This is a genomic window from Pseudomonas sp. C5pp, assembly GCF_000814065.1.
GTDB lineage: Bacteria > Pseudomonadota > Gammaproteobacteria > Pseudomonadales > Pseudomonadaceae > Aquipseudomonas > Aquipseudomonas asiatica.
In genome coordinates this window covers 1-113772 of sequence record NZ_JWLN01000009.1, presented here as the reverse complement: position 1 = coordinate 113772, position 113772 = coordinate 1, and the positions used below count along the sequence as shown (strand labels likewise).

Annotated in this window: 101 protein-coding genes; 60 read left to right on the top strand and 41 right to left on the bottom strand. The window is 63.8% G+C overall.

Features of this window, described 5'->3' with window-relative positions:
* Window positions 1–194: 194 nt before the first annotated feature.
* Complete coding sequence (locus tag RR51_RS09580; protein WP_039613330.1) at window positions 195–1907, bottom strand: FAD-dependent oxidoreductase; 1713 nt, start codon at window positions 1905–1907, stop codon at window positions 195–197.
* Window positions 1908–2101: 194 nt separating this feature from the next.
* Between RR51_RS09580 and RR51_RS09575 the strand changes: the two genes are divergently transcribed.
* The 3 genes from RR51_RS09575 (at window position 2102) to RR51_RS09565 (ending at window position 4904) form a co-directional block, all read left to right on the top strand.
* Window positions 2102–2878: an IclR family transcriptional regulator gene (locus tag RR51_RS09575; protein WP_023662480.1), complete on the top strand. Its 777-nt coding sequence runs from the start codon at window positions 2102–2104 to the stop codon at window positions 2876–2878.
* Between the two features lie 140 nt (window positions 2879–3018).
* Window positions 3019–4071: a Gfo/Idh/MocA family protein gene (locus RR51_RS09570; protein ID WP_039613329.1), complete on the top strand. Its 1053-nt coding sequence runs from the start codon at window positions 3019–3021 to the stop codon at window positions 4069–4071.
* 17 nt (window positions 4072–4088) lie between these two features.
* On the top strand, window positions 4089–4904 hold the full coding sequence (locus RR51_RS09565; protein ID WP_039613328.1) for a sugar phosphate isomerase/epimerase family protein: 816 nt from the start codon (window positions 4089–4091) through the stop codon (window positions 4902–4904).
* A 288-nt stretch (window positions 4905–5192) separates the two neighbouring features.
* Here RR51_RS09565 and RR51_RS09560 read toward each other — a convergent pair whose 3' ends face one another.
* The 5 genes from RR51_RS09560 to RR51_RS09540 all read right to left on the bottom strand — a co-directional run bounded on the left by RR51_RS09560 (window position 5193) and on the right by RR51_RS09540 (window position 11281).
* The gene (locus RR51_RS09560; protein ID WP_039613327.1) at window positions 5193–6518 is read right to left on the bottom strand and encodes an MFS transporter; all 1326 of its coding nucleotides are present in this window, start codon (window positions 6516–6518) and stop codon (window positions 5193–5195) included.
* A gap of 191 nt (window positions 6519–6709) precedes the next feature.
* Entirely contained in the window at window positions 6710–8389 is a 1680-nt protein-coding gene (locus tag RR51_RS09555; RefSeq protein WP_039613326.1) for an FAD-dependent oxidoreductase, read from the bottom strand.
* A gap of 39 nt (window positions 8390–8428) precedes the next feature.
* On the bottom strand, window positions 8429–8749 hold the full coding sequence (locus RR51_RS09550; RefSeq protein ID WP_013972108.1) for an NIPSNAP family protein: 321 nt from the start codon (window positions 8747–8749) through the stop codon (window positions 8429–8431).
* Window positions 8734–10467, bottom strand: coding sequence for an FAD-dependent oxidoreductase (locus RR51_RS09545; protein ID WP_039613325.1), 1734 nt, complete (start codon window positions 10465–10467; stop codon window positions 8734–8736). The genes RR51_RS09550 and RR51_RS09545 overlap by 16 nt, the downstream gene beginning before the upstream one ends.
* Window positions 10468–10471: 4 nt before the next feature.
* Window positions 10472–11281 (bottom strand): shikimate dehydrogenase family protein, encoded by an 810-nt coding sequence (locus RR51_RS09540; RefSeq protein ID WP_039613324.1) that lies wholly within the window; start codon window positions 11279–11281, stop codon window positions 10472–10474.
* 155 nt (window positions 11282–11436) lie between these two features.
* Here RR51_RS09540 and RR51_RS09535 point away from each other — a divergent pair, with 155 nt between their 5' ends.
* On the top strand, window positions 11437–12207 hold the full coding sequence (locus tag RR51_RS09535) for an IclR family transcriptional regulator (RefSeq protein ID WP_039613323.1): 771 nt from the start codon (window positions 11437–11439) through the stop codon (window positions 12205–12207).
* Window positions 12208–12436: 229 nt separating this feature from the next.
* Here RR51_RS09535 and RR51_RS09530 read toward each other — a convergent pair whose 3' ends face one another.
* The 7 genes from RR51_RS09530 to RR51_RS09500 are packed head-to-tail and all read right to left on the bottom strand — an operon-like array spanning window position 12437 to window position 18951.
* The gene (locus RR51_RS09530) at window positions 12437–13480 is read right to left on the bottom strand and encodes an ABC transporter substrate-binding protein (protein ID WP_039613322.1); all 1044 of its coding nucleotides are present in this window, start codon (window positions 13478–13480) and stop codon (window positions 12437–12439) included.
* Window positions 13477–14610: an NAD(P)/FAD-dependent oxidoreductase gene (locus RR51_RS09525; protein WP_039613321.1), complete on the bottom strand. Its 1134-nt coding sequence runs from the start codon at window positions 14608–14610 to the stop codon at window positions 13477–13479. The genes RR51_RS09530 and RR51_RS09525 overlap by 4 nt, the downstream gene beginning before the upstream one ends.
* Window positions 14607–15965: an FAD/NAD(P)-dependent oxidoreductase gene (locus RR51_RS09520; protein WP_039613320.1), complete on the bottom strand. Its 1359-nt coding sequence runs from the start codon at window positions 15963–15965 to the stop codon at window positions 14607–14609. The genes RR51_RS09525 and RR51_RS09520 overlap by 4 nt, the downstream gene beginning before the upstream one ends.
* Window positions 15962–16252: a (2Fe-2S)-binding protein gene (locus RR51_RS09515; protein ID WP_003260558.1), complete on the bottom strand. Its 291-nt coding sequence runs from the start codon at window positions 16250–16252 to the stop codon at window positions 15962–15964. Before RR51_RS09515 ends, RR51_RS09520 begins: the two co-directional genes overlap by 4 nt.
* Window positions 16253–16266: 14 nt before the next feature.
* Entirely contained in the window at window positions 16267–17061 is a 795-nt protein-coding gene (locus tag RR51_RS09510) for an ABC transporter permease (protein WP_025339622.1), read from the bottom strand.
* A gap of 4 nt (window positions 17062–17065) precedes the next feature.
* A complete protein-coding gene (locus RR51_RS09505; protein WP_013972117.1) occupies window positions 17066–17935 on the bottom strand; it encodes an ABC transporter permease in 870 nt (289 codons plus the stop codon).
* A complete protein-coding gene (locus RR51_RS09500; RefSeq protein WP_013972118.1) occupies window positions 17932–18951 on the bottom strand; it encodes an ABC transporter ATP-binding protein in 1020 nt (339 codons plus the stop codon). The genes RR51_RS09505 and RR51_RS09500 overlap by 4 nt, the downstream gene beginning before the upstream one ends.
* 249 nt (window positions 18952–19200) lie before the next feature.
* Between RR51_RS09500 and RR51_RS09495 the strand changes: the two genes are divergently transcribed.
* On the top strand, window positions 19201–20028 hold the full coding sequence (locus RR51_RS09495) for an IclR family transcriptional regulator (RefSeq protein WP_039613319.1): 828 nt from the start codon (window positions 19201–19203) through the stop codon (window positions 20026–20028).
* A 102-nt stretch (window positions 20029–20130) separates the two neighbouring features.
* On the opposite strand, the gene RR51_RS09490 is transcribed toward RR51_RS09495, so the two are convergent.
* A complete protein-coding gene (locus RR51_RS09490; RefSeq protein ID WP_039613318.1) occupies window positions 20131–21984 on the bottom strand; it encodes an ABC transporter ATP-binding protein in 1854 nt (617 codons plus the stop codon).
* A gap of 345 nt (window positions 21985–22329) precedes the next feature.
* Here RR51_RS09490 and RR51_RS09485 point away from each other — a divergent pair, with 345 nt between their 5' ends.
* The 9 genes from RR51_RS09485 to bcsC are packed head-to-tail and all read left to right on the top strand — an operon-like array spanning window position 22330 to window position 36039.
* Window positions 22330–23820: a BcsE family c-di-GMP-binding protein gene (locus RR51_RS09485; RefSeq protein ID WP_039613317.1), complete on the top strand. Its 1491-nt coding sequence runs from the start codon at window positions 22330–22332 to the stop codon at window positions 23818–23820.
* Window positions 23817–24002 (top strand): cellulose biosynthesis protein BcsF, encoded by a 186-nt coding sequence (bcsF, locus tag RR51_RS09480; RefSeq protein ID WP_039613316.1) that lies wholly within the window; start codon window positions 23817–23819, stop codon window positions 24000–24002. The genes RR51_RS09485 and bcsF overlap by 4 nt, the downstream gene beginning before the upstream one ends.
* Entirely contained in the window at window positions 23995–25614 is a 1620-nt protein-coding gene (gene bcsG / locus RR51_RS09475; RefSeq protein ID WP_039613315.1) for a cellulose biosynthesis protein BcsG, read from the top strand. Before bcsF ends, bcsG begins: the two co-directional genes overlap by 8 nt.
* On the top strand, window positions 25611–25829 hold the full coding sequence (gene bcsR, locus RR51_RS09470) for a cellulose biosynthesis protein BcsR (RefSeq protein ID WP_025339608.1): 219 nt from the start codon (window positions 25611–25613) through the stop codon (window positions 25827–25829). Before bcsG ends, bcsR begins: the two co-directional genes overlap by 4 nt.
* Complete coding sequence (gene bcsQ / locus RR51_RS09465) at window positions 25826–26533, top strand: cellulose biosynthesis protein BcsQ (protein WP_039613314.1); 708 nt, start codon at window positions 25826–25828, stop codon at window positions 26531–26533. The genes bcsR and bcsQ overlap by 4 nt, the downstream gene beginning before the upstream one ends.
* Window positions 26530–29139: a UDP-forming cellulose synthase catalytic subunit gene (gene bcsA, locus RR51_RS09460; protein WP_039613313.1), complete on the top strand. Its 2610-nt coding sequence runs from the start codon at window positions 26530–26532 to the stop codon at window positions 29137–29139. Before bcsQ ends, bcsA begins: the two co-directional genes overlap by 4 nt.
* Entirely contained in the window at window positions 29139–31418 is a 2280-nt protein-coding gene (bcsB, locus tag RR51_RS09455; protein WP_039613312.1) for a cellulose biosynthesis cyclic di-GMP-binding regulatory protein BcsB, read from the top strand. The genes bcsA and bcsB overlap by 1 nt, the downstream gene beginning before the upstream one ends.
* Entirely contained in the window at window positions 31418–32533 is a 1116-nt protein-coding gene (bcsZ, locus tag RR51_RS09450; protein WP_039613311.1) for a cellulose synthase complex periplasmic endoglucanase BcsZ, read from the top strand. The genes bcsB and bcsZ overlap by 1 nt, the downstream gene beginning before the upstream one ends.
* Window positions 32521–36039, top strand: coding sequence for a cellulose synthase complex outer membrane protein BcsC (gene bcsC, locus RR51_RS09445; protein ID WP_039613310.1), 3519 nt, complete (start codon window positions 32521–32523; stop codon window positions 36037–36039). The genes bcsZ and bcsC overlap by 13 nt, the downstream gene beginning before the upstream one ends.
* 60 nt (window positions 36040–36099) lie before the next feature.
* Here bcsC and RR51_RS09440 read toward each other — a convergent pair whose 3' ends face one another.
* A complete protein-coding gene (locus RR51_RS09440) occupies window positions 36100–37017 on the bottom strand; it encodes a LysR family transcriptional regulator (protein WP_023661550.1) in 918 nt (305 codons plus the stop codon).
* Window positions 37018–37136: 119 nt separating this feature from the next.
* Here RR51_RS09440 and RR51_RS09435 point away from each other — a divergent pair, with 119 nt between their 5' ends.
* The 11 genes from RR51_RS09435 (at window position 37137) to dapA (ending at window position 49496) form a co-directional block, all read left to right on the top strand.
* Window positions 37137–37895 (top strand): 5-oxoprolinase subunit PxpA, encoded by a 759-nt coding sequence (locus RR51_RS09435; RefSeq protein ID WP_039613309.1) that lies wholly within the window; start codon window positions 37137–37139, stop codon window positions 37893–37895.
* 90 nt (window positions 37896–37985) lie between these two features.
* Window positions 37986–38873 (top strand): 5-oxoprolinase subunit B family protein, encoded by an 888-nt coding sequence (locus tag RR51_RS09430; RefSeq protein WP_013972123.1) that lies wholly within the window; start codon window positions 37986–37988, stop codon window positions 38871–38873.
* Entirely contained in the window at window positions 38870–39841 is a 972-nt protein-coding gene (locus tag RR51_RS09425) for a biotin-dependent carboxyltransferase family protein (RefSeq protein WP_039613308.1), read from the top strand. Before RR51_RS09430 ends, RR51_RS09425 begins: the two co-directional genes overlap by 4 nt.
* 232 nt (window positions 39842–40073) lie before the next feature.
* The gene (icmH, locus tag RR51_RS09420; protein ID WP_039613307.1) at window positions 40074–40946 is read left to right on the top strand and encodes a type IVB secretion system protein IcmH/DotU; all 873 of its coding nucleotides are present in this window, start codon (window positions 40074–40076) and stop codon (window positions 40944–40946) included.
* 14 nt (window positions 40947–40960) lie between these two features.
* Window positions 40961–43039, top strand: a complete 2079-nt coding sequence (locus RR51_RS09415) for a type VI secretion system Vgr family protein (protein WP_039613306.1) — start codon at window positions 40961–40963, stop codon at window positions 43037–43039.
* Window positions 43039–43962: a hypothetical protein gene (locus RR51_RS09410; protein WP_039613305.1), complete on the top strand. Its 924-nt coding sequence runs from the start codon at window positions 43039–43041 to the stop codon at window positions 43960–43962. The genes RR51_RS09415 and RR51_RS09410 overlap by 1 nt, the downstream gene beginning before the upstream one ends.
* Window positions 43959–47186 carry a T6SS effector BTH_I2691 family protein gene (locus RR51_RS09405; protein WP_039613304.1) on the top strand — a complete coding sequence of 1076 codons (3228 nt, stop codon included), beginning with the start codon at window positions 43959–43961 and terminating at the stop codon, window positions 47184–47186. The genes RR51_RS09410 and RR51_RS09405 overlap by 4 nt, the downstream gene beginning before the upstream one ends.
* Before the next feature lie 239 nt (window positions 47187–47425).
* A complete protein-coding gene (locus tag RR51_RS09400; RefSeq protein ID WP_330218086.1) occupies window positions 47426–47998 on the top strand; it encodes a DUF6708 domain-containing protein in 573 nt (190 codons plus the stop codon).
* Window positions 47995–48252 (top strand): PAAR domain-containing protein, encoded by a 258-nt coding sequence (locus tag RR51_RS09395; protein WP_039613302.1) that lies wholly within the window; start codon window positions 47995–47997, stop codon window positions 48250–48252. The genes RR51_RS09400 and RR51_RS09395 overlap by 4 nt, the downstream gene beginning before the upstream one ends.
* Before the next feature lie 103 nt (window positions 48253–48355).
* The gene (locus RR51_RS31195; protein WP_023661540.1) at window positions 48356–48508 is read left to right on the top strand and encodes a hypothetical protein; all 153 of its coding nucleotides are present in this window, start codon (window positions 48356–48358) and stop codon (window positions 48506–48508) included.
* Between the two features lie 121 nt (window positions 48509–48629).
* Window positions 48630–49496 carry a 4-hydroxy-tetrahydrodipicolinate synthase gene (dapA, locus tag RR51_RS09390; protein WP_039613301.1) on the top strand — a complete coding sequence of 289 codons (867 nt, stop codon included), beginning with the start codon at window positions 48630–48632 and terminating at the stop codon, window positions 49494–49496.
* A gap of 151 nt (window positions 49497–49647) precedes the next feature.
* On the opposite strand, the gene RR51_RS09385 is transcribed toward dapA, so the two are convergent.
* Complete coding sequence (locus RR51_RS09385) at window positions 49648–51324, bottom strand: NAD(P)H dependent flavin oxidoreductase family protein (protein WP_152619872.1); 1677 nt, start codon at window positions 51322–51324, stop codon at window positions 49648–49650.
* Between the two features lie 78 nt (window positions 51325–51402).
* Here RR51_RS09385 and pdxR point away from each other — a divergent pair, with 78 nt between their 5' ends.
* Complete coding sequence (gene pdxR / locus RR51_RS09380) at window positions 51403–52950, top strand: MocR-like pyridoxine biosynthesis transcription factor PdxR (protein WP_039613299.1); 1548 nt, start codon at window positions 51403–51405, stop codon at window positions 52948–52950.
* Window positions 52951–53187: 237 nt separating this feature from the next.
* Here the strand turns inward: pdxR and RR51_RS09375 are convergent, their stop codons facing one another.
* Window positions 53188–53586: a tetratricopeptide repeat protein gene (locus RR51_RS09375; RefSeq protein ID WP_024086815.1), complete on the bottom strand. Its 399-nt coding sequence runs from the start codon at window positions 53584–53586 to the stop codon at window positions 53188–53190.
* Window positions 53587–53839: 253 nt separating this feature from the next.
* On the opposite strand from RR51_RS09375, the gene RR51_RS09370 reads away from it, so the two are divergent.
* Window positions 53840–55465 carry a methyl-accepting chemotaxis protein gene (locus tag RR51_RS09370; protein WP_039613298.1) on the top strand — a complete coding sequence of 542 codons (1626 nt, stop codon included), beginning with the start codon at window positions 53840–53842 and terminating at the stop codon, window positions 55463–55465.
* A 343-nt stretch (window positions 55466–55808) separates the two neighbouring features.
* Here RR51_RS09370 and RR51_RS09365 read toward each other — a convergent pair whose 3' ends face one another.
* From RR51_RS09365 to RR51_RS09345, 5 genes are all read right to left on the bottom strand, one after another.
* Window positions 55809–56129 (bottom strand): hypothetical protein, encoded by a 321-nt coding sequence (locus tag RR51_RS09365; protein WP_039613297.1) that lies wholly within the window; start codon window positions 56127–56129, stop codon window positions 55809–55811.
* A 135-nt stretch (window positions 56130–56264) separates the two neighbouring features.
* A complete protein-coding gene (locus RR51_RS31500; protein WP_082044673.1) occupies window positions 56265–56714 on the bottom strand; it encodes a hypothetical protein in 450 nt (149 codons plus the stop codon).
* 105 nt (window positions 56715–56819) lie between these two features.
* A complete protein-coding gene (locus RR51_RS09355; RefSeq protein WP_082044672.1) occupies window positions 56820–58661 on the bottom strand; it encodes a potassium transporter Kup in 1842 nt (613 codons plus the stop codon).
* Between the two features lie 300 nt (window positions 58662–58961).
* Window positions 58962–60188, bottom strand: a complete 1227-nt coding sequence (locus RR51_RS09350; protein WP_013972141.1) for an MFS transporter — start codon at window positions 60186–60188, stop codon at window positions 58962–58964.
* A gap of 345 nt (window positions 60189–60533) precedes the next feature.
* Complete coding sequence (locus tag RR51_RS09345) at window positions 60534–61409, bottom strand: universal stress protein (protein ID WP_039613294.1); 876 nt, start codon at window positions 61407–61409, stop codon at window positions 60534–60536.
* Window positions 61410–61654: 245 nt separating this feature from the next.
* On the opposite strand from RR51_RS09345, the gene RR51_RS09340 reads away from it, so the two are divergent.
* Window positions 61655–61888, top strand: a complete 234-nt coding sequence (locus RR51_RS09340) for a hypothetical protein (protein ID WP_003259758.1) — start codon at window positions 61655–61657, stop codon at window positions 61886–61888.
* A gap of 101 nt (window positions 61889–61989) precedes the next feature.
* On the opposite strand, the gene RR51_RS09335 is transcribed toward RR51_RS09340, so the two are convergent.
* Complete coding sequence (locus RR51_RS09335; RefSeq protein WP_039613293.1) at window positions 61990–62367, bottom strand: hypothetical protein; 378 nt, start codon at window positions 62365–62367, stop codon at window positions 61990–61992.
* A 289-nt stretch (window positions 62368–62656) separates the two neighbouring features.
* Between RR51_RS09335 and pstS the strand changes: the two genes are divergently transcribed.
* The 11 genes from pstS to RR51_RS09280 all read left to right on the top strand — a co-directional run bounded on the left by pstS (window position 62657) and on the right by RR51_RS09280 (window position 73030).
* Complete coding sequence (gene pstS, locus RR51_RS09330; protein ID WP_003259756.1) at window positions 62657–63688, top strand: phosphate ABC transporter substrate-binding protein PstS; 1032 nt, start codon at window positions 62657–62659, stop codon at window positions 63686–63688.
* A gap of 72 nt (window positions 63689–63760) precedes the next feature.
* Window positions 63761–64726, top strand: coding sequence for a phosphate ABC transporter permease subunit PstC (pstC, locus tag RR51_RS09325; RefSeq protein WP_013972145.1), 966 nt, complete (start codon window positions 63761–63763; stop codon window positions 64724–64726).
* Window positions 64726–65619 carry a phosphate ABC transporter permease PstA gene (gene pstA / locus RR51_RS09320; RefSeq protein ID WP_023661149.1) on the top strand — a complete coding sequence of 298 codons (894 nt, stop codon included), beginning with the start codon at window positions 64726–64728 and terminating at the stop codon, window positions 65617–65619. The genes pstC and pstA overlap by 1 nt, the downstream gene beginning before the upstream one ends.
* 75 nt (window positions 65620–65694) lie before the next feature.
* The gene (pstB, locus tag RR51_RS09315; protein ID WP_031324478.1) at window positions 65695–66456 is read left to right on the top strand and encodes a phosphate ABC transporter ATP-binding protein PstB; all 762 of its coding nucleotides are present in this window, start codon (window positions 65695–65697) and stop codon (window positions 66454–66456) included.
* A gap of 93 nt (window positions 66457–66549) precedes the next feature.
* Complete coding sequence (locus RR51_RS09310; RefSeq protein WP_015270024.1) at window positions 66550–67248, top strand: hypothetical protein; 699 nt, start codon at window positions 66550–66552, stop codon at window positions 67246–67248.
* Window positions 67248–67847, top strand: coding sequence for a hypothetical protein (locus tag RR51_RS09305; RefSeq protein ID WP_039613292.1), 600 nt, complete (start codon window positions 67248–67250; stop codon window positions 67845–67847). The genes RR51_RS09310 and RR51_RS09305 overlap by 1 nt, the downstream gene beginning before the upstream one ends.
* A 160-nt stretch (window positions 67848–68007) precedes the next feature.
* The gene (locus RR51_RS09300) at window positions 68008–68562 is read left to right on the top strand and encodes a helix-turn-helix domain-containing protein (RefSeq protein ID WP_013972148.1); all 555 of its coding nucleotides are present in this window, start codon (window positions 68008–68010) and stop codon (window positions 68560–68562) included.
* Window positions 68563–68589: 27 nt separating this feature from the next.
* Window positions 68590–69936 (top strand): glutamine synthetase family protein, encoded by a 1347-nt coding sequence (locus RR51_RS09295; RefSeq protein WP_039613291.1) that lies wholly within the window; start codon window positions 68590–68592, stop codon window positions 69934–69936.
* Window positions 69937–70020: 84 nt separating this feature from the next.
* Window positions 70021–70794 (top strand): gamma-glutamyl-gamma-aminobutyrate hydrolase family protein, encoded by a 774-nt coding sequence (locus RR51_RS09290; RefSeq protein ID WP_039613290.1) that lies wholly within the window; start codon window positions 70021–70023, stop codon window positions 70792–70794.
* Window positions 70795–70863: 69 nt separating this feature from the next.
* Window positions 70864–72222: an aspartate aminotransferase family protein gene (locus tag RR51_RS09285; RefSeq protein ID WP_023661869.1), complete on the top strand. Its 1359-nt coding sequence runs from the start codon at window positions 70864–70866 to the stop codon at window positions 72220–72222.
* Window positions 72223–72475: 253 nt separating this feature from the next.
* Window positions 72476–73030 (top strand): helix-turn-helix domain-containing protein, encoded by a 555-nt coding sequence (locus tag RR51_RS09280; protein ID WP_013972152.1) that lies wholly within the window; start codon window positions 72476–72478, stop codon window positions 73028–73030.
* 26 nt (window positions 73031–73056) lie between these two features.
* Here the strand turns inward: RR51_RS09280 and RR51_RS09275 are convergent, their stop codons facing one another.
* Window positions 73057–73827, bottom strand: coding sequence for an SDR family NAD(P)-dependent oxidoreductase (locus RR51_RS09275; RefSeq protein ID WP_039613289.1), 771 nt, complete (start codon window positions 73825–73827; stop codon window positions 73057–73059).
* A 158-nt stretch (window positions 73828–73985) separates the two neighbouring features.
* Here RR51_RS09275 and RR51_RS09270 point away from each other — a divergent pair, with 158 nt between their 5' ends.
* The 3 genes from RR51_RS09270 to RR51_RS31755 are packed head-to-tail and all read left to right on the top strand — an operon-like array spanning window position 73986 to window position 76256.
* Complete coding sequence (locus tag RR51_RS09270) at window positions 73986–74507, top strand: chalcone isomerase family protein (RefSeq protein WP_039613371.1); 522 nt, start codon at window positions 73986–73988, stop codon at window positions 74505–74507.
* Window positions 74508–74550: 43 nt separating this feature from the next.
* On the top strand, window positions 74551–76077 hold the full coding sequence (locus RR51_RS09265; RefSeq protein WP_039613288.1) for a cryptochrome/photolyase family protein: 1527 nt from the start codon (window positions 74551–74553) through the stop codon (window positions 76075–76077).
* Window positions 76074–76256 carry a DUF2256 domain-containing protein gene (locus RR51_RS31755; RefSeq protein ID WP_082044671.1) on the top strand — a complete coding sequence of 61 codons (183 nt, stop codon included), beginning with the start codon at window positions 76074–76076 and terminating at the stop codon, window positions 76254–76256. The genes RR51_RS09265 and RR51_RS31755 overlap by 4 nt, the downstream gene beginning before the upstream one ends.
* Here the strand turns inward: RR51_RS31755 and RR51_RS09260 are convergent.
* From RR51_RS09260 to RR51_RS09230, 7 genes are all read right to left on the bottom strand, one after another.
* Window positions 76194–76682: a DUF2878 domain-containing protein gene (locus RR51_RS09260; RefSeq protein ID WP_039613287.1), complete on the bottom strand. Its 489-nt coding sequence runs from the start codon at window positions 76680–76682 to the stop codon at window positions 76194–76196. The genes RR51_RS31755 and RR51_RS09260 overlap by 63 nt on opposite strands.
* Window positions 76682–77944: an SAM-dependent methyltransferase gene (locus tag RR51_RS09255; protein WP_024086828.1), complete on the bottom strand. Its 1263-nt coding sequence runs from the start codon at window positions 77942–77944 to the stop codon at window positions 76682–76684. Before RR51_RS09255 ends, RR51_RS09260 begins: the two co-directional genes overlap by 1 nt.
* The gene (locus RR51_RS09250; protein WP_039613286.1) at window positions 77919–78728 is read right to left on the bottom strand and encodes a DUF1365 domain-containing protein; all 810 of its coding nucleotides are present in this window, start codon (window positions 78726–78728) and stop codon (window positions 77919–77921) included. Before RR51_RS09250 ends, RR51_RS09255 begins: the two co-directional genes overlap by 26 nt.
* Window positions 78725–79972 carry an NAD(P)/FAD-dependent oxidoreductase gene (locus tag RR51_RS09245; RefSeq protein ID WP_013972159.1) on the bottom strand — a complete coding sequence of 416 codons (1248 nt, stop codon included), beginning with the start codon at window positions 79970–79972 and terminating at the stop codon, window positions 78725–78727. Before RR51_RS09245 ends, RR51_RS09250 begins: the two co-directional genes overlap by 4 nt.
* Before the next feature lie 6 nt (window positions 79973–79978).
* Complete coding sequence (locus RR51_RS09240; RefSeq protein ID WP_013972160.1) at window positions 79979–80731, bottom strand: SDR family NAD(P)-dependent oxidoreductase; 753 nt, start codon at window positions 80729–80731, stop codon at window positions 79979–79981.
* A complete protein-coding gene (locus RR51_RS09235) occupies window positions 80728–81150 on the bottom strand; it encodes a nuclear transport factor 2 family protein (RefSeq protein ID WP_015270038.1) in 423 nt (140 codons plus the stop codon). Before RR51_RS09235 ends, RR51_RS09240 begins: the two co-directional genes overlap by 4 nt.
* Window positions 81151–81252: 102 nt before the next feature.
* Window positions 81253–81699, bottom strand: a complete 447-nt coding sequence (locus tag RR51_RS09230; RefSeq protein WP_003257626.1) for a PAS domain S-box protein — start codon at window positions 81697–81699, stop codon at window positions 81253–81255.
* Between the two features lie 154 nt (window positions 81700–81853).
* Between RR51_RS09230 and RR51_RS09225 the strand changes: the two genes are divergently transcribed.
* The 4 genes from RR51_RS09225 to RR51_RS09210 all read left to right on the top strand — a co-directional run bounded on the left by RR51_RS09225 (window position 81854) and on the right by RR51_RS09210 (window position 87440).
* Entirely contained in the window at window positions 81854–82741 is an 888-nt protein-coding gene (locus tag RR51_RS09225; protein WP_039613285.1) for a MerR family transcriptional regulator, read from the top strand.
* Window positions 82742–82958: 217 nt separating this feature from the next.
* The gene (locus RR51_RS09220; protein WP_039613284.1) at window positions 82959–84143 is read left to right on the top strand and encodes a porin; all 1185 of its coding nucleotides are present in this window, start codon (window positions 82959–82961) and stop codon (window positions 84141–84143) included.
* Window positions 84144–84412: 269 nt separating this feature from the next.
* Window positions 84413–85576 (top strand): nitric oxide-sensing protein NosP, encoded by a 1164-nt coding sequence (gene nosP, locus RR51_RS09215; protein WP_039613283.1) that lies wholly within the window; start codon window positions 84413–84415, stop codon window positions 85574–85576.
* Window positions 85545–87440, top strand: coding sequence for a PAS domain-containing hybrid sensor histidine kinase/response regulator (locus RR51_RS09210; RefSeq protein ID WP_039613282.1), 1896 nt, complete (start codon window positions 85545–85547; stop codon window positions 87438–87440). The genes nosP and RR51_RS09210 overlap by 32 nt, the downstream gene beginning before the upstream one ends.
* A gap of 171 nt (window positions 87441–87611) precedes the next feature.
* Here the strand turns inward: RR51_RS09210 and RR51_RS09205 are convergent, their stop codons facing one another.
* The 6 genes from RR51_RS09205 to RR51_RS09180 all read right to left on the bottom strand — a co-directional run bounded on the left by RR51_RS09205 (window position 87612) and on the right by RR51_RS09180 (window position 92927).
* Window positions 87612–88277, bottom strand: a complete 666-nt coding sequence (locus tag RR51_RS09205; protein ID WP_013972165.1) for a response regulator transcription factor — start codon at window positions 88275–88277, stop codon at window positions 87612–87614.
* 57 nt (window positions 88278–88334) lie between these two features.
* The gene (locus RR51_RS09200; protein ID WP_039613281.1) at window positions 88335–88895 is read right to left on the bottom strand and encodes a PQQ-dependent catabolism-associated CXXCW motif protein; all 561 of its coding nucleotides are present in this window, start codon (window positions 88893–88895) and stop codon (window positions 88335–88337) included.
* Window positions 88896–89187: 292 nt separating this feature from the next.
* Window positions 89188–89979: an ABC transporter permease gene (locus RR51_RS09195; protein WP_039613280.1), complete on the bottom strand. Its 792-nt coding sequence runs from the start codon at window positions 89977–89979 to the stop codon at window positions 89188–89190.
* Window positions 89976–90716 carry an ABC transporter ATP-binding protein gene (locus tag RR51_RS09190; protein WP_013972168.1) on the bottom strand — a complete coding sequence of 247 codons (741 nt, stop codon included), beginning with the start codon at window positions 90714–90716 and terminating at the stop codon, window positions 89976–89978. The genes RR51_RS09195 and RR51_RS09190 overlap by 4 nt, the downstream gene beginning before the upstream one ends.
* Window positions 90713–91702, bottom strand: coding sequence for a YVTN family beta-propeller repeat protein (locus RR51_RS09185; RefSeq protein ID WP_039613279.1), 990 nt, complete (start codon window positions 91700–91702; stop codon window positions 90713–90715). Before RR51_RS09185 ends, RR51_RS09190 begins: the two co-directional genes overlap by 4 nt.
* 31 nt (window positions 91703–91733) lie before the next feature.
* On the bottom strand, window positions 91734–92927 hold the full coding sequence (locus RR51_RS09180; protein WP_039613278.1) for an ABC transporter substrate-binding protein: 1194 nt from the start codon (window positions 92925–92927) through the stop codon (window positions 91734–91736).
* A 151-nt stretch (window positions 92928–93078) separates the two neighbouring features.
* Between RR51_RS09180 and RR51_RS09175 the strand changes: the two genes are divergently transcribed.
* Complete coding sequence (locus tag RR51_RS09175; protein ID WP_039613277.1) at window positions 93079–94353, top strand: HAMP domain-containing sensor histidine kinase; 1275 nt, start codon at window positions 93079–93081, stop codon at window positions 94351–94353.
* A complete protein-coding gene (locus tag RR51_RS09170; protein ID WP_039613276.1) occupies window positions 94353–94991 on the top strand; it encodes a response regulator in 639 nt (212 codons plus the stop codon). The genes RR51_RS09175 and RR51_RS09170 overlap by 1 nt, the downstream gene beginning before the upstream one ends.
* A gap of 180 nt (window positions 94992–95171) precedes the next feature.
* On the opposite strand, the gene RR51_RS09165 is transcribed toward RR51_RS09170, so the two are convergent.
* Together RR51_RS09165 and exaA are read right to left on the bottom strand one after the other, a co-directional pair.
* Window positions 95172–95831 (bottom strand): pentapeptide repeat-containing protein, encoded by a 660-nt coding sequence (locus tag RR51_RS09165; RefSeq protein WP_039613275.1) that lies wholly within the window; start codon window positions 95829–95831, stop codon window positions 95172–95174.
* Between the two features lie 67 nt (window positions 95832–95898).
* Window positions 95899–97794, bottom strand: a complete 1896-nt coding sequence (gene exaA / locus RR51_RS09160; RefSeq protein WP_013972174.1) for a quinoprotein ethanol dehydrogenase — start codon at window positions 97792–97794, stop codon at window positions 95899–95901.
* 254 nt (window positions 97795–98048) lie between these two features.
* Here exaA and pedF point away from each other — a divergent pair, with 254 nt between their 5' ends.
* The 10 genes from pedF to RR51_RS09115 all read left to right on the top strand — a co-directional run bounded on the left by pedF (window position 98049) and on the right by RR51_RS09115 (window position 108557).
* Complete coding sequence (pedF, locus tag RR51_RS09155) at window positions 98049–98510, top strand: cytochrome c-550 PedF (RefSeq protein WP_013972175.1); 462 nt, start codon at window positions 98049–98051, stop codon at window positions 98508–98510.
* Window positions 98511–98515: 5 nt separating this feature from the next.
* Window positions 98516–99391 carry a substrate-binding periplasmic protein gene (locus tag RR51_RS09150; protein WP_039613274.1) on the top strand — a complete coding sequence of 292 codons (876 nt, stop codon included), beginning with the start codon at window positions 98516–98518 and terminating at the stop codon, window positions 99389–99391.
* Window positions 99392–99569: 178 nt separating this feature from the next.
* Window positions 99570–100337, top strand: a complete 768-nt coding sequence (locus RR51_RS09145; protein ID WP_039613273.1) for a quinoprotein dehydrogenase-associated SoxYZ-like carrier — start codon at window positions 99570–99572, stop codon at window positions 100335–100337.
* A 39-nt stretch (window positions 100338–100376) separates the two neighbouring features.
* Window positions 100377–101315 carry a quinoprotein relay system zinc metallohydrolase 1 gene (locus RR51_RS09140; RefSeq protein ID WP_015270053.1) on the top strand — a complete coding sequence of 313 codons (939 nt, stop codon included), beginning with the start codon at window positions 100377–100379 and terminating at the stop codon, window positions 101313–101315.
* A gap of 162 nt (window positions 101316–101477) precedes the next feature.
* Entirely contained in the window at window positions 101478–103262 is a 1785-nt protein-coding gene (pedH, locus tag RR51_RS09135; RefSeq protein WP_024086834.1) for a PQQ-dependent alcohol dehydrogenase PedH, read from the top strand.
* 162 nt (window positions 103263–103424) lie between these two features.
* Window positions 103425–104945 (top strand): acetaldehyde dehydrogenase ExaC, encoded by a 1521-nt coding sequence (exaC, locus tag RR51_RS09130; protein WP_039613272.1) that lies wholly within the window; start codon window positions 103425–103427, stop codon window positions 104943–104945.
* 251 nt (window positions 104946–105196) lie between these two features.
* Complete coding sequence (gene pqqA, locus RR51_RS29045) at window positions 105197–105268, top strand: pyrroloquinoline quinone precursor peptide PqqA (RefSeq protein ID WP_003253598.1); 72 nt, start codon at window positions 105197–105199, stop codon at window positions 105266–105268.
* A gap of 52 nt (window positions 105269–105320) precedes the next feature.
* Complete coding sequence (gene pqqD, locus RR51_RS09125; protein WP_039613271.1) at window positions 105321–105593, top strand: pyrroloquinoline quinone biosynthesis peptide chaperone PqqD; 273 nt, start codon at window positions 105321–105323, stop codon at window positions 105591–105593.
* 89 nt (window positions 105594–105682) lie between these two features.
* Window positions 105683–106846 carry an alcohol dehydrogenase-like regulatory protein ErcA gene (ercA, locus tag RR51_RS09120; RefSeq protein WP_013972181.1) on the top strand — a complete coding sequence of 388 codons (1164 nt, stop codon included), beginning with the start codon at window positions 105683–105685 and terminating at the stop codon, window positions 106844–106846.
* Entirely contained in the window at window positions 106830–108557 is a 1728-nt protein-coding gene (locus RR51_RS09115; RefSeq protein WP_039613270.1) for a PAS domain-containing hybrid sensor histidine kinase/response regulator, read from the top strand. The genes ercA and RR51_RS09115 overlap by 17 nt, the downstream gene beginning before the upstream one ends.
* A gap of 212 nt (window positions 108558–108769) precedes the next feature.
* On the opposite strand, the gene RR51_RS09110 is transcribed toward RR51_RS09115, so the two are convergent.
* On the bottom strand, window positions 108770–110422 hold the full coding sequence (locus RR51_RS09110; protein WP_039613269.1) for a SulP family inorganic anion transporter: 1653 nt from the start codon (window positions 110420–110422) through the stop codon (window positions 108770–108772).
* 172 nt (window positions 110423–110594) lie between these two features.
* Between RR51_RS09110 and RR51_RS09105 the strand changes: the two genes are divergently transcribed.
* Complete coding sequence (locus RR51_RS09105) at window positions 110595–110942, top strand: FCD domain-containing protein (RefSeq protein ID WP_177328650.1); 348 nt, start codon at window positions 110595–110597, stop codon at window positions 110940–110942.
* A 134-nt stretch (window positions 110943–111076) separates the two neighbouring features.
* Here the strand turns inward: RR51_RS09105 and RR51_RS09100 are convergent, their stop codons facing one another.
* The gene (locus RR51_RS09100) at window positions 111077–111865 is read right to left on the bottom strand and encodes a formate/nitrite transporter family protein (RefSeq protein WP_039613268.1); all 789 of its coding nucleotides are present in this window, start codon (window positions 111863–111865) and stop codon (window positions 111077–111079) included.
* Between the two features lie 908 nt (window positions 111866–112773).
* Between RR51_RS09100 and RR51_RS09095 the strand changes: the two genes are divergently transcribed.
* Complete coding sequence (locus RR51_RS09095; RefSeq protein ID WP_039613267.1) at window positions 112774–113388, top strand: hypothetical protein; 615 nt, start codon at window positions 112774–112776, stop codon at window positions 113386–113388.
* The last annotated feature ends 384 nt before the right edge of the window (window positions 113389–113772 follow it).

Here is a 113772-nt window from a genome sequence, read left to right as displayed (position 1 = left end):
CCTTCCTTGTAGGCCAATGGGCCCAGCACTTTGCAGTAAGGCTTTATTGAAGTGTCGCCAGGGCTGGCCTCTTCGCGGGTGAACCCGCTCCTACAGGATCCTGTAGGAGCGGGTTTACCCGCGAAAGGGCCGGCTCAGGCACTCAAGATGTTTCAGCACTCCCACAGGGCACAGCCATCAGTGACCCGCTCACCTCATTCATACCCCTGCGCCCCGGCAATATGCCGCCCGGCCACATAGCCAAAGGTCAGCGCCGGGCCCAGGTTGATACCACCCGACGGATACCAGCCGCCAAACACGCTGGCCATGTCGGTACCCGCCGCATACAGGCCAGCAATCGGCTGCCCAGCTTCATCCAGCACCCGGGCATTCCCGTCGGTGCGCAGCCCGGCAAAGGTGCCAAAGCAGCCGGGCTGCACCTTCACCGCATAGAACGGCCCATGTTCGATGGGCGCCACGCAAGGGTTTGGCCCCTTGTGCTGCGGGTCACCCTGCTTGCGGTTGAACGGTGTGGAACCTCGGCCGAACGCCGGGTCCTGGCCGTTGCGGGCATGGTTGTTGAAGTCGCTGACCGTGGCGCGCAACCCTACCGGGTCGATGCCGCAGGCCTGGGCCAACTGCTCGAGGGTGGCAGCCCGCTTGAGATAGCCGCTGCGCACGTGCGGCCACACCGGCAGTGGCGCCGGGCGGGCGTGGCCCAGGCCGTAGCGGCGCAGGAAACGGTGGTCGCAGACCAGCCACGAACACACCTCTTCGCCCTGCGGCACCGCCGCGATCATCGCTGACACGTAGTCGTAGTAGCCATGCGCTTCGTTGACGAAACGCTTGCCGTTGGCCAGCACGCCGATGATGCCCGGTTTGCCGCGTTCGATGATGTGCGGGAAATGGCCGACGCTGCCGTCGCGGTGCGGCACTCGCGAAACCGGCGCCCAGGCCACCGGCGACTTCAGGTCGGTAGCGACCACACCGCCGGCCGACTCGCCCAGGCGCAGGCCGTCACCCGAACAACCCTTGGGGGGCAGGGCCAGGTTGTCATGGCCACTGGCATCGCGCGGGAACAGTTGCTGGCGGCGGGCGTTGTCGTTGGGGAAGCCACCCGCCGCAAGCACCACGGCCTTGGCACGGATCAGTTGCTCGCCCTGCGGTGTAGCCACCAGCGCGCCCCGCACCTGGCCATCCTCGACCAGCAGGCGTTTGGCCGGCGCCGATTCCTGCAGGCGCACGCCCAGGTCTTGTGCCGACCTGGCCAGGCGGGCCACCAGCGCCACGCCGTTGACCAGTTGCATCGCCCGGCCATACCGGGCCAGGTGGTACAGGTGGCGGCCAAAGCGTTTGCACACGTGCAGCAAGGCCTTGGGCGAGCGGGTCATGTTGAGGAACGCGGCAAGGTCGGCACCCGCCATTATCGGCATGCCCATGAACGAGGTTTCGCGCATGGTCTTGCGCAGGCGTGGCAGCAGCGCACCCACCTCGCGGGCGTCATAGGGCGCGGCAATCACCTGGTGCCCGCCCTGGGCCGCGCCCGGTGTGTCGCCATGCATGTCGGGGATGCCGTTGCCGTCGGCAAACTGCAGCGCCGTGTGCTTTTCGAAAAACGCCACCATGTGCGGGCAGGCTTCGAGGAAGGCGTCGACGCGTTCGGCGTTGTAATACGCCCCCAGTTCATTGCGCAGGTAGGTACGCGGCTGCTCGATGTCTTCCTCGATGCCGGCCCGGCGTGCCAGCGGGTTGCGCGGCACCCAGGCCCAACCACCGGACCAGGCGGTGGCGCCGCCGAACACTGGCTCCTTCTCCACCACGATCACCTTCTGCCCATGCCAGGCCGCCGTCACGGCCGCAGCCAGCCCGGCGGCACCAGAACCTATGACCAGCACATCGCATTCGGTTTCGTAGGGAGCGGAAGGCATTGCGGGATTCCTGTATTGTTATTGGAACAAGGTTCCACATTCTTATCGGCAGCGAATCGGCCCGCAAGGGTATGGCGGCCCTTCCGGGCAAGTAATGGGCGATAACCGGACAGTTCGTGCCGCCCTTGCTGCGGCGGCTATCGGCGGTGTGGAATCATCTTCTAGAATTCGCAGAAATTTCAGGGACCTGTGTCATGGCTGGTAGTCAGATCGAACGCGCCTTCAGTCTTGTAGAAAGCCTTACCGGTGAGCCGCAAGGGCTGCCGTTGCAAACCCTGGCCGAGCGCCTGGATATCCCCAAGAGCGCCACCCATCGCATGCTCACCGAGCTGGTGCGGCTGGGCTATGTGCGGCAGAACCGGGACAACAGCCGCTACCAGCTGTCGGCCAAGCTGGTGGCGCTGGGCTTCCGCTACCTGGCCAGCAGCGGTGCCGACATCATTCAGCCGATTCTCGACCGCCTGGCCCAGGACAGTGGCGAACTGGTGCGCCTTGGCGTGATCGACGGCGCCCGCCAGACCTGGATCGCCAAGTCCCAGGGTGCCCGCTCCGGGCTGCGCTATGACCCGGACATGGGCCGCGACGCGCCGCTGTTCTACACCGCGTCCGGGCATGCCTGGCTGGCCAGCCTGGACGATGAGCAGGCGCTACAGATGGTATTGCGCCAGGGCATTGCCGACCCGGCGCAGTTCGGCCCGAATGCGCCGCGCTCCACCGACGAGTTGCTCAGCTACCTGCGCCGCGCCCGCGAGCGCGGTTATGCCTGGGTCGAGGAAACCTCGGCCATTGGCACCTCGGCCCTGGCTGCGGTGGTGCGCCGCCCGCAAAGTGACGAGGTGATCGGTGTGCTGAGCATTGCCGGGCCCAGTGCGCGCCTGGCGCAAAGCCGCCTGGCAGAACTGGCGCCGCTGTTGCTGGCGGCGGCAGAGGAACTGTCGGCGGCCAGCCGGGCCAGTGAGTTGTTCGCCTGAAGGTGCATTTCCGGTCGATTACCGCACACTCTGTCCTGCGGCTTCTTCTTAAAAGCTGAACCTGGTTCTAAATTGTCGAATGTGGATTGTGGAATAAGATTCCGGAATCCGCATGACAACAATGACAAGAGGACAGGCTGTTGAACGCACCCCTTCGTATTGCCTTGATCGGCGCCGGCAGCATGGGCCGCCAGCATTACCAGCATTTGCTGAATGTGCCGCAGGCCCAGCTGTGCGCTGTGGCCGACCCGGGCCCGCAGGCCGAGGCCTTTGCCGCCGAATGCGGCGTGCCTTGTTTTGCCGACCACCGCCAGATGCTGGAGCACGCGCGTCCCGAGGCAGTGATCGTCGCCAACCCGAACAACCTGCATGTCGCCACCGCCCTGGACTGCGTCGAGGCCGGTGTGCCGGTGCTGGTCGAAAAGCCGGTGGGCGTGCACCTGGATGAAGTCCGTGCGCTGGTGGAAGCCTCGCGCCGCCACGATGTGCCGGTGCTGGTCGGCCATCACCGCCGTCACAACCCGCTGATCGCCAAGGCGCACCAGGTGATTGCCGACGACAAGCTGGGCCGGCTGATCAACGTCACCGCGCTGTGGCAGTTGCAAAAGCCCGACAGCTATTTCGACACCCCCTGGCGCCGCGAGCCGGGCGCTGGCTTCCTGCTGACCAACCTGATCCATGACCTCGACCTGTTGCGCCACCTGTGCGGCGAGGTGGTACAGGTGCAGGCATTCACCCGCAACGATGTGCGCGGTTTTGCCAACGAGGACAGCGCCGCGGTGCTACTGCAGTTCGCCAATGGAGCATTGGGCAGCCTGACTGGCTCCGACGCGGTGGCCGCGCCGTGGAGCTGGGAGCTGGACTCCGGCGAAAGCCCCGTCTACCCGCGTCAGGATGGCCAGCCGTGCTACCTGCTGGCCGGCACCCAGGGGGCGCTGAGCATTCCGCAACTCAAGCGCTGGCACTACGCCGAGGCCGGGTCGGGCTGGCACACGCCGTTGTTGCAGAGCGAGGAAAGCATCCCCGCCGGCGAGGCATTGACCTTGCAGTTGCAACACTTCGTACGGGTTGCCCGGGGTGAACAGGCGCCGCTGATCGATGCCGCCGATGGTGGCCGTACCCTGGCGCTGATCGAGGCGATCCGCCAGGCCGCGGAAACTGGCCGGGCCTGTGTGCCCGAGCACATTGCTTGAATTGTCGGGTGACGATAATGACTGATCGAATTTTCTCTCTGGCAGCGCTGACGGTACTCGAGCTGTCCCCGCCGGACATGGTCGAGGCAGCAGCCCGCGCCGGTTACAGCCACGTTGGCCTGCGGCTGGTGCCTGCCACCGAGCAGGAGCAGCATTTCCCGTTGGTGGCCGATGCCGGCCTGCGCCGGCAGACCCAGGCGCGCCTGCGCGACACGGGCATCAAGGTGCTCGACCTGGAGATCCTGAGGCTGAAGCCGGAAACCTGTGTCGCCGATTTCGAGCCGATCCTGGCGGTGGGCGCCGAGCTGGGCGGCACGGAGCTGCTGGTGGCTGGCAACGACCCGGATGAAGCGCGGCTGACCGAGCGCTTTGCTGCGTTGTGTGACCTAGCGGTGGGGTATGGCATCCATCCGCATCTGGAGTTCATGCCCTGGACTGATGTGCGTGATCTGCGCCAGGCCATGCGGGTGGTGGCCAACGCCGACCGTGCCAATGGCTGCGTGCTGGTGGATGCCTTCCACTTCAACCGCTCCGGTTCTTCGCTGGACGATCTGGCGCAACTGGCACCGCAGCGCATGCGCTATGCCCAGCTGTGCGACGTTGCCGGCCCGGTGCCGGCCGAGATGGAAGAGATCCTGCGCCAGGCACGCAACGAGCGGCGCTTCCCGGGCGAGGGCGATGCCGATCTGGTCGGCCTGCTGCGCAGCTTGCCGCCAAATGTGCCGTTGAGCCTGGAGATCCCCACACGGCAGTTGCTGGAACAGGGCATGAGCGGCGAACAGCGTGCGCGCATGGCGCTGGAGCAGGCCATGGCAGTGTTGGCCAGAGTCTGATTGATAGAGCGCGGCGCATGGCACGGGCTACCGCCCGTGTTCGCGGGCACGCCCGCTCCCACAGGTACAGCGCATGGCTTGAGCCCTGTGGAGCCCTTGTGGAAGCGGCTTTAGCCGCGAACACCGGCGCAGCCGGTGCCAGGCACCGCGTTGGATTCTTCGCGGCTGAAGCCGCTCCCACAGGTACAGCGCATGTCTTGACTCAGGCGCGACCCCACACAGTGCGTTCATCGGACTGATCAAAAAAAGGGCCCGCAAGGGCCCCGTAGAGGAAAATGGTCAGCGCGTTCAGGCGCTCTCGATCTTGCGCGGCGCCATGAAGTACATCCACACCAGCGCCAGGAAGTACATCGCCGGGATCATGGTGAACAACACGGCATAGTTGTTATTGGTAGCGGTCAGCACGCTACCGACGATCTGCGTCATGAACATCCCGCCAATCGCAGCGCACATGCTGCCGAAACCGAACACGGTACTCACCAGTTGCTTGGGCGTGTAGTCCATCACCAGGCTCCAGATATTCGCCGTCCATGCCTGATGCGCGCCCACCGCCAGCGAGATGGCCGCCACCGCGACCCACAGGCCACTGGCGTTGGCGGCAAAGGTGACGCTGACCATGGTGCAGGCGAAGATCAGCATCGACACCAGCCGCGCGGTGGTCGCGCGCACGCCACGGCCGATCAGCCAGGAAGACAGGATGCCGCCGCCGATGCTGCCGAAGTCCGCCGTCAGCCAGATGATGATCAGCGGGATGCCCATCTGGGTCACGTTGATGCCCAGGCTGTATTGCTGGTAGAGGAACGGTGGCAGCCAGTACAGGTAGAACCAGAACACCGGTGCGGTAATCGCGTAGGCCACCGCGAAGGCCCAGGTGCCACGCAGGCGCAGGATACGGCTGAACGGCACGCGGGTTGGCTCGGGCTCGTCATCCTGCTGGATGTACTCCACCTCGCTCTGGCGCACGCGCGGGTGATCTTCAGGGTTGTAGTACTTCAACACCCACAGCACCACCCACACCAGGCCCAGGCTGCCCATGGCGATGAACGCGGCCTGCCAGCCCCACACGGCCAGAATCATCGGCAGCAGGGCCGGTGTGACCATGGCGCCGACGTTGGTGCCGGCATTGAACAGGCCGGTGGCGATGGCCCGCTCGCCAGCCGGGAACCACAGGCGCACGGTCTTCACGCAGGCCGGGTAGTTGGCGGCCTCGGTCAGGCCGAGGATGAAGCGGCAGACCATGAAGCCAGCGGCCGAGGTGGCCAGGCCGTGAGCGCCGGTGGCCAGGCTCCACAGCAGCACGGCGAAGAAGAAAGCGCGCTTCACCCCGACCTTGTCGATCAGCCGGCCCTGCAGCAGAAAGCCGACCGCGTAGCCGACCTGAAACCAGAAGTTGATGTTGGCGTAGTCCATCGCCGTCCAGCTCATTTCCTTGGCCAGGACGGGCTGCATGATGCCGAGCGCGGCACGGTCGATGTAGTTCAGGGTGGTGGCGAAGAACACCAGGGCGAGCATGCCCCAACGGGTCTTGCCGACGCCGAAGGCGCCGCGAAGCTTGTCGCCGATCGAACCCTGGGGCATCCGGGGGGCGGCGGGGGTGGTCTTGGAGTGGTTCATAAACTGCTCGATTCTTGAAATTGTATTCAGCTGCGGTGCTGCGAGTACGTGACCAGTTCCCAGGCAGGGGGCACGCAAGGCCGGTGCATGGTGAGCAGTGAAGGCGGCAGCGTCAATTAAAGGGAGGGGCTAGTGTTCGGTTACCGAACGGTTGCGTTGGGCCTGCAGGCGAGGCAAGGGGCAACGTGAATTCAGGTGGTCAAGGTACTCAACGCTCTACCAGCCAGATAACCGAATGTCATCCCCGGCCCCAGTGTGATACCGCCACTCGGGTAATGCCCGCCCATCACGCTGTGCATGTCGTTGCCCACCGCATACAGCCCGGGGATCGGCCGCGCATTGCGGTCCAGTACCCGGGCCGAGGCATCCGTGCCCAGGCCGGCGAAGGTACCCAGGCTGCCCGGCAACAGTTTCACTGCGTGGAACGGCCCGTGCAGCAGTGGCCGCAGCGACGGATTGGGGGCTTGCGACGGCTCGCCCTGCGCCCGGTTGTAGGCCGATACACCGCGCTGGAAAAGCGGGTCTTCACCCCGGGTTGCATGGCGGTTGAAGCCGTCCACCGTGCGCTGCAACTGCTCGATGTCGATCCCGCAGCGCTGCGCCAGTTCCTCCAGCGTGCGACCGCTGTGCAGGTAACCGCAGCGTTGATAGTGACGGGTGGGGAAAGGGAAGGGCTTGGCCCAGCCGATACCATAGCGACGTTGCGCGGCATGGTCGCAGATCAGCCAGGCTTCCGGCGCTTCACCCTTTGGCGTGGCGGCGAACAGTGCGTTCATGAAGTCGTGGTAGCAATCGGCCTCGTTGACGAAGCGCCGGCCATCGCGGCGCACGGCGATGAAGCCGGGTTTGGCGCGATCGACCAAGTGCGGGAAATGGCCGAAGCTGCCATTGCTGCGCGGCACCCTCGACACAGGTGCCCAGGCACCCGCATGGGCCGTGGTCGCCTGGACCAGGCCACCGGCCTGTTCGCCCAGGTGCAGGCCGTCGCCGCTGTTTTCCCTGGGGGCTGCGGAGTAATGCTGGGTACCGTCCGGCGCATGTGGCATCAGGCGCGCGATGCGCTGGCGATCATGTGCAAAGCCACCGCAGGCCAGCACCACACCGCGGCGGGCATGGATCAGCTGGCCGTCGGCGAACTGTGCGCCGCTGACCCGGCCTTCGCCCAGCAGGCGGCTGGCCGGCTTGTCGGTCAGTAGCGTCACGCCAAGGTCCAGGGCGCTGCGCAGCAGCCGTGCCACCAGGGCGTTGCCATTGACCAGTTGCAGGCCGCGGCGGTGCAGCAGCAGGTCGCGGCAATGGCGCAGCAGGCGTTTGCCCACATGCAGCGCGGCCGTGGGCGAGCGTGTGGCGTTGAAGAAGGCGGCCATGTCGGCGCCGCCGGCAATGCCCATGCCGGCCAGGCTGACGATGTCCAGCGGTGGGCGCAGCTTGTGCAGCCAGGGCCCGAGCAGGCGCCCGTCGTATGGCAGGGCGCACAGCGAACGACCACCGCGCGTGCTGCCATCGCCCTCGCGCATGTCGGGCATGCGGCTGCCGCACTGGAACTGCACGGCGGTGTGTTGCTGGAAGAACGCCACCATCTGCGGGCCATGGTGCAGGAAGGCGCGCTGGCGCGGGTCCAGTTCGCTGACGTGGGTTTGCCCGCGCAGGTAGCGCTCCGGGGCATCGTCGGTCTCGACGATGCCTTCGGCAATGGCCAGCGGGTTGCGCGGTATCCACAGCCAGCCCCCCGACCAGGCACTGGTGCCGCCCAGTTGGCTGGCTTTTTCCGCGACGATCACCTGCTGGCCGTGATGGGCGGCAGTAACGGCGGCAGCCAGGCCAGAGGCACCGGAGCCGATGACAAGTACGTCACATTCGAGGGGTTGCATCGTGGGGTTCCGCTCAGGCATTGGAGGAAGGTTTTAGTTTTACTGCAGCGGTGAAAAGCCGGTGGGCCGCAGCATTCGCGACTGCAAGCGCAGCACCGCGCCCAGCTCGCGATTGCGCCTTGAGAACTCTGCCCAACGCGGGTCCGCTGCCATGGCTGCGCGGCGTGCCATGCGTTCGTCGAGGCTGGCATAGCCCCAGATATGCACCACCTGGTTGACCTCGCCGAACTCGCTGGTGAAAAAGCCGACCAGGTTACCGAGATGCTCGCTTTGCACCTCCAGCGCGTGGCTTTGGTACAGGCTCAGCCAGTCGGCCATTTTCAGTGGGTCCAGGGTGTAGGTTCTCAGTTCGTAGTACATGCTGGGGTCTCCATTTGGGTGGTTGGCGCCTGCAGGCGCGCGGCGATGTGGTTGGCAGCGAGCCAGCCGAAGGTGAGGGCGGGGCCCAAGGTGATGCCGGGGCCGGGGTAGGTGCCTTTCATCAGTGAGTTCATGTCGTTGCCCACTGCATAAAGCCCGGCAATCGGCTGGCCATCGCGGTTCAGCACGTTGGCCTGGGCGTTGGTCACCAGGCCGCGGGCTGAGCCAAGGTCGCCGGTGTGGATGCGGATGGCGTAGAACGGGCCGCTGGTCAGCGGCGCCAGGCATGGGTTGGGCGTGTGTTGCGGGTCGCCCATGTAGCGGTTGTAGCTGTTGCCGCCTTTGCCGAACGCGCGGTCGATGCCGTTGCGGGCGTCGGCGTTGAACTGCTCCAGGGTCTGCATGAATACCTGTGGGTCGACACCAATGGTCTTGGCCAGTGCCTGCGCTGTTGCGGCGCGGTACAGGTAGCCGGCGTCGATCAATGTCTGGTTGTCCACCGGCTTTGGCCGCGCCAGGCCCAGGCCGTAGCGGTTCATCGCTTCGGCATCGCAGACCAGCCAGCAGCTGGCGATGCCTTTGGCGAACATGGTCTGCACGAAGTGGTGGTAGGAATCGGACTCGTTGACGAAGCGTCGCCCGTCCGGGCCCACCGCGATCACCCCCGGCTTGGCGCGGTCGGTGACCAGGTGCGGGAAGCGCTCACGCTCGCCACTGGCATGGCGCAGTTCCGAAACCGGTGCCCAGAAGAAGTTGGCCACCAGGCCCTCACCCTGGGCTGCGGCCACGGCTTGGCCAAGGCGCAGGGCAGCGCCGTCATTGCTGGGCGGTGACATGGTCAGGTGCGGCGCCTGCCGGGCCGGCCGGTAGCTGTCGGCCAGCGCGCCTGCAGCGAACCCGCCCATGGCGCACACCACACCGCCCCGGGCCAGCACCCGTTCACGGCGCCCTTCGCGTTGCACCACCACGCCGGTGACCGCGCCGCGTTCGACGATCAGCTCCAGGGCTTCGCTGCGTAACCACAGCTGCGTGCCATGGGCGAAGGCGCTGCTGGCCAGGCGGGCGATCAAGGCGTTGCCGGTGGTAAGGCGGGTGCCACGCGGATGATGCAGGCGGTCCCGCGCGTAACGCGCCATCAGCTTGAGGCAATGCCACAGCGACCGGGGCGAGCGGCGGATACTGAGAAAGTGCTGGATATCCACGCGGTTGACCATCATGCCGCCGAACAGCAACATGCCGGGCGGCGGCATCTGCAGGTCCTTGAAGTGCGGGCCGAGCTGCCTGCCGTCGTACTCGACCATCTCCAGCGCCCGGCCAGACTGGGTGGCACCGGGGGCGTCCGGGTAGTAGTCCGGCGAATGCGGGCGCAGGGCGTAGCGCAGTTCGGTGTTCTGCTCCAGCCAGCGCAGCGCCTGGTGGCCATGCTCGATGAAGGCGTCGACCAGGGCGGGGTCATAGCCGTCGCCGATGACCTGCCTGAGGTAGGTGCGAATGGCCTCTGGGGAGTCCACCGCACCGGCGGCGCGGGATTGATCGGTACCGTAGAGCCACACCGCCCCGCCGGAAATCGCCGAGGTGCCGCCAAAGTGTTCGGCCTTTTCCACCACCAGCACTTTCAGCCCATGGCGCGCGGCCGTGGCGGCAGCCGTAAAACCACCGGCGCCGCTGCCCAGCACGACCAGGTCAAAGTTGTGTTGCGCATGTTCATGTGTCGGCATGGCTTCAGATCTCCAGCGGCGTGACGCCCATGAAGGCGCCCAGGTGGCCGAGTTGGGCGAAGGCCATTTCCGGGCCGGTCTGGACCGCGCAGCCGACCTGGCGTGCCCGCTTCAGCAACGGGGTGATCTCGGGCGAGGTGACCACGTCGGCGACCAGGGTTTCGGCTTGCAAGGTGGCGAGCAGGGCGGCAGGCAGTGGCAGCTCCGCGCTACCGCCCATGCCGACAGGGGAGGCATTGACCAGCAGGTCGAAGCCTTCCAGCCCGTCGACCCGGGTGGCGATTTCGACCGTGGGGAAGGCATTGCCGAGCAGCTCGCACACAGCGCCCATGCGCGCTGTGCTGGGGTCGCTGAGGGTGACGCTGGCGATGCCGGCCTCGCCCAGTGCATAGGCAATGGCACTGCCGACCCCGCCGCAACCGATTACCAACGCACGTTTGCCGGCCGGCTCGAAGCCATGTTTGCGTGCAGCACCTAGGAAGCCGGCGCCGTCCACGTTATCGCCCAGCAGTCGCCCGTCACGCTCTCGGCGAATCACATTGACCGAGCCAAGCGCGGCTGCGCGCTCGCTCAGGCTATCAAGGCGGCTGGCCAGGGCCTGCTTGTACGGCACGGTGACCACGCAACCGCGCAGGTTCTGCCAGCCACGCAGAGTGCCGGCAAAGGTATTCAGCGCGGTCTCCTGCAGGTCGATGGGCAGCATGGCGAGGTTGCAGTTGTTGTTGGCGAACCAGGTGTTGAAGTTTTCGGGGGACTTCACCTGTGCAATGGGCGAACCGACGATGGCGACCAGTTCAGTCGAACCACGAATCATGCTGACCTCCTTATTGGCGTTGTTATGCAGGCCAAGGGTGAGGCAATGGTGCGTGGGGGAACAATGCGCTCATCGGGCGTTTAATGCGATAATCGCATCATTGATCCGGTTATCGCGGTAATCGGCTGTTTTTGCCCTGCTTGCGAGTCGAATAGATGAACACCCCCGCTATCCATCCCCGTGATCTGATCGCCGGCTTGCAGAAGGGCTTGGCGCTGATGCAGCTGTTCAGCGCCGAGCAGCCGCGCCTGAGCGTGCCGCAGGCGGCCAGGTTGTCCGGCCTTACCCCCAGTGCCGCGCGGCGGTTTCTGCTGACCTTGGTGCACGAAGGGTTTGCCGAAACCGACAGCCGTGAGTACTGGCTTACGCCCAAGGCGCTGCGCCTTGGCCAGGCGTATGTGGACTCGGCGCAACTGCCGCGCATGCTGCGGCCGATCGTCGAGCAGGTGGCGCGGCAGACGCAGGAGCATGTGTCGGTGGGTACCCGTGATGGTGACGAGATCATCCACCTGGTACGCAGCCGCTACAGCCATGTTGCCTCGTTTTCGATCCGGCCGGGTTCGCGGGTGCCGATGTATTGCACCGCCGGCGGGCGCGTCTGGCTGGCCTGGCTGGATGAGGGGGAGCGGGATGCCTACTTTGCGCGTAACCCGCTGCGAGGGTTGACGCCTTATACGCAGACGGACCGGTTGCAACTGGAGGCGGAGTTGTTGCGAGTGAGGGAGCAGGGGTTCTGTATCGTGGATCAGGAGTATGAAATCGGCATGCGCGTGCTGGGTGTGCCACTGCTGGACCGGGCTGGCCGGCTGAAAGCGACGTTGACCATCACCACCCATGCTTCGCGGTTGAGTGTGGATGAAATACGCTTGCGGTATCTGCCGACCCTGTACGAGGCCCAGGCGTTGTTGCGACCGGTGCTGGATTGAGGTGTCAGGGTTTGGAGGCGTGTTGCCTTCTTTGCGGGAAACTCGTTCTCATAGAACTGAACATGATTCATTGAGCTAGCCGGGACCCTGTGGGAGCGGCTTCAGCCGCGAACACCGGCGCAGCCGGTGCCATGCACCGCGCTGGATTCTTCGCGGCTAAAGCCGCTCCCACAGGGTACGCGGACCGACAGCGCAGCCCAAAGGGGTGGGAGCGGCCCAGGCCCTCGGCTTATCGCTCGATCTGGCGGTTCCAGCGCGCGTTCCATTCGGGGCGCTGGGTGTTGACCTGGTCCCAGTCGATGGTCACGGCAGTCTGCAGATAGGTCTGCATGGCTTCGACCTGGCCACGGGTCTTGTCGCTGGTGGGGGTGTTGGGGTTGGACGGGATCTGGTCACCCAGCTCCAGTGCCGGCGACTGCGCCTCGGGGCTGAGCAGGAACTCGGCGAGCTTCTGCGCAAGTTCCGGCTGGTCGTTGTTGGCCGTGACGCATTCGGCCTGGTTGAGCACCACGGCACCTTCCTTGGGCGCGGCGTACTCCACCGGGATGCCTTTGAGCTTCAGCGCCGTCACCTGGGTGGGCGTGAGCGGGAACAGCGCGGCTTCGTCGGTTTGCACCATTTCCGAGAGCTTGGCCGAGTTGGGGATGTATTCCAGCACGTTCGGGCCCACGTTCTTCTGCCAGGCCGTGAAGCCCGGGTTGACATCGGTATCGCTACCGCCGTGCAGGCGGTTGTACATCAGGAAACCATGCAGGCCGAAGGTGGACGATGCCATCGACTGGAACACCACCTTGTCCTTGAAGCGCGGGTCGGCCAGGTCGTTCCACGAGGTGGGCGCCGCCCAGCCATTGGCTTTGAACAGGCGGCTGTTGTAGGCAAGCCCGGTCACGCCCAGGCTGACTGCGGCGGCCTTGTCCTTGATCAGGGCCTTTTCCGGCAACTGGGCCAAGGTCGGGTTGGGTTTGAGCTTGCTGCACAGGCCCATGCCGATGGCGCGGTACATGATGCCGTCATCCAGCACCATCACATGGATCGACGGCTTGTTCGGCGTGGCCTGGACCTTGGCCAGGATGTCGGCCGAGGTGCCGGGGACAATCACCACCTTCACGCCGTTGGCCTGCTCGAACTTTGGCAGGATATTGTCGCTGAACAGCCGTTCCATGGTGCCGCCGTTCATGCCCAGGTACAGCGTGGGTTGGGCCATGGCGGGCAGGCAGGCGAACAGGCCGGGCGCGGTGCAGAACAGGGCGAGCAAACGTTGCTTGTGCGTCATGACAGGTTTTCCTTGTGGTGGTTGGGCTGAAAGCGGTTGATGGAAAAAGCCGCCAGGCTGAGTGCCGGCGCGCCGTGCAGGATGCATTGCGCCAACGCTTCACCGGCAGCCGGCCCTATCTGGAAGCCGGCACCGGCAAAGCCGAAACCATGCAGCAGGCCGGGCTGGTGCAGGCTGGGGCCGAGCACCGGTTCGTCATCGGGCAGGTAGCCTTCGGTGCCGCTCCAGGTGCGAATGGCCTGGGCGCCGGCCAGTGCCGGGTACAGCTCGGTGGCGTTGTGCAGGATGTCGAGCACTGCGGCCTGGCCCGGGCGTGCGGTGGTCGGGGTCAGGGCAAAACCGCGCCCGCCGCCCAGCACGCAGTTGCCACGCGCCACCTGGCGAGCATAGATGCCGCCGCCTTCGACCCCGGTGCTGGCGGTCATGAACAGCGGCAGCGGCTCGGTGACCAGCATGGCTGGGTGGGCCGCGGTCAGCGGCACCGGCTCGCCGAACCGCTCGGCCAATTGCGCCGACCAGGCGCCGGCGCAATTCAACAGCCAGGGCGCCTTGAAGCCTTGGCCGCTGCTGGTGTGTACGCTGAAGTGGTGGCCATCGTGTCCCACCTCCAGCACCTTGCACTGTTCATGCACCCGGGCGCCGCTGCGCCTGGCCGCCTGGGCGAAGGCCGGTGACACCAGCCGTGGGTTGGCATGGCCGTCCTCGGGGCAGTACGAGGCGCCGACGGCGATATCGCCTACCCAGGGGAAGCGCTGGCGCAGTTCGCGTCGTTCAAGCAGTTGCAGGCGAAGGTCAAAAGCCTGGGTACGCCGGGCATAGGCCTTCAAGGCATCGAAGTCGGTTTCGCTGCGGGCCAGCTTCAGGTGGCCGCTGCGGGCGTATTCGCCATCGATGCCGATCCATTCGCGCAGATTCCCCCAGATGGCATGGGCGCGCATCGACAACGGCAGCTGGGCCAACGAGCGGCCCTGGCGGCGCACACCGCCGTAGTTCACTCCGCTGGAATGCGAGCCGCAGAAGTCGCGTTCCAGCAATGCCACTTGCCGACCAGCGCGGGCCAGGGTCAAGGCCGCGCTGCTGCCGATGATGCCGCCGCCAACGATGATGGCGTCCACTTCGATCAGCTTCATGGTTTTATCTCCAGGCCAAAGGGCAGGGGCTTGACCGGTGCCTGGCCACGCAGGCGCCCTACCTGGTCAATGGCCCGACCGCTTTCGCAGGCGATCAACTCGGCGGCAGCTGCACCGCACACGCGGCCCTGGCAGCGGCCCATGCCGACTCGGCACATGGCCTTGACCCGGTTGATTTCCCAGTGCCCGGCACGCACGGTGGCGCGGATTTCCCCGGCGCTGATCTGCTCGCAGCGGCACACGGTGAGCTCGTCCGGGGCTTGCCGGGCCCACTGCTCGGGAAATGGAAAGGCCTGCTCCAGCCCCTGGCGGAAGCGCTGCAAGGTGGCCAGGCGCCTTTCCAGTTGCTGCTGGCGCTGCGGGTTGCCGGGCTTGCCAAGGTCGGCCAGCAGTGTCAGGGCGGCCAGTTCACCGCTCATCTCGGCACCGTCGGCACCGAGGATGCCGGCACCATCGCCCGCCAGGTACACGCCAGGGCTGGTGGCCCGGCCCTGGGCGTCACGTACCGGTAGCCAGGCGCGGTTGAGCGCGCTCCAGGCGAACTGGCAACCCAGCAGGTCGGCCAGTTGGGTTTCACTGCGCAGGGCGTGGGCGAATGCCACGGCGTCGCACGGCAGGTCGTGTTGTTGGCCATTTTGCGACCAGCGCACACCGCTGGCACGTTGCTCGCCGTCGATACCCAGCAGGGTCACGCCTTGGTGCACCGGCACACCCTTGCGGGCCAGCCAGGCTCGGTAGTACAGGCCCTTGGCAAAGGTGCCCGGTTGTAGAAGCAGGCGTGGCAGGGCACGCACCTGGGCGCTGAACGGTGAGGTGTCGAGCACCGCGCTGACCGTGGCACCGGCCTTGGCGTACTGGTAGGCCACCAGGTACAGCAGCGGCCCGCTGCCGGCCAGCACCACCCGTTCACCGATCGCGCAGCCCTGGAACTTCAGGGCGATTTGCGCAGCGCCCAAGGTATAGACCCCAGGCAGGGTCCAGCCGGGTATCGGCAACACCCGGTCGGTGGCACCGGTGGCGACGATCACCCGGTCGAACGCCAGGCGGTCGGCCAGTTGGCCCTGTTGCAAGGTGTCCAGCACTTGCTGCTCGGCGTTCCATACCAGGGTGTCCGGGCGGTAGTCGACCTGCCCGCGCAGTTGCTCAAGGGTGGAGTGCACGGCTTGCGCTTTTCCTGCCTCGAAGCCGTACAAGGCTTTGGCCGAGCGGCGAAAGTTGGTCGGCTGTTGGCGGTAGATCTGCCCGCCGCCGCGGCTGGCTTCGTCCAGCAACACCGGGCGCAGGCCGTGGGTTACCAGGGTTTGCGCGGCGCGGATGCCGGCCGGGCCGGCGCCGATGATCACGATCGCACTCATGGCTGGCGCCCCGGGTCGCGGGTCACGCACTGGCCCGGTTCCAGAAAGGTCGAGCAGGCGCGTACCCGACGGCCATCCTGCAGGCGTACCCAGCAGTCCTGGCAGGCGCCCATCAGGCAGAAGCCGGCGCGTGGTTCGGCGCTGAAGTCGCTGCCGCGCAGGTGCCCGGCATTGGTCAGGATGGCAGTCAGCAGGGTATCGCCACTCATGCCTTTGGCCGGTTGGCCGTCGAGCAGGAAGGGCACAGGCTCGCGGTCGTGTTCGGCCACGCGCTTGAACAGAGGCATGGGGGCATTCCTTGTCATTGCTTGCCCACCAGCACGCGGTCCAGGCCATATACGCGGTCCAGGGCGACCATGGTCAGGGCGGTGACGGCGATAACCAGCGCCGAGACGGCGGCCATCATCGGGTCGATGGATTCGGTGGCGTATACGTACATGCGCACTGGCAGGGTCTGGGTGGCAGGCGAGGTGACGAAGATCGACAGGGTCACTTCGTCGAAGCTGTTGATGAACGCCAGCAGCCAGCCGCCGGCCACACCGGGCAGGATCATCGGCAGGGTGACCTTGCAGAACAGCGTGACCCGGCCAGCACCCAGGCTTTGCGCGGCCTGCTCGGCGCTGCGGTCGATACCGATGGCTGCAGCCAGTACCAGGCGCAGCACGTAAGGGGTGATCACCACGACATGGGCGAACACCAGCCAGGCGAAGCTGCCATTGACCCCCAGCAAGGCGAACAGCCGCAGCAAGGCCACACCCAGAACCAGGTGCGGGATGATGATCGGCGACAGCAGCAGGCCGTTGAGAAAGCCTTGGCCGGGGAAGCTGTAGCGGGTGATTGCCAGGCCCGCCGGCACGGCGATCAAAGTGGCCAGCGAGGCAGCCAGGGCCGCGAGTTTCAGGCTGTTGTAAAACGCATCGAGGAAATCGGCACGCTCGAACACGGCGCTGAACCAGCGCAGCGAGAAGCCGGCGGTGGGCAGGCTGAGGGTGTTTTCCGGGGTGAATGCCACCAGGCACACCACCACCAGCGGGGCGAGCATGAACAGCATCACCAGGGCGTGAAAGGACAGGGCCAGCGGGCCGTTACGGGTCATCGGTTCAGACTCCAAGTGCGCGTTTGTAGCGGCGTTCGACCAGCCGGTTCCAGCTGAGCATCACCAGCAGGTTGATCAGCAGCAGGGCCACGGCGATGGTGGCACCCATCGGCCAGTTCAGTTCGGCCAGGTACTGGTCGTAGATCATGGTGGCGACCATCTTCAGCCGGCGCCCGCCCAGCAGGCCGGGGATGGCGAACGAACTGGCGGCCAGGCCGAACACGATCAGCGTGCCTGACAGCACGCCGGGCATGATCTGTGGCAGCACGATGCGGCGGAACACCGTCCACTGGCTGGCACCCAGTGACAGCGCGGCTTGCTCGGCAGCCGGGTCGAGCTTCTGCAGCGAGGTCCACACCGGGATGATCATGAACGGCAGCATCACGTGGACCAGGCCGATGATCACTGCAAAGGGCGTATACAGCAGCTTCACCGGCTGGCCGCCGAGGGCAGTGATGCCCTGGTTGACCAGGCCGTCGGCGCCCAGCAGCAGGCTCCAGCCGAAGGCCCGCACTACCACCGAAATCAGCAGCGGGGTCAGCACCAGGATCAGGAAGATCGAGCGCCACGGCGCGCCCATGCGGCTGAGCACCAAGGCCTCGGGGATGCCGATCAGCACGCAAAGCAGGGTGACCAGGGCGCTGATCCAGAAGGTGCGGAAGAAGATCTCGTAGTAGTAGGTGTCGGTCACCAGGCTCAGGTAATGGCCGAGGGTGTACTGGCCGGCCTGGATGCCGCTGCTGTAGTCGAACGCGTTGAACGACAGCAGCACGGTCAGCCCCAGTGGCACCACCAGCAAGGCCAGGAACAACAGCAGCGCCGGGCTGCTGAGGCCGTAGCCCCAGGCGCTGCTGCGCAGCTTTGCCGCGCTCATGCCGCCACCTCGCCAGCGTTCAGTACCCGCAGCAGGGCATCGTTCCAGTCCAGGCCGACCTGTGTGCCTTCATCCAGCGGTGTGTTGCCGTCGTTGGCACGCACCACGGCCAGGTTGCCCAGAGCAGTGTCGACCCGATACAGCCACTGGCTGCCGAGGAAGTAGCGGCAGCTGATGCGGCCTGCGAGCCTGCCGCTACCGGCCGGGCCGAGGCTGATTTTTTCCGGGCGCAGGCTGAGGGTCAGCGGGCCCTGGGCATTCGCCTGCGGTTGCCCGCCTGGGCCGGTTACACCGCGCAGGCGGTTGGCCTTGCCGACAAAATCGGAAATGAAGGGCGTACCCGGGTGTTCGTAGAGGCGGTAGGGGTCATCTACCTGGGTAATGCGCCCGGCCTCCATCACCACCACCCGGTCGCTGATCGACAAGGCCTCGGCCTGGTCGTGGGTGACCATCAAGGTGGTAATGCCGACCTCGTTCTGGATGCGACAGATCTCGAACTGCATTTCTTCACGCAGGTGGGCGTCCAGGTTGGACAGCGGTTCGTCCAGTAGCAGCACCGGCGGTTCGATCACCAGTGCGCGGGCCAGGGCCACCCGCTGACGCTGGCCGCCGGAGAGTTCGCGCGGGTAGCGCTCGGCATGCTTGTCCAGGCGCACCAGCGCCAGGGACTGGTCGACCCGGCGGGCGATGTCGGCGTTGGCCACCTTGCGCATGCGCAGGCCGAAGGCGACGTTGTCGCGCACGGTCATGTGCGGGAACAGCGCGTAGCTCTGGAACACCACGCCCAGGCCTCGGCTGGCCGGCTTGGCGTGGGTGATGTCGCGGCCGTCGAGGACAATGCGGCCGCTGGTGACCTCGACGAAGCCGGCAATCATTTGCAGGGTGGTGGTCTTGCCGCAGCCCGAAGGGCCAAGCAGGGAGACGAACTCGCCTTTCTCGATGGCCAGTGACGAGCTGGCCACTGCCTCCGTGGCGCCATAGCGCTTGCAAAGCTTGTCGATCAACAGAAAGGTCATGGCTGTGCTCCATCGCAAACGGAACCGGGGTCAACCGGCAGTTTCAGGGTGGGCAGAGCGCCAGCGGCGAAAAGCAATGCTTTTACGGACGTTGGCGCTCGCTTCTGTGGCGGCGGCCGATGTTGTGATATCGCCCTATGGACCGGAGAGTAGGGCAATGATTAGGATGGCGACAAAGGGTAATTTCACTGGGTGACAGCTATTTTGAAATTATTCCACTGACTGGAATTTTCTAAGGTTTGACGAAAAATGGATTCCGATAAACGAAATGAGCAGGCCAAGGAAGTAGGTGTCAGTGCAGTGTCGCGTTTGTTCGCCGTGTTGCGTGCGCTGGGAGATTGCGGTGGCGAGGGCGAGAAGGTCAGCCAACTGGCGCAGCGGGTTGGCCTGGCGCAACCCACGACCCACCGCCTGCTGCGCAGCCTGATTGAAGAAGGCATGGTCGACCAGTGCGCGACCAGCAAGCGCTACCGGCTGAGCCTGGATTTTTTTGCCTTGGCGGCCAAGGCAGGGCAAGCCGGCAACCTGCGCGATGTGGTGCGCCCCAGCCTGCTGCGGCTGTCGGCCTCGCTGGGCGATTCGCTGTTCCTGCTGGCGCGCTCGGGGTTCGATGCGGTGTGCCTGGACCGCAGCGAAGGGCCATACCCGATTCGTACCTTCACCGGTGATATCGGCGGCCGTGTGGCCTTGGGGGTGGGGCAGGGCAGCCTGGCAATCCTGGCCTTCCTGCCGGAGGAGGAGCGCGACGAGGTGATCCGCTACAACCTGCCGCGGCTGAAGGATTTCCACCATTACGACGAAGTCATGCTGCGCGCCGAAATCGACAATGTGCGCAGCCTCGGCTATGCCGGGCGCAATACCGGAGTGCTCGATGGCATGGCCGGCCTGGCGGTGCCGATCCTCGATCGTAACGGCCATGCGGTGGCGGCCCTGAGCGTGGCGACCATCAGCGACCGCCTGGGGCCCAACCGTATGCCGACCGTGGTGGCGCTGCTCAAGCGCGAGGCGGCGGCGATTGGCGAACGGGTCAACCCGTTCGACCCGGTGCTGCGCCGGCCTTCGCACGTGTTTGGTTGAGGGCCAGGATTGAGCTCAGTCCATCGTCGCGATGGAAACTGATGGAGGTCGACGCATGGCACCGGCTTTGCCGGTGTTCGCCGGGCCCGCTCCCATACAGGCCTACTCCATCGCTTCGGCCACGCCCTGGTCCTCACCCAGGAACCCGCCGCTCTGGTGCTGCCACAACCGCGCATAAGTACCGTTCTTCGCCAGCAGTTCCGCATGGGTGCCTTGCTCGATGATGCGCCCTTCATCCATCACGATCAGCCGGTCCATGGCGGCAATCGTCGACAACCGGTGGGCGATGGCGATGACGGTCTTGCCTTGCATCATTTCATCCAGGCTCTCCTGAATGGCCACTTCCACTTCCGAGTCCAGCGCACTCGTGGCTTCGTCCAGCAGCAGGATCGGCGCGTTCTTCAACATCACTCGGGCAATGGCGATGCGCTGGCGCTGGCCACCAGACAGCTTGATGCCGCGCTCTCCCACCAAGGTGTCGTAACCCGTGTTGCCCTGGCGGTCGCTGAGCTGGCTGATGAAACCATCGGCCTGGGCATTGGCCGCAGCGGCGCGGATCTGCGCTTCGGTGGCATCGGGGCGGCCATAGGCGATGTTGTCGCGAATCGAGCGGTGCAGCAGCGAGGTGTCCTGGGTGACCATGCCGATCGCCGCGCGCAGGCTGTCCTGAGTGACCTTGGCCACGTTCTGCCCGTCGATGCGGATTTCACCACGGTCCACGTCGTAGAAGCGCAATAGCAGGTTGATCAAGGTGGACTTGCCGGCGCCGGAGCGGCCGACCAGGCCGACTTTTTCGCCCGGGCGAATGTGCAGGCTCAGGTCGTTGAGCACCTGACGCTCGCCGTTGTAGTTGAAGCTGACCTTGTCAAAACTCACCGCGCCCCCTGTGGTTACCAGCTCCACAGCATCCGGCGCATCCTTTACCTTGGGGCCGCGGGTGAGGGTGGCCATACCGTCCTGTACGGTGCCGATGTTTTCGAACAGCGAGGTTATCTCCCACATGATCCAGTGCGACATGCCGTTGATACGCAAGGCCATGGCGGTGATCGCCGCCACCGCCCCGGTACCGACCTGGCCCTGGTGCCACAGCCACAGCGCATAGCCACCGGCAGCGATGATCAAGCCCACCACCAGCGCCTGGTTGACGATTTCGAACTGGCTGACCAGACGCATCTGGCGAAAGCCGGTCTGCTTGAAGTCCTCCATGGCCGCGCGCGCGAAGTGCGCTTCGCGGTTGGCGTGCGAGAACAGCTTCACCGTGGTGATGTTGGTGTAGGCGTCGGACACCCGCCCGGTCATCGACGATCGCGCATTGGCCTGCTCCTGGCCGACTTTGCCCAGGCGTGGCACGAAATACAGCATGGCCAGGCCGAACAGTACGACCCAGGCAATGAATGGCAGCATGAGTTTCAGGGCAAAGCCACCGGCCAAGGCAATGATCGCGATGAAGTACACCCCGATCCCGGGCAGGATCTCGATGATGGTGAACAACACATCGCGCACCGCCAGTGCCGTCTGCATCACCTTGGTGGTGACCCGACCGGAAAACTCGTCAGAAAAGAACGACAGGCTCTGGCGTAGCATCAGCCGGTGAAAGTCCCAGCGCAGCCGCAGCGGCAAGTTGATCGCCAGCACCTGGTGCTGAACCATGGTGCGCAGCGCCACCAGCCCGATGCTGACCAGCAGGACGATGCCGATACCCCACAGCACCCGGGTTTCTTCGGGGCCGACGGCACCGCCGGCCTGCCAGGCCGAGAGCAGGTCCACGACCTGGCCGAGAAAGGCGAACAGCCAGGCTTCGTAGATCGATACCCCGGCACTGAGCAGCGCAAGCGCCAGGATGTAGCCGCGTGCGCCCCGGGTGCAGGCCCACATGAAGCGCAACAGGCCAACCGGTGGCGGTGGTACCTCATCAGGTGGGAAGGGATCGAGCCAGCGCTCAAAGATGCGAAGCATGCTTGTCTCCGGAAAATCAATTCTTGCCTGGCCGGTGACCATGTCACGCAGCGATATGTCCGCTGTCGCCATGGCAGGCTTGGGCTGCAATGCAGCCCCAGTCAAGCCGGCAACCTTAACTGACAGACACTGACCCAACGGTCGTTGTTAACAAAACTTTGCAATTTATTACATTCTGCTTGATTGCATTTTGCCTTTGTGCTGTAGAATTGACGTGTTTTGAACTGGTCTGCCTGATTTGTCGTTTTTTTGACGTGCATCATCAGAGACTAGTGATGGATCAGTCATAGTTACCTTTCACCCGCTTCAATTTACTTTTTCAGAGCCAGTGTTTTGACGAATGGAATGCCGTGGTTGGCTATTTCAGGCTTAGGCGCCGAAAGCAGCCAGCTTCATGTACAGGGACTGTATTGGTTGGCCTGTGACAGCGCAGAAGACGCCATCTTGCTATGCCGCCAGGTGGTTGGGGGGCTGCCCGAGCACGTTCGGGCAGCCCTTGTCGCCGATGCGCAAGCCATCGGTGATGTGCTGGGTGCGCTCGATGCCGCGCAGGGCCCCGGCGCGCTGGCGCTGTACGAAGCCAACCCGCAAGCCGTCTGGCATCTGGGCGATGACCTGCCGCGTATCGACGCCGCCGGGCGGGTGCTGGTGCTGCTTGCGCCTGCAGACGTCTGGGGTGCCGGCAACATCGAAAACTGGTGCAACGCGCTGCGCCCGGTCTTGTCGGCCGAGGCCGCGCTACTGCTGGTCATCAGCAGCGGCCAGAGTGTCGGGCTGGTAGAGCGCCTGCGGGCGTTCAACCAGGGCGTAGATGGCCTGGCCCAGGTGTACCGCGGCAAAGGCGGGGTGCGCTACCTGCAGCATTTCTGGAGCAACTCGCTCGGCAAAACCGGTACGCGCGATGTGGAACTGATGCGGCTCGAAGCGGGCTTCGCCGCCCTCGGGGTGCCGCAGGCACCCAGCGACACCGGTGGCGACGAACTGTTGTGCCTGGCCCAGCGCCCGGTACTGGAAGGTGCGCCAGCCTTCTCTGAGCACTGGCAGGTCTGCGAGAGCCTTGAGGAGCTGGGTGCCAAAGCAGGCAGGGCGGTTTCCGCCACGGTCATCTTTGCCATGGACGGCGGGCAGCGCCTGGATAGCCTGGCGCGCCAGTTGCACCGCTTGCGCCAGTTGCGTGGCAGTGCCCTGAAGCTGGTGGTGCGCGAGATGGCACCGACCCTGCGCTACCAGGATGAACAACTGCTGCTGGCCTGCGGGGCCAGCCAGATCGTGCCGTTCGGTGCCAGCCTGTCGCGCTTCCTGACCATGGTCGAGAGCATCCAGGGTTACCTCTGGCGGCGGCGCCTGCCAAGCGATTTCGATGCCTTGCTCGCACGCCTGCGGCCGCTTGCCATCTGCGGGCTGGTGGCGCCGCGCGCGTTCGCCGAAGCGGTGCAGACCATGTGGCACGGGGTGCGCAACGGAGAAATCGCCCACCAGTTGCTGGTGTTGCGCCCGGCCCCTGGGCTGACCCCGCTGCAAGCTTGCTCGCGCACGGTGTTCCGCCGCGACGGCGATATCGCCTGCGTGGTGGGCGATGTGCTGTTCCTGTTCCTGTTCGCCTGCCGCTCCGAAGGCGTCGAGCAAGCCCTTGACCACATCTTTCAGTTGTCGTGGAAAGAGTTGTTCATCAGCCAGGAGGTGCTTGCCGGTGTCGACAGCCTGGCCACCCCAGCCTTCCTCGACGATAGCGTGCCACAGCCACCCCGGCTCGACGCGGCGGCGCAGCTGCCCGCCCAGGCCAGGCCGGCCCTGGCACCGCGCCGGGTGGCCCTGGGCAAGCGGGGTACGGCATGAACTTCGTGCAACTGCTGCAAGTGGTCGGCATCACGGCGCTGGTCACCTTGGCGCTGGCCCTGCTGCTGTTGCGCCTGCGCGCCACGCTGCGCGGCTGGTTGCGCCGCCGCCTTCCACCCCGTTACCTGAAACCGCTGGGCGTACGCCACCGCGCTGCACGCCAGGAACCCCGTAATGACTAATACATCCGCCACCCTCCCGGTACCGGCCCGCTGGCCTGGACTGGGAGGGTGGAACCTCTATTTCCTGGCCAAGTTCCTGTTGGTCGCCCTTGGCATGCTCGACTTCCAGGCGCTGCCGAACCTGTTGTTCGCCGCGTTTCTGCTGCTGCCGTTGCCGGGCAAGTGGCTGCGAATCGCGCGGCAACTGGTGGCCGTACCGGTCGGCATCGCGTTGTTCTACCAGGACACCTGGCTGCCGCCCTTCAGCCGCCTGCTGGCGCAGCCGGGAGTGTTCGATTTCTCGTGGGACTACCTGCTCGAACTGCTCGGCCGCTTCATCAACTGGAACCTGCTGGGCGCGCTGGCGCTGTTGCTGGTGGGTTACCTGTACCTGCGCCATTGGCTGCGGCTGAGTACCTTGAGCCTGCTGGGGCTGGCATGGCTGGCGGTCGGAGGCCTGCCAGCGCTGGGGTTCAATGCGGGCCAGGCGCCTGGCGCCGCGGCTGCCAGCCCCACCGAGCAGGCGCAGGCCAACGCGGTTGCCGACAATGCCACGCTCGACAGCTGGCTCGAGCGGTTCTTCGCCAGTGAGCGTGAACGGGTGACAGCATTCCCGGCCATGAAGGCTGATGAGCAGCCGTTCGACCTGCTGGTAATCAACATCTGCTCGCTGGCCTGGGATGACCTGTCCGCCGTCGGGCTGCGTGACAACCCACTGTTCTCGCGCCTGGACGTGATCTTCGACCAGTTCAACTCGGCCACGTCCTACAGCGGGCCGGCCGCCATCCGCGTGCTGCGTGCCAGCTGCGGGCAGTCGTCCCACACCGGCTTGTACCAGCCTGCCCCGGAGCAGTGCCTGTTGTTCCAGAACCTGGCCAGGCTCGGCTTCCAGAGCAACACCTTGCTCAACCACAGCGGCCGCTTCGACAACTTCATCGGCGATATCACCCAGCAGCACATGCCGCAACCCGGCCTGCGCAATACCGACTTCCCGCGGGCACTGGTCGGCTTCGACGGCTCGCCGATCGCCAGCGACCTGGAGGTGCTGCGCCGCTGGTGGGGACAGCGCAAAGGCGCGCCGGCCGAGCATGTGTCGCTGTTCTACAACAGCATCAGCCTGCATGATGGCAACCGTATCGTCACCGCCGACGGCGGTACCCGCGTGGCCGATTACGCCACCCGCGCCACCCGGCTGTTCGGCGAGCTTGGCAGCTTCCTCGATGAACTGGAGCGCAGCGGCCGCCGCGTGGTCGTGGCCATTGTCCCGGAACATGGCGCCGCGCTGCATGGCGATCGCATGCAGCTGTCGGGCATGCGTGAAATCCCCACCCCATCGATTACCCATGTGCCGGTCGGCTTGAAGTTCATCGGCATGGGCCAGCCTGCCCGCAGCGAGCCGCTGCATGTCTCGGCACCCACCAGCTACCTGGCGCTGTCCGAGCTGATCTCGCGCGTGTATGCGGGCCTGGGCCAGCAGCAACTGCTGGATGTGCCCAGCCTGCTGAGCGACCTGCCGACCACCGAACAGGTCGCGGAAACCGCAGGTGCGCAAGTACTGAACTACCAGGGGCGCGCCTACATGCGCCTGCAAGGCCAGCCCGACTGGCAGCCTGTCCCGAAGGAGCGCCCATGATCACTGGCAAGGCAGACCCTGCCGACCGCAGCGACGATATCGCCCAGTTGCGCCAGCACCTGGACATGCCGGACCTGAACTACCAGGACATCTCGTTGCTGGTGGGTGTCCAGCAGGCCTTGCAGCGCTGGCCGCTGCTGGGTGAAAGCTGTCGGAGCAGCGCCCAGGGCACCTTGTACACGGCGGCGCCGCGGCGCCAGGTGCTGTCGCCATGACCAGCCTGGCGTTGCACGGCGTTCGTGGTGGCCTGGGGCGCAGCGCCTTGCTGGCCGCGCTGGGGCATGCGTTGCAAGGCGTAGGTGAGCGGGTGCTGCTGGTCGACCTGTGCCCAAGCAACCTGCTCGGCCTGCACTTCAATCTGCCCCTCGACACGCGCGAGGGCTGGGCGCTTGCCGAGCGGGAAGGGCGGCCATACAGCGATGCCATGTACGAGGTGCTCGATGGCCTGTGCCTGATGCCGTTCGGCAATCTGCCTGCCGGCACGCGGCCGCCGTTGCCCGATGCAGAAGCCTGGCGCGCGCGCCAGGCCGAGCTGGCCGAACACTTCGACTGGTTGCTGTTCGACCTGCCGCAGCTGCCGGCCGGTGCCGCTGACCAAAGTGTCGAGACTGATGTGCGGGTGTTGGTGGCCGAGGCCGAAATGGCCAGTCATCTGCTGCTCGGGCGCCGGCAGGTCGAGCACTACGACCTGTTGCTGGTCAACCGCTACGACCCCGCCAGCCGCTTGCAGAGCGACCTGCTGATGGTGTGGCGCGACCTGTTCCGAGATCGCCTGCCGATCCAGGTGGTGCACCGCGACGAGGCCTTCCTCGAGGCCCTGGCGTGCAAGGCACCGCTTGGCCACTACGCGCCGCAGAGCCTGGCTTGCCGGGACGTGCAGAGCCTGGCGGTGCGCTGCCTGACGAGGCGCCAGTCGTGACCCTGACCCCTCTGTCGGCCTACGCCTGGTTCCGCACACGTGGGGCGCGGCAGCCGGTTGCGTGGCTGTTCACCCTTGGCGTGTGGCTGGCCTTCCTGTTCCTGCGCCTGGAGTCGCCTGCCTGGCAAGCCCTGTTGGCCGAGCGGCAGCGGCTGTACCCGCAACTGGCGGGCAAGCGCCCAAGCCTGGGCGACCCGCTGCGCCTGCTGATCCAGAGCCTGTGGTTGCTGGTCCGGCGCCAACCGCTGCCACGCGAACCGGGGTTTGCCCGCCGTGCCTGGAGTGCAGTGCGTGCGCAGCTGCGCGGTATGCGCCAGGTGCTGCGCCGTTACCATGGCCTGCTGATCGACCGCCTGCAGCAGCTGCCTGCGCGCTACCGCGCCAGCGCTTTCAAGCAGCAAGCCTCGGCACGCCTGCGGGGCTTGAGCGTGTTCGCCCGGTGGGTTTTCTACAGCGTGCTGACCCTGGGCGCCATCGGCCTGGCCGTGCTGTGCGTGACCGAACCGTTCGGCTACCTGGCGCAGCTGGTGTTCATCTGCCTGCTGCTGGGCATTGCCCTGCTGGTGCGGCACATGCCGGGCCGCTTCCCGACCCTGATGCTGATCGTGCTGTCGACGCTCATCTCCTGCCGCTACCTGTGGTGGCGCTACACCTCGACCCTGAACTGGAACGACACCACCGGGCTGGTGTGCGGGTTGATCCTGCTGGCGGCAGAAACCTATTCGTGGTTCGTGCTGATCCTGGGCTACATCCAGACCAGCTGGCCGTTGCAGCGCAAGCCGGCGAACCTGCCGGCAAATCCGGCGCACTGGCCGACCGTCGACCTGATGATCCCCACCTACAACGAAGACTTGTCGGTGGTGCGCACCACGGTGCTGGCCGCCCTGGGCCTGGACTGGCCGCGCGAGCGCCTGCGCATCTATATCCTCGACGACGGCCGGCGCGAGGCGTTCCGTGCGTTCGCCGACGAAGTGGGGGTGGGCTACATCGTGCGGCCGGACAACAAGCACGCCAAGGCCGGCAACCTCAACCATGCGCTGGGCGTGACCGACAGCGAGCTGATCGCCATTTTCGACTGCGACCACGTGCCGGTGCGCTCCTTCCTGCAAATGACAGTCGGCTGGTTCCTCAAGGACTCGAAACTGGCATTGGTGCAGACGCCGCACCATTTCTTCTCGCCCGACCCGTTCGAGCGCAACCTGGGCTCGTTCCGCCGTCGCCCCAATGAAGGCGAGCTGTTCTACGGCCTGATCCAGGATGGCAATGACATGTGGAACGCGGCGTTCTTCTGCGGCTCGTGTGCCGTGCTGCGCCGTACCGCGCTGGAGAGCATCGGCGGTTTCGCCGTCGAAACCGTGACCGAAGATGCCCATACCGCCTTGCGCATGCACCGCCAGGGTTGGTCATCGGCCTACCTGAGCATTCCGCAGGCGGCCGGCCTGGCCACCGAGAGCCTGTCGGCGCACATCGGCCAGCGCATTCGCTGGGCCCGGGGCATGGTGCAGATCTTCCGTACCGACAACCCGCTGTTCGGCCGTGGGCTGAGCCTGTTCCAGCGGGTGTGCTATGCCAACGCCATGCTGCACTTCCTGGCCGGCCTGCCACGGCTGGTGTTCCTGACTGCGCCGCTGGCGTTCCTGTTGCTGCATGCCTACATCATCTACGCCCCGGCGCTGATGATCCTGCTGTACGTGCTGCCGCACATGATCCACGCCAGCCTGACCAACTCGCGCATGCAGGGCAAGTACCGGCAGACCTTCTGGGGCGAGGTCTACGAGACCGTGCTGGCCTGGTACATCGCCCGCCCGACCACGGTCGCACTGTTCGCGCCGAAGAAGGGCAAGTTCAACGTCACCGCCAAGGGCGGCCTGATGGAGCAGGAGCAGTTCGACTGGCGCATCGCCCAACCCTACCTGTGGCTGGCGGCGCTCAACGTGGCCGGCCTGGGCTTCGCCGTGTGGCGCCTGTTCACCGGCCCGGCGGCGGAAATCGGCACGGTGATCGTCAGCTCGCTGTGGGTGATCTACAACCTGCTGATCATCGGCGCCGCTGTCGCCGTGGCTGCCGAAGTGCGCCAGGTGCGCCGCGCCCACCGGGTGCAGATGCGCTTGCCGGCGGGGCTGGTGCTGGCAAGCGGTCACGCCTACCCCTGTACCCTGGTCGACTACTCCGACGGCGGTGTCGGGCTGCAATTGCACCGGGGCCTCGAGTTGCAAGCGGGGGAGCGGGTACGCCTGCTGCTCAACCGCGGCCAACGCGAGTTCGCCTTCCAGGCCTGTGTCACCCGTACCGTCGGGCAACACGTGGGCCTGGTGTTCCATGACCTCGGCCAGCAACAGCGTATCGACCTGGTCCACTGCACCTTCGCCCGCGCCGATGCCTGGCTGGGCTGGAGCGAGCAGCACGAGGTCGATCGCCCGCTGCGCAGCCTGGTCGACGTGCTGAAGCTGGGCGGTGTCGGTTACCTGCGGCTGGTCGAACACTTGCCGCCATGGGTGCGGGCGTGGCTGCGCCCACTGCACGCGCTGGCGAACTGGCTGGCCAGCTACAGGCCCCGCACACCGCAGCCTGTCCCTTCCTTGAACCCTGTTGATCGAGACGCATGATGACTGGTTATCCCGCGCGTACCTGGGGCCTGGCGATGGCGCTGCTTGCTGCCTTGTCGCAAAGCGCCGCTGCCGCCTCTGTCGCCCCGCTTGCCGAGCCAGCCGTACCCACGGTACCGAACTGGCCGGTTGCGAAAACCTTCGAGCAGCTCGGGCATGCCTCCGACAGCCTGCTGCAGGGGGTGCGCAACAGCGAGCATATCGAATTCGGCCTGCGGCGCGACCGCCTAGCCACCGACGCCAGCCTGCAGCTGGACTACACGCCATCGCCCGCACTGTTGCCGAACCTGTCGCACCTGCGCGTGTACCTGAATGACGAACTGATGGGCGTGGTGCCGGTGGAAAAGGACCAGCTTGGCCAGCGCGTGCGCCGTCAGCTGCCGCTGGACCCGAAGTTGCTCAGCGATTTCAACCGGGTACGTCTGGAGTTCGTCGGGCATTACACCGACATCTGCGAAGACCCTGCGCACAGCGGCCTGTGGCTGAACCTGAACCGCAAGAGCCAGGTGCAGCTGCACGAACAGGCCCTGGCCCTGGACAACGACCTGGCGTACTTCCCGCTGCCGTTCTTTGATGTGCGCGACACCGGCAAGGTAACGCTGCCGGTGGTGTTCAGCGGCGTGCCCAGCCTGGGCGAGCAGCGTGCGGCGGCGATCCTGGCGTCCTACTTCGGCAGCCAGGCCGGTTGGCGCAAGGCGACTTTCCCGGTGCTGTACGACAGCCTGCCGGCCCGTGGCGACAAACCCACGCCGAGCATCGTGTTTGCCAGCAACGACCGTCGCCCGGCCTTCCTTGCCGACCTGCAGCAATTCCCGCCGGTCGACGGCCCGGTGCTGCAGATGATCGACCACCCGGACGACCGCTTCAGCAAGGTGCTGCTGGTGCTGGGCCGTAACGACGATGACCTGGTCAAGGCCGCCTCGGCGCTGGCGGTTGGCAACAACCTGTTCCGCGGTGCCCGGGTGAAGGTCGAGCAGATGACGGCACTGCAGCCGCGCCAGCCCTACGATGCGCCGAACTGGACACGCACCGACCGCCCGGTACGCTTCGCCGAGCTGCTCGATTATCCCGAGCAGCTGCAGGTCAGTGGCCTGCAACCGCGGCCGGTGACGCTGGAGCTGAACCTGCCGCCGGACTTGTTCGTCTGGCGCAACCAGGGCATTCCGCTGCGTACGCTGTACCGCTACACGGCCCCGGCAGTGAGCGACGAATCGCGCCTGAGCATCAGCGTCAACGACCAGTACATCACCAGCATGCCGCTGGTGGGCAATGACCGGCGCGGCGGTACGCTCGAGGAAATGCGCCTGGCAGTGTTGTCCGGTGACAACAGCGCATTGACCGAGAAGTCGCTGGTACCGGCGTTGAAGATCGGCGACCGCAACCGCCTGCGCTTCGATTTCAGCTTTGCCAGCACCCTGGGCAGCGCCCAGCGCGACCGCTGCCAGACCTCGTTGCCAGTGGATGTGCGCGCGGCGATCGACGACAACTCGACCATCGACCTGTCCGGTTACCACCACTACATCGCCATGCCCGACCTGCGCGCATTCGCCCGCAGCGGCTTCCCGTTCAGCCGCATGGCCGACCTTTCCGAAACGCTGGTCGTCATGCCGGCCAAGCCCACGGCGATGCAGGTGGGCACCTTGCTCGATGCGGTTGGCGGGCTGGCCGGGCAGATCGGCTACCCGGCGCTTGGCCTGCGGCTGGTCGATGACTGGAAGCAGGCCGCAGCGGTCGATGCCGACTTGCTGCTGCTCGGCAGCCTGCCCGAGGCCCTGGGGGATGCGCCCAACCTTGGCCTGCTGCTCAGTACCCAGCGGGACTGGCTGCTGCAGGGCCGTAGCACAGGGCTGCCGGGCAGCCAGCGCTTCGATACCGCGCCGGTGGCCGCGAGCAGCCGTGTGGCAGTCAGCGCGCAGGCGCCGATTGCGGCCATCACCGGGCTGAAGTCGCCATTCCACGAGCAGCGCAGTGTCGTCGCCCTGCTGGCCAACAGCGATAGCGACCAAGCGTTGCTGCGCGATGTGCTCGGCGATGTGGGCAAGCTCGATGCGGTGGCCGGCTCGGTGACGCTGGTGCGCAGCAGCGGCGTCACCAGCCAGTTCGTCGGCGAGCACTACTTTGTAGGCGCGCTGCCGTGGTGGCTGCTGCTGTGGTTCCACCTGTCCGAGCACCCGGTGCTGCTGGCGGCGATCGCGGCCATTTGCGTGGTGCTGTTTGCCTTCCTGTTGTGGCGGGCACTGCGCTGGGCAGGCAAGCGCCGCCTGGGTGAGGCGGGGTGATGATGCGTCAGTTGCTGGTGGGGCTGGTCGCCTTGGGCCTGCCCGTCGTCACGAGTGCGGCACCGGCTTGCCCATGGCCGGCCTGGGACCGCTTCAAGGCCGAACTGGTGAGTGTCGACGGTCGGGTCATCGACCCGAGCGACGAGCGCCTGATCACCACCTCGGAAGGGCAGAGCTATGCGCTGTTCTTCGCCCTGGTGGGCAATGACCGGCAAGCCTTCGCGCAGTTGTTGCGCTGGACCGGCAACAACCTGGCGGAGGGTGACCTGGCCCGGCATCTGCCCGCTTGGCTGTGGGGCCGTAACGGCCAGCAGCAGTGGCAGGTGCTGGATGCCAACAACGCCAGCGATGCCGACCTGTGGATTGCCTACAGCCTGCTCGAAGCCGGGCGGCTGTGGGACGAGCCGGCCTACACGCAGCTGGGCCAGCGCCTGCTGTGGCGTATCGCCGCGCAGACAGTGCGCAAGCTGCCGGGCCTGGGGGTAATGCTGCTGCCGGGGGACTATGGCTTCGAGGATGCCCGCGGCGCCCGCTTGAACCCCAGCTATTTGCCGCTGCAGTTGTTCGATCGATTCAGCCTGGTCGACCCGTTGTGGGGCGAGCTGGCGGCCAACACGCGGCGTTTGTGGCTGGCTTCGTCGCCAAAGGGCTTTGCCCCGGACTGGCTGCTGTGGACGCCAGCCGGTGAACTGGCAGCGGACCCGCAACATGGCAGTGAAGGTGACTACGACGCCATCCGCGTCTACCTGTGGGTCGGCATGCTGGCCAAGGACGCGGCAGGGCGTGCCGAGCTGGTGACCCACTACGCCCCGATGGCGGCATTGACCGCGCGCCAGGGGCTGCCGCCAGAGCATGTGGATGCGCACAGCGGTGTTGCCAGCGGCCATGGCCCGGCGGGTTTCTCTGCGGCGTTGCTGCCGTTGCTGGCAGCATCGCCGGAGCACGTCGCGGGCCTGGCGGCCCAGCGTCAGCGCCTGCGCGAACAGCCAGTCGAAGCCAAGGCCTATTACAGCCAGGTGCTGGCGCTGTTTGGCCAGGGCTGGGACCAAGGCCGTTACCGTTTTGACTCGCACGGCCGCCTGTTGCCGGCCTGGAGCGCGCCATGCAGCGAATGATCGGCGTGCTGATGCTGGCGGCAGTGACCTGCCAGGCCACGGCACAACCCAAGGATGCCGGCGAACAGCGCCAATGGCTGCTGGACCAGGTGCGTCGCGGCGAGGCTCTGCATCGTGACGACCTGGTGCGCGATGCACTGGGGCGGCTGCAATTGCTCGAGCCGCGCAACCCGGATGTGTTGCTGGCGGCCCTGAGCCTGGCATTGCGCGAGAAGAACAGCACCGAGGCCGAGCAGTTGAGTGCGCGGATCAGTGCCATCGCGCCTGGCAGCTTGCAGGCACGCCAGGCCAGGCGCCTGCTCGAGCTGCAGCAGCCGGAGCGCATGCGGCAATTGCAGCAGGCCCGCCTGCTGGCGGTTACAGGGCGCAATGAAGAGGCGCTGGCGGCCTATGAACAGTTGTTCGCTGGTGAACCGCCAAGCCTGGAATTGGCCCTGGACTACTGGCGCGTGCGCGGCAATCTCCCAGGCCAGCGCCCTGAAGCGATCAGGCAGCTGCAGCAGCTGGACCAGCAGTACCCGGGCAGTGCCGGGCTGCGCCAGACCTTGGCCGGTTGGCTGTTCGCCGAAAATCGCGACCGCGAAGCCTTGGCCTTGCTCGACCAGCTGTCGCGCGACCCTGGCGCACGAGATGCCGCTGCCCAGCGTGAGTTCGACTACCTGTCCGGGCAAGCGGTGAGCGCCGCCAGCGCGGCGGCCTGGCAAGCGTTCCTCCAGCGTTACCCGGCCTCACCGTTGCAGGCGCAGGCCAGCGAGACCCTGCAACAGCAGCGTAAACTGTTGGCCGACCCGTCCTGGCAGGCAGGTCAAAGGGGCAAGGCGTTGCTTGAAAAAGGCCGTAACGCTGAAGCCGAAGCACAACTGCGCCGGGCGCTGCGCCAGTATCCGGATGATGCCAGCCTGCAGGGTGCACTGGGCTATGCGCTGATGCGCCAGAGCCGCTACGAAGACGCCAATGCGGCGTTCCGGGCGGCAAGTGCCAAGGAGCAGGACACCTACTGGATCAGCCAGTGGAAGGACCTGGAGTCGTCCAGCCAGTATTGGGCCCTGCTCAGCAAAGGCGAGCGGGCACTGCAGGCGAAAGACATGCACGCTGCCCGCGGCTTCTACCAGCAGGCACGCCAGCAGCGCCCGAAGGAGGAGTACGCCTTGCTGGGCCTGGCGGATGTCTCGCTGGCCGAGGGCGATACAGCGGCCGCCGAGCGGCAATTCCTGCAGGTTCGGCGCATGGCACCAGATAACGAAAGTGCCGTGCGCGGCCTGGTGCGTGTGTACCAGGCGCAATCGCCCGACAAGGCGCGGGCGTACCTCGACAGCCTGTCGCCTCGGCAGCAAGCGCAGTTCGCCAGCCTGCGCCGCAGCCTGGAACTCGCACACCTGCGCCAGCAAGGTGACCAGGCCATGCAGCGTGAGGACTGGGCGGCGGCCAGCCAGGCGCTGGGCCGGGCCACGGCCTTGGCCCCCGATGAGCCCTGGCTGGTCTACCAGCTGGCCAGCAGCTTGCGCCACCTGGGGCGCACCGCCGAAGCCGACGCGGCATTCGCCAGCATCGTGCAGCGCCAGCCGGGCGACCCATCTACCCGTTATGCCCATGGCCTGTTCCTGGAGTCCAGCGACCGCGATGCGCTGGCCCTGGACAGCCTGGGCGCGGTGCCGCAGGGGGCCTGGAGCGCTGACATGCATGCACTGGAGCAGCGTATCCGCCGCCGCATGACCCTCGCCTCGGCGCAGCAGCTGCAGGCGCAAGGCCGTACGGCTGAAGCGACCCGCCTGCTCGAGGCCAGCCTGGCGCGTGGCGAAGGCAGCACCGACGACCTGATGCTACTGGCTGACTGGGCGGCGGCCAATGGTGAGCCTGGCAAGGCGCGCGGTTATTACCAGCGTGTGCTTGCCGTGCAGCCTGGGCAACCCCAGGCACGCCTTGGCGTGATCGAAAGCGCGGTGGCCGAAGGCAACCTGGCACAGGCCCGGCACATGCTGGCTGTGCAGGTACCGCAACTGGCTGCCGATGACAGCAACGCCCAGCGGCGCCTGGCGGCTGTCTGGGTCGCCTTGGGCGAATACGACCAGGCGGCCAGAATGCTCGACCAGATCGCAGCGCAGCAGCCTCGCCCCGATCCCTTGTTGCGGCGCGACGCTGCCCGCCTGGTCGCGCAGGATGAGCCGCAACGGGCGCTGGACCTTTACGCCGCAGCGATGGCCGATGCGCAGTTGCTCGAACGTACTGCCGTGTCGCCACGGGACGACCGTGCACTGACGCTGGCCAGCCGTGAGCAGGATGACGACGACTGGCTGGCACGCAGCCTGCGCAGCGACCTCGATGCGCTGTATCGCCAGCGCAATACCCATGTGACGTTGATGCACGACTACGGTTGGCGCGAGGACGACGGTACGCCGGGCACGTCCGAACTGAGTACCCAGTCGACCTTGCTGCATGTCGATACCCCCTGGCAGGACGGCACCGCCTTTGCGCGGGTGGAGCGCATCGGCATGGATGCGGGGTCGTTCGAGCAGAACGACCAGGGACGCTATACCCCGGATTTCGGCACCTGTCAGTTTGTTGGCAGCACCGCTGACGGGAGGTCGCTCCCCGCGTGCAAGGGCGGTTCGCAAACGGCGGACGGTAGCGTGCTGGCGCTGGGCTGGCAGGGCAGCCGCTGGGCCTTCGACCTGGGCACTACCCAGGGCTACGCGATCAACAACTGGTTGGGTGGCGCTACGGTCAACGGTGACCTCGGCCAGCTTGGCTGGTCGCTGACCGCTTCGCGGCGGCCGATGAGCAACTCGCTGTTATCGTTTGCCGGGGCACGTGACCCGCGCACGGGCGTGCGCTGGGGTGGGGTCACGGCCAATGGCGCCACGCTTGGCCTGAGCTGGGACCAGGGCGGTGACAATGGCGTCTGGGCCAGCCTCGGGCACCACTGGCTGTATGGCGAAAACGTCGCCGACAACCAGCGCACCCGGGCCATGGCCGGCTGGTACCATCGCGTGGTGGAAAAAGCCGATGAGCGTGTGCGCGTGGGCCTTACGTTGATGCACTGGCGTCACGACAAGGATCTGGGCGGCTACAGCCTGGGGCAGGGCGGCTACTACAGCCCGCAGCGCTACACATCGGTGGGTGCGCCGGTCAGTTATGCCTGGCGCAACTACGACTGGTCGGTGCTGCTGGAAGGCTCCGTCAGCTGGTCACAGGCCCACAGCGGCCGCAGCCGGCTGTATCCGGACACGCACGTCAACCGCAAGGTGCTGACACAGTATGACGTTGGCTCCAACATCGACGCCATGAACGACGCCAGCGACAGCAGCGGGCTGGGCTACCGCCTGCGCGGGCTGTTCGAGCGGCGCCTGAGCGACCGTTGGGTGTTGGGCGGCGGCTTCGACTGGCAGCACAGCGACGACTATGCGCCTAGCCATGGCATGCTCTACCTGCGCTACCTGTTCGAGCCGTGGCGGGGCAACCTGGCGCTGCCGGTGACGCCGCTGGAGCCCTATAGAGAGTGGCGTTGATTCCGAATGCAGACGCTGTGTGCGGATTTACCCGTGAAGAGTCGGGCCTGCAGGGAACGGTCAGCGCCGTGCCGACAACTGCTGCGGTGCCAAAAAAGCATCATGGAAGTAATTGCGTACAGCCTGCATCGCCGGGCTGAACGCCCGTTCCCGGTGCCAGGCCAGCCCAACGCTCATCGGTGTCACCGGGTCGCTGATGGTCACCGTCTCGATACGCTTGCCCTCCAGCGACCAGGGCCGGTGCACCAGGTCCGACAGGATCGCTACACCGCTGCCATTGGCAACCATGCTGCGCACGGCCTCCACCGAACTGGTCCGCACCCGCACTTTCGGCCGCTGCCCGGCCTGTTCCCAATAGCGCATGGCGCTTTGCTCGGCCTCATCCACGGTCAGCAGGATGAACGGCTCGCAGGCCACATCGGCCAGGCTTACCGCCGAGCGCTCGCACAGCGGATGGTTGCCAGGCAGCCACAGGCGGCGTTCGGAGTTGAACAGGGTTTCCGAGACGATGTCCGGGTGGGTGAGGTTGGCGGTGAGTACCACTGCCATGTCGAAACGACCCTCCAGCAACCCTTGCTCGATGGCGCTGCGCTCCTGCTCGTACAGCTCCAGGGTCACATCCGGATGCCAGTGCTCCAGCCGCTGCAGGTGATGGGGCAGGAAGTAGCCGATCACCGTGTAGCTTGCCGCCAGGCGCAGCAGGCCACTGGCGCGCACGTCCGGCAGCGGGCTGTTCAACGCATCGTCCACGCTACGCAGGATCACGTAGGCGCGGTTGAGGAAGTGCCGGCCGGCCTCGGTCAGGCTCATGCCCTGCGCCGAGCGCTGGAACAGCAGCACGCCGAGCATCGCCTCCAGCTCCTTGATCGCCGTGGTCACTGCAGACTGGGAAATGTTCAGGTGGATTGCCGCCTGGGAAATCTGGCCGATCTCGGCGGTGGCGACGAAATAGCGGACCTGGCGCAGGGTCAGTGACACGGTAGCTCCCGGGGTATCTGATTTTCAGAAGACACCCTATCTGTTTATAGATCTTCCCAAGGGGGTGCGGAGAATCTAACGTGGCTTGCATGCAGTCACAAGCGCCAGGAGAGACAGTCATGCAGGTGGTGGATTTCAACTCGGACATGGGTGAGGGCTTTGGCCCGTGGACGATTGGCGATGGCGTCGACAACGAGCTGATGGGCTACATCAGCACGGCCAACATCGCCACCGGCTTCCATGCTGGTGACCCTGGCACCATGCGCCGTACCGTCGAGCGGGCCAAGGCCCTGGGCGTCGCAGTGGGGGCGCACCCTGGGTTCCGCGACCTGGTCGGCTTCGGTCGCCGGCACATCAATGCCCCGGCCCAGGAACTGGTCGACGACATGCTCTACCAACTCGGCGCCCTGCGTGAAATTGCCCGCGCCCAGGGCGTGCGCCTGCAGCACATCAAGCCGCACGGTGCCCTGTACATGCATCTGGCACGTGACGAAGAAGCTGCACGGCTGCTGGTGGCGAACCTGCGAGTGATCGAGCCGGAGCTGCTGCTGTACTGCATGCCGGGTTCGGTGATCTGCCGCATCGCCCAGGAACTTGGCCAGCCGGTCATTCGCGAGTTCTACGCCGACCGCGAGTACGACCTGAGCGGTTCGATCGTGTTCACCCGCAATGTGCGGGGCTACGAACCTGGAGCGGTCGCTGAACGGGTGTTGCGGGCTTGTCAGCAAGGCTTGGTGCGCACGGTCGAGGGCCAGGACCTGGCCATCGAATTCGATTCCATCTGCCTGCACAGCGACACCCCGGGGGCGCTCGACCTGGTCGAGGCCACGCGCAAGGCGCTGGACGCTGCCGGTATCGTGGTGCGTGCGCCACGCTGAATCCGTGGGGCATCCGGCAGGTATACGCCGGAGCCCGTGCAATTTGCTTTCGCCTGCCTTTCTGTAAAGACTCCAAGAAAAGGAACAGTCATGGCCGAACCGCTCGCTACAACCCCTATCCGCTACAGCTTCGGCGCCGACGAGCACCTGTTTGCCGAAGTCAGCGAGAGCATGTCGCTGGAGGCCTTTTTCAAGGGCATGGCCGTCACCCGCGCAGTGGAGCGGCTGGCCCTGGATGGCGTGCTGGATGTGTGCCTGGCCAACGCCTCGTTCCAGATTCGCTTCGACCCGGACCGTATCGCGCCGCAGGCACTGCTGGAGGCGGTGCGCGGTGCCGAAGCGCAGGCGGTGGCCGAGCGCTCGTTGCAGACACGGATCATCGAGATTCCAGTGCTGTACAACGACCCCTGGACCCATGAAACGCTGATGCGTTTTCGTGACCGCCATCAGGACCCAGGCAGCACCGACCTGGAGTACGCCGCGCGGATCAACGGCCTGGCCGATGTCGAGGGGTTCATTGCCGCGCACAGCGGTGCGCCGTGGTTCGTGTCGATGGTCGGGTTCGTTGCCGGCCTGCCGTTCATGTTCCAGATGGTCGAGCGAGAGCGGCAACTGCAGGTTCCCAAGTACCTGCGCCCGCGCACTGACACCCCCAAGCTCACCCTTGGCCATGGCGGCTGTTTCGGCTGCATCTATTCAGTGCGCGGAGCAGGTGGCTACCAAATGTTCGGCGTCACTCCGGCGCCTATCTACGACCCGCAGCAGACGCTGAACTACCTGAAGGAGCACATGGTGTTCTTCCGCCCGGGAGACATCGTGCAGTTCAAACCCATTGACCGCCGCACCTACGACCAGGCGGTGGCGGATGTCGAAGAAGGCCGTTTCGACCTGCGCATTCGCCCGGTGGAATTCTCCCTGGACGCGTTCCTTGCCGACCCGGTCGGTTATCCACGGACCCTGCAGGAGGTGCTGGCATGATCAAGGTACTCAAACCCGGCTTGGCTACCTCGGTGCAGGACCTGGGCCGCGAAGGCTACTACCACCTGGGCATCCCGCCGTCCGGCGCCCTCGACCAGTACGCCCTGAGGGCGGCCAACCACCTGGTGGGCAACCCGGCCGGCGCCGCCGGCCTTGAGTGTGCGCTGGTGGGGCCGGAGCTGGAGTTCCAGCAGGATGCCCTGGTGGCGGTTTGCGGGGCGCAGATGCCGGCCTTGCTCGATGGCCGCGAGCAACGCCCGGACACCGCGTTTGCCGTACGTGCCGGGCAGGTGTTGCGTTTCGGCTTCCCTACCGCAGGCGCCCGGGCGTACCTGGCGGTGGCCGGTGGTATCGATGTACCCGAGGTGCTCGGCAGTCGCTCCACCTATGCGTTGGGTGCATTGGGTGGGTTGCATGGGCGCAAGCTGATGGCGGGTGATCTGTTGCCGGTCGGCATGCCCAGCGGCAAGACCCGCGCCGGCGCGAGCCTGCCGATGGCCTTGCGCCAGGCCTTGGGCGGCGAGGTGGTGCTGCGGGTGGTGCCGGGGCTGTATTTTCACCGCCTGACCAAGGCTTCGGTGCGAAGCTTTTTCACCGAAGCCTGGACGGTCGGCTCCGAGGCCGACCGTATCGGCTATCGCTACAAGGGCGGTAGCGCCTTGAGCTTCCAGCCACGGGAGCAGCCGTTCGGGGCCGGCTCGGACCCGTCGAACATCGTTGACAGCTGCTACCCGATCGGCTCGATCCAGGTGCCCGCGGGGCTGGAGCCGATCATCCTGCACCGTGACGCGGTGTCGGGTGGGGGCTACGCCATGATCGGCACGGTGATCAGCGCCGACCTGGATCTGATCGGGCAGATGCAGCCCAACCAGCAGGCGCGGTTCCTCGAGGTAAGCCTGGAGGAAGCCCTGGAAGCTCGGCGCTCATACAAGAAGAAGCTGGGGTTCCTGGCCAGGTTGTTTGGCTGATTGATGTTTGCGGCGGTGCGCCACCCACACAATGGCTGGCGCAGTCGTTGCAGGAGCGGCCTGGTGTCGCGAAAGGGGCGCAGAGCGGCCCCGGAATTCCGGCATCACAGCGTCCAGACAAGCCAAAAGGAGAAAATTCCTACAGCGCTTTGGGACGCACCACGCTCCTCGAAGAATTGATTCCCCGATAGTGTTCATGTCTTCAGCCTAACTGGAAGACAAGGACCTCTTCATGCCCGGCCCATCTGCTGTTCGTATTGGAAAACCCCAGGCCGCCAACGCTGCCCATGACGTAACCGAAAGCAGCCTGCATGCCATGCTCGATGTCCCGGAGGGCAGCGATTCACCTTATCCACCCGGCCACGGCGGGCGCGCGGATCATGAGGGTTATCCGGCCGATCCGGACTTCCGGCTACGCGGCGGCTTCGCCAACCTGATGCTCGACGCGGCCAACCCGCTGTTCGGCCTGGTCATACGCCTGCGTACGCTGGATGACCTGCCCAACATCGAACATGTGCACAAGACCCTGCAGATTCAGGTCAGCACAATCCGCGAGGAAATACAGCAGCACGGTTATTCGTCTGTGCACCTCGAAGCCTATTCCTATGCCTTGTGCCTTTACCTGGACGAGGCCGTGATGAGTCGCCCCTGGGGGAACAATTCGTGCTGGAGCCACGAACCGCTGCTCAGCATCTTCCATGGCGAAACCCAGGGTGGCGAGAAGATCTTCGTGTTGCTGGAGCGGTTGATGCAGTCTCCGGAGGAGTTCCAGGATGTGCTGGAGTTCCTGTACTTCTGCTTTTGCCTGGGCCTGAAGGGCAAGTACGCCCTGGACCCGAAGTGCGATGAAATCATCAACGCCCTGATTTCGCGGATGCACAAGGTCATTCGTGCACTGCGCGGCCCCACGCCGGAATTCCCGGGCGATCCCTATACCAACGTGGTCCATCGCCCCCACCGTATGCGGCGTCGGGAATGGCCCTGGTGGAGCCCGTTGGTGATCTCCGCCATCGCCATGGTCTGCGCCTATTGCTACTACAGCTACCGCCTGAGCTTGATCACCGCCGAGGTGCTGGAGTCGCTCAACGGCATTTTGCAGCAGTAGCAAAGGGGATCCGCATGCCTAGCCAATCCGACTTGCGCTTCACCTTCCAGCCGCTGGCTGGCCAGATTGACTTCGAGGTGGTTTCGTTCGAACTCGACGAAATGATCAGCTCACCGTTCCAGCTGAAACTGGAATTGATCAGTTTTGAAGACGAGGTCGACTTCGGCCAGTTGCTCGACCAGCCAGTGCTGTTCACGATCTGGCGCGGTGAGCGCCCCCTGCGCTATGTGCACGGCCTGGTCAGCAGTTTCAGCCAGGGTGAGACGGGGTTCTATCGCACCCGTTACCGCGCATTGGTCGAGCCCGTGCTGGCCCGTGCCGGCTTGCGTTCGAACTGGCGCATCTTCCAGCAGAAGACCGTGCCGCAGATTCTCGAATTGATGCTCAGGCGCCAGGGCATTGCCCGTTTCGAAATCAACAGCATGGGCGAGCATCAGGTGCGCGAGTTCTGCGTACAGGCCGGTGAAACGGACCTCGACTTCATCGCCCGCCTGGCGGGGGAAGAGGGTTTCGTCTATCGCTTCGAGCACACGCCGAAACATCACCAGCTGGTCATCACCGACCGACTGCTGGCGCTGGGGCAGATCAGCCGAAGCGCGCTCAAGGCCGACGACGAGGATGAAGACTTCTTCGACGAAGACGACATTGGCCCCGACCAGGTGCTGTACCGCGCCAACAGCGGTGGCGACCAGGCCAGGCCTTGTCTGCGCCGCCTGCGTTACAGCGAACAGGTGCGCACTGCACGTCAGGTGCAGCGGGACTACACCTTCACCAACCCGCGGTACCGGCAGGAACACCGCGCAGGTGACAGTGGCATCACCCATCAGTCCCGGGACTATGAGCGCTTCGACTACCCCGGCCGCTACAAGCGCGATGCGGTCGGTGTACCCTTTACCGCTACCCGCCTGACGGCCCTGCGCCATGACGCCCGTATTGCCGAAGTCGAGGGTGACGATGTACGCCTGCAACCGGGGCTGAGCTTCACCCTCATCGAACATCCGCGCAAAGACCTCAACGCCCATTGGCGTGTGATGCGTGTACATCACGAGGGCAGCCAGTTCACCAGCCTGCAAGAAGAAGCTGCCGGGGCCGAACAAGGAACGCGCTACTCGCAGGAAGCCGTGCTGGTACCCGGCCGGATCGAATGGCGCCCGGCGCCGTTGCCCAAGCCACGCATCGACGGCCCGCACATGGCCACGGTCGTCGGGCCACCCGGGGAAGAGATCTACTGCGACGAGTGGGGCCGGGTCAAGGTGAGCTTCCCCTGGGACCGGGAGAGCGAGAACAACGAGTTCAGCTCCTGCTGGGTGCGCGTGTCACAAGGCTGGGCAGGCGGCAGCTGGGGCTCGATGGCCATCCCGCGCATCGGCCAGGACGTGATCATCCAGTACGTCAACGCCGACCCCGACCAGCCGATGATCACGGGGCGTACCTATTGCGGCGACCAACTGCCGCCGTATGACCTGCCCGAACACAAGACCCGCATGACCATCAAGAGCCAGACCCACAAAGGCGATGGTTTCAACGAGCTGCGCTTCGAGGACGAACTCGGCAAGGAAGAAGTGTTCATCCATGCCCAGCGGGACCAGAACAATGTAGTCGGCAATGATCAGACCACGCGTGTGGGGCGTAATCGTGTCGAGCAGGTCGGCAATGATGAGCACTTGAATATCGGCAATGACTTCCGCCAGGAAACCGGGGGTGACCATACCCAGCTCATCGGGCAAACCTGCCACGTAGACATCAAGCAGGACCTGATCGAGAAAATAGGCAACGACCGTAGCGAATCAACAGGGGCCAATCACCGGGCCCTTGTCGGGAAGGACGCCGAGCTTGTCGTCAAAGGTACGCAAAAGGTCACCGTCGGGCAGGGCATGGAGCAACATACGACGATCTTTCAGCTGCGCGCCAGTGAGCGCATCGAGTTCAGAACCGCGGGCGGCAGCATTGTGCTGGACGGGCAGGGCATCACCATCAACGGGCTGAAGCTCGAGTTGTTGGGGCAAACCAGCGCGGCTGCGTCAGGGGCTGGAAACAGCCAGCCACTTACGCTTGCGCCTGACGCCAGCAACAAGTGCGAGGCCAAGGCCTGATGCGCACTGACAACCTGGCGAGGCTCATCGAAAGCCATCATGGGGCGCACTTGTACTGCCATGTGCTGATAGATCCGCGTGCGACTGCTCACGATGGCGACCACACCGTGCTTGCCCCGCTGCGCAATGCCCTGGGTGAGCAGGCATTGACCCGTGTGCACCGGGCCGACCTGGCCCATGCCCCACAACTGCATCCCGTACTGGTCTGCCTGGCTTCGCCCGGCATGGTCCCCAGTCGCCGTCTGCTGGAACTGACCGCCCGAGCGGCGCAGAGGGCGTTGTTTCAGCAACGGCGTTACCTGTGTGGCTGGCTGTTCAGTGAGGCGCCTTCGGCCACTGTCGCGTCCCATCTCACGGCCTTGTGTCGGCTACCCGATTCCAATCGGGAATTTGGCTGCTACCCGGTCTACGAACCCGTCCGGCTGGAGTTGCTTGCGGCGACCTTCGAGCGGCTTGAACAAGGCCCATGGTGGCCGATCAGTGACTGGTTGTTCCTGAGTAGCGGTGGGAGGTTGGCAAGCCTGAAAGGGCAGAGCGGGCAGCGACACCCTTTGCCGACCCCAGCGCGGCGAATTCAGGATGACGTGGGGCTGATCGAACGTGTGCTGGCTACCTGGAGAGTGTTGCGGGCGGGTTCGCAGCACATCAATCAGTGTCAGATTCCACCGTTTGCTGCGGTGCGTGCTTCGAACCATATCGATGATGCACGCAGGTTGGGCCTGAGCGCGATGGAGGACATCGTGGCCTTCGCTCTCCATCACCTGTGCATTCACCCGAGGCTGCATACCGTACCTGCGGTGGGCGAAATGATCGATGCAGCGGCCAGAGGCCAGGCGCCTCTTGCCGCGTTGCTCGCCCGCTACTCCGAGGCGCAATGGCGCCAACTGATCGAATGCCTGCCGAAATCCGAGAGTCGCTCATGACCATCAGCCAACGTATTGCCCTCGCGATCGCCGAAGCCGGGCTGCCGCACGACCAGTGCATGTTCTGCGAGCGCCAGGGCCTGCCGATCCTGCCGCTGCGCCGCGCCCTGGTGCCCGATACCCGCCCCGAGTGTGTCTCCACCGTGGCGGATAACCGGCATATCACGGCGAAGATCGGCTTGCGCACCTTGCGCAGGGGCTTCCTGTATGTGCTGCTCGATCAGCAGGTCTGGCATGCCTATGCCGTCAGCGAGCAAGGTCATCTGCGCCGCTTCAACCCCTACGAGCCGCCAGATGGCCCGCCTTCGCCGCTGCCCGAAAAATGCGTGAACGCAGATCACGATATTCCTTCGGCCTTTCTCAACCTCGATACCGACAGGTACACCAGCGCCTGGCTGGCCTTCTCCAGTGACGCCTGGCCGGTGAGCGTGCTGAACGCCTACAAGAGCGGCGCGTCGCCTGCGCATCGCTTCGAGGGCCTGGACCTGATTCAGGCCCGCAACAATCCCGAACTGCTGGGCATCGCCATGACGCCCGATAAGCTTGGGGTCGACCAGCAGGTGTTCGAGTACGCCCAGCATGGCTGTGCCCCCTTCGACAGTGCGCATGGCTTCCACAGCCGCTGGTTGCGCCGGTTCGCCCTGCGCGGGTATCTGGTCAATGCGATAAACCGGCACAAGCTGGAAAACGGCGTGCTGGCGGTGGTGCTCGACGACACTGTCGGGCTGATTCAGGAGTACAACCATCAGCGGCTGAACTGGGTACTGAAGCGTCAGGCCTGGCGTGAAGACCCGATGCGCGCCTATCAGCTGCAGACCTCGCAGATCCTGCAGATCATTCGCGCCACGCACAGGGAATGGGCGGCGCAGAAGGTGCCGTCGCTGGAACCGATGACGGGTGATGGGCCGCCGGTGTTCACCGACCCGGCAGTCGAGCGGCAGCTGTTGGTCGAGCGTGCGCAGCAGGAGAGTGACGAGCGGCTTGAAGAGCGCTACCACGAACCGCAGCGGGCCGCGTTCCAGGCTGACTATGAGCAGCAGGAACGTGAGTTTCAGCGTTACATCGACAAGGACGCGCAGGCGTACGTTGCCTTGTTCGATACGCCCATGTTCAAGGTGGCCGAGGCGTACGACTACGACGGTAACGATCGTGAGTCCGGGGTGGCCTACGCCAAGACCATGGCCCTGTGCCTGGGCGGCGGCGTTACGGAAGCTGTCGTCCCCCGCCTTGAACCGCATGTTCCCGCTTCCGGCACCAGCGAACTGCTCTGGCTGAAATGGCTGCAGGACCCTGACAGCCCGCCCTACCGCGCCTTGCTGATACGCGACCAGGCACTGCTGGCCGGGCTGCTGCCCAGTTTCTCCGCCACAGAAGCGATCAACTGGAACGACAGCGACAAGCTTTACGGCATGCTGAGCAAGATCATCGCCAGCGATGACGCCGGCCTGCGCACGCGCAATACCCTCAAGCAGGCCATTGCGGAAACGCAGAGCGCGCTCAATGCGGCCAGTCAGCGGCTGGCGCCATGTTTGTCACCTGGCATTCACAAGGCTGTGCGGCATTTGAACAGCGCCACGCAGTTTCTCTACAACGGCGTCCACCTGATCGAGCTGGAAGTGCAGATGAAGCTGGGCGAGTACTACGCCTTGCAGAGCGCCCACCTCCGGGAGTTGCAGCACAAGGCCAATGCGTCGATCGCCGAGGCGCGGGACCGGATGCGCCGCAATATCGATGACTTCGAGTTTGGCTCGATGAAGGCCATGCGCAAGGTGCGGCCGATCATCCAGCATGGCTTGATGAGCCTTGCAATGCTCGACCCGCGGTTCACCAATACGATGATCAGCGTGACGGTGTGGGTCGAGGGCAAGGCCGAGGAAGTGCATGGGCGGCTGTTCAAGGAGGCCAGCATGGGGGTAACCCAGGCGAGCAGCGCGGCGCAGCTTGCCTTGGTGGATATCTCGGTGGCAACGGGGACGTTGGAAACCGATGCGCGCAGGTTGTTGCAGGGGATGAAGATCACGACGCAGCAGGCGGTTCGATTGGTAAAAACCGGTTTTTCTGGATTGCGCGGGATTGCTGGTAGCTGGGAAGTCCTGCTGGCGATAGGCGGGTTGTATCTGCAGCAGGACAGCCTGGGCAGGAATCAGGAAAAGGCGGAAACGGAGATTGGGCCCAAGGCGCATGAGGCCAGGTTGGCGTTGCAAGGATCGCAGTTGGGCCTGTTGGGAGGGCAAATCGAACTGGTTGGGCTCATTTTGAGATCAAGTACCGGCCACATGGCCGAGTCATGGGCTAAAAGCACGTCCGGAGTTGGAGTGTCGCTGATAAGGCTCGGTGCAATGGTCAGTGCGATAGCTGGAATTTTTGACACAGTGCAAGCATTTTCTGCTGCTAAACGCGCACTGACAGCAGCGGATAGTAAGGCGGGAGCGCTTTATTATAGTGCAGGGTTCGTATATGGCATCTCCACTGGGGTATTTGCCTATGCAGTTATTAAGTCATTTGTATTAGGGCCTTTAGGTCTGGCTGTAGTGCTGGCGCTCACTGCCTACGCAATCAGCAAGTTGGCTGAGGGAAGCGAATCTACCGCACTAGAGCGCTGGGCACGACGCTGCTACTTTGGGAAGGCTGATGAAAAGCCAGCTGTGCATTGGGATGTTCCTGAGTATGCAGATATTGCATTTGCAGAGCTTAATGCGGCCACGCTAGGCGTGTATGTGGGGGTTCATTTCGAGTCCAGGCGCTCAAGCGATCCGGCTGCCTCCAAGATAGGTGGCTTGGTCAGCTTGGCGCTAGAACATCAACTTAAGTTTCGAATTGAATTGCCTGGGTACAGTGATCAGAACTCGGCCTTTCGTTGGACCCTAGTAGTACATCGACAGGGTGACGGAACCTTCCCCGAATTTGTTGGCGGTGAGACTCTTATTGTTGATGAATATCAGGCCTTTCCTGTCAAGGCTCTTGCTAAGGCTGTAAAGCTCCCTGGCTTTTCTCAGCCAAGGTCGCCTGACTACAAAAGTGATTTTTTAGTGAATAAACAGCGACGATCGTGGGGCTTAGGTGGCTCGCATGTGTCCAGATTGGAAATCACCGGAGCTGTGGAACTTATGCCGACTATCGGGCTGCATAATATTAGAGCTGCGACACTATTAGTGATGTATTGGCCAGATAGGGATGTGCCGAGTGCCTATGTTGAGGTATGTGCCAAGGAGGTTAATGAGTGAAAGCTAAGTCTAAAGCTCTTTGGGGGCGGGCTCTTTGTTGGAGTTATGATCTGCCTGATGTCAGCTCACAGAAGGTTCCGCGTTTTAGTTTTGAGGATATAAATCCATCACCTAACTATCTAGATGAAGTGTACTTGGAGCTTCCTCGGTCTACTGTCAGTTTGCGTGGTGTTGCGGTCCTGCTGGGAATTCCAGGGTTGATCGCGTCTTCTGGTGCGCTTATATATTTGTATTTGCTTATGCTGGATGTTAGTTGGTCGCGTGACTGGTATGTTGCTGTTGTTATAGTGCTGGTACCTCTGATCGGTATGTGGGCGGTTGCATCCTTTGTAAAGATCGACCTAATGCTCCCAAGGGACGAACCAATCCGCTTCAATCGCCTGCGACGCAAGATTTATCTCTATCAATTCAGATTCCACTACATCTATCTGTTCAGCCGCAAACACTGGGGCGTCAAACCGGTCGCCTACAACTGGGACGACGTAACCGCCGAAGTCTACCGAGTCTACGCCCCCGGCCACGGTGGGCTGATCGAAAACGTCATGCTGTCGGTCCGCAACCCGGAAACCAACGAAGTCATCGACCGCGTCTTCTTCACCCACGACCTGTACCACGGTGAAGCCTACTGGGCCATCGCCCGGCTATTCATGCAGCAAGGCCCCGAAGCCCTGCCGAAGTTCGTGCACCCACCCCGTGACTGGAACGATGACGATGGCCTGAGCCACATGCATTGCCTGGCACCCAAGGTTAATTGGCCAGAGGAGATAGACCGTGAATCTCGCACCGGGCCATCAGAAGGAGAGGCCCAATGAATCCTGTCGTACTTGTAGGCCATCGACATGTCTGTCCGCTGCATGGCATCAACGAGGTAGAAAGCGGCAGTGCAACGTACATCTTCAACGGCAGGGCGGTTGCCAGGGTGGGGGATCGGACCACGTGCGGTGCCGTGATCGAGAGTGGGGCTGAGCATTTCCTGGTCGAGGGCGCGGCTGTGGCGCGTAAAGGCGACCGGACGGATCACGGTGGTGTGCTGGAGGAGGGCGATGATGGGTGGATGCTGGATTGATCAAATATCTCTTGTACAAGACCGGGCCCACAGATCTCTGTGCGGCTTTGGCCGCGAACACCGGCGCAGCCGGATGGGTTTGCTATCTCGGTGTTGACACCGAGTGCGCCGCGCCACCATTATCCAGCCATATCCACGCAACGGGCTTGCCGGCATGTCCATTTCCAACCACGCCATTTTCGCTTCGGGCTTCATCGCCCAGGCAGGCGCGTGCGTTGCCGTTGCCAAGAAATCCAAGAAACAGCCGCTCATCTGACCGAGGCGCGCTGTCTCGTCAGGTGGGCTGACGAGACAGAAGGCGCCAGGTATCCCTGCCAGACCACTTCGACTCTCTGCCCTGCTGACGCTGACTTTCGGTCAACATCAGGAGTTTTTGCATGTCGAATTTCCGTGGTATCTGGATTGCCCTCGTCACGCCATTGCGCGCCAATGAAGTCGACTTCGCCGCCCTGGAAAAACTGGTGAAGAAGCTGCTCGAAGAGGGTGTGGCCGGTTTTGTGGTATGCGGTACCACGGGCGAGGCGGCGGCGCTGTCCAAGGCCGAACAACTGGCCGTGCTGGATGCCGTGCTGGCCTGGGTGGAGCCGGGCAGGGTGGTGATGGGCCTGTCGGGCTACAACTTGCGCGAGCTGTTGGCCTTCCAGGCTGAAATCCAGCGGCGTGAGATTGGCGGGCTGCTGGTCCCTGCGCCGTGCTACATCCGGCCTTCGCAGGCCGGCATCGAAGCGTTCTTCAGCACCGTGGCGGATGCCGCCAGCGTACCGGTGATCGTCTACGACATACCCTACCGCACCGGGGTACGTATCGAGCGTGAAACCCTGCGCCGCATCGTGCGCCACCCGCGCATCGCGGCGGTGAAGGACTGCGGCGGTGACAGCGAGACCACCATGGCCCTGATCCAGGACGGCCACGCCCAGGTGCTGGCCGGTGAGGACGTGCAGATCTTCAACAACCTGTGCCTGGGTGGCGCAGGGGCCATTTCGGCTTCGGCGCATGTGCGGGCCGACCTGTACGTGCGCATGCTGCAGCAGGTCGACCATGGCGACTGGGTAGCCGCGCGCGGCACGTTCTACCAATTGCTGCCTTGGATAAAGATGGCCTTTGCCGAGCCCAACCCGGCTGTGGTCAAGGCGGCCTTGCAGCTGCAGGGGCTGATGACCGACGAACTGCGAGAGCCCATGCAGGCGTGCACGGAGATGACCCGGGGCAAGCTGCGAAGCGTTGTGGATTTGCTCGGCGCTTGAGATAGAACAGCGCAAAACTCATTGAATTAGCGGGGCCCCTGTGGGAGCGGCTTTAGCCGCGAACACCGGCGCAGCCGGTGCCATGCAGCGCGTTGGATTCTTCGCGGCTAAAGCCGCTCCCACAGGGTACGCGGATCGCTTGCTTCTGAATCTATGAGAACGACCTGGCCTCACCGATCAGGATGTCTTCGAAAAACGCCCCGACCGGCTCGCTAGGGTGGCACAGCTGGATCTCCAGCACCCACACCACTTCGCTCGGGACGATTTCCACCTCAGCCAGTTTGTCCTGCCCATACAGCACATGCGGGAAGTCGGCGATGCGATGTCCGGCCAGGTTGCGCTCCAGCTGCCAGCCTTTTACCTGGGCACTGCGCTCGGCGAAGTCGTACAGTTCGCGCCCGGTCAGGCCACGGCCCCAGGCCTGGCGGGTTTCGTCGAACACCTCATGCAGTGCCTTGACGCAGGCGTGGTGCAGCTCGTGCTGGCCGAACACGAAGGTGTCGCCATAGTCGCCCTCATAGCCATCCCATACCGGGCCGACGTCGACCACGACGATATCCGTAGTACGTAATACACGTTGCAGATCAATGCCTTGGCGCGGCGTGCGCACGGTGTCGTCGCCAAAGCGGATGTAGGTCGGGTGCCAGGTGTGCGATGCACCCATCGCCTGCAAGGTTTGCGCGGCCATCTCCAGCGCCTGGGCAGTGGTCATGCCGACTTTCAGCTGGTTCGCTATCGCAGCAACGGCCCGCACCGACTGCTCGCGGGCAGCGAGCATGCCGTCCAGCGAGTAGCGTGGGCCGACTTTTTCCAGCTCCGGGTGCAACGGGCTGGCTGTTGAAGCCTCTGGCGCCAGTGTGCCGCTGGCAACGAAAGCCTCCGCGACAAAACGATGGGGCTGCAGGCCTGCTGCGAGGCACTGCTCGCGAACCTGGCTGATCATCGTGGCATTGCCGCAGGCATAGACCTGGGTGTCGGCCCAGCGATGGGCCTGGGCCAGCGCCACCTGCTGCACGCGCGCCTGGTCCGACAGCACCGGGTGCCAGCGAAAGTGAGCGTGTGCACGGCTGGCCTGGTCGAGAAACTCACGGTCATAGAAGTCGGCGTCCGATCTGCCGCCCCAGTACAACGTGACCTCGGCATCACCTGCCAGGGCGGTCAGCAGCAATGGCTTGATGCCGGCGTAACCTGTACCGGTGGCGAACAGTACCAGGGGGCGCTGGGCCTCGTGCTGCCAGGTGCAGGCACCCACCGGTCCTTCCAGTTTCAAGGTGTCACCTGCATGCAGGGTTGGCAGCAGGAGTTCGGTAAACAGGCCGCCACTGACCTTGCGGATGTGAAACACCAGTTTCCCCTGGTCCCGGTCGGGCAGGTTGGCGATGGAAAAACAGCGGCTATCGCCGTTGTCCAGCCGAAAGCGTACGTACTGGCCAGCCCGTGCCGACAACGGCTGCGCAGGCTGAAGCACCAGTTCGACGATATCGGCGCTCAGTTCGCGTTTGCCATGAACCTGCGCGTGGATTTCCAGCGCCTGGGTTTCCAGGGACCAGCCGGGAATTTCCAGGCACATGTCACTGCAGGCGTGGCTCTGGCACAGCAACATTTCGTCGTCGGCCAGGGGGTAGCAGGGCGCGGGCATGTCTGCCGTCCGCTGCTTGTCCCGATACTGCCCCGACACCACCTTGACCTTGCACGACCCGCAGGCGCCGCGGCGGCAGGAGAAGGGTACCGGCAGGCCGCTGGCGAGCATGGCATCGAGCAGCAGTTCCTGATTGGCGTCGAAGGTTTTGCCCGAGGGCGACAGTTCAATGACGTGGCGGTTCTGCATGGGCACCTCGGGGCAAGTGGAGGTTCGATTGTTGCTATAGTTCAGGACCAGTAGAACCTCCAGTTTCGGTTAATTCACATGGTCCAGCTTCGCAAATGGCAGCCGCTGCTCAAGCTTGACGCGGCGCAGTCGCATGCCTCGTACAGGCAGATCGTCGAGGGCCTGGTAGCCGCTATCACCGAGGGCCGCCTGCGCCCCGGTACGCCGTTGCCCGGCACGCGGGAAATGGCGCAACTGCTGAACGTCAATCGCAAGACGGTGATCCTCGCCTACGAGGAAGCCGAGACCAAGGGCTGGCTGGAAAGCGTGCAGCGCCGTGGCACCTTCGTCAGTCGGCAGCTGGCGGCTGGCACCCTGGCCGAGCCCGATGCAGCGCAGCCCTTTGCCCTGGTGCTACAGCAGGAGCCTGCCGTTGCGTACTTCGCGGCCAACGAACAGGCTGCCGCGCAGCAGGATCGGCCGGGTGCGCTGTTCTTCGACAACGGCGCCTGTGACCACCGCCTGCTGCCGCAGACCGTTCTGCACCGCTATTACCGTAATGCCTTGCGCAACAGCTTTGCCGCCAACACCGTGCGCCATGGCAGCGCGTGCAGCAGCCACTCCCTGCGCAGCGCCTTGGCCGACATGCTGCGGCACAATCGCAGCCTGAACGTTGGCGCCGAGCATATCTGCCTGACCCAGGGCGTGCAGATGTCGCTGTACCTGGTGGCCAGCGTGCTGCTCAAGCCCGGTGACGTTGTGCTGGTAGAGCGCCTGAGCTATCCGCCTGCGTGGGAGATCTTCCGCCAGCTGGGCGCCCGGCTGGTCACCGTGGACCTGGATGAGGAGGGCTGTCGGGTCGAGCAGATCGATGCATTGTGCCGGCTGCACCAGGTACGCATGCTGTACATCACACCCCATCACCAGTTCCCGACCACGGTCAGCCTGCCTGCCGGGCGCCGGCAGCAGTTGCTGGAACTGGCGCGGCAGCACGACTTCTGCGTGGTCGAGGAAGACTACGACCATGAATACCACTTTGCCGGGAGGCCTTACCTGCCGCTGGCCAGCGACCGTCAGCAGCGGCATGTGATCTACATTGGCTCATTGTCCAAGTCCTTGGGCAGTACGTTCCGTTGCAGTTTCATCGTGGCGCCGGCGGAGGTGGCCGAAGCGCTCGAACGCAGGGCGACGCTGACCCTGGGGCAGGGCGATGCGGTGATGCAGCAGATGCTGGCGGACTTGATCAATGATGGCGAGCTGAAGAAGCACTTGCGTCGGGTCACCCGGGAGTATCGCCGGCGTCGAGAGACCCTGTTGGCTTGCTTGCGCGATGCCTTTGGCGAGCAGGTAACCGTGCGCGAGCCGGAAGGTGGGCTGGCGCTGTGGGTGAGGTTTGCTGACGGGATCAATGTGGATCAGTTGGTTGGCAAGGCGTTGGAGTTGGACCTGGTGGTACGCAGTGGCCGGCAGTTTTCGCCGTTTGGTCATGCGGAAAATGCCTTGCGCCTCGGGTTCGCCTCGCTGGGCATGGATGAAATCCGGCTGGCTACACAACGTTTGGCGCAGGCGGCGAAGGCGATTGCAACATCGGTCCAGTGCAATCCCTGTGGGCGATCACCCAGCTCTTTGGGCTGCGCTGTCGAGTAGAGAACTGAATTCGCAAGCGGTCCGCGGACTCTGTGGGAGCGGCTTTAGCCGCGAAGAATCCAACGCGGTGCATGGCACCGGCTGTGCCGGTGTTCGCGGCTAAAGCCGCTCCCACAGGGTCCCTGCTAATGCAATGAGTTATGGGTAGTTCCATGAGAGCTGACTTGCGGGTGATCACCGGCGCAGCCGGTGGCAAAGCTGGTCGATGCTGGCCTGACGCGCAGTGTCTGATCGCCGTCAGTGTGCAGCCGTCGGCAGCATGCCCGAGCCCTGGGCCTTGTGCGCGGCTTCTATCAGCTGCAGGTTGCGGCTGCGCAGGGCGTGATTGTTGCCAACACGCAGGTTGGAGCGAAGCGCCAGGGTTTCGGCCTGTTCATACTGCCCTTGCTGAAGGCGCAAAACGCCAAGGTAGTGCAGCGTTGCCGGGTTGTTCGGCTGAATGTGCAGCGCACGCTCCAGGGTGGCTGCCGCCTGGTCCAGCTGGCCGTCGGCATATTGTTGCGAGGCGGTTTCGATCAGTACCGTCGAGGCATTGTTGCTGCGTGTGGGCGCGTAGCGTTCGCCGGCCAGTGCGCCCTGTGCCGTGATTGCGCTGAACAACAGGAGCAGGGCTGACAGAACAGGTGTGCTGGGCATCGGCGGAAGACTCGGCAGGGCTTGGGCGGGCCAGGTTGCAGGGCGAGGGGATGCTATCGACCGAATTGGAACGTTGAAGTTCCCGCCTGGTCGGCTTGTTGCCCGTTGCCCAGTCTGTGCCTCGACAACATCTGTTCGGTTACCGCCCATAACCGCACTCCGGCGCCTCAAGCCTGGGGCAGTACCTCCGATAGCAGCACACCCACCGTCGAATCATCGACCAGAAGTGGTGCCAACAAGGAGTACTGCCCCCATGCTTGCCAACCTGAAGATCCGCACCGGAATGTTCTGGGTGCTGTCGCTGTTCAGCGTGACCCTGCTGTTTTCCACCGTCAGTGCCTGGCGGGCGGCGGTGGGCAGCGACCAGCAGATCACCGAACTGGACCAGACCGCGCACCAGTCGGACCGGTTGAACAATGCATTGCTGATGGCGATTCGCGCCAGTGCCAATGTGTCCTCGGGCTTCATCGAGCAGCTGGGTGGTCATGAGGAAAGCGCCAACAAGCGCATGGCGCTGTCGGTCGAGCTGAACGACAAGAGCCAGAAGCTGGTGGACGAGTTTGTCGAAAACGCCCGCGAGCCTGCGCTGCACGCACTGGCAACGGCACTGCAAACCACCTACGGCGAGTATTCCAAGGCGGTCGCCGGGCAGCGTGAGGCAACCCGTCAACGTTCGCTCGAGCAGTATTTCAAGGTCAACACCGACGCCGGCAACGCCATGGGCCGGCTGCAGGCGCTGCGCCAGCAACTGGTCGGCGCATTGAGTGAGCGCGGTCAGCAGATCATGCTGGAATCCGACCGGCGCCTGGCGCGCGCCCAACTGCTGAGTCTGGGGCTGCTGGGCGTGACGTTGGTGTTGGCGGTGCTGTGCTGGGCCTTTATTGCCCAGCGCGTGCTGCACCCGCTGCGCGAAGCTGGCCGGCACTTCCAGCGCATTGCCGGCGGCGACCTGAGCGTGCCGGTGCAGGGGCAGGGCAGTAACGAGATCGGCCAGCTGTTCCATGAACTTGAGCGCATGCAGCAGAGCCAGCGCGACACCCTGGGGCAGATCAGCAACTGTGCCAGGCAGCTGGACGCAGCCGCCACGGCGCTGAATATGGTCACCGAGGAAAGCGCCAACAACCTGCGCCAGCAGGGCCAGGAGCTGGAGCAGGCCGCTACCGCCGTTACCGAAATGACCACGGCCGTTGAGGAGGTTGCGCGCAATGCCATCACCACCTCGCAGACCACCAGCGAATCCAACCAGCTGGCGGCGCAAAGCCGCCGGCAAGTCAACGACAACATCGACGGCACCGAGGCCATGACTCGGGAGATCCAGGCCAGCAGCGCGCATCTGGAGCAACTGGTCGGGCAGGTGCGGGACATCGGCAAGGTGCTGGAAGTGATTCGCTCGGTGTCCGAGCAAACCAACCTGCTGGCACTCAATGCCGCCATCGAGGCCGCCCGTGCGGGCGAGGCCGGGCGCGGCTTTGCGGTGGTGGCTGATGAAGTGCGTACGCTGGCTTACCGCACGCAGCAGTCGACCCAGGAAATCGAGCAGATGATCGGGCGCGTGCAGGCGGGTACCGAAGCGGCCATGACCTCGATGCAGGCCAGTACCAGCCGCGCCCAGTCGACGCTGGATGTGACCCTGGCCTCGGGGCAGGTGCTTGAGGGTATCTACAGTGCGATCGGCGAGATCAACGAGCGTAACCTGGTGATTGCCAGCGCAGCCGAAGAGCAGGCCCAGGTGGCGCGAGAGGTGGACCGCAACCTGCTGAACATTCGCGAGCTGTCGACATCCTCGGCAGCAGGGGCGCAGCAGACCAGTGAGGCGAGCAAGACGTTGTCGGGGTTGGTGGGGGAGATGGCGGCGTTGGTGGCGCGGTTCAGGGTTTGAGGTCTGGCGGGCACCAGACTGTGGCAGTGGGCGCGCCCGCGAACACCGGCGTAGCCGGTGCCTTCCACCGCGTCGCCTGCTTCGCGGGCATGCCCGCTCCCACAGGGACCCATCAGCTGAAGGAATGCGCCATACCTGTGGGAGCGGGTTTACCCGCGAATACCGGCCTAGCCGGTGCCATCCACGGCGTCGCCTGCTTCGCGGGCATGCCCGCTCCCACAGGGGCCTCATCAGCTGAAGGAATGCGCCGTACCTGTGGGAGCGGGTTTACCCGCGAACACCGGCGCAGCCGGTGCCATCAACCGCATCGCCCGGTTCGAGGGCACGCCATGTGCGCTTTCAGTTATCGATCGTGCTTCGAAGAGGAGCGCCCGGCCTTGTTGTGTTCCTTGGAATGGGCAATGCCGGACCGGGTAATGCCACGGCCGTTGTCATCATTGCGCAGGCTTCCATAGTGATTGCCGCTCTCGCCATGGTTGCGGGTGGCCTTGCCTGCATGATCACTCTCGTAGCCGGCGCCATTACCGTTGAACCCACCTTTGCCACCGCCATTGCCATTACCTTTGGCATATGCGGAACCAATCGGCGAGACATCGGCAGGCAACATTGCAGTTGCGCCGAGCGCCAGGGCACAGGTAAAGACGGCTACCAGGGTTTTTTTCATGTTTGTTCGCCTCCAAAAGGCGCAGGGGGGAAATTCGAGTGCGGATACGACATAAGGTTGCCTTTCAAGTTCCGCAATGCGCAGCCTTTCGACGAAGCGGCTGCCAGGCCCTTTCAGTACCTGGCAGCCTTAAGCTCATCGATCATTCTTGGAGGAGTTTTGTACCGCGCCGCTCAGCCCCTTGGCATTGTTATCACCGGGCGTAGTCCCCGAGATAGCGGTAGATTTCGTCAAGCCGCGAGTATCCTTGGACTGGGCAATGCCTGAGGTGGTGGTCCCATGGCCGTTGTCCTGGTTACGTGAGCTTCCATAATGATTGCCGCTCACACCATGATCGCGCGTAGCCTTGCCGGCATGATCACCCGCGAGACCCGCACCATTGCCAGTACCATTGTGCCCACCCATGCCGGCGCCACGTCCACCGCCATTGCCGCCGCCGTGGCCACCACCACCACCATGGCCGCCACCGCCACCGCCACCGCCTTTGGCATACGCGGAACCCATCGGCGAGATATCGGCAGGTAACATTGCCGTTGCGCCGAATGCCAGAGCACACGCAAAGACGGCCACCAGGGTTTTTCTCATGTTGTTTCGCCTCCAACGGCGCAGGTAGAGCTCAGGTGCTGGTAAGACATGCAGCGGCCTTGCAAGTTCTGTCGTCCTGACAAAAGGATCGTGGTCCATGACTGCTCAGATCTCGACCTGGGTGCCAAGCTCGATCACCCGGTTCAGCGGCAGCTTGAAGTACTTCAGGTTGCTGTTGGCATTCTTCAGCAGGAAGGCAAAAAGGTGCTCACGCCAGCGGGCCATGCCCATCTGCCTGCCTGCAATGACCGTCTCCCGGCTGAGGAAATAAGTGGTGCGCATGGGGCCGAACTCAAGGTCCGCACGCTGACAGCGGCTTAACGCCAACGGCACGTCGGGCTCCTCCATGAAGCCGAAATGCAGGCTCACGCGGAAGAAGCCGTCACCAAACTCCTCGACCTCAAAGCGCTTGCCAGCGTTGACCCGTGGCTCGTCCTCGAACACGACGGTCAACAGCACCACCTGTTCATGCAGTACCTGGTTATGCAGCAGGTTGTGCAGCAAGGCGTGAGGCACCGCCTCGGGCCTGGCGGACAGGAATACGGCAGTACCGCCCACCCGGTGAGGCGGCTGGGCCTTGAGGCTGGTAATGAACAGGTCCAGCGGCAGCGAACTTTCGTCCAGCCGCTCGACGATCATCCGTCGCCCGCGCTTCCAGGTAGTCATCAGGGTGAACAGTGCAAGGCCGGCAATCACCGGAAATGCACCGCCCTGGAGGATCTTCGGCGCATTGGCGGCGAAATACAGGCTGTCGACCAGCAGGAATGCCAGCAGCATCGGCAGTGCCAGCCAGCGGGGTGCCTTCCACAGCAACAGCACCACTGCAGAAGCCAGCAGTGTGGTGATCAGCATGGTCCCGGTCACGGCTACGCCATAGGCTGCTGCAAGCGCCCCGGACGACTCGAAGCCAACCACCAGCAGCACCACGCCAACCATCAGTGCCCAGTTCACCATACCGATATAGATCTGCCCCTGTTCCTCGCTGGAGGTGTGCTGGATGAACATGCGCGGTACGTAGCCCAGCTGGATGGCCTGGCGCGTCAGCGAGAACGCACCGGAAATCACGGCCTGGGACGCGATGATGGTGGCCAGCATGGCCAGCCCGACCATGGGCAGCAGGGCCCATTCGGGCGCCAGCAGATAAAACGGGTTGCGCACTGCCTGCGGGTCGCCGAGGATCAGTGCGCCCTGGCCGAAGTAGTTCAGTACCAGGCCGGGCAGCACCAGCAGGAACCAGGCCCGGGCGATGGGTTTGCGGCCGAAGTGCCCCATATCGGCGTAGAGCGCTTCGGCGCCGGTCAGCGCCAGCACCACCGCGCCCAGGATCGCCACGCCCATGCCCGGGTGCAGCACGAAGAACTTCACCGCCCAGAGCGGGTTGAGTGCCTGCAGCACCTCCGGGCGCTGGACGATGCCGTGCAGGCCCAGTGCACCCAGCACGACGAACCACAGCACCATGATCGGCCCGAAGAGGATGCCGATGCGCGCGGTGCCATGCTTCTGGATCAGGAACAAGGCCACCAGCACCACCACCGACAGTGGCACGACCCAATGCTCGATACCGTCGAAGGCCAGTTGCAGGCCCTCGACGGCCGATAGCACGGAAATCGCCGGCGTGATCATGCTGTCGCCATAGAACAGCGCGGCGCCGAACAAGCCGAGCAGCACCAGTATCCTGCCCAGGCGCTGGTAGGGCGCCGCCGCCCGATGCGCCAGGGCGGTCAGGGCCATGATGCCACCTTCGCCCTGGTTGTCGGCACGCAGGATGAACAGTACGTACTTGAGCGATACCACCCAGAGCAACGACCAGAACACCAGCGACAGCACTCCGAGTACGCCAGCGGTGTTGGCCTGTACGCCATAGTGCCCGGCGAACACCTCCTTGAGGGTGTACAGCGGGCTGGTGCCGATGTCGCCATACACCACGCCGACAGCGGCGACGAGCATGCCGACAGGGTTGGACTTGGCGGGAAGGGATTGATTTGCGATGACGGTGGACTGGCTCACGAAAGGTTTCTCTGGACTGGCGGGTATAAATGCATGCCATCCCTGAGCATCGCGCGCCCAGTATTCCTTCTGTCTGCCGGCTCAGTCGTAAAAAGAGCGTAAAAAATCAGCCAGCGCCCCAATACCTGTCAGTAAGCAATTCGGGGCCGCTTTGCGTCCCGGCCAGCTCCCACAGGTACAGCGCAGACTTCAAGAGTTTACGTGGTCCCTGTGGGAGCTGGCCTGCCGGCGATGGGGTGGTCAGCCAGGTTGCGCCGCCAGGCTGTTGCTGACGTTACGCCCCAGCACCAGCACCGTAGCGAAACCGCAACCCACCAGGGCCGTGGCCAGGCTCAGCAACACCGAGCTGCCCAGCTGGTCGACGATCCGACCGCCGAAGAACGAGCCCAGTGCAATGATCACCTGAAACATGGCAACGAACAGCGGCATGCCACGTTCGACATCCTTGGGCGCGACGACGAACATCCAGATACTGGCGCAGGCCGGGAACGCGCCGAAGGCGAAGCCCCACAACCCGATCAGCATTGCGGCACCGGTCATGCCGGTGGCGAAGTGAGGGAACAGGGCAGTGCTGGTGCCGATCATCAGCGCTACCAGCAGCAGGGTGTGACGTACGCTGCGGTTGGCGGCGAAACCGGCGAAGATATTGCCGAATACCCCGGCCACGCCATAAAGCAGCAGCAACGAGCCAATGGTAGGCCCATCGAAGCCGGAGCTTTGCTTGAAGAAGGGGGCGACATAGGTGTACGCGGCAAAGTGCGCCAGCCCGATCAGCAACACGGCGATCAGGCCAACCCGCGCCTGTGGGTTGATGAACAGGGCCGGCAGGTCGCTGATGCGAATGGCTTTGTCCGGGTTGAGCCGCGGGAGCAAAAGGATCTGCGCCAGCAGCACCGGTATGCCCAGTAGAGCGGTTATCAGGAAGGTCATGCGCCAGCCCATCAGGCCACTCAACCAGGTGCCTACCGGCACGCCCAGCACGGTGGCAAGGGTTACGCCGACCATGATGATCGAGGTGGCCTGGGCTACGCCCACGCCCTTTGGCGCCAGGCGGCCGCTGAGGGCAATGGCCGTCGCCCAGAAGCCACCGATACTCACGCCCAGCAGCACGCGGCCGAACAGCAGCAGGTTGAAGTCGCTGGCGTAGGCCACCACCGCGTTGGCGATGATCATGATCAGCGTCAGCCCGATCAGCAGGTAGCGACGGTCCAGAGCGCCAATGCCCACCGACAGTAGCGGGGCGGCGAGGGCGGCCATGATGCCGGGCAGGGTGACCATCAGGCCGGCGTGGCCTGCACTGATGCCAAGGTCGCTGGCAACATCGTTGAGTACGCCCACCGGCAGGAACTCGCTGGTCACCAGGGCGAAAGCGCCGACGGCGACCGAAAGGATTGCTAGCCACTGCTGGCTGACGCTTTGTTGATCATGCTCGGGGAGGCCGCGAGGGGCCTGGCTGGCACTTGGCATGGTATTGGATTCCAAGAGAGGGATGTCGCCTGAAGCAGGCGCAAGGAGCGGGGGAAATTTGCCGGGGATTATAGGGGGCGGTTTCGCCTGGCCAACATGCGGGTCGCTCGATAGTAATCATCAGCGCAATCGATGAAACGCCTTGCGCAGAGCGCCCGCTGTTGGATGGAGCGCAGGGAACAAATATCGCTCGTTTGAAGCGTCCATTGTAGGAGCAGCCTTGTGCTGCGAAGAGGCCGGTACTGACAAGGCCTTTGTATTGCTTGTCCCGGCCTCTTCGCAGCACAAGGCTGCTCCTACAAAAACTCACTTAACCAATGAGTCGCTTGTCCGCGAAGGACAGGCCTATGGCGATACCAGCACATCGCACTGGGATTCGTTCAGCACATGCTTGGTGACGCTGCCTATCAGCAGCTCTTCAAGCGCGCTTTCCCCTTGCTTGCCAACCACGATCAGGTCGCATTCCAGCTCTTGTTCCTGCTCGGCAATCCGCCAGGCAGGGTCGCCATGCACCACGATTTGCCGAGCATCTGCCACTCCGGCGGTTTCGCTCAAGGCCGCGAGTTGCTGGACCGCATCCTTGCGGATGACATTGCGGTAGTGTGCAAGGGTGTCATGGTCGATGTGGGCGAAACGCATGCTGCCTTCGAACGGCGCTTCGTAAACATGCAACAGAATGATCTCGGCCTGTGGGGCAATGGCTTTTGCCAGTTCGATGGAGCGCAGTGACGAAGGCGAAAAATCAACTGCAACCAGCAAGGTCCGGTAGACATCGCGTGGCGCCTGCTTGACCACCAGCAAAGGGCAGGGCATGCGGTTCAGCATCTTCTGCACCGTGGAGCCCAGCAGCAGGCGCCGCGCGACGCTCTGGCCCTTCGCCCCGCATACCAGCAGGTCGCTGCGTTTATCCTGCACCACACGGGTGATCTCCGTGGTCACCGAGCCATGCGCTACCTGCACGCCAGCGGCGATGTCATGGCGCTGGAACAGCATTGCAGCCAGTGCGCGGATTTTTTCGCCAGCGGTATCCAGCACGCGCTTCAGCAGATCATCACCAGGTGCGACCAGCTGCTTCAAGCGCTCGAAGGGGGCCGGGTTGGCAACGTACAGCAGGTCCAGCGATGCCTGCTGCGCCTTGCTCAGGTGCGCAGCGCGCTCTGCCGCGTTGCGGGCGGAGGTGGACAGGTCGGTTGCTACCAGTACGTGGTTCAGGTGGCTCATGTGGGACTCCTTATCCAAGGCCGCGCACGGTGATCGATGGCGATGGCCTTGAGCACAATGCGCATGGCGGTTTTCGATTCGTTCCTTGCTGACAGCCATCGTCGCGCGAGCCCGGCTCAGCGGCTTGACGTGCGTCAAGGGAGCACTTCGGCTGATAGGCTCGCAGGGCTATTGCGATTGTTTGCATGAGTCAACTTGATGCTTTCCCGTAGCAGTACTAATACTAAGAGACTGCCGGGAGGGGGATGATCATGCAGATGCGCTTTGTTGTGGTTCCCGCTGTGCCGCTCAAGAAAGAGATTTACCCGCGTAGTCTTGGCTTTCCCGCAACGTTAGGGGAGGGCTATGACCTTTATGACACACAGGAAAAGCTGCGCCTGACCCTCAACTACCCCACACGTGCCGAGGCGGAATTCGTATGCGCTTCCCGCAACAGTTGCCGGGATGCCGACACGGCGGATATCGCCGGGAATGGTTGATGCTGTGGCGGACACCGGCGTAGCCGGTGCCATGCATCACATTGCGTTCTTCGCGGGCACGCCCGCTCCCACAGGGATTGCGCCCGGTTCAGGGCTTGCGGTCATGCGTGCTTGAGCGCTTCCACCAATTGTGCCTTGGTCATGGTGGAGCGCCCTTTGATGTTTTTGCTGCGCGCTTCCTTCATCAGGCTTTGCTTGCTCTGGGTTTCCAGGGAGCTGCCCGATGTGCGGGAATGACCTTGGCGCGACTTCGCCGCCCGTTTGGCCGAGTCCAATCGGGCAGTTTTCTTCTCGCTGGAGGATGTAGCCTTACCCGAGCCACCTTTCTTCTCGCCTCCACCGGACTGTTTGTTCACGGTGGCCCAGGCACGCGCTTCGGCCTGCTCTTTGGGCACGCCTTTTTGCTCGTAGCTTTCCTCGATGTGTTCGGCCTTGCGCTTCTGCTTGTCGGTGTATTTGTCCTTGTCGCCGCGTGGCATGGCACTCACTCCCGTCTGCTTTGCATGTGCGGTTGAATGCCGCGGCGACGCCAGAGTGCCCGGTAATCGACGAGCGGCGCCACGAAGCCTGCTGCCTGCCGGAAGCAGTCATTCAATCGACACATCGAAGCCGTAGGGTTGAGACAGGAACCACTCCAGGGCTCTGGCCCCTGATGTTGCCGTGATGGCGCCGCCAGACGGCTCTACCGTGCGGCCTGCCATTCATCGGTCACAAAGCTGTAACATTGCTGCTGCAAAGTGTGCCGGCCATCACACGGAGCGCTTTTCGATGATACGCCTGATGAAATCTGCTGCACTCGCCGTTGCCGTTTCTCTTTGCGCCACTTCGGCATCCTTTGCCGCAGAGAACATCCGCCTGACCGGTTCCGGCGCAAGTTTCCCGGCACCGATCTACCTGACCTGGTTCAAGGCCTTCAGCAAGGAAACCGACGGTGTCACCGTTGACTACCAGTCCAAGGGGAGCGGGGCGGGTGTTCAGGACTTTCTGAACAAGACCGTCGACTTCGCCGCCAGCGACTCGGCAATGAAAGCCGAAGAAATCGCCAAGGTCGGCGAGGGCGTGCAGTTGCTGCCAATGACCGCCGGTGAAATCGTCCTGGCTTACAACCTGCCAGGCAACCCCAAAGGGCTGAAGCTGCCACGCGATGTGTACTCCAACATCTTCCTCGGCAAGATCACCCAGTGGAACGACCCGCAGATCGTCGCGGCCAACCCTGAGCTGAAACTGCCCGCCACCCCGATCACCGTGGTCGTGCGTGCCGACTCCAGCGGCACCACTGCGGTATTCACCAAGCACCTGTCGGCCATCAACGCTGACTTCAAGCAAGCGCTGGGTGAAGGCAACACCGTCAACTGGCCGGCCAGCGACAAGTTCATCAAGTCGCCGAAGAACGATGGCGTAACCGCCACCGTCCGCCAGACCCCAGGTGCCATCGGCTACATCGAATACGGCTTCGCCAAGCTGGCCAAGGTCGACTTCGCCCAGCTGCAGAACAAGGCCGGCCAATACGTAGTGCCGAACGCCGAGAGCGGTGCCGAGGCGCTGGCTGCGGTGAAGATGCCGGAGAACCTGGTGGCCTGGCTGCCTGACCCGGACGGTGCCAAGTCCTACCCGATCACCTCCTACACCTGGATGATCTTCCGCAAGGACAACGGTAACCCGGCCAAGGCCAAGGCCATGCGCGAAATGGTCGAATACAGCCTGACCGAAGGCCAGAAGATCGCCGACTCGATGGGCTACATCCCGCTGCCAGCGTCGGTTGTCGACCAGGTACGCAAAGCGTCCGCCAACATCCAGTAACACGCCCAGGCGCTCCCGGTGTGGTCTGGCGGCCATGCCGGGTGTGTTTGCCCTCTGTCCCGGAACTTGCCCATGAACACTCCTTTTGCCATCCCGGCTAACCCCGACTCCGCGTGCCAGCCACCGTCTGCGAAAGACTTCCTGGTTGATCGCACCTTCCGTGCGCTTGCACGCATCGGTGTGGTGCTGGTGCTGGCGCTGGTCTTCGCGCTGGTCTACGAAGTGGGCCGCAAGGCACTGCCAGGCATCGAGAAGCACGGCTTTGACGTGCTGTTCGGCAGTGTCTGGGACGTCAACCAAGGCAAGTACGGTATTCTGCCAGCGATCTGGGGCACGCTCTACAGCGCCCTTATCGCCCTGTTGATCGCCGGTTTCTTCGGCGTCAGCATGGCCATCTTCCTGACCCAGGACTTCCTCCCGGCCCGGCTGGCGGCGGTGTTCCGCACCATCGTCGAGCTGCTCGCTGCCATCCCCAGCGTCGTCTACGGCCTGTGGGGGATCTATGTGGTCATCCCGGCCATTCGCCCGCTGACCACCTGGCTGAACAGCGAGCTGGGCTGGATTCCCTTTTTTGGTACTTCCCTGAGCGGCCCAGGGCTGCTGCCTGCCGCGCTGGTGCTGGCGATCATGATTCTGCCGACCATCGCCGCCGTTTCGCAGGACGCCCTGACCAGCGTGCCGATGAAGACCAAGCAGGCCGCCTACGGCCTGGGCGCCACCCACTGGGAGGCCATTCTCAAGGTAATGGTGCCATCGGCAGCTACCGGTATCTTTGGTTCGCTGGTGCTCGGCCTGGGCCGTGCGCTGGGTGAAACCATGGCGCTGGCCATGCTGGTGGGCAATGCCAACAACATTTCCCTGTCCTTGTTCGCCCCGGCCAACACGCTGGCGGCCTTGCTGGCCCTGAACTTCCCGGAGGCCGGCCCGAACGAGGTCGAGGTACTGATGTACGCCGCACTGGTGCTGATGTTCATCACCCTGCTGGTGAACGTGCTCGGCTCGATGATCATGCTCTACGCCCAGCGGGGTAACAAATGATGACCAACCTCACCACCCCTGCAAACGCGTTGCCCAGCCTGCAGCGCAAGCTGGAAGGCCGTTCCCTGCGCAGCCTGTTGTTGACCACGCTGGCATGGTTCGCGGCACTGGTGGCCAGCGTGCCGCTGATCTCCGTGCTGTACATGCTGATCACTCGCGGTGGCGCACGCCTCAACCTGGAGGTGTTCACCGAGCTGCCACCCACCGGCTTCGAGATGGGCGGGGGCTTTGGCAACGCCATGGCCGGTACTTTCGTCATGGTCGGCATTGCTGCTGCCATCGCCGTCCCGGTCGGTATCCTGGCCGCGGTGTTCCTGGCCGAACTCGGCCCGGACAGCAAGCTGGCCAACGCCGCGCGCTTCGCCGCCAAGATGCTCACCGGCCTGCCGTCGATCCTGGCTGGCGTATTCGCCTATGCCCTGGTGGTGATGACCACCGGCACCTACTCCGCGCCGGCAGGTGGTGTGGCCCTGGCGGTACTGATGCTGCCCATCGTCGTGCTGACCGCTGAAGAGTCGATGAAGATGGTGCCCAAGATCATGAAGGATGCCGCCTACGGCATGGGTTGCACCCGTGCCCAGGTGATCTGGAAAATCGTCCTGCCCACCGGCCTGCCGGCCATCCTGACCGGCGTCATGCTGGCCGTGGCCCGTGCCGCCGGCGAGACCGCGCCGCTGCTGTTCACCGCGCTGTTCAGCAACTACTGGATCCTGCATGACGGCGACCTGGCAGTCATGAACCCGACGGCCTCGCTGGCCGTACTGATCTACAACTTCTCCGGCATGCCATTCGACAACCAGCTCGAGCTCGCCTGGGCGGCCTCGCTGGTACTGGTGATGATCGTGCTGGTAATCAACATTCTGAGCCGAGTATTCGGCAAGCCCAAGTATTGAGAAAGGGAGCATCCGACCTTGAACGTATCCACTGCGCCAAAAGCCGCTCCCGTGGTCAGCGAAGCCCCCATCGTCATGGACTGCAAGCTGGACAAGATCTTCTACGGCAATTTCATGGCCGTTCGCGACAGCCATGTGCCGATCCGCAAGAACGAGATCACCGGTTTCATCGGGCCTTCCGGCTGCGGCAAGAGTACCGTGCTGCGCAGCCTCAACCGCATGAACGACCTGGTAAAGGGCTTCCGTTTCGAAGGCCATGTGCACTTCCTGGGCCAGGACGTCTACGGCAAGGGCGTCGACCCTGTGGTGGTGCGCCGCTACATCGGCATGGTGTTCCAGCAGCCCAACCCGTTCTCGATGAGCATCTTCGACAACGTCGCCTTCGGCCTGCGCCTGAACCGCTACAAGGGCGACATCGGCGACCGCGTCAAGCACGCGCTGCAGGGCGCCGCGCTGTGGGACGAGGTGAAGGACAAGCTCAAAGTCAGCGGCCTGGCCCTGTCCGGTGGCCAGCAACAGCGTCTGTGCATCGCCCGCGCCATCGCCACCGAGCCGGAAGTGCTGCTGCTGGACGAACCCTGCTCGGCACTCGACCCGATTGCCACCCGCCGGGTGGAGGAGCTGATGGTCGAGTTGAAGAAGGACTACACCATCGCCCTGGTGACCCACAACATGCAGCAGGCGATTCGTGTGGCCGACACCACCGCGTTCTTCTCGGTCGACATCTCCAAGGGCACCCGTACCGGTTACCTGGTCGAAATGGGCCCGACCACGCAGATTTTCCAGAACCCGCGTGAGCAGCTGACCGCCGACTACATCAGCGGCAAGTTCAGCTGAGGCCGCAGGTGCCAAGGTGGCCGGGTGTTGCAGTCAGGAAGGCTGCAACACCCGGCCGCATTACCTTCCGTCAAGTGTTACCAGGGATTTCCAATGCCAGCGACGCGTCGTCTTGATCTGCCAGCGGTAGAGCGCGCACTGCGTGAGGTGCAGGCCCGCTTTGCCGAACTCAGCCAGCATTTCACCGAACCGCGCGATCCGTTTACCGACGAGGTGCTGCTGAATGTGGTTGAAGGCTATGCCCTGATTGACGACTATGTCGCCCGGGGTGTCGACCTTTTCGACCTTCAGCAACTGAACCTGATGCTGGAGATCAACGCCACCGTGCTGTGCGGCAGCGACCCGGCACGCAGGCTGGAGTTTGCCCCGCACCTGGCGGCGACCGAGGCGCACTTTTTCAACAACGTGGAGGGCGGCATCAAGGACCTCTACAACTGGTATTGCTCGTATGGCAGCGATTCGATCTGGAAGCGCGCGGCGGGTGTCTACGTTCGAATTCTCAGCAAGCCGCAGCTGTTCATCGAAGGCAACAACCGCACAGGGTCGCTCATTGTCAGCTACCTGCTGATGCGCGCGGGGTTACCGCCATTCGTGTTGTCGCTGGACAATGCCGAGGGTTACTTCAACCCATCCTCGGTCATACGCAACTCTGCCAAGCATGGTGTCAAGGCTTTGTACGAACTACCCAAGATCAAGAAAAAGTATGCAGCTTTCCTTGAAGCGCACGCGCCTGAGCCCGGCAAGTTCTTCCTGGGCGTCACATCCATGCCTGCGCGCGAGAGGTGCCGCTGATGCAAAGCTCTTCTCTGTTCCAACGCGGGCGGCAAGCCATCGAGCGCACGTTCAACCGCCCGCAGATACGCATTTCGTTCGATATCGACGACACGCTCGCCTGCCAGGCCGACCATGCCGCCGCCGAGGACAGCAAGCTGCCGGCGTTCGTCCACCGCTGGTTGGGTGAACCCCTGCGCAGTGGCACGCGCTCGCTGATCCGCGACCTGCGCCGCCAGGGCTGCAGCATCTGGATCTACACCTCGTCGGGGCGCACGCCGTCCTACATCCGCCGTTGGTTGATGCTCTACGGTATCCGCGTCGATGGCGTGGTCAACAGTGACCGGCACCAACATATCCTGGCCGTGAACGGGCTTGAGAATGCGCCTTCCAAGTTGCCGTCGGCCTTCGATATCGACCTGCATGTCGATGATTCCGAGGGCGTGCGGCTGGAAGGCGTCGACCACGGTTTTCGCGTGGTGGTGGTGTGCCCCAAGGATGAAAACTGGGCGCAGAAAGTGATGGATGCGGCGGTCGATGTCCAGGCACAGCTGGCCTGGCAGCAACCGCACCGCTATGAAATGCCGGTACGGCAGCGTTCGCAGGCCCTCGCTTCCTGAGGGCCTCAAGGTACTTTTCTCGTTACGCCTCTTCGCTACTTGTTGCCCCCCCACACCTCCATTCGCGGCTTCCCATTTTCAGCTTCGGCTTGACTCGTGAAAATTTTCATGTAATTTTTCATGAAAAATAACTCTAAAAATTTCACGGCAGTCTCAAACGATGAAGATGCACGAAGAGGTTGAAGCCCTCGCGATCCTTATTCACGACCTGCGCAAATTCAAGAACCTGACCCTGGGCGAACTGGCCGAGCGCATCAACCGCTCGGTGGGCTTCTTGTCCCAGGTCGAGCGCGGTGTTTCGCGCCCTACCGTGGCCGATCTCACCGCCATCAGTGAAGCGCTCGGCGTATCTACCGCGTACTTCTACAACCTGAGCAAGCCCCGCAGCGTCAGCTGGGTCACGCGCCCCCACGAGCGGCGCACGCTGTACCTCGAGTCGGGCATCACCGATGTGCTGGCTTCGCCCACCATCGGCGGCGCGTTCTCCATGCTCGACAGCCATCTCGAGCCAGGCGCCAGCAGTGGCGAGCTGTACCTGACCGACCGATCCGAGCAGGGCTGTTTCGTACTCGAAGGCGAACTCACGGTCTGGCTGGACCACGGCGACGCCGTGACCCTGCAGGCCAACGACTGCTTCCAGCTGCACCCCCACGCGCAGTTCCGTTACGCCAACCTGACGGAAAAAACCACCCGCGTGCTCTGGGTCTTCAACTGAATTCGTTCACCTCACAAGGACAAGAAGATGAGTGTCGTCTTTCCGGATCTGCTGACTGAAGTGCGCTCGTTCCGAGCGAAACACCCAGAAATACGTTATGTCGACCTGATTGCGCTGGATATTCCCGGGCACTTCTACGGCAAGCGCTACCCCATGGACATGCTGGAAAAAGTCGCAGCCGGCGCGCCGCTGAAGTTGCCGCAGAACTGCGTGTTGCTGGGCACCCAGGGGGGGCTCTACCCGATCGGTGACTACTGCTTCGCCGACGGCGACCCGGATGCCGCCCGCCGCCTGGTGCCGGGTACCCTCAGGCCGGTGCGTTGGGAAAAGGAACCGATCGCGCAGATGCTCATCACCTCCGACGGCACCGCCAACCCCATCGAGTTCGAGCCCCGTGAAGTGCTGGCCCGGGTGATCCAGCGCCTGGCCAGGCGCGGCATTCGCCCGGTGGTGGCCTTCGAGCTGGAGTTCTACCTGTTCGACCGCAAGCTCGATAACGGCCTGCCACAGTACCCACGCGACAAGGCGACCGACGACCACGACGACCAGCCGAACATGCACATCGAGCGGCTGTCGCGCTTTGCACCGGTGCTGCACGAGATGGTCGATGGTGCCAACGAGCAAGGCGTGCCGGCGAACGTGATCACCGCGGAGCTGGGCCCCGGCCAGTTCGAGATCAACTTCTCGCACAGCGACGATGCCATGAGCGCGGCGGACTGGTCGGCGCTGTTCTGCCGCAGTACCCGCGGGATCGCGATGAAGCACGGCTACCGAGCCAGTTTCATGAGCAAGCCGTACCTCGATGCGCCGGGCAGCGGCATGCATGTGCACGTCAGCCTGTACGACAACGCCGGCAACAACATCCTCGCCGGCGATGACCAGCGCAAGCTGCGCCATGCGGTGGCAGGGTGCCTGGAGCTGCTGCCGCACTGCATGCCGATCTTCGCCCCGAACCACAATGCCTACCGCCGTTACGGCGCCATGGTCAACGCGGCAAGCAAGGCCAGCTGGGGTTTCGAAGATCGCGATGCGTGTATTCGCATCCCCGAGTCCGACCCGCGCAACCTGCGCATCGAACACCGCCTCGCCGGTGCCGATGCCAACCCGTACCTGGTGCTGGCGGCCATCCTGACCGGGATGGAGCATGGCCTGGAGCGTGGCGTCGAGCCCATTGCCCCGCTGAACGACAACCGCCAGAGCGGCATCGAGTTCCCCAAGGATGCCTTCAGTGCCCTGGCCGCCATGCGTCACCACCCGGAGGTCAACGCGGGCCTGGGCAGTGAATTCGTGATGGTCTACTGCGAAAACAAATACCAGGAGCAACTGGACTTCATGCGCCACATCGATGCCCGCGAATACCGCTGGTTCCTGTAGGTGCCGGGGTCGGGGCAGCGCCGCTGCACCCTGCCTTTCTACCGTTTCAATACAACGCGCAATATGGATTTGCCGGAGGAAGATATGCCACGTGTGCCCGTTATCGGCATTACCGCATGCACCAGCATGATCGAGCTGCATGCAACCCAGACCATCAGCGAGAAGTACGCGCGCGCGGCGGCCAAGGCAGCGTGTGGGCTGCCCATCGTGATACCCAGCCTCGCAGACCTGATGGACAGCGCCGATATTCTCGACGTGGTGGATGGGCTGATCTTCACCGGTTCGCCGTCCAACATCGAACCGTTGCACTACAACGGACCGGCTAGTGCAGCGGGCACCCATCACGATCCGCTGCGTGATGCCACCACACTGCCACTGATGCGTGCGGCCATCGCCGCCGGAGTGCCGGTGCTGGGCATCTGCCGTGGTTTCCAGGAAATGAACGTGGCGCTGGGTGGCACCTTGCACCAGAAAGTGCATGAGACCGGCATGTTCATGGACCACCGCGAAAGCAAGGGTGAGCCCATCGAAAAGCAATACGGCCCGCGTCACGCCCTGCATATAGAGCCCGGCGGCATGCTCGACCGCATGGGTTTGCCAGCGGTCATCGATGTCAATTCCATCCACGGCCAGGGCATCGATGTACTGGCCCCCGGGCTGAGGGTGGAGGCGCTGGCACCTGATGGCCTGGTGGAAGCTGTTTCGGTCGAGAACAGCAAAGGCTTTGCCCTGGCCGTGCAATGGCACCCCGAGTACCAGGTCATGGACAACCCGCATTACCTGACCATCTTCCAGTCCTTTGGCAAGGCCTGCCGGCATCGCTCGGTATTGCGCCAGATGCTGTTGAAGTCCGCCTGACAGCGATCCTTCCCAATTACAAAAAAGTACCTGCGCAGCACGGCTGCGCAACTTGATGGAGTGAAGTCAATGAGTGAGCAGAATTCGCAGACCCTCGCCTGGCAAGCCATGAGCCGCGACCACCACCTGGCCCCGTTCAGCGATGTTCGGCAGCTGGCCGAGAAAGGTCCGCGCATCATCACCTCGGCCAAAGGTGTGTACCTCTGGGACAGCGAGGGCCACAAGATTCTCGATGGCATGGCGGGCCTGTGGTGTGTGGCGGTGGGCTATGGGCGCGATGAGCTGGCCGATGTCGCCAGCCAGCAGATGAAGCAGCTGCCGTACTACAACCTGTTCTTCCAGACCGCGCACCCGCCCGCGCTGGAACTGGCCAAGGCGATCGCCGATGTGGCCCCGCAAGGCATGACTCACGTGTTCTTCACCGGCTCTGGCTCCGAAGGCAACGACACCGTGCTGCGCATGGTCCGCCATTACTGGGCGCTCAAGGGCCAGAAGAACAAGAAGGTCATCATCGGCCGCATCAACGGTTACCACGGCTCCACCGTGGCCGGCGCGGGCCTGGGCGGCATGAGCGGCATGCACCAGCAGGGCGGGCTGATCCCGGATATCGTGCATATCCCGCAGCCATACTGGTATGGCGAAGGCGGCGACATGACCGAGGCCGACTTCGGCGTGTGGGCGGCCGAACAGCTGGAGAAAAAGATCCTCGAAGTTGGCGTGGACAACGTTGCCGCCTTCATCGCCGAACCGATCCAGGGCGCTGGCGGGGTGATCATTCCACCGCAGACCTACTGGCCGAAGGTGAAGGAGATCCTGGCCAGGTACGACATCCTCTTCGTCGCTGACGAAGTGATCTGCGGCTTCGGCCGTACAGGCGAGTGGTTCGGTAGCGACTACTACGACCTCAAGCCCGACCTGATGACCATCGCCAAGGGCCTTACCTCCGGCTATATCCCCATGGGCGGCGTGATCGTGCGAGATGAAGTGGCCAAAGTCATCAGCGAAGGCGGCGACTTCAACCACGGCTTCACCTATTCCGGCCACCCGGTGGCGGCTGCGGTCGGCCTTGAGAACCTGCGGATCCTGCGTGACGAAAAGATCATCGAGCAGGTGCACGACAAGACCGCGCCTTACCTGCAACGACGCCTGCGCGAGCTGGCTGACCACCCGCTGGTAGGCGAGGTACGCGGCCTGGGCATGCTCGGTGCGATCGAGCTGGTGAAGGACAAGGCCACCCGCGCGCGCTATGAAGGCAAAGGTGTCGGCATGATCTGTCGCCAGCACTGCTTCGACAACGGCCTGATCATGCGTGCCGTGGGCGACACCATGATCATCGCGCCGCCGCTGGTGATCAGCATCGAGGAGATCGACGAACTGGTGGAAAAAGCCCGCAAGTGTCTGGACCTGACGTACGAGGCTGTTCGCTGAGCGTCTGGGTCTGATACCTGTAGGAGCGGGTTTACCCGCGAAGCAGGCGCCGCGGTGGATGGCACGGACTTCGTCCGTGTTCGCGGGTAAACCCGCTCCCACAGGGATCGCACCAACTTCTAGAGTCTGGGCTAGAAAGTCGCAGGCATATCGTCGCCGGCATCTTGCAATGCCGCGAAGCATCTTGCTTTGTGAAATGAATCATGTACTTTTCAGGGCATCAATTTTCCCATCCGAAAGTCGCGATTCAACCATGAAAGTGCACGAAGAGATCGAAGGCCTGGCCGTACTGATTCGCGACCTGCGCAAGTTCAAGGGCCTGACACTGGGCGAACTGGCGCAGCGCATCGGCCGTTCGGTGGGCTTTCTGTCCCAGGTCGAACGGGGCGTATCCCGCCCAACCGTGGCCGACCTCACGGCTATCAGCGAAGAGCTCGGCGTTTCCACGGCCTATTTCTACAAGCTGGACCAGCCCCGCGAGCTCGACTGGGTCACCCGCCCTCACGAGCGTCGTACCCTTCACCTGGCCGGTGGCATCACCGATGTGCTGGCATCCCCCACGATAACGGGCGCGTTCTCCATGCTCGACAGCCACCTGGAGCCGGGGGCCAGCAGTGGCGAGGAGTACCTGGACGACAGCTCGGAGCAGGGCTGCTTCGTGCTCGAAGGCGAACTGACCGTCTGGCTGGATGGCGGCGAGCCGGTAACGCTGCGCGCCAATGACAGTTTTCAGCTGCAACCCCACGCGAGCTTTCGTTACGCCAACCTGACAGACAAGCTCACCCGCGTGCTCTGGGTATTCAGCTGAGAGGGGAGTCCAGGCTGGCTCTGGAGTCACCAGGCAATCGGTGTCCCGTCCCACGCCCAGAATGTACCACTCTGTTCCGGGCCGTGTCGGCTTACCAGCGCTAGAATGCATGTCGCTGCAAACGCCGGCGAGAACAGTTTTCCTGGCGCCACATTGCCCTGAAAGGGTTGGGAAAGGCGGGTGTCGGTGGTCCCGGGGTGCAGCAACAGTACCGTGGAAGCGGGGTTCAGTCGCTTGAGCTCGATGCTCGCGGTACGCAGAAGCTGGTTGAGCGCGGCCTTGCTGGCGCGATAGCTGTACCACCCGCCAAGATGATTGTCGCTGATCGACCCGACCCGCGCCGACAGCGCCACATAGGTCATCGGTTGCTGTCGCAACAAGGGCAGCAAGTGCCTGAGCAGCAGGACAGGGGCGAAACAGTTGGTCGTGAAGCTGGCCAGCAGCCCCGCCATATCCACCTGTGTCAGCGCTTTTTCGGCCCGTGCGGGTGGCGCTTGCAGCACGCCAAGCGTGCAAAATACCAGGTTCAAGTGGTTGCAGCAGGCGCCCACCCGCGCCGCCAGTGTTTGCAGTGCCACTTCGGAACAAGCGTCGCAGTCGATGCGAACCAACTGTCGTGGGTGCTCGGCGAACAAAGCATCCAGCGCAGGGCTGCTGGTGGCATGTCGCGAGACGGCAAACACCCATCCGATGTCGTCGCGCGCCAGCATCTGTGTGCACAGTGCAAGGCCGATCCCCTGGCTGGCTCCGCAGACCAGCACGTTGGCGGGGGTATGAAGGTCATTGATAAGGCTCATTGAACTGCCTCCTTTGCCGGCCCCGACGCAGGTATGCCACTGTCACTGGCTCTGCCGAAACAAGGCCCTGAGACCCGCAAGTAAAAGTTGTACAACCTCATAAAAAACTGTACATAGTTGCTAATATTGTACAGGTATTTCACGTGCTCGAGGTCAGTATGGGGCACACAACTCGTTGGGCCTGGCTTTGCCTGCTATTGACTGCCCTGTCGGAGGCGGCGGACTGGCGAGCGGAGCTGCCGGCAGCGCAACGGCTGGGCGTCGGTGAGTTCAGCTGGTTTGGCTTGCGCCTTTACACCGCACAGCTCTGGGCGGCAGGTCCGGTCCAGGACTGGAATCGGCCTTTTGCCCTTGAGCTGGCCTATCACCGAAGCCTGTCCAGGGACACGCTGGTACAGGCCAGCCTCGAGGAAATGTACCGCCTGGCACCTGAAAACCTGACGCCGCAGCGGCGCGCGGCGTGGTCCCAAGCCATGCAGCAGGCGTTTGTGGATGTACGGCCAGGCATGCGCATCACCGGCTTGTACATGCCGGGGCAGGGCTGCCGCTTCTACGTCGATGGCAAACTCAGCCGGGCGGTCGCCGACCCCGTTTTTGCACGGGCGTTCTTCGCCATCTGGCTCGATCCGCGGGCCAGGGATCAACAACTGCGTCAGCGTCTGCTGGGGGGCATGCCATGAATCTGCATAACGGTAACGCTGACCAGCCAGGGGTAGCCTGAAGATGCGCCTGGGTCTGGTACTGGGTGACCAGCTGTCCTTCGACCTGGCAAGCCTCAACGCCCTCGATCCTGCCCGCGATGCTGTGCTGATGGCGGAAGTGGAAGGGGAGGCCAGGTACGTGCCGCATCATCCGCTGAAGATCGTCCTGATCTTCAGCGCCATGCGGCACTTCGCACTGGCACTGCGCGAGCGCGGTTGGCAGGTGCATTATGTGCAACTCGATGATGACGGCAACAGCGGAACCATCGTTGGCGAGTTGCGGCGCTGGCAGCAGGCCCTGGGAGCCACGCATATTCACCTGACCGAGTGCGGAGAGTGGCGCCTGGAGCAGGCGTTGCGCGATGCCGCACTGCCGCTTGTGTGGCATCGCGACACGCGATTTCTATGCTCTCGCGAAGCTTTCGCGCGCTGGGCCCGGGAGCGCGGCCAACTGCGCATGGAGCACTTCTACCGTGGCATGCGCAAGCGCACCGGCCTGCTGCTGGAGCCTGACGGCAGCCCGGCAGGTGGAACCTGGAATCTCGATGGCCACAACCGCAAGGCCTTGCCTCGCCAGCTACGTGGCCCCTTCGCCGCACATTTCGCACAGGACGACATCACAGCTGCAGTAATAGCCCTGGTACGGCAACGCTTCAGCGACCACTACGGAGCCATCGACGGTTTCGACTACCCGGTGACCCATGCCGAGGCACAGCAGCTCTGGCAACACTTTCTGGATTTCGGCCTGGCGGCTTTCGGTGACTACCAGGATGCGATGGCCGAGGGCGAGCCGTACCTGTTCCATGCGCGCATCAGTGCAGCACTCAATATCGGGCTTCTTGATGTGCGTTTTCTATGCGAAGGGGTCGACAAGGCCTGGCGCGAGGGGCGAGTACCGCTCAATGCAGCAGAGGGCTTCATCCGCCAGTTGATCGGCTGGCGTGAGTATGTACGCGGCATCTATTGGCTGCGCATGCCGGAGTATGCCGCGCTCAATTACCTGGGTAACGAGCGAGCGTTGCCGGAATTCTACTGGACCGGTCGCACCCGCATGCGTTGCATGGAGCAGGCCATCGGGCAGACCCTTCGCCTGGGTTACGCTCACCATATCCAGCGCCTGATGGTCACCGGCAACTTCGCCTTGTTGGCCGGTATCGCGCCCACCGCAATCTGTGAGTGGTACCTGGCTGTCTACATGGACGCCTTCGACTGGGTCGAACTGCCCAACACGCTTGGTATGGTGATGTACGCCGACGGCGGCTACCTGGGCTCCAAGCCTTACTGCGCCAGCGGTCGCTACATCCAGCGCATGTCCGATCATTGCAAGGCCTGCAGTTACAGGGTTGACCAGGTGGCCGAGGAGGACGCCTGCCCGTTCAATGCCCTGTACTGGCATTTTCTCATCCGTCATCGCCACCTGCTTTCGGCCAACCCGCGTCTGGCGCTGGTCTATCGAAACCTTGATGGCATGTCAGCTGACCGTCGCGATGCCATCTGGCAGCGTGGCCAGTCACTTTTGGCGCGACTCGATGCGGCGCAGCCGATATGAAAAAGGGTCTTTTGCCCAGCAAGGTCTGCGTGGTGTGTGGGCGGCCGTTCAACTGGCGCAAGCGCTGGTCACGTTGCTGGGAGCAGGTGCGCTACTGCTCCGAACGATGCCGCAAGTCAGCACCGCACCGCAAGGCGCACAAGCAGGGGGAGGGTAACGGCCCATATCGGCATCAGTAGCAGGCCGGTTACCAGTGGGCCCATGGGCAAGTCGACATTTGCCAGCCCCGCTCCGCCTACATAGGCCAGCGGGCCGCCAACTGCACCCAGCAGTGCACCGAGCTGACAGTGCCTGTCGGCCCATGCCAGGCTGTGGCGCATGCCGCTGGCCAGTACCAGCCACAGCAGCGCAAGCCACAGCGGCAATGGCCAGGTGTCGAAGCTGAACACGCCCAGCGCGCCCAGCACGCTATCCAGCACACACCCGACCGGCGTTACCAGCAACAGCGCCTTGACCTCTGTGTGGACGGCCGGGCACAGGCTCAGATGCACGGCCAGGCCAGCAATCACCAGCATCGACAGGAAGGGCTTTTCGGCCCCCAGTACGCATAGCCACCAGCCAGCCTGTAGCCACAAGGCATTGGCGAGCAGCCAGCCACGGCTCATCAGGCGCTGCCAGGCAAGGGCGCGCGCCGTGCCTGGGGCGCTGCCCAGAGCAGATGCGCGACACCGATGGTGCGCTCCTCGAAACCGCCCTGGCAGTAACACAGGTAGAACTCCCACAGGCGCTGGAACATGTCGTCGTAGCCAAGGTCCGTCAACGCTGCGCGTGCCTGGCGCAGGTTCTCTCGCCAATGCCGCAATGTGTGGGCATAGTCCTGGCCGAAATCTTCCATGTGCAAGAGGTTGAGTGCGGTGTGCCGGCTGGCAGTTTCCAGCATCACGCTCAACGAAGGCAGGGCGCCACCGGGGAAGATGTAGCGCTGGATGAAATCGACCGACCGCCGCGCCTGCTCATAGCGCTGGTCGCGTATGGTGATCGCTTGCAACAGCATCAGGCCGTCGGCCTTGAGTAGCGAGGCGCACTGGCGGAAATACACCGGCAGGTAACGGTGGCCGACAGCCTCGATCATCTCGATCGAGACCAGTTTGTCGAAGGTGCCTTGAAGATCGCGGTAGTCTTCGCGAAGCACTTTCACGCGCTGCTCCAGCCCCAGGGCCTGAACGCGTTGCAGGGTATGGCTGTACTGCGCCTCGGAAAGCGTGGTGGTGGTGACCTTGCAGCCATATCGGGTGGCGGCGTGGATCGCCAGGCTGCCCCACCCGCAGCCGATCTCCAGCAGGTGGTCGGCAGGGCTCAGCTCCAGCTTCTGGCAGATGCGCTCCAGCTTGTGCAGCTGTGCTTGCTCCAGTGTCTGCCCTGGGTGTTCGAACTGAGCTGCCGAATACATCATGGTGGGGTCGAGCAGCCGCTCGAACAGGGCATTGCCCAGATCGTAGTGCGCCAGAATATTGCGGCGGGCACCGCGCCTGTTGTTGCGGTTGAGTTTGTGCTGCAACCGCAGGGCAGGGCGGCCGAAGCGGGCCAGGCCCCCTTCGAGCGCGTCAAGTACCTCAAGGTTTGCGACGAACAGACGAGTCACCAGTGCCAGGTCGGGACTACGCCAATAGCCGTGAATGTAGGCTTCGCCAGCACCGATCGAGCCATTGCCGGCTATCAGGCCCCAGGTGATGTCATCAAGGATCTCCACCTCGGCCTGCAACGGGCTGTGGGCGTCACCGAAACTCCACTGCTGCCCGTGGCTGAGCAGGCGCAGGTGGCCATGGCGCAGCCTGCCCAGCCGGGCGAGCACGGCATTTCGTGCCAGCCCGCCGAACAATGGCCCGAGGCCTGCGAACTTGCTAACGCTCAGGGTGGGGTTCGACATCATCAGGGTCCTCGCAGGAATGGCCGAGCGCCAGGTCACGCTGGCTGGCCGTGTGGTCATGGACGGGTGTGCGTTTGAACAGCAGGCGCAATGCCTGCCAGTAAATGGCCGAGACGGTGCGCAGGCTCATCCATGGGAAGGCCAGTACGTATCGGTGCACAGCGGCTCTATCCAGCGCCTGGCGTTGCAAGGCCAGGTCGGCCTCGAACACCTTGCTATCGCCTTGCCAGTTCTCCATGTGGATGCGCACATGTTCAGCGTCCAGGGCGAAGCGCAAGCGATAGTCCATGTGCAGCGGCATGAACGGCGACACATGGAAGGCCTTGGCGACGCTGAAGGGCTCGGCAAGGTTTCCGCGCACCGGCAGCACGTAATGGAAGCGTTCACGCCATGGTGTGTTTCGCACCTCCAGCAGGATTGCCGTCAGCCGTCCGTCGCGGTCATGGCAGAAATAGAAACTGACCGGGTTGAACGACAGCCCCCAGCAACGCAATTGCGTGAGCAGGTGCACCGGCCCCTCAGGCATTTCTCCCGTCGCGCTGCGCACCAGCAAGCGTGCAGCCTGGGCCAGGGACTCGCCCCGGCGGGTCTGGGCTGGCAGGTAATCTGCCTGGTTCCAGCTCAGCGGCGCCAGGCGCCAGCGCCACAGCCAGCGTGACAGGCCTGTCAGCAAGGCTTGCTCGTCCAGGTCCAGGTAGAACATGCCGATCCTGTAGCGGAAGGCGTGGGGGCGCGGCGCCAGGCGCCGGTGGCTGACCCAGCCCACGCAAAGGCTGCTGTTCACAGGTGCTCTCCGAAATGCGCGGCCACCTTCAACGCACTGACCACGCCATCTTCGTGAAAGCCGTTGCCCCAGTAGGCGCCGCAGAAGTAACTGTGGCGCTGGCCCTGCAGCTGCGCCTGGCGCGCCTGCGCGGCGCACGCCGCAAGGCTGTATTGCGGATGGTCGTACTGGAAGCGGGCAATGATCTGCGCCGGATCCACCAGCGCGGTCTGGTTGAGGCTCACGCAGAAGGTCGTCGGTGCCTGGATACCTTGCAGAATGTTCATGTTGTAGGTCAGCGCGGCAGGCGCCTGCTGCGGCCCGCCGAGACGGTAGTTCCAGCTGGCCCAGGCGCGCTTGCGGCGGGGTAGCAGACGGGTATCGGTGTGCAGCACCACATCGTTGCTGGCATAACCGATGGCGCCGAGCACTTCCCGTTCCTGCACGCTCGGCGCTTCGAGCAAAGCCAGGGCCTGGTCGCTGTGGCAGGCGAACACCACATTGTCGAAACGCTCGGTACCGGCAGCGCTCGTCAGGGTGACGCCACCTTCGTCGCGGCTGACCCGGAAAACCTTGCAGTCGAGGCGGATGCGCCCGGCAAACGGCCGGCACAGCGGACTGACATAGCTGCGCGAACCCCCTTCGATCACGCGCCACTGTGGACGTTGGTTGACCGACAACAAGCCGTGGTTGCGACAAAACCGCACAAAGAACGCAAGTGGGAAGCCGAGCATGTCCGCGCGGGACATCGACCAGATCGCCGACCCCATCGGTACGATGTAATGGTCGATGAAGCGCTGTCCATAGCGCTGAGCCCGGAGGTAAGCGCCCAGGGTCGCGTTGGCATCGATACGCTGGTTATCCAGGTCGGCGAGCGCCTGACGATTGAAACGCAGAATATCCCGTAGCATCCCCCAGAACCCCGGGGACACCAGGTTGCGGCGTTGGGCGAACAGGGTATTCAGGTCGTGCCCGTTGTATTCCAGGCCAGTGACCGGATCATGCACCGAGAAACTCATTTCGGTCGGCCGTGAGGCGACCTTCAGGTGGTCGAGCAAGCGGATGAAGTGCGGGTAGGTCCAGTCATTGAAGACGATGAAGCCGGTATCTATTGCATGGCGTTCACCCTGCCAGATCACATCGAGGGTATGCGTGTGGCCCCCGATCCATTTCTCGGCTTCGAAAACCGTCACCTCATGCTTGCGTGACAGCAGATGAGCGCAGGATAGCCCTGCAATGCCGCTGCCGATGATTGCTATACGCATGGATCATCATTCCTGTTCATGACGGGCAAGGCGTTGCCCAAGCCCCAGGCGCAGGCGCGCGGGCAGTGCGCCAAGCAGGCGCAATACCAGGATGAAAAGCCGGGGGAAGTTGATTTCCAGCGGGCGCTCGGGAAGGCGTTTGGCAATATGGCTGGCTGCGCGCTGCGCCGACCACAGCTGCGGCATGGGGAAATCGTTGCGACGGGTCAATGGCGTGTCGACAAAGCCCGGGTTGACGAGGGTGACGGCGATGCCTTCGCGGGCCAGGTCGATGCGCTGCGATTCCACCAGATAACGCACGGCTGCCTTGGACGCGCCATAGGCGCCGGCACGGGGCAAGGCCAGCCAGGTCACCGAACTGCCCATGACCACCAGATGAGGGCGTTGACCGGCGCGAAGCAAGGGCAGGGCCGCTGCCAGGCAGTAGCTGACAGCAAGGAAATTGGTACGGACCACACGCTCGACCAAGGCAGGGTCGAAATGGTCCGGCTCCAGGTACTCGCAGGTGCCTGCATTGAGGATCACCCTGTCCAGCGCTCCCCAGGCCTGCTCGATACGGGTTGCGATCCCGGCGACCTGTACGGGGTCGTCCAGGTCGCCAATGGCCAGCAGCACCTGCCCGGGAAAACGTTCAGCCAACGGGGCGAGACGATCTGCATGCCGTGCGCCCAAGGCAACCTGGTGGCCTTGCTCCAGCAGGCATTGTGCAAGTGCGGCACCGATACCGCTGCTTGCGCCTGTCAGCCAGCAGCGGCTCATGCCATCCGGCCTTTGAGCCATCGAATCGCACCGCCCATGACCGGAACATGTTCGTAGAGCAGGGCTGCTGCGTCGAAATAGTCCTGGTGAAAATGGACCCGGTCATGCCATTGCAGGTAACTGCATCCCTGCAAGCTGATCTGCTGGCCGCGGGCCAGGCGTGGGTGGCGAAACTGCAGGGTCCAGCGCAGGTAACCTTGCCCGGGCATCACTTCGTCGATGCTGGAAAAGGCATAGCGAATGTCGTGAGCGTTGGCGTACAACTGCGCGAAATAGGTTCGCAGAGCCCGCAGCCCCTGGATCTGATGCAACGGATCGCGAAAAGTGACATCGTCGCTGTACAGCTTTTCAAGGGTGCCGAGGTTACCCCCGTCGAGTCTGCTGAAGTGCTCGGCGAATTGCTGCAGATACGCTGACATGCTTGACTCCAGGAAATCCTGTACAGAAATGGCTTGTTGTACAGGTATATCTGAAGTCTAAGCGTAAATCTATACAAGTCAACGATCTTGTATAGGTTTTGTTCAGCGCTCAGCCTGGCCCAGTTGTCGGCGCAATTCAGCCACCTCGGCCTCCAGCTCGCGTAGCTTCTCCTCAGCGAAAATCTGCGCTGTGACATCGCGCTGGATGCCGATGTAGTACGTCAACTGGTCTGCCTCGTTGTACACCGGCGTGACGGACAACTCGTTCCAGAACAAGCTCCCGTCCTTGCGGTAATTGCGCAGCACCTGGCAGCACGGCAGGCCTCCACGGATCGCCTCGCGGATGTTGGCAAGGCCGGCCTGGTCATGATCGTCGCCCTGCAGAAAACGGCAGTCCTGATACAGGATGTCCTCGGCGCGATAGCCGGTCAGGCGCTCGAAGGCGGGGTTGACGTATATAAGGATGCTGTCGTCGCCCTCCTGCTCTGCGACGACGATGCCATCGTTGGAATGCTCGACCATCAGTTGCATGAGTTTCGCGTTGATCATGGGGCCCACCTACAGGCATTTAGGATGCTAAGTGCGCAGCCTGGCCTGCGTGCAGAAGGCCTCGGCGCCGTTTGTTGCATGATGACCCAAGGAGGCTCGCCGCAGAAGGTGCATATGGGTTTAGAATGTGCCACCCCCCAGATAAACCCTCATCATGACTGACGCCACCCCAGCCGATTTGCTACCCATGCGCGATGTGGTCAGCCTGACCGGCATCAATCCGGTGACCTTGCGGGCATGGGAGCGGCGCCATGGGTTGATAAGCCCGCAGCGCACCGAGGGTGGCCATCGCCTTTATACCGCCCGCGATGTCCAGCGCATACGCGACATCTTGCGCTGGACCGGCAATGGGGTGCCCATCAGCAAGGTAGGCGGCATGCTCGCAGGCCAGCCGGATGCGCCGGTGCAGCAGCACTCGGCGTTCGACGACTGGCGCGCTGCCGTGGAGCGTGCAACCAAGGCATTCGATACACAAGCGCTGGAAAGCATCCATGGGCAGTTGTTCACCGTCCTGCCCAAGGCCACCGTGCTGCGTGAGGTGCTGATGCCAGTCTGGCATGGCCTGGCCTCAGGCATTGCGCCGGGCCAGCGTAGCCAATGGCTGTTTCTGGACATGTTCCTGCGCGCCCGCCTGCTGATGCGCCTGCAGATGAACCAGGCCGATGCACCGCGCGTGCTGCTGGCAGGCACCGAGGGGCAAGCTGAACTGCAGGTGTTGTGCACCGGGCTGCTGTTGAGCAGCGAGCAGCAACGCATCGAAGTGCTCGGTTGCGGGCAGCCGCTGGAAGAAATACCCATGCTGTGTGCAGCAATGCAGCCCGCAGCAGTGGTGATCAAGGTCCAGGTGCCGGTGGACCCTGCCTTGGCCAGGCGCCTGCGTTCGCTGCAAATGGCAATCGTTTGTCCGCTGGCCGTGATTGGCGAGGGATTGGCTGATTTACAACCAGCCTGGCAAGGCCTCCCGCTGTGTCTGCTGGACGAGCAGCGCGCTGACGTCGCACCCATGCTGAACGCCTTGCTCAGTGGTGCCCTGGACCTTTGACAGGGGCCCGCCGTAGTCTGCCGTACTGATCCTCGCCTGCTCCTGTGGGTTACGCCAGAAGTCTTGCCTCTGGGCGTAACCCGGTCCTGGGCCGGAATCATCACGCCGCGCGCGCAGGCCCAAAGCACCTGGCAGCCCCCTCCAAGGCAGCGTTTCTGGCTGTTTGCCAGCTTCTGATAATCGCCTCCGACATCCCGTCCCCGTTTCGGAGCGCGCCATGTACAACAATAAGAATCTGTCCCCACGTTTGCTGGCGGCTGTTACCGTCAGCCTGTCGAGCCTTTGCCTGAGCAGCCTGGCCCAGGCCGAGATCATGCTGTACGACAAGGACCAGACGACGTTTTCCACCGACGGCTATATCAACGCCTTCTACGTCAACAGCGATGTCGATCGGCAGGGTGAGCAGTTCGATCGCCGCCAGTCACGGGTGAAGATGGGCTTTCTGCCCAACTACCTGGGCTTCAACATGGGCAAGCAGGTGGATGACCTGAAGCTCGGCGCGCGAGCCTCGTTCTGGGTGACCATCAACGACAGCGAAACCAACGGTACCGACACCGCCATCGACGTGCGCCAGTTCTACGGCACCGTGGCCAACCCCGAGTGGGGTGAGGTGCTGATCGGCAAGGATTTCGGGCTGTTCGCCCGTTCCAATATCCTGCTCGACGAACTGCTGGCCGGTTATGGCCAGGTCAGTGACACCCTGGGGCTGGTTGACGGCGGCGGGGTCTCGTTCGGCAACATCGGTAGCGGCTACCCGTACCCGTTCCCCACCTCGCAGATCACCTATCGCACCCCAGTGATGGACGGCCTGCGGGTGGCGGTGGGCATCATGGACCCGGTGGACACCAACGACAGCAGCCCGACCGGCAAGGCCTACCAGGAAAACCCGCGTACCGAAAGCGAGATCACCTACCAGTTCGACCTGGGTGGGGCGCAGATCTACAGCTGGCTCAACGGCAGCTACCAGACCTCCGACAACACCGACCCGGCGGTGCAGTCGGTCACCTCCAAAGGTGTCGGCTACGGTGTGCAGGCGAAGATGGGAGGGCTGTCGCTGACCGGCTCGGGGTTCCAGGCCAAGGGCATCAACCCGTTCTTCACCAACAACGCCGGCGAACCGACCTTGCGCAATGTCGACAGCGACGGCTACCTGCTGCAGGGCTCCTACAAGGTCGGCAAGAACCGGGTGGCGCTGTCGTATGGCAAGACCAAGGACGATGGCAACGGCGCGGTGGGCAGCGGTGCGGACTATGAAACCCGTGGCGTGGCGCTGTTCCATGACGTCAACGACAACCTCAAGCTGGTTGCCGAGTACAACCAGTTCTCCATCGACGGCCATGAAACCAGTGACCAGAACGAAGACACCGATACCTTTGCGGTGGGGGCGGTGTTGACCTGGTAAGCCTTGCCAGGCCGGGCAACACGGTCAATTGTAGGAGCGGCCTTGTGTCGCGAAAGGGCCGCAAAGCGGCCCCAGGATTTCAGCAGCGATGCACAAATTGCTGGGGCTGCTTTGCAGCCCTTTCGCGACACAAGGCCGCTCCTACATGGTCCCGCGCATGCCGGTGAAATTACGTCCATGGAACCGCCCACCCGCTACCCAAGTAGCATTCGTCGTCGATGATCGCCTTCGTACACTCATCACTCAGCCACCCCGCGCCGGAGACCACGATGCAGCAGGCTCACAACGACGGTGTGGTCAGCGCCATGTCCCAGGCAACCGACGCCCGGCAGGCAGCCCAGGAGCTGGCGGCGCAGTTGCTGCATCCGCACCTGGGCTTCGTGCTGTTCTTCTGCTCCGCCGAATACGACCTGCAGGCCCTGGGCGAAGCCCTGGAGCAGGGCTTTGGCGGCATCCGCCTGGTCGGTTGCACCAGCGCCGGGGAAATCACCCCGCAGGGCTATGGCCGCAACTGCATAACGGCAGTGGGGTTCGATCATCGGCACTTTTCCATCGCCACCGAGCTGATCGACGAAATGGAGCGCTTCAGCCTGATCGACGCCCAGCAGATGGTCGAGCGCCTGGTCGGCACCTGCCGCAGCAATAACCTGGCGCCGATCAAGGGCCACAGCTTTGCCCTGACCCTGCTCGACGGCTTGTCCAGCCGTGAGGAAATGGTGCTTGCCGCCCTCAGTGCGGCCCTGGGCGACATCCCGCATTTCGGCGGCTCGGCCGGCGACGACAACTACCTGACCCGCACCCATGTGTATTTCGGCGGCGCGTTCCACCACGGCGCGGCGGTGGTGGTGCTGGTCAATACCTGGCTCGACTTCGAAGTGTTCACCACCCACCACATCCTGCCGCGCCAGGAAAAGCTGGTGGTCACCGGCGCCGACAGTGCCCAGCGCCGGGTCTTCGAACTGAATGCCGAGCCAGCTGCCGAGGAATACGCCCGGCACATCGGCGTGCCGGTGGCCGAGCTCGATCATCGTGTGTTCGCTGCCCATCCGCTGGCCGTGCGCATCCACGACCAGTATTACGTGCGGGCGATACAGCAGGTGCACCCGGACCTGAGCCTGAGTTTCTACTGCGCTGTTGAAAACGGCATCGTGCTTACCGCCATGACCCCGGGCCCGCTGTTGCCGAACCTGCACCAGTTGTTCGACGGCTTGCAGCAGCGCCTCGGCCCGCTGCTGCTGACCATCGGTTGCGATTGCTTCCTGCGGCGGCTGGAGCTCGAAGCCCGGCACGGCCTGGAGCCGATCGGCGCGTTCCTGCGCGAGCAGCGGGTGATCGGCTTCAACACCTACGGAGAACAGTTCGATGGCATGCACATCAACCAGACCTTCACCGGAGTCGCCATTGCCCGCAACCGGCCTCCTGTCGGTCGCTGAACTGCAGGCCGAGGTCGCCCGGCTGCAGCACCAGAACCACAAGCTGCAGCGTATCAACGGCGCACTGATCGAGCGTATCGAGTCCGGCGTCACGCGTGGCAACGACCCTTATGCCGCGTTCCAGCATTCGGTGGTGCTGGCCGAGCAGGTGCGCGAACGCACCGAAGCGCTGAACCAGGCCATGGCCGAGCTCAAGGCCGTCAACCACCTGCTCAGCGAGGCCCGGCAGCGCGCCGAGACGGCACACCAGCACCAGATTCGCCTGATCACCGACCATGTACCGGCGTTGATCGCTTACCTGAATGCCGACCTGGTCTACGAATTCACCAACAAGGTCTATGAAGAATGGTATTGCTGGCCTCGCGGCGTGATGCTGGGCCAGAGCCTGCGCGAAGCCCACAGCGAGCAGCATTACCAGCGCCTGGAGGCCTACGTGGCGCGGGCGCTGGCGGGGGAGAGCGTAACCTTCGAGTTTGCCGAAACCAACATCAACGGCCAGGAACGCTACATGCTGCGCTCCTACGTGCCGAACCGCCTGGCCAATGGCGAAGTGGTGGGCATCTTCGTGTTGATCCGCGACATCACCGAGCGACGCAATACCGCACAGGCGCTGCACCAGGCGTATCAGCACCTGGAGCAACGGGTACGCGAGCGCACGGCCGAGCTGACCAGCCTCAACGAGCAGCTGCTGCGCGAAATCGAGGAGCGCAGCCGGGTGGAATCGCGCCTGCGCGAGGCCAAGCGCGAGGCCGAGCAGGCCAACCTGTCGAAAACCAAGTTCCTTGCCGCCGTCAGCCATGACTTGCTGCAGCCACTGAACGCGGCGCGGCTGTTCACCAGCGCCTTGCTCGAACACCGCGAGCCGCACAACAGTGCCCATTTGGTGCGTAATGTCAGCAACTCGCTGGAGGATGTGGAGAACCTGCTAGGTACCCTGGTGGATATTTCCAAGCTCGATGCTGGCGTGATCAAGGCCGATGTCGCCCCGTTCGCTCTGCGCGAACTGATGGACAACCTCGCTGCCGAATACGCCCAGGTGGCGCGCAGCGAAGGGCTTGAACTGCATTTCGTGGGCTGTTCCGCCGTGGTGCGCAGTGACATCCAGCTGCTGGCGCGGATCCTGCGCAACCTGCTCAGCAATGCCATTCGCTATACCCGCAGTGGGCGCGTGGTGCTGGGCTGCCGGCGCCAGCGTGGCGGCTTGCGGATCGAAGTATGGGACAGCGGGATCGGTATCGCCGAAGAGCACCTGGAAGAAATGTTCCAGGAGTTCAGGCGCGGTGATGTGCAGCGTCCGGACCAGGACCGTGGCTTGGGCCTGGGCCTGGCGATCGTGGAAAAGATCGCCGGCATTCTTGGCCACCGGATTCGGGTGCGGTCATGGCTTGGCAAAGGCTCGGTATTCGCGGTCGAAGTGCCGCTGAGCACCACCGCGCCCAAGGCCCAGCCGAGCCAGGCAATCAGCGAGCCGATGCTCGAACGCCTGCGCGGGGCGCGGGTGTGGGTACTGGATAACGATGCGGCGATTTGCGCCGGCATGCGTACCCTGCTGGAGGGGTGGGGCTGCCGGGTGGTCACCGCGCTGTCGGAGGAAGACCTTGCGCGCCAGGTGGACAACTACCATGCCGAGGCCGACCTGCTGATCGCCGACTACCACCTGGACAACGACTGCAATGGCGTCGACGCCGTGGCGCGGATCAATGCCCGCCGTACCCAGCCCTTGCCGGCGATGATGATCACCGCCAACTACAGCAACGAGCTCAAGCAACAGATCCGCGAGCAGGGCCACACCCTGATGCACAAGCCGGTGCGGCCGATGAAGCTTAAGGCGGCGATGAGCCATTTGCTGGGCAGCCAGGGCTAGCCGTGATGCCAGACAATCGGACCCAAAGGCTGCTCAGTACCTGTAGGAGCAGCCTTGCGCTGCGAAGAGTCCATTACTGCTAGAGAAGATTTTTGCCTTGCCGGCCTCTTCGCAGCACAAGGCTGCTCCTACAGGGCAATGAGGTAGCCTTGGAAAATGAGCAGGGACAGATCAACGCCGCAGGTAATCACCGAAATCGATATCACCGGCACTGAGGATGGCCTGCACCCGGTTGTGCACGTTGAGCTTGCGCAGGATCGCCGAAACGTGGGCCTTGACCGTGGTCTCGGCGATATCCAGGGTGTAGGCGATCTGTTTGTTCGACTCGCCCTTGGTCATGCGCTCGAGCACCAGCAACTGCTTGCGGGTCAGGGCCTGGAGCATCTCCGGCGGGAAGCTCGGGGCATCGTTCAGGCGCCGGCTGGTGCTGCTTTTCTGGGCTCGGATGATGTCGGGCGGCAGGTAGACATTGCCGTTGAGGATCTGCTCGATCGCTTCGATCATTTGTGAACGTGGCGAGGACTTGGTGATGAAGCCCACCGCGCCATAAGTGATGGCCTGCAGCACGATCTGCTTTTCCTGCTCGGCTGAGACGATCACCACCGGCGTGGTCGGTGCCTCGTTGCGCAGGGTGATCAGGCCATTGAGGCCATGCATGCCGGGCATGTTCAGGTCGAGCAGGATCAGGTCGAGGTCGTCATGTTCGTGGGTCAGCGCCAGGGCGCTGTCCAGGTCGGCAGTTTCCATGACTTCGCTGCCCTGGAAGCCATCGCTGATAACGTTGTGGATGGCTTCGCGAAACAGGGGGTGATCGTCGGCAATCAGAATTTTGTACATGGCCTTTTCACCTCGTTTTTATTGGATGGAGCGGGCACGCGTTTGCAGGCGATGAATTCAGGGGAAGGGTTCCGGCTGCGCTGGCTGCAGCGGCAGGTTGGCCTGTTGCCAGGCGTCCAGGCCATCGCGGTACCAATACAGATTCTTATAGCCCAGGGCTTTCGCGCGTTTTACCGCGTTCCAGCTTAACCAGCAATCGGAGCGGCAGTAAAAGACCAGCGGTTGCTCCGTGCGCCCGGCGGTGGCTAGTTGCAGGTGGCGCACGAAGTAATCGTGCCACGCCGGGCTCAGCTCACCGTCGCCGGTGTTGGCCAGCCAGCGGCTGCCGGGGATGTTGGCGTGGGGTTCATCTTCGATGAAGCGGCCTTGCAGCCATTGACGGCGATAGACGTCGATCAGCACCGGCTTGGGGGTGTGCCCCAGCAGGCCTTGCAGCATGGCGGTGTCGATGACCTGGCCGCCTTCGACCTGCTGTGGGGTCGGGCTGCGGTAGAGGGTGGTGCGGTAGCCGTCGGCAGAGAATAGCGGCGTGGTATCGGCCTGGGCAGCGCCTAGCGTCAGGCTCAGGGAAAGCGCCGCCAGCAATGGGCGTGGCAGCCGGGGCAGGGCACGTGGCATGGGGGTTGTCCTTTTTGTTATAGGCCCATTACATGCCAGTGGCGGTGCATTGTGAATGCGACGATCAGACAGCAAAGGCAGTACCAAAGTAGTAGAAAGCCGGGCGCCTCTGGCCTGATCCTGCCCAATATCTGAATGCATGCGCGATCCCTGTGGGAGCGGGTTTACCCGCGAACACCGGCGAAGCCGGTGCCATGCACCGCGTCGCCTTCTTCGCGGGTGAACCCGCTCCCACACGGACCGTGTTCCTTCAACGGGTTCGGCGAAGGGGCCGGAGGGAGACAGCTGCCAATCAGCGCGGCTTGCGCAGCGCCGCATGCTGGGGGTTGAAGGTGAGGATCGCCAGCAGGGTGAACAGCACGGTCAGCCCCAGGCATACCGCCAGCGCCAGCGGGTTGAAGCGCTCATACAAGGCAAAGCGCACCAGCTCCACGGCATGGGTGAACGGGTTCACTGCACACAGCCAATACAGCCACTGGCTAGCCTCGCGCATCTTCCACAACGGGTACAGCGCCGAGGACAGGAAGAACAGCGGGAATATCACGAAGTTCATCACCCCGGCAAAGTTCTCCAGCTGGCGAATCGCATTCGATAGCAACAGGCCCAGGGCGCTGAGCATCAGCGCCACCAGCAACAACGCTGGCAGCGCCAGCAACAGGCCCGCAACCGGTGGCTGCACGCCATACAACCAGGCGATGGCAAGGAAGGCGTACACCTGCAGCAGGGAGATCAACGAGGTCGCCAGCAGCTTGCTGCCGAGCAGGAAGGGCCGCGGCAACGGGCTGGTCAGCAACACGCGCATGCTGCCCATCTCCCGGTCATAGACCATCGACAGCGAGCCCTGCATGCCGTTGAACAGCAGGATCATGCAGGCGAGGCCCGGAATGATGTACACCTCGTAGGGGATGTAGGTGTCGTAGGGCTCGATGATCGCAATGCCCAGGGCCGCGCGAAAGCCGGCGGCGAACACCAGCAGCCACAGCAGCGGGCGCACCAGCGCGCTGAGAAAACGGGTGCGTTGCAGGACGAAACGCAGGCATTCGCGCAGGAGAATGCCGTTGAAGCACTGCCAGTAAGCGTTCATCGGGCATTGGCTCCTGTGGGGGCGCTGGTCAGGCGGGCAAAGGCATGGTCGAGGTCACCGCCGTGCTCCAGGCTAAGGGCGTCGGCCGTGCCGCTGGCCACCAGGCGCCCTTGATGCAGGATCAGCAGGTCATCGCTGGGCTGCACTTCGTCCAGTAGATGGGTGGTCCACAGCACACTGAGGCGCTGCTCGCGGCACAGCAGCCGCAGGTGCTGGTTGAGCGCCAGGCGGCTGGCCGGGTCGAGGCCGACGCTGGCTTCGTCGAGCAACAGCAAACGTGGTTCATGCAGCAGCGCGCGGGCAATCTCCACCCGGCGCCGATGGCCGATGTTCAGTGCCCGGACCGGCTCACGCCGCCGCTCATCGAGGCCCTGGCGGGCCAGTTCGGCATCGACCCGAACATTGCCCTGGCGCCGCGACAGGCCGTGCAGCGAGGCGTGGTAGCGCAGGTTCTGCTCCACGCTCAGGTCAAGGTCGAGGGTGCTTTGCTGGAACACCACGCCCAGCTGGCGCAAGGCCGGGCGCGTGGCGTTGCGCAGCGAGCAGCCGCACACGCGGATGTCGCCATGCTGCAGGTCGTACAAGCGGGTGAGCAGGGCGATCAAGGTCGACTTGCCGGCGCCATTGGGGCCCAGCAAGGCGGCGAAGCGCCCGGGCGCCAGGCTGAAGCCGACTTGCCTGAGCGCCTCGCGCTGGCCGTAGGCAAAGCTCACGTCACTGACTTCGAGGGTATTCATGGCGTCACCACCACGCCCCAGGGGTAGCGGCCGACCTTCACCGACTTGAGCACCTTGAGGTTTTTTGCATCGATCACCGAAACGTCGCCACTGACCCCGTTGGTGGCCAGCAACTGGCTCTGGTCCGGGGTGAACGCCAATTGCCAGACCCGTCGGCCCACCAGCAGGTAGTCGAGTACTTCGTAGGTCTTGGCATCGACCACCGCCACATGGTTGGCCGGGCCCAGGGCGACGAACGCGTACTTGCCATCGGCGCTGAGCTTGATGCCTACCGGCTGGACCTTGTCCGGGTGCACGCCCTTGATCTGGAAGTTCAGGGTTTTCAGCACCTGGCGGCTGGCCACGTCGAGGATGGTCACCGTGCCGCCGATTTCTGCCGAGGCCCACAGCCGCGAGCCGTCCTGGCTGAACTCGACGAAGCGCGGCCGCTGGTCCACCGGGGTGCTGTCCGCCAGTGTCTGGGTGCTGGTGTCGATCCAGTGCAGCATGTTGGTGGTTTCGCTGGTGTTGACCGCCCATTTGCCATCCGGGCTCACCGCCATGCCTTCGGGCTCGATGCCGACGTCGATCTGCCCGAGCACCTTGTCGGTCTGGGTATCGATTACCGTCACCAGCGCGTCGTCCTCGTTGGACACGTACAACCAGCGGTCGTTGGGGTGCAGGGCGAACTGCTCGGGGTCCTTGCCGGAGGGCAGTTCCTTGATGATCTTGCGGGTGGCCACATCCATCACTTGCACCCGGTCCGAATCGCTGGCGCAGATGTACAGCAGCGTGTTGTCGTGGGCCAGCAGCAGGCCGCGCGGGCGCTGGCCCACTGGCAGGGTCTCGGTGACTTGCAGGGTCTGCATGTCGATCAGGCTGAGGCTGTTGTCCTTCTCGTTCGATACCCAGGCGGTGGCGGCCACGGCGTGCCCGCTGGCAAGGGCCAGGGCGCCCGACAGCAGGCTGGGGTAAAGCAGTGCCCGGTGAAAAGGGGAGCGACGCATGGCGAAATCCTTTTTTGTTGTGGTTATCGGGTCAGGGGTAGCCGCAGGTCACTTCGGGCCTGTCGTAGCCCAGGCTGTCCATTTCGTTGAACGGGTGCAGGAAGCCCTCCTGCGGCGAGGTACTGACCAGGGCCCGCGGCTGCACCAGTGGGATCGGCTGGCGCAGCTCGCCGTTCCACGGGCGGTAGCTGAGCTTGCGGCCCTTGAAACCGTCCAGCGGCAACTGCTCGCTGAGCAGCAGTTGCTGCAGGGCGCGGGGCTCGGCCTGGCGCAGTTTGCTCACTGCGCTGGCGATGCTGCGCACGGCCATCCAGGCGGCGAAGTCGCGGTCGTTCATCCAGCGCCCGGCCTGGGCTTCGAAGCGCTTTTGCAACTGCGCCGCGCCGAAGGTTTCAACGGTCTTGTGCCAGCCGGTGGGGGTCAGGCCCTGGGTGCCGGCTACCGGCCGCGGATACCAGGTCTGGTAGGGCAGGTACTCGCCGAAGTCGCCGCGTTCGTCGGCCACCAGCACCACGTCGTACTCGGCGGTTTGGGTGAACAGCGGCATGTCGGCCTGGGCGCTGCGGCGCTGGTCGTTGTCGAATGTCCAGGCTTTCTCCGCGACCAGCTGCATGCCGAAGCGCTTCATGGCGCGGCGCAGGGCCGCCGCATAGGCCCGGTCATCGTCGGTCTGGCCGACGACCAACAGCGCCCGTTGCCATTTGCGCATTACCAGGAATTGCGCGAGGGCATCGGCCAGCATGGCGCGGCTGGGCAGGCTGTGCAGCACATTGCCCAGGCACTGGCTGCTGCGCAGGCTGTCGTCCGGGCTGCCGGCGTTGAACAGCAGGCTGTCGGGCAGGGCGGCAGATAGCGCGCGCAGGCTGGCGGCGGGGGCATTTACCACGAACAGCCGCAGGCCCTGGTCATGCTGTGCCTTGGCAGCCTGCAGCAGGGCTTCGGGGCTTTCGACCGTGGCATTGGCCAGGTGGAATTCCTGTTTGAGAAAACGCCCGCTGCTGTTGCTGTCGACAATCGCCAGTTCGGCGCCCTGCAGCCCGGCATCGGTGGGTTCGGGAATGATGTTGGACAGCAGCGGGCCGGGATCGGGGCGATAGCCGAGATAGCCGATGCGCACCTGCAACAGTTCCCCGCCCGGGGCCTGCGCGGCGGGTGCCGGGCTTGCAGAAAGCGTCGCGGCCAGGGCCAGCAGGCAGGTCATGGCAAGGTGGGCAGGCAGGCGCATAAGGCAACTCCACGGCAGATGGCGCCAGCATAGGAAGCCCGCCGGGAGGGGGAAATATGCAGAAAGTAGCGCTCGCCCGGTACCAAGGTAGTAATTCACCACATGGGCGCGGGTTTTACGATGGCCGCAGCAACCCCGAGGAGAACTGCCCATGCGCCTTGTCAACCTTTCGGCCCTGTGGCGGATCAACCTCTGGGTCACTTGTTGCTTCGCGATGTTGACGCTGGCCTGTGCCGTGGTGCTGTTGCGCCAGGCGGTGGCTGACGTGGAGCGGGAGTTGCAGTCGGCGCAAGCCGTGGTGGCATACCTCGGCGACACTGCCGAGCGCGACCCGCAGAGCCTGCAACCACGGCTGACGCAAAGCCTGCGCCATGTGCGGGTGCACTGGCTGGCGGCGGATGAACCTGCGCGGCTGCCGCAAGCAACCGGCCTGGATGCCTGGTTGGGCCGCCAACTGCTTGGGCAGCGCCACGACAGCAGCCGGCTGCTGGAGCTGGGGGATGGTCGCCGGGTAATGATCGCCGTGGATGCACGGGATGAAATCGACGAGGTGCGTGACTCCCTGCAGCAGTTGTTGGTCCTGTGCGGCCTGGCGTTGCTGCTGAGCTTGTTGACCATCCGTTGGGCGGTGCGGCGGGGCATGGGCTTGCTGGACGATCTGCTGCAGGCCTTGCGCCAGGTCTCGGGTGGGCAATTGACCGCACGCCTGCGCGAGGCCGGCCTGCCGGAGGCGCGCCAATTGGCGGAGCACTTCAACCGCATGACCGCGTCTCTGGAGCAGGCCCGCTGCGACAATACCCAACTTACCCAGGCCCTGCTGGCGGTGCAGGAGCAGGAACGCACCCAGCTGGCGCAGACGCTGCACGACGACCTCGGGCAATACCTGGCGGGTATTCGGGCCCAGCTCTGCCTGCTGCGCATGGTCGCCGACCAGCCAACCGCGGTGGCACAGACGACACGCACCCTGGAGCTCGATTGTGAACGCCTGCAGCAAGGTTTCCGCGCCCTGGTACATGACCTGTACCCGCTGGCGTTGCAGCACATGCCGCTGGCCGAAGCCTTCGGCCTGCTGGTGAGCCAATGGCAGGCCAGCCAGGGTATCGATTGCCGCCTGCGGGTAAGCGAGCATTTGCCGGCACTACCCGGGCCGAGTCGCACGCATTTGTATCGGCTGCTGCAGGAGGCGTTGACCAACGTCGCCCGTCACGCCGGCGCAAGCCAGGTGCGGGTTCGCCTGCAACGCAGCGCCAAGGGCTTGCGCCTGCTGGTTCGCGACAACGGTTGCGGTGCCAGCCAGCCCCAGCGCCCCGGGGTAGGCCTGCACTCGATGGCCGAGCGCGCCCGCAGCCTGGGCGGTGAACTGCGCATCCTCAGCCGACCGGGTGCCGGCTGGGCGCTGGCCCTGAACATTCCCATGGAGGTGTGATGAATATCGTGTTGGTCGATGACCACGCCGTGGTCCGCCAGGGCTATGCCAGCCTGCTGCGAGCGGTGCTGCCGAAAGTACAGGTGCGTGAGGCTGCCAGTGGCGAAGAGGCGCTGGCGCGGGTTCAGGAACAGATGCCCAACCTGGTGATCATGGACTTTGGCCTGCCAGGCATCAGCGGCCTGGAAACCACCCGGCGCCTGCGTCAGCGCCTGCCACAGTTGCGGGTGCTGTTCTTCAGCATGCATGACGAACTGCCGCTGGTGCGCCAGGCGCTGGATGCAGGTGCCTCGGGATACCTGACCAAGAACTCGGCGCCCGAAGTGCTGATCGAGGCGGTGCAGCGGGTGTTGGCCGGGCATGCCTATATCGAACAGCCCTTGGCCACCCAGCTGGCCTGCACGTCACTGCAGAATGCCAGTGACCCGCGCCTGCAGCGCATGACCCAGCGTGAGCTGGAAATTTTCGTGATGCTGGCCAAGGGCACCCCGGTGCGAGGGATTGCCGAGCAGTTGTGCATCAGTGCCAAGACCGTGTCCAACCACCTGACCTTGCTCAAGAGCAAGTTGCAGGTCAGCTCCCATGCCGAGCTGGTGCATCTGGGGATTGACCTGGGGGTGGTGCGGGTGGCGGGGTGAGGTGTTCTGCTATCTGGACTCTGCGCAGAGCCCTGTAGGAGCGGCCTTGTGTCGCGATGGGCCGCAAAGCGGCCCCCAGGGGCTTCAGCGTCAACGCAGCAATCGTCGGGGCTGCTTTGCAGCCCATCGCGACACAAGGCCGCTCCTACAGGGGGGCTGCGCAAGGCGGGAATATCGGGCTCAATTGTCCCAGGTCTCGGGGCACCCCTTGCACCCCTCCATGTTGGCCTCCTGAAAATTCCCGTAATGCTGGCGCGCCCCGCGCAAGTCGGCGCGGGCCAGGTTGCTCTGGCCAAACTTGGCCTCCTGCAGGTTGGCATCGCCAAGGTCGGCCCCTTGCAGGTCAGCCTTGCTCAGCCAGGCCATTTCCAGGTCCGCCGCGCTCAGGTTGGCCTGCTGCATCTTCGCCCCTGACAACCTTGCGAACTGCAGGTAGGCCGCGCTGAGGTCAGCCTTGGCAAATTGCGCACTTTGGGCAAACAGGCCCCAGCCCTGAATGGCCACGAGCCGGCCATGGCTCAGGTCGGCCAGGCGCAGGTTGCTCTGCTGCAGGCTGGCGCGGGTCAGGTTGGCGCCTTGCAGGTTGGCCTTTTCCAGGTTGGCCAGGTCCAGCCGGGCATGGCGCAGGTCGGCATCGCGCAGGTCGGCGCCGGCCAGGTTCATCTTGCGCAGGTCCTGGTTGGCCAGGTTGGCGCCCCGCAGGTCGGCCCCCGGGCACTGGCTGGCTTCGGCAATCACGCAGCCGTTGATGGTCAGGGGGGTATCGTTGCCAGCGTCGTCGGCATTCTCGGCCATGGCAGGGGCCAGCACGATCAGCAAGGCAAGTGGCAGGTAGTTCATGGCGAAAGGCTCTTGGCAGGAGAAAGGCAGAAGCGGGGAGGGGCGCAGGCCCGCTCCCCGCTGCAAGTCAACGCTGTGCAGTCTTGTTGTCCCAGCTTGGGATCTTGAACACCCAGAACGAACCACCCTGGGCCACCGGCTTGGTCAGTTCGGCCATGTCGCCGCCCCACAGCGGCACCGCGCCGCCGTAGCCCACGGTCACGCCGATGTACTGCTCGCCGTCCTGTTCCCAGGTGATCGGCGGCGAGACGATGCCGCTGCCGGTCTGGAACTTCCACAACTCCTTGCCCGTCTTGGCGTCGAAGGCCTTGAAGAAGCCGTCGCCGGTGCCGGTGAACACCAGGTTGCCCTTGGTCGCCAGCACGCCGGCCCACAGCGGCAGGTGCTCCTTGTGCTCCCAAACCAGCTTGCCGGTGGTCGGGTCCATGGCGCGCAGGGTACCGACGTGGTCGTCGTACATGCGCTTGATGCGGAAGCCCATGCCCAGGTAGGCCGAGCCCTTCTTGTAGTTCACTTCCTCGGTCCAGTACTCCTCCTTCCACTGGTTGCCGGGGATGTAGAACAGGCCGGTGTCCTGGCTGTAGGCCATGGGGTTCCAGTTCTTGCCACCAAGGAAGGGTGGCGAGACCTCCACCGGCTTGCCCTTGGTTTCTCCCGGCAGCGGTTTGGCCGGGCGCTGCCCAGGGTTTTCCACCGGGCGCCCGGTCTTGAGGTCGATGTGGCTGGCCCAGGTGATGTTGTCGACGAAGGGGAAAGCGTTCTGCAGTTTGCCGTTGCTGCGGTCCACCACATAGAAGAAGCCGTTGCGGTCGGCGTGGCCGGTGGCCTTGACCAGCTTGCCGTCCTTGCCCTTGTAGTCGAACAGCACCAGCTCGTTGTTGCCGGAGAAATCCCAGGCATCGTTGGGCGTGTGCTGGTAGAACCACTTCACTTCACCGGTGCTCGGGTCGACGCCGACCTGCCCTGAGGTATACAGGCTGTCGAAGTCATGCGGGTTGCCGTCCTTCGAGGTGCGCGCCCAGGTGTTCCAGGGGCCAGGGTTGCCGGCGCCGACAATGATGGTGTTGGTCTCGGGGTCGAAGCTGGCGCTTTGCCAAGGCGCGCCGCCGCCGTGGCTCCAGGCTTCGACCTTGCCGGTTTCGGTAGTGGGGTCGTCCGGCCAGGACGGCGCCTTGACGTCACCGGTCGGCGTGCTGTCCTTGCCGTTCAGGCGGCCCATGTGGCCCTCGACGAAGGGCCGCATCCACACCTCTTCACCGGTGTCCGGGTCGCGGGCGAACAGTTGGCCGACCACGCCGAATTCATCGCCGGAGCTGCCGTGGATCAGCAGTACCTTGCCGCTGGTCTTGTCCTTGATCAGCACCGGGGCACCGGTCATGGTGTAGCCGGCGGCGTGGTCGCCGAACTTCTTGTTCCACACCACTTTGCCGGTGCGCTTGTCGAGGGCGATGACCCGCGCGTCGAGGGTGCCGAAGTAGATCTTGTCGCCGTAGATCGCTGCGCCGCGGTTGACCACATCGCAGCAGGGGCGAATGTTGTCCGGCAGGCGGTGGTTGTAGGTCCACAGGCGTTTGCCGGTTTTCGCATCGAGGGCGAACACCCGCGAATAGGAGCCGGTAACGTAGACCACGCCGTCGCTGACGATGGCCTGGGATTCCTGGCCGCGTTGTTTCTCGTCGCCGAAGGAATAGGACCACGCCGGGGTCAGCTTGAACACGTTCTTGTCATTGACCTGGGCCAATGGGCTCCAGCGCTGGGCGTTGGTACCCATGCCGTACTGCAGCACATCCTGGGTGGTCAGGTGGTCGTTGGCGATGTCTTCCCACGTCACGTTCTTGCTGGCAGGTGCCGCAGGGGTGGTGGCTGCCGTGGCCACGCTGCCCAGGGCCAGGCTACCGGCCAGCAGCAAGGCCCGCACGCTCAGGGCCAGAGGGGAAAGGGCGGGTAGCGTTCTTGTTGTCATGGTTGCAGTTCCCAGTGGAGGTTTTGGCCTGCACAGGGTGGGACGGGGCGGGCCTTGCGGGCTACGGAAAAAATCCCGCCCTTGCCGGGAATAGTTCCCACGGGGCACCTCATTTGGCCCTTCGCCACAAGCCCTACTACCAAGGGAGTAAGGCGCGGCCACCAAAGCAGCATTCGGCCGCCTGCGGGCTGTTTCTAAGATGGCGACACGGCCTCTGTGGTTGAGGCCTTGCGTGCAATCGTGAGGGCATAAAAATGACAACAAAACGCAACGTCTTGCTGGCTGCCGGGCTGCTTGCCAGTGCAGTACTGACCGGCACTGCCTGGGCACATGGCAATGTGGTGCCCCAGGCCGTGGAAACCAAGGGCCTGACCCCGATCAAGGACGCTGGCGTAACCCTGGACGGCGATGGCTGGGCAGCGGTCAACCCGTACCGCAGCTCTCCCGAGCACGACAAGGCCGTGGAGATCGGTGCCTCGGCCTACAACCAGAACTGCGCCGCCTGCCATGGCCTGGAGGCCAAGTCGGGGGGCATCGCCCCGGATCTGCGCATGCTCGATGCCGGCGAGGCCGGGGATGAGTGGTTCGTCGAGCGGGTACGCCACGGTGCGGTCCGCGACGGCCGGGTGTACATGCCGAAAATGGCCGACTACCTGAGCCAGGAGGCCCTGTGGGCGGTGCGCACCTACCTGGACAGCGTGCACGTCGAGGAATGACGGCCATGCGTCTGTTGGCGGTGCTGTTCAGTGGCTTGCTGCTGTGCTGCGCGGCGGCGCAGGCGCAGGTGCGCAACTACGACGCGATCATCGCCGCCGGCGAATTGAAGGTGGCTGTGTACAAGGACTTTGCGCCTTACAGTTTCGAGGACCACGGCCAGCCGCGAGGTGTCGACGTGGAACTGGCGCAGGCCCTGGCCACGGCGTTGGGGGTGCGCTTGCAGCTGATCTGGGCGCCACCCGGGGAAAAGCTCGACGACGATCTGCGCGACTACATCTGGCGCGGCAGCCCGTTGCGCCACCAGCAACTGGCCGACCTGATGATGCGGGTGCCATACGACCATGCCTATGCGCAGCGACGCAACGAGGTAGGCGAGCTGGAAAACGCCCAGGTGGTCATGTTCGGCCCTTATCAGGAGGAGCGCTGGCAGGTCGCCTATGATCGCCGCCGCCTGCCCTCGGTGGCCAGTGTCGCGGTGTTCCAGCAGCACCCGATCGGGGTCGAGGTGGACAGCGTACCGTCGTTCTACCTGACTTCTGTGTTCAACGGCATGCTCAGTGCCAGGACCCATCACTACCCCAATGTGCAGCAAGCTTTCGGCGCCATGCAGGCCGGCCAGGTGGACGCGGTGATGGCGATGCGCGGCGAAGTTGACTGGCAACTGCATCAAGCCGCCGACCCGCAGCTGGCCCTGGCGGAAAACGCCTACCCGAACCTTGGCAAGCAGGCCTGGGAGATCGGCATGGCGGTGCATGAAAGCAACCGGCAGCTGGCCTATGCGGTGGAGGAAGCGCTTGAGACGCTGATTCGTGATGGGCGGATGAAGGCGATTTATGCCGGTTATGGCCTGCGTTACCAGGTGCCGGAGATGTATCAGTAACAGGCTTCGCAGGCTTGTGAGTTTGTAAAAGCAACACATCCCCCTGTGGGAGCGGGTTCACCCGCGAAGAATGCGACGCGGTATATGGCACCGGCTTCGCCGGTGTTCGCGGGTGAACCCGCTCCCACAAGGACCGTGCACTGTCAGCCAGGTTTGCGTTGATCAAAAGGAGTGGGCGATGAACTGGCGAGCGACTTTCCTGCTGGCCTGCTGGGTGCCCTGGGCCGCACAAGTCCTGGCCAGCGAGCCAGGTAACCACAAGGACCCGGTGCCGTCGGTGATGTGGGACTTCTACCACAAGCAGCTGCTGGGCCAGGCCGCATTCGTGTTCGATGATCGGGTCAAGCTGCTGGCGCCACCCTTTGCCGAGGACGCCCGCCAGGTGCCGCTGGAGATCGACGCCCGGGCGTTCAGCGGCGAAGTGGTGCGGATCATCGCCTGGGCCGAACTCAACCCGCTGCCGCGCATTGTCGACTTCCAGCCTGGCGAGCGCGTGCTGCCCTGGTTGTCGATCCGCATCCGCGTCGAACAGGCCACACCGCTGCGTGCCGCGGTGCTGACCCGCGACGGCCTGTGGCATGTTGGCTCGACCCTGATCGATGCTGCCGGCGGCGGTTGTACCGCGCCCAGCGTGGTACGCACCCAGCCCGGTTGGGAGGAGCACCTCGGTGAAGTCCTGGGCGGGCGCTACCCGCGCGGCGACAGCAGCCGCTTGCGCCTGCAGGTGGCTCACCCGATGGACAACGGCCTGGTCAGCGGCATTCCCGAATTCTTCCTCAACCATGCCGAGTTGCAAGGCGCGGACGGCCAGCGCCTGGCCAGCCTGGAACTGTACCCGGCGGTCAGCGAAAACCCCAACCTGGGCTTCGACATCCAGGGCCCCGGGCCGACCCGGCTGTTGTTGCAGGACAACAGCGGCAACCAGTTCGAGGCGGCAGTGCCCTGAGCATGTTGCCCGTCTTCACCCCTGACAGAGGCGCTCGTCATGCGTTGCATTCTGCTGTTGCTACTGTGCCTGGGCCTGCCGGCCTGGGCAGACCTGGACTATCGGCTCAAGCCCCGGCAGATCGCCGAAGGCACCTGGCTGCTGGAGGGCAGCACCGACAATTTCGCCAAGGACAACGGCGGCAATATCGTCAACACCGCGTTCATCGTCACCGACAACGGGGTGGTGGTGATCGACAGCGGGCCGTCGAAACGCTACGGCGAAGCATTGCGCCAGGCCATTGCCGCCACCACCGACAAGCCGGTGGTCGAAGTGCTGCTGACCCATCATCACCCCGACCATGTGCTGGGCAACCAGGCCTTTGCCGATGTGCCCATCGGCGCCCTGGCCGGTACCGGCGAGCTGTTGCGCCAGCAGGGGGAGGCCATGGCCGAGAACATGTACCGCCTGGTTGGCGACTGGATGCGCGGTACCGAGGTGGTGCTGCCGACCCGTGTGCTGGAGCCAGGTATTCACGAGGTGGGTGGGCACCGCCTGCGGCTGCTGGCGCTGGGCGGGCACACCGGTGCCGATCTGGCGATTCTGGATGAAAGCACCGGTGTGCTGTTCGCTGGCGACCTGGTGTTCTACGAGCGCGCATTGACCACGCCCAACAGCCCGGGGCTGGAGGTGTGGCTGAAGGACCTGGACACCTTGCAAGCGCTGCCCTGGAAGCAGCTGGTGCCTGGTCATGGCCCGCTGGCCAGCGATGCCCGGCCGTTTGCCCAGATGCGTGATTACCTGGGCTGGCTGGACGGGCTGATGCGCGACGGCGCGGCGCGTGGTGATGACATGGCCGAGATGATCCGCAGCCCCATACCCGAGCGGTTTGCCGCTATCAGCCTGACCCGTTACGAGCTGATTCGCAGTGTCAGCCACCTGTACCCCCGTTACGAACGCCAGCAGCTGCGGCGTGTCGACGCCAAGCCCCCTATCTGAGGGTGTAACACAGCCCCCTGTGGGACCGCGCAAGTTCACTGCTACCAAGGAACTAGAAAACTCAGCACTGCGGGCAATTGTTGGCAAGCAGGTCGGGACCAAGAATTCCCGACACACCGGGAAGTTTTCCCGGATACAACAAAAAAACCAAAGGTAGCCGTCATGACCCGATCCACACGTCGTCCCGTGTTCGCCTTGAGCCTGGTGCTCAGCGCCATGCTGCTTGCCGGTGCAGCCCACGCCGCTGTCAGCAATGAAGAAATTCTCCAGGACCCGAAGAACCCGCAGCAGATCGTGACCAATGGCCTGGGCGTGCAGGGCCAGCGCTACAGCCCGCTGAACCTGCTCAATACCGACAACGTCAAGGACCTGCGGCCGGTCTGGGCGTTTTCCTTCGGTGGTGAGAAGCAGCGCGGCCAGCAGGCCCAGCCGCTGGTCAAGGACGGGGTGATGTACCTGACCGGCTCCTACTCACGGGTGTTCGCCGTGGACGCCCGTACCGGCAAGAAACTGTGGCAATACGATGCGCGCCTGCCCGATGACATTCGCCCGTGCTGCGACGTGATCAACCGCGGCGTGGCGCTGTACGGCAACCTGGTGTTCTTCGGCACCCTCGATGCCAAGCTGGTGGCGCTGAACAAGGACACCGGCAAGGTGGTATGGAGCAAGAAGGTGGCCGACCACAAGGAAGGCTACTCCATCAGCGCCGCGCCGATGATCGTCAATGGCAAGCTGATCACCGGCGTCGCCGGCGGCGAGTTTGGCGTGGTGGGCAAGATCCAGGCCTACAACCCGGAAAACGGCGAGCTGCTGTGGATGCGCCCGACCGTGGAAGGGCACATGGGCTACGTGTACAAGGACGGCAAGGCGATCGAGAACGGCATTTCCGGCGGCGAGGCAGGCAAGACCTGGCCCGGCGACCTGTGGAAGACCGGCGGTGCGGCACCTTGGCTGGGCGGTTACTACGACCCGGAAACCAACCTGATCCTGTTCGGCACCGGCAACCCGGCGCCGTGGAACTCGCACCTGCGCCCGGGCGACAACCTGTATTCCTCGTCGCGCCTGGCCCTGAACCCCGACGATGGCACCATCAAGTGGCACTTCCAGAGCACGCCGCATGACGGCTGGGACTTCGACGGCGTCAACGAGCTGATCTCGTTCAACTACAAGGACGGCGGCAAGGAGGTCAAGGCCGCCGCTACCGCTGACCGCAACGGCTTCTTCTACGTGCTGGACCGCACCAACGGCAAGTTCATCCGCGGCTTCCCCTTCGTCGACAAGATCACCTGGGCCACCGGCCTGGACAAGGACGGCCGGCCAATCTACAACGAGGCCAGCCGGCCGGGGGCGCCGGGTAGCGAGGCCAAGGGCAGCTCGGTGTTCGTCGCCCCGGCGTTCCTCGGGGCCAAGAACTGGATGCCGATGGCCTACAACAAGGACACCGGGCTGTTCTATGTGCCGTCCAACGAGTGGGGCATGGACATCTGGAACGAAGGCATCGCCTACAAGAAGGGCGCGGCGTTCCTCGGTGCCGGCTTCACCATCAAGCCGCTCAACGAAGACTACATTGGCGTGTTGCGCGCCATCGACCCGGTCAGCGGCAAGGAAGTGTGGCGCCACAAGAACTATGCGCCGCTGTGGGGCGGGGTGCTGACCACCAAGGGCAACCTGGTGTTCACCGGCACGCCGGAAGGCTTCCTGCAGGCGTTCAACGCCAAGACTGGCGACAAGGTCTGGGAGTTCCAGACCGGTTCCGGCGTGCTCGGTTCGCCAGTGACCTGGGAAATGGACGGCGAGCAGTACGTTTCGGTGGTTTCCGGCTGGGGCGGCGCGGTGCCGCTGTGGGGCGGTGAAGTGGCCAAGCGGGTCAAGGACTTCAACCAGGGCGGCATGCTCTGGACCTTCAAGCTGCCCAAGCAACTGCAAACGGCAAGCGCCAGTCGCTAAGCCGCCAACCTGCCGCTTGCTGCCAGGGACCCTGTGGCAAGCGGCCCTACTACCAAATGACGAGAGCCCCGCTGCCAACGATGCATTCGCCCGGCAGGCGGGGCTTTTTACCATCGGCTCATCGCCTGTCGCTGGACAGGCATCGACCCACAGAGGCTCAGCATGATCTACGCACAACCCGGAACCCCAGGCGCCGTCGTGTCCTTCAAACCACGCTACGGCAATTTCATCAACGGCGAATTCGTGCCGCCGCTGGGCGGCCAGTACTTCACCAACAGCTCGCCGGTCAATGGCCAGCCGATTGCCGAGTTCCCGCGCTCCGGCCCCCAGGACATCGAGCAGGCCCTGGACGCCGCGCATGCCGCTGCCGAGGCCTGGGGCAAGACCTCGGTGCAGGACCGCGCCCTGGTACTGCTGAAGATCGCCGACCGCATCGAACAGAATCTCGAAGTACTGGCCGTTACCGAGAGCTGGGACAACGGCAAGGCCGTGCGCGAAACCCTCAACGCCGACGTGCCGCTGGCGGCGGACCACTTCCGCTACTTCGCCGGCTGCATCCGTGCCCAGGAAGGCGGCGCCGCCGAAATCAACGAGGGCACCGTGGCCTACCACATCCACGAGCCATTGGGCGTGGTCGGGCAGATCATTCCATGGAACTTCCCGCTGCTGATGGCCGCCTGGAAACTCGCCCCGGCGCTGGCCGCCGGCAACTGCGTGGTGCTCAAACCGGCGGAGCAGACGCCGTTGTCGATCACCATTTTCGCCGAGCTGATCGCCGACCTGCTGCCGGCAGGCGTGCTGAACATCGTCCAGGGCTTTGGCCGCGAAGCCGGTGAGGCCCTGGCCACCAGCAAGCGCATCGCCAAGATCGCCTTCACCGGTTCCACCCCGGTGGGCTCGCACATCATGAAGTGCGCGGCCGAGAACATCATCCCGTCCACCGTCGAACTGGGCGGCAAGTCGCCGAACATCTTCTTCGAAGACATCATGCAGGCCGAGCCCGCGTTCATCGAAAAGGCAGCCGAAGGCCTGGTGCTGGCGTTCTTCAACCAGGGCGAAGTGTGCACCTGCCCGTCGCGGGCGCTGATCCAGGAATCGATCTACGAGCCGTTCATGGCCGAGGTGATGAAGAAGATCGCCAAGATCACCCGTGGCAACCCGCTGGACACCGCGACCATGGTCGGCGCCCAGGCCTCGGAGCAGCAATACGACAAGATTCTTTCCTACTTGCAGATTGCCCGGGAGGAGGGCGCGCAGCTGCTCACCGGTGGCGCTGCCGAGCGGCTCGACGGCGACCTGGCCAGCGGTTACTACATCCAGCCGACCCTGCTCAAGGGCAACAACAAGATGCGCGTGTTCCAGGAGGAGATCTTCGGCCCGGTGGTGGGCGTGACCACCTTCAAGGACGAAGCCGAAGCCCTGGCGATCGCCAACGACAGCGAGTTTGGCCTGGGCGCGGGGCTGTGGACCCGTGACATCAACCGTGCCTACCGCATGGGCCGCGGGATCAAGGCCGGGCGCGTGTGGACCAACTGCTACCACCTGTACCCGGCGCATGCCGCGTTCGGTGGCTACAAGAAGTCCGGGGTGGGCCGCGAGACGCACAAGATGATGCTCGATCACTACCAGCAGACCAAGAACCTGCTGGTGAGCTACGACATCAACCCGTTGGGCTTCTTCTAAACCGCGTCGCGGCCTTCGCGGGCTCGCCCGCTCTCACAGGTATTGCACTGGTCTTGAAACTTGTGCAGTCCCTGTGGGAGCGGGCGAGCCCGCGAAGAGGCCGGCACTGCCATGCACAAATCCACAGCTGCTCCGTGTTACCCCTACCAACGCACCCCGCAAACCTGTCCCAAAGTAGCATTCGGCCCCGTCGCCCCTCGTGCATTAATGCCTCTACCGGAATCGCCCGGCACCAAGAAGAGGAATGCCCCATGTGGACTAAACCCGCCTTTACCGACCTGCGCATCGGCTTCGAAGTGACGATGTACTTCGCCAATCGTTGATGCCTGTCCGGCCATCAGCGCGATGGCCGGTTCTTCATTGAGCATGCCCGTTGTGAACCTGATCGATCGCGAACAAGCCCTGGCCTTGCGCAAGGGCTTCCGCCTGCGCTGGGAGCCGCGCCGGGCCTGCCATGTGCTGCTGTACCCGGAGGGCACCATCGAACTCAATGCCAGTGCCGGCTGGGTGCTCGAGTTGCTGGACGGCCGGCGCAGCGTGGCGGCGGTCATCGACCGCCTTGCACAGCGCTTCCCCGGGGTGCCGGGGCTGGACGAGGACATCCTGGCGTTCCTGGAGGTGGCCCGTGCCAAGTACTGGATCGAATGAGCCGTGGCCAGGCTTTGGTCTGGTTGCTTTCGCTGCGGGATGCTTTACGCTGGCGGTTACCTTCCAGAACAATAAGAACAGGCTTCCCGATGAGCCAGAGTTTCAGCCCGCTTCGCAAGTTCGTTTCGCCCGAGATCATCTTTGGTGCCGGCTGCCGGCATAATGTCGCCAATTACGCCAAGACCTTCGGTGCGCGCAAGGTGCTGGTGGTCAGCGACCCCGGTGTGATTGCCGCCGGTTGGGTGGCGGACGTGGAGGCCAGCCTGCAGGCCCAGGGCATCGACTACTGCCTGTACAGCGCCGTATCGCCCAACCCGCGTGTGGAAGAGGTGATGCTTGGCGCCGAGATCTACCGGCAAAACCACTGTGATGTGATCGTCGCGGTCGGCGGCGGCAGCCCGATGGATTGCGGCAAGGCCATCGGCATCGTGGTCGCCCACGGGCGCAGCATCCTCGAATTCGAAGGCGTGGACATGATCCGCGTGCCCAGCCCGCCGCTGATCCTGATCCCGACCACGGCCGGCACCTCGGCGGACGTGTCGCAGTTCGTGATCATTTCCAACCAGCAGGAGCGCATGAAGTTCTCCATCGTCAGCAAGGCGGTGGTGCCGGACGTGTCGCTGATCGACCCGCAAACCACCCTGAGCATGGACCCGTTCCTGTCGGCCTGCACCGGTATCGATGCGCTGGTGCATGCCATCGAAGCCTTCGTTTCCACCGGCCACGGCCCGCTGACCGACCCCCATGCGCTGGAAGCCATGCGCCTGATCAACGGCAACCTGGTGGAAATGATCGCCAACCCCACCGATATCGCCCTGCGCGAGAAGATCATGCTGGGCAGCATGCAGGCGGGGCTGGCGTTTTCCAATGCGATCCTGGGTGCGGTCCACGCCATGTCGCACAGCCTGGGCGGGTTCCTCGACCTGCCGCATGGCCTGTGCAATGCGGTGCTGGTGGAGCACGTGGTGGCGTTCAACTACAGCTCGGCACCGGAGCGTTTCAAGGTGATTGCCGAAGTGCTGGGTATCGACTGCCGCGGCCTCAACCACCGGCAGATCTGCGCGCGCCTGGTGGAGCACCTGATCGCGCTCAAGCGTGCCATCGGCTTCCACGAAACCCTGGGCCTGCATGGGGTGCGCACGGCCGATATCCCGTTCCTGTCGCAACATGCGATGGATGACCCGTGCATCCTCACCAACCCGCGTGCGTCGAGCCAACGTGATGTCGAGGTGGTCTATGGCGAGGCCCTCTGACGAGCAGCAACGGGCGCTGGCCGGGCTGCTGGGGCTGGGCGACCACTCGGCGCGCAAGAGCCATTACCCGGAGCTGGCGGCGCGCCTGGACGAACTGGAGGCCGAACGCAACCGCTACAAATGGTTGTTCGAAAACGCCGTGCACGGGATTTTCCAGGCCAGCCTGCAAGACGGCATGCGTGCCGCCAACCCGGCGTTGGCACGCATGCTCGGTTACGATAACCCGCAAGCGTTGCTGTTTCCGCTGACGGACCTTGCCGCCAACCTGTTTGTTGGCGGGGCTGAAGAACTGCACGCCATCACCGCGACCCTCGCCCGTGAACGCAGCCTGCATGGTTATGAAACCCGCTTGCGGCGCAAGGACGGCAGCCACCTCGATGTGTTGATGAACCTGTTGCTCAAGCCAGGTCAGGAAGGGCTGGTGGAAGGGTTTGTCGCCGACATCACCGAACGCAAGCTGGCCCAGCAGCGCTTGCAGCAACTGAATGACGAGCTCGAGCAACGGGTGGCTGCCCGTACCGATGAGCTGCTGGAGGCCAACCGCAACCTGCAACAGCAGATCGCCGAGCGCAAACAGATCGCCCGCGCCCTGCGCGATGCCCGCGACGCCGCGGAAACCGCCAACCGCAGCAAGGACAAGTACCTCGCTGCCGCCAGCCATGACCTGCTGCAACCGCTGAATGCCGCGCGGCTGCTGATCTCGACGTTGCGCGAAAGACCGCTGCCAGAAGCGGAAAAAGTGCTGGTGGAGCGTACCCATCAGGCGCTGGAGGGCGCTGAAGACCTGCTGACCGACCTGCTGGACATTTCCCGGCTCGACCAGGCGGCGGTCAAGCCGGACGTAGCGCTGTACCGCCTCGACGAGCTGTTCGGGCCACTGGTCTCGGAGTTCCGCACGGTGGCCGATGCGGCAGGCCTGAAGTTGCGTGCGCGCATTGCCGACTACGCCATCAGCACCGACCTGCGGCTGATGACGCGTATCCTGCGCAACTTTCTCAGCAACGCCTGCCGTTATACCAATGAGGGCAGGATTCTGCTGGGCGCCAGGCGCCGCGGCGATCACTTGCGCCTGGAGGTGTGGGATACCGGGCGGGGCATCGCGGCCGATCGGCTGCAGGCCATTTTCCTCGAGTTCAACCAACTTGACGTAGGCCGTGCCGCCGATCGCAAGGGTGTGGGCCTGGGGCTGGCCATCGTCGAGCGGATCGCCAAGATTCTCGGCTATCGCGTCGAGGTGCGTTCATGGCCGGGGCGTGGCTCGATGTTCAGTATCGACGTGCCGATCGGCGAAGCCATGCCGTTGCCTATCTACCAGGCCGCGCCGCAGCCTGGCGCCGGCAACCCGTTGCCGGGCCGTCGCCTGCTGGTACTGGACAACGAAGTGAGCATCCTCGAGAGCATGGGCGCGCTGCTCGGGCAGTGGGGCTGCGAAGTGGTTACCGCGACCGACCAGGCCGGGGCCTTGCTGGCCTTGCAGGGGCGGGCTCCGGAATTGATCCTGGCGGACTTTCACCTGGACCACGGTGTTGTCGGCTGCGAGGTGGTCAGGCACTTGCGTGAACATTTCGGCGCCGCCATTCCTGCGGTGATCATCACTGCCGACCGCAGCGATCAGTGCCGACGCTCCTTGAACAAGCTCGGTGCGCCGATGCTGAACAAGCCCGTCAAACCGGGGAAGTTGCGTGCGGTGTTGAGCCAGTTGCTGGGCTGAAGCCTCAACCCCATGGCCTTGCGCGACAAATAACTGAATTCGCAAGCGATCCTCATACCCTGTGGGAGCGGCTTTAGCCGCGAAGAATCCAACGCGGTGCATGGCACCGGCTGCGCCGGTGTTCGCGGCTAAAGCCGCTCCTACAGGGGGGCGCGCAGTGCCAGGTGGCTGTTCCTGAAATGGGACTCTGTATGGCCCTGGTGGATCACAAGTCAGTTGTGTGCCGCCGGTGCCTTTGCCTCCAGCAGGGCGGTACCGAGCGTTTGGTGATAGTGCCCGGGGCCAAGCAGGCGCAAGATCCCGGCCTTTTCGAGCTTGCCAAGCACCTTGCCGTTGGCTTCGCACAGTTTCACAACGATCTGGCGTTCATGCAGTTGCTGGATCACTTCCTCCAGGGTCTGCAGCCCGGTGATATCCATGAAGGGCACCCGCTTCAGGCAAATTACCAGCAGTTCAGGGTCGGTATGCGTTTGTGACAGGGCGCGCTCGAAGGTTTCGGCGGCGCCAAAGAACAGCGGGCCTTCGATGGTGTACACCAGCACGCCGGGGGGCAGCGATTTCTGGCCGTTGCTGTGCAGTTGATTGGCCAGTTCCTCTTCGACCACCTGCTGGACTTCGACGGACGATGCCATGCGGCGCATGAACTGAAGCATGGCGAGGATGACGCCGATATTCACGGCGATCACCAGGTCGCTGAACACCGTCAAGGTGAAGGTGACGAGCAGGATGGCGATGTCGGCTCTCGGTGCGCGCTGCAGCATGCGCTTGAAATGCTTCAGCTCGCTCATGTTGTAGGCGACGACGAACAGGATCGCTGCCAGTGCGCAGAGTGGAATGTTCGACGCCAGTGGCGCCAGGAACAGGATGATCAGTACCAGTGTCAGCGCATGGATGATGCCGGCCAACGGCCCGGTAGCACCATTGCGGATGTTGGTCGCTGTCCGGGCAATGGCACCTGTGGCGGCAAAGCCCCCGAACAGCGGCACTACCAGGTTGGCGATCCCTTGGCCGATCAGTTCCTGGTTCGAGTCGTGCCTGGTCCCTGCCATGCCGTCGGCGACAACAGCAGAGAGCAACGATTCGATGGCCCCCAGCATGGCGATCGCAAACGCTGGCCCGATCAGTTCGATCACCCGCGCCAGGGAGACTTCGGGCCAGGTCAGTGACGGCAAACCTTGTGGGATCGCCCCGAAGGCGGTGCCGATGGTAGCCACACCGTCAAAATGGAACAGGGATTGGACCAGCGTCGCGAACACCATGGCTACCAGTGGCCCGGGCAGGCGTTTCAGCACGGGCAGCCTTGGGGCCAGGATCAGCAAAGCAAGGCTGCATGTCGCGAGCAGCGTCGTGGCAATGTGGAGGTCCGGCAGGGCTAGCAACAGATGCCACAGTTTTTCGTGGAAGTGCCCACCTTCGATTTCGGGCAGGCCGAAGAAGTCACGCCATTGCCCAACCCAGATGATGATGCCGATGCCGGCGGTGAAACCCACGATCACCGGGTCGGGAATGAACTTGATGACTGCACCCAGGCGGGTAATGCCAAGCACCAGCAGTATGGCGCCAGCCATCATCGTGGCCAGTTGAAGGCCTTCCACTCCGTACTTCGCCGTCACCCCTGCGAGGATCACGATGAAGGCCCCGGTCGGTCCGGCGATCTGCAATCGACTGCCGCCCAGCAAGGAAACCAGCAGCCCGCCTATGATCGCCGTGTAGATGCCTTGCTCCGGCTTGACCCCGGAAGCGATGGCGAAGGCCATGGCGAGGGGCAGCGCAACAACCCCGACGATGAGGCCGGAGACAAGGTTGCGCATCCAGTGCTCACGCTTGAACAGGCCGGCGTTCCAGGCTTCGCGAACCGCGATCATTGCAGGCTCCTTGATAAGGTGCATGCACATAGTATTTAGCATGCCATGGGCCTGTTGTGCCTCTGAACGAACTGATCGAGCTGAACGAGGCGGAGCAGGGCAGGCGCGGCATCTGCACCCTCAAGCGTTCATATTCGTGAACAGTGCACAATATTGATTTGTTCGCGGCGCTATTTCTCTTGCCCCCGCAATTCCCAAGAATTCGCCCGAGGAGTCGTCGGCATTACAGGCTTCGCTGCTCAACCGCGAGTTCCACTTCGGTCTGATTGCCGCCGCACGCATGCCGGTGATCTTCAAGACCCTGGAGAACATGTGGGTGATGATGGGGCCGCTGCTCAGCACCTTCCATGCCGAAGTGCCCAAAGCGGAACTGGCCAGCGCCAAGCACAAGCACTTCGAAGTACTCGAAGCCTTGCGCAAGCGCGATTCGGCAAAAGCCAAGGCGGCCCTGCAAGCGGATATTGCATGGGGGGAGTTGATGGTGGAGTGGTTGGAGCGCAAGTCGCTGGCCCAAGGTTGATGGCGGATGCCTTGACCGCCGTCAGCATCCGGCCGAACATCGTGTCGCCCTGCGTGGCCCAAGGATAGTGACGAACGGTCAAGCAGGCTTGTGCAGGGCACATCACCTGCACAAGCGTGCCTGACCGCAATGCCTCACTGCACCTCGCACGCTTCCTGCGAAGGCACACCGTAGGACACGTAGTACGCCAACCCCACGAAGATCGCCCCACCCACCGCATTCCCCAGGAACACGGCCACCAGGTTCTCCACCAACTGCCCCCAGCTCAGGTAGCCGGCAAAGATCGCTGCCGGAATCAGGAACATGTTGGCTACCACGTGCTGGAAACCGATGGCGACGAACGCCATGATCGGGAACCAGATGCCGAGAATCTTTCCGCTCATTTCACGGCTGGCATACGACAGCCACACTGCCAGGCATACCAGCCAGTTGCAGCCGATTCCGGACACGAAGGCGTGGAGGAAGTCGGCGTTGGTCTTGCTGGTCGCAGCCGCCAACACCTTGTTCAGGTAGGCCCCCTCGGTCAGGCCCAGCAGGTGACCGAAGCACCCGGCAACGAACAGTGCACCGAACAGGTTGGCGACGGTCACCAGCAGCCAGTTGCGGGCCACGGCGCCTGGGCCGATACGCCGAGCGAACATCGCCAAGGGCAAGCTCATCATGTTGCCGGTAAGCAGTTCGCCACCGGCCAGGATCACCAGGATCAGGCCGATGGGAAATACCGCGGCGCCCAGCAGTGTGCCGAACGAGGCCCACTGTACCGGGATCATGGTGCTGACGTGGATAGCCAGGAGAAACCCTAGCGAAATGAATGCACCTGCGAGGAACCCCAGGACCAGTGTCGCATGGGTGGATAGGTGGGCTTTCTTGACGCCGCTCTCGATGACGAGCTCGGTGATACGGGTGGGGCTATTGACGGACATTTCGGAAACTCGAACACGGTGACGGCGACGCGACTGGCGCGCACGCCGTGGTGAGGCTTGATCAGTACGGGGGTAGGCTACGCAACTGGTGCAAAGGTGTAACGCGCACCTTTGAGCCAGCGGCGAAGAGGGCGGCAAGCTACATGAGGCAATTTGACGCGGTCAAATCGATGGAATGGATGATCTGATAGACCGCGTCGATGAGGCTTGCAGGTCAGCGCGCATGGATCTGCTTCCCGGCAAACCAGGCCTGGAACATCACTTGGGGGTTCACCCAGGGCAAATTGAGCCCGCTGGCAGGCTGAAGATGACAGACGGGTTGCCGACCGCCCGTGATGATCGGAATGTAGCTTGCCGGGCCTGACTGATGGCACTTCAGGCACGGTCACCTGCAAAGCGATAACTGCGAAACAGCAGGATAGAGCTTCCAATGACACTTGCTAAGTTTGGATCCAGTTGTTGGTAAAACTTTCCATTCGGTCAAATTACAACAACTTAGCAAACTAACTAACTTGATTTAGTGTGCCGCCTGTCGGTCGTTTTGCTCGAGAAATGAACGATTTGGATGACACTGACTCCTATTTGCCAGCAGGTGCCTTCAATGTGATTGCACCTCGCGCCTTTCCCCAGAACTTATGGACGTTCAACCTCATTAGCATCGCAGGGATGCTCATGGGGCTTTTTTTTCCTGAATAGTGGAGCAACGCCATGCCCAACCGAGGCTCTTCGGGTGAGCCACCGTGTGTATTGAATAATTATCTGCTTTTTCATTTAACGATTCGAATTTGGCTTTGCCACTGCGATTAAATCGTTCGCACGCCTATTGCAAGGTCATCTAGCGCTAATTACGTGGAGAAAACGTCGTGGAGATTAATACAATTATTAGCCTGTTCGGGCAGAAAGAATCCATGGAGCTGGTGCGGTTGTCTGTTATTTACGTTCATTTATTGGCCTGTTGCATTGCCATCGGCATGGTATTCGCCAGTGACGCCGAGATGGTCAGGAACTTGTTGAAAGGTCATAAAGAAGCCGGGCATGACAGTAAGCATATGACGAGCTTGCAGAAGTCCGTGGCCAATGCCCTGATATTCCTGTGGCTCACGGGTGCCGCAGTGATTGGAATTGACTACCTTGAAAAAGGTATGAACTATTTTGCCAATCCTAAACTTCAAGCGAAGGTCATTATTGTCATGTTGCTGACCTTTAACGGCATGTTGTTGCATCGCTATGTATTGCCGGCCCTGCTCAAAGCAGGCAACTTGCTGGACCTGAATTTTGGCGTGCGAATGTTTGCGTTGTTCTCCGGCGCACTGTCGGGTGTGTCCTGGCTGTATGCGGCGATGCTGGGTGTTGGCCGCCCACTGGCCTGGAAATACTCGCTGACCGAGTTGCTGCTGGCCTATCCGGTACTGATCCTGCTGGGCTTTGCCATGATGGCTGCCCTGACCCAGTGGGCACGCAAACGCAGCCAGGCCGAACCGGTTCCGGCGCCTGTCTGGCGACTGGCTGGTATTCCTACCTGATTGTCTGAGTAACGCTTCAATTACGCCGCGAACCGGGAAACCTGGTTCGCGGCGAGCTCGTTTCATGCGCAGCCTCTGGGCGGTTCGGCTGGCGGTTGGTAAAGGCCTGAAGTGATGTGTCGCCTGATCTGGCCTCTTCGCGGGCGCGCCCGCTCCCACAAGGTCCCGCGCAGTTCTGTGGGAGATCGCCCAGTCCTTTGGGCTGCGCTGTCGCGTAGAGAACTGAATCCGCAAACAGTGCGCGTACCCTGTGGGAGCGGCTTTAGCCGCGAAGAATCCAACGCGGTACATGGCACCGGCTGCGCCGGTGTTCGCGGCTAAAGCCGCTCCCACAGAGTCCCGGTTAATTCAATGAGTTATGTGCAGTTCTGTGGGAGCGGGCGT

Bases quoted from the DNA above. Each gene is read 5' to 3' on its own strand.
- RR51_RS09115 (WP_039613270.1), top strand. From the start codon at position 106,830: ATGGCGAGGCCCTCTGACGAGCAGCAACGGGCGCTGGCCGGGCTGCTG.
- RR51_RS09240 (WP_013972160.1), bottom strand. From the start codon at position 80,731: ATGAGCCGCTGCTGGCTGACAGGCGCAAGCAGCGGTATCGGTGCCGCA.
- RR51_RS09350 (WP_013972141.1), bottom strand. From the start codon at position 60,188: ATGCCAAGTGCCAGCCAGGCCCCTCGCGGCCTCCCCGAGCATGATCAA.
- RR51_RS09370 (WP_039613298.1), top strand. From the start codon at position 53,840: ATGCTTGCCAACCTGAAGATCCGCACCGGAATGTTCTGGGTGCTGTCG.
- RR51_RS09150 (WP_039613274.1), top strand. From the start codon at position 98,516: ATGCGTCTGTTGGCGGTGCTGTTCAGTGGCTTGCTGCTGTGCTGCGCG.
- RR51_RS09295 (WP_039613291.1), top strand. From the start codon at position 68,590: ATGAGTGTCGTCTTTCCGGATCTGCTGACTGAAGTGCGCTCGTTCCGA.
- RR51_RS09415 (WP_039613306.1), top strand. From the start codon at position 40,961: ATGCCTAGCCAATCCGACTTGCGCTTCACCTTCCAGCCGCTGGCTGGC.
- RR51_RS09545 (WP_039613325.1), bottom strand. From the start codon at position 10,467: ATGCCGACACATGAACATGCGCAACACAACTTTGACCTGGTCGTGCTG.
- RR51_RS09405 (WP_039613304.1), top strand. From the start codon at position 43,959: ATGACCATCAGCCAACGTATTGCCCTCGCGATCGCCGAAGCCGGGCTG.
- RR51_RS09430 (WP_013972123.1), top strand. From the start codon at position 37,986: ATGGCCGAACCGCTCGCTACAACCCCTATCCGCTACAGCTTCGGCGCC.
- pstB (WP_031324478.1), top strand. From the start codon at position 65,695: ATGGACTGCAAGCTGGACAAGATCTTCTACGGCAATTTCATGGCCGTT.
- RR51_RS09530 (WP_039613322.1), bottom strand. From the start codon at position 13,480: ATGACGCACAAGCAACGTTTGCTCGCCCTGTTCTGCACCGCGCCCGGC.
- RR51_RS09200 (WP_039613281.1), bottom strand. From the start codon at position 88,895: ATGCCACGTGCCCTGCCCCGGCTGCCACGCCCATTGCTGGCGGCGCTT.
- RR51_RS09335 (WP_039613293.1), bottom strand. From the start codon at position 62,367: ATGCCACGCGGCGACAAGGACAAATACACCGACAAGCAGAAGCGCAAG.
- RR51_RS09275 (WP_039613289.1), bottom strand. From the start codon at position 73,827: ATGAGCCTTATCAATGACCTTCATACCCCCGCCAACGTGCTGGTCTGC.
- RR51_RS09195 (WP_039613280.1), bottom strand. From the start codon at position 89,979: ATGAACGCTTACTGGCAGTGCTTCAACGGCATTCTCCTGCGCGAATGC.
- RR51_RS09485 (WP_039613317.1), top strand. From the start codon at position 22,330: ATGCCGTGGTTGGCTATTTCAGGCTTAGGCGCCGAAAGCAGCCAGCTT.
- RR51_RS09565 (WP_039613328.1), top strand. From the start codon at position 4,089: ATGACTGATCGAATTTTCTCTCTGGCAGCGCTGACGGTACTCGAGCTG.
- RR51_RS09520 (WP_039613320.1), bottom strand. From the start codon at position 15,965: ATGAGTGCGATCGTGATCATCGGCGCCGGCCCGGCCGGCATCCGCGCC.
- RR51_RS09540 (WP_039613324.1), bottom strand. From the start codon at position 11,281: ATGATTCGTGGTTCGACTGAACTGGTCGCCATCGTCGGTTCGCCCATT.
- RR51_RS31500 (WP_082044673.1), bottom strand. From the start codon at position 56,714: ATGAGAAAAACCCTGGTGGCCGTCTTTGCGTGTGCTCTGGCATTCGGC.
- RR51_RS09510 (WP_025339622.1), bottom strand. From the start codon at position 17,061: ATGACCCGTAACGGCCCGCTGGCCCTGTCCTTTCACGCCCTGGTGATG.
- RR51_RS09310 (WP_015270024.1), top strand. From the start codon at position 66,550: ATGCCAGCGACGCGTCGTCTTGATCTGCCAGCGGTAGAGCGCGCACTG.
- RR51_RS09280 (WP_013972152.1), top strand. From the start codon at position 72,476: ATGAAAGTGCACGAAGAGATCGAAGGCCTGGCCGTACTGATTCGCGAC.
- pedH (WP_024086834.1), top strand. From the start codon at position 101,478: ATGACCCGATCCACACGTCGTCCCGTGTTCGCCTTGAGCCTGGTGCTC.
- RR51_RS09230 (WP_003257626.1), bottom strand. From the start codon at position 81,699: ATGATCAACGCGAAACTCATGCAACTGATGGTCGAGCATTCCAACGAT.
- RR51_RS09270 (WP_039613371.1), top strand. From the start codon at position 73,986: ATGGGGCACACAACTCGTTGGGCCTGGCTTTGCCTGCTATTGACTGCC.
- RR51_RS09245 (WP_013972159.1), bottom strand. From the start codon at position 79,972: ATGCGTATAGCAATCATCGGCAGCGGCATTGCAGGGCTATCCTGCGCT.
- exaC (WP_039613272.1), top strand. From the start codon at position 103,425: ATGATCTACGCACAACCCGGAACCCCAGGCGCCGTCGTGTCCTTCAAA.
- RR51_RS09255 (WP_024086828.1), bottom strand. From the start codon at position 77,944: ATGTCGAACCCCACCCTGAGCGTTAGCAAGTTCGCAGGCCTCGGGCCA.
- ercA (WP_013972181.1), top strand. From the start codon at position 105,683: ATGAGCCAGAGTTTCAGCCCGCTTCGCAAGTTCGTTTCGCCCGAGATC.
- dapA (WP_039613301.1), top strand. From the start codon at position 48,630: ATGTCGAATTTCCGTGGTATCTGGATTGCCCTCGTCACGCCATTGCGC.
- RR51_RS09435 (WP_039613309.1), top strand. From the start codon at position 37,137: ATGCAGGTGGTGGATTTCAACTCGGACATGGGTGAGGGCTTTGGCCCG.
- RR51_RS09575 (WP_023662480.1), top strand. From the start codon at position 2,102: ATGGCTGGTAGTCAGATCGAACGCGCCTTCAGTCTTGTAGAAAGCCTT.
- bcsC (WP_039613310.1), top strand. From the start codon at position 32,521: ATGCAGCGAATGATCGGCGTGCTGATGCTGGCGGCAGTGACCTGCCAG.
- RR51_RS09500 (WP_013972118.1), bottom strand. From the start codon at position 18,951: ATGACCTTTCTGTTGATCGACAAGCTTTGCAAGCGCTATGGCGCCACG.
- RR51_RS09410 (WP_039613305.1), top strand. From the start codon at position 43,039: ATGCGCACTGACAACCTGGCGAGGCTCATCGAAAGCCATCATGGGGCG.
- bcsZ (WP_039613311.1), top strand. From the start codon at position 31,418: ATGATGCGTCAGTTGCTGGTGGGGCTGGTCGCCTTGGGCCTGCCCGTC.
- RR51_RS09425 (WP_039613308.1), top strand. From the start codon at position 38,870: ATGATCAAGGTACTCAAACCCGGCTTGGCTACCTCGGTGCAGGACCTG.
- RR51_RS09095 (WP_039613267.1), top strand. From the start codon at position 112,774: ATGGAGCTGGTGCGGTTGTCTGTTATTTACGTTCATTTATTGGCCTGT.
- pstS (WP_003259756.1), top strand. From the start codon at position 62,657: ATGATACGCCTGATGAAATCTGCTGCACTCGCCGTTGCCGTTTCTCTT.
- RR51_RS09345 (WP_039613294.1), bottom strand. From the start codon at position 61,409: ATGAGCCACCTGAACCACGTACTGGTAGCAACCGACCTGTCCACCTCC.
- RR51_RS09185 (WP_039613279.1), bottom strand. From the start codon at position 91,702: ATGCGTCGCTCCCCTTTTCACCGGGCACTGCTTTACCCCAGCCTGCTG.
- RR51_RS09190 (WP_013972168.1), bottom strand. From the start codon at position 90,716: ATGAATACCCTCGAAGTCAGTGACGTGAGCTTTGCCTACGGCCAGCGC.
- bcsF (WP_039613316.1), top strand. From the start codon at position 23,817: ATGAACTTCGTGCAACTGCTGCAAGTGGTCGGCATCACGGCGCTGGTC.
- RR51_RS09220 (WP_039613284.1), top strand. From the start codon at position 82,959: ATGTACAACAATAAGAATCTGTCCCCACGTTTGCTGGCGGCTGTTACC.
- RR51_RS09395 (WP_039613302.1), top strand. From the start codon at position 47,995: ATGAATCCTGTCGTACTTGTAGGCCATCGACATGTCTGTCCGCTGCAT.
- RR51_RS09580 (WP_039613330.1), bottom strand. From the start codon at position 1,907: ATGCCTTCCGCTCCCTACGAAACCGAATGCGATGTGCTGGTCATAGGT.
- RR51_RS09340 (WP_003259758.1), top strand. From the start codon at position 61,655: ATGATCATGCAGATGCGCTTTGTTGTGGTTCCCGCTGTGCCGCTCAAG.
- icmH (WP_039613307.1), top strand. From the start codon at position 40,074: ATGCCCGGCCCATCTGCTGTTCGTATTGGAAAACCCCAGGCCGCCAAC.
- RR51_RS09165 (WP_039613275.1), bottom strand. From the start codon at position 95,831: ATGAACTACCTGCCACTTGCCTTGCTGATCGTGCTGGCCCCTGCCATG.
- RR51_RS09285 (WP_023661869.1), top strand. From the start codon at position 70,864: ATGAGTGAGCAGAATTCGCAGACCCTCGCCTGGCAAGCCATGAGCCGC.
- RR51_RS09365 (WP_039613297.1), bottom strand. From the start codon at position 56,129: ATGAAAAAAACCCTGGTAGCCGTCTTTACCTGTGCCCTGGCGCTCGGC.
- bcsQ (WP_039613314.1), top strand. From the start codon at position 25,826: ATGACCAGCCTGGCGTTGCACGGCGTTCGTGGTGGCCTGGGGCGCAGC.
- RR51_RS09375 (WP_024086815.1), bottom strand. From the start codon at position 53,586: ATGCCCAGCACACCTGTTCTGTCAGCCCTGCTCCTGTTGTTCAGCGCA.
- RR51_RS09490 (WP_039613318.1), bottom strand. From the start codon at position 21,984: ATGCTTCGCATCTTTGAGCGCTGGCTCGATCCCTTCCCACCTGATGAG.
- RR51_RS09100 (WP_039613268.1), bottom strand. From the start codon at position 111,865: ATGTCCGTCAATAGCCCCACCCGTATCACCGAGCTCGTCATCGAGAGC.
- RR51_RS09385 (WP_152619872.1), bottom strand. From the start codon at position 51,324: ATGCAGAACCGCCACGTCATTGAACTGTCGCCCTCGGGCAAAACCTTC.
- RR51_RS09225 (WP_039613285.1), top strand. From the start codon at position 81,854: ATGACTGACGCCACCCCAGCCGATTTGCTACCCATGCGCGATGTGGTC.
- pstC (WP_013972145.1), top strand. From the start codon at position 63,761: ATGAACACTCCTTTTGCCATCCCGGCTAACCCCGACTCCGCGTGCCAG.
- RR51_RS09290 (WP_039613290.1), top strand. From the start codon at position 70,021: ATGCCACGTGTGCCCGTTATCGGCATTACCGCATGCACCAGCATGATC.
- RR51_RS09145 (WP_039613273.1), top strand. From the start codon at position 99,570: ATGAACTGGCGAGCGACTTTCCTGCTGGCCTGCTGGGTGCCCTGGGCC.
- exaA (WP_013972174.1), bottom strand. From the start codon at position 97,794: ATGACAACAAGAACGCTACCCGCCCTTTCCCCTCTGGCCCTGAGCGTG.
- RR51_RS09515 (WP_003260558.1), bottom strand. From the start codon at position 16,252: ATGCCTCTGTTCAAGCGCGTGGCCGAACACGACCGCGAGCCTGTGCCC.
- pstA (WP_023661149.1), top strand. From the start codon at position 64,726: ATGACCAACCTCACCACCCCTGCAAACGCGTTGCCCAGCCTGCAGCGC.
- RR51_RS09495 (WP_039613319.1), top strand. From the start codon at position 19,201: ATGGATTCCGATAAACGAAATGAGCAGGCCAAGGAAGTAGGTGTCAGT.
- RR51_RS09550 (WP_013972108.1), bottom strand. From the start codon at position 8,749: ATGTACTACGAACTGAGAACCTACACCCTGGACCCACTGAAAATGGCC.
- RR51_RS09400 (WP_330218086.1), top strand. From the start codon at position 47,426: ATGCTGGATGTTAGTTGGTCGCGTGACTGGTATGTTGCTGTTGTTATA.
- RR51_RS09535 (WP_039613323.1), top strand. From the start codon at position 11,437: ATGAACACCCCCGCTATCCATCCCCGTGATCTGATCGCCGGCTTGCAG.
- RR51_RS09555 (WP_039613326.1), bottom strand. From the start codon at position 8,389: ATGCAACCCCTCGAATGTGACGTACTTGTCATCGGCTCCGGTGCCTCT.
- pedF (WP_013972175.1), top strand. From the start codon at position 98,049: ATGACAACAAAACGCAACGTCTTGCTGGCTGCCGGGCTGCTTGCCAGT.
- RR51_RS09175 (WP_039613277.1), top strand. From the start codon at position 93,079: ATGCGCCTTGTCAACCTTTCGGCCCTGTGGCGGATCAACCTCTGGGTC.
- RR51_RS09560 (WP_039613327.1), bottom strand. From the start codon at position 6,518: ATGAACCACTCCAAGACCACCCCCGCCGCCCCCCGGATGCCCCAGGGT.
- pdxR (WP_039613299.1), top strand. From the start codon at position 51,403: ATGGTCCAGCTTCGCAAATGGCAGCCGCTGCTCAAGCTTGACGCGGCG.
- RR51_RS09265 (WP_039613288.1), top strand. From the start codon at position 74,551: ATGCGCCTGGGTCTGGTACTGGGTGACCAGCTGTCCTTCGACCTGGCA.
- RR51_RS09170 (WP_039613276.1), top strand. From the start codon at position 94,353: ATGAATATCGTGTTGGTCGATGACCACGCCGTGGTCCGCCAGGGCTAT.
- RR51_RS09140 (WP_015270053.1), top strand. From the start codon at position 100,377: ATGCGTTGCATTCTGCTGTTGCTACTGTGCCTGGGCCTGCCGGCCTGG.
- RR51_RS09305 (WP_039613292.1), top strand. From the start codon at position 67,248: ATGCAAAGCTCTTCTCTGTTCCAACGCGGGCGGCAAGCCATCGAGCGC.
- RR51_RS09505 (WP_013972117.1), bottom strand. From the start codon at position 17,935: ATGAGCGCGGCAAAGCTGCGCAGCAGCGCCTGGGGCTACGGCCTCAGC.
- bcsR (WP_025339608.1), top strand. From the start codon at position 25,611: ATGATCACTGGCAAGGCAGACCCTGCCGACCGCAGCGACGATATCGCC.
- bcsG (WP_039613315.1), top strand. From the start codon at position 23,995: ATGACTAATACATCCGCCACCCTCCCGGTACCGGCCCGCTGGCCTGGA.
- RR51_RS09110 (WP_039613269.1), bottom strand. From the start codon at position 110,422: ATGATCGCGGTTCGCGAAGCCTGGAACGCCGGCCTGTTCAAGCGTGAG.
- RR51_RS09205 (WP_013972165.1), bottom strand. From the start codon at position 88,277: ATGTACAAAATTCTGATTGCCGACGATCACCCCCTGTTTCGCGAAGCC.
- RR51_RS31755 (WP_082044671.1), top strand. From the start codon at position 76,074: ATGAAAAAGGGTCTTTTGCCCAGCAAGGTCTGCGTGGTGTGTGGGCGG.
- bcsB (WP_039613312.1), top strand. From the start codon at position 29,139: ATGACTGGTTATCCCGCGCGTACCTGGGGCCTGGCGATGGCGCTGCTT.
- RR51_RS09525 (WP_039613321.1), bottom strand. From the start codon at position 14,610: ATGAAGCTGATCGAAGTGGACGCCATCATCGTTGGCGGCGGCATCATC.
- nosP (WP_039613283.1), top strand. From the start codon at position 84,413: ATGCAGCAGGCTCACAACGACGGTGTGGTCAGCGCCATGTCCCAGGCA.
- RR51_RS09355 (WP_082044672.1), bottom strand. From the start codon at position 58,661: ATGCTCGTCGCCGCTGTCGGCGTGGTGTATGGCGACATCGGCACCAGC.
- RR51_RS09235 (WP_015270038.1), bottom strand. From the start codon at position 81,150: ATGTCAGCGTATCTGCAGCAATTCGCCGAGCACTTCAGCAGACTCGAC.
- RR51_RS09180 (WP_039613278.1), bottom strand. From the start codon at position 92,927: ATGCGCCTGCCTGCCCACCTTGCCATGACCTGCCTGCTGGCCCTGGCC.
- RR51_RS09300 (WP_013972148.1), top strand. From the start codon at position 68,008: ATGAAGATGCACGAAGAGGTTGAAGCCCTCGCGATCCTTATTCACGAC.
- RR51_RS09260 (WP_039613287.1), bottom strand. From the start codon at position 76,682: ATGAGCCGTGGCTGGCTGCTCGCCAATGCCTTGTGGCTACAGGCTGGC.